An 83,556-nucleotide genomic window follows, 5' to 3' on the forward strand; every position below is an offset into this window, starting at 1 on the left:
TGCCCCAGGGGTGGGCCTGCCGCAGGGCCTGCAGGCCGCCCCTGTCAAGCGCCGAGGGGACCCACACACCACGGGACCCACCCCCGAAGCGAGCCCACCGAAGCCCCGCCGCACGAACGCGACGGGGCCCGGGAAGAGCAGCAACCGGCAACCGGGGCAACCGGCAACCAGCAACCAGCGTCAGCCCGCCAGGTGCCGCTCCACGGTGGCCACCTTCGAGGTGAGGCCGTCCGTCACACCCGGCCGGATGTCGACCTTCATGACGACGGAGACCCGCGGGGCGCGCGCCTCGACGGCCGCGACGGCGCGCTTGACGACGTCCATCACCTCGTCCCACGACTCGCCCTCGACGGAGGTGAACATGGCGTCGGTGCGGTTCCGCAGGCCCGACTCGCGGACCACCCGCACCGCCTCGGCGACGTACTCGCCGACCTCTTCACCGACGCCCAGCGGGGTGACCGAGAAAGCGACGATCACGCGGCGGCCTCTTCCTTGCGGGCGCGGGCGGCGATCACGCTGTCGGACTCGTCGCGCTTGAGGAGCTTGTCGCCGTACAGGCCGCCGAAGGGGATGACGGCGAGCAGGAAGAAGAGGGCGACCTTCTTCAGCGGCCACTTGGCCTTGTTCCAGACGTCCAGCAGGAAGATCGCGTACAGCGTGAACAGCACGCCGTGCAGCATGCCCAGCGGCATGACGAGGTTGACGTCGGAGATCCGGCTCAGGAGCGAGCCGAAGATCAGCAGAGCCGGGAAGGAGAGCGCTTCGGGGATGGAGACGAGGCGCAGCCGGTGCAGGGCGGAGGCAGTCTTGATGTCCACGGTGAACCTTCGGGGCGGGGTGGTCGGGGGGCGGCGGGGACGGCCGGTACGGACGCACGCGAGCGGGGGCGAAATGTCCGGGCCCATTCTCCCAACCCGATTTACCGGATCTTGACCGGGGGTGCCCACCGGCAGGCCGGAGCGGTCGCCCACGTCCCGGCCGTGTACCGGTGTCGTCCCAACCACGTCCCAACCACGTCCCAGCCACGTCCCAACCACGTCCCAGCCGTGCCCATACACGTCCCGTCCGGGCCGATATGGGCCGTGAGGCTCTGTTCGGTGTCGGCCGCTGCCCTTAACCTCTCCCCCGTGGCTCAGTTCCGACTCCAAGGCAGCAAGGTGCTCGCCGTCGACCTGTCCGGCGACACCGTCAAAGCGAAGAACGGGTCAATGGTCGCGTACGACGGCCAGATGGCCTTCAAGAAGATGTCCGGCGGGGGTGAGGGTCTCCGAGGCATGGTGACCCGCCGCCTGACCGGCGAACAGATGACCGTGATGGAGGTCCAGGGGCAGGGCACCTGCTACTTCGCCGACCGCGCGAGCGAGATCAACCTGGTCAACCTGCACGGCGAGAAGCTCTACGTCGAGTCCAGCAACCTGCTGTGCACCGACGGCGGGTTGCGCACCGGCACGACCTTCACCGGTCTGCGCGGCGCCTCGACCGGCAACGGCCTGTTCACCACCACCGTCGAGGGCAGCGGCCAGGCGGCCATCCTCTCCGACGGGCCGGCGGTGGTGCTGCGGGTCAGCGCGCAGTTCCCGCTCTCCGTCGACCCGGGTGCGTACATCGCGCACACCGGCAACCTCCAGCAGCACTTCCAGTCCGGTGTGACGTTCCGCACGTTGATGGGCGAGGGCGGCGGCGAGGCGTTCCAGATCCGTTTCGAGGGCGAGGGCCTGGTGTACGTGCAGCCCAGCGAGCGCAACACGATCGGGGGCGACGTCTGATGCCGTTCACCCAGATCAACTCGAAGATGGTCGAGGCCCAGGTGGTCCCCGGCCAGCGGCTGTTCAGCCAGCGCGGCGCGATGATCGCCTACCGGGGCGAGGTCGCCTTCACCCCCGACATCGCCGGCGGCCAGGGCGGCGTCATGGGAATGATCGGCCGGCGGGTGGCCAACGAGCAGGTCCCGCTGATGACGGTCGAGGGCCAGGGCTCGGTGATGTTCGGTCACGGCGGCCACCACGTCCACGTGGTCCAGATGACCGGCGACACCCTGTACGTCGAGGCGGACCGGCTGCTCGCCTTCGACGGCACCCTCCAGCAGGGCACCATGTTCATGGGCCAGCAGGGCGGCGTCATGGGCATGGTGCGCGGCCAGGTGACCGGCCAGGGCCTGTTCACCACCACGCTCGCGGGGCACGGTTCCGTGGCCGTGATGGCCCACGGCGGCGTCATCGAGCTGCCCATCACCCCGCAGCGGCCCATCCATGTGGACCCGCAGGCGTACGTCGCCCACCGGGGTGACGTACGCAACAAGCTCTCCACCGCGCTCGGCTGGCGGGACATGGTGGGGCGTGGCTCGGGCGAGGCGTTCCAGCTGGAGCTGTCCGGTCACGGTGTCGTGTACGTGCAGGCCTCGGAGGAGAAGCTCTAATGACCGGACCCGTGGTCCTCGACCCGTACTCCCTGCCGTCCGACGACAACGTCAACGCCTACACCTTCTGCGTGGAACTCAAGGGGAGCCAGTGGTTCCTGCAGAAGGGCAAGATGATCGCCTACTACGGGCACGTCGAGTTCAACGGCATCGGCAACGGCCGCTTCGACCGGCTGCTGCGCACCAGCTTCCACTCGCCGCTGCACGCCTCCGACTGGGTGGTGGCGGAGGGCTCGGGCAAGATGCTGCTCGCCGACCGGGCCTTCGACGTCAACTCGTACGACCTCGACAACGGCAACCTGACGATCCGTTCGGGGAACCTGCTGGCCTACCAGCCCTCGCTGGCGCTGAAGCAGTCGATCGTGCCGGGCTTCCTGACGCTGATCGGCACGGGCAAGTTCGTGGCGGCCTCGAACGGGCCGGTGGTCTTCATGGAGCCGCCGCTGAAGGTGGACCCGCAGGCGCTGGTGGGCTGGGCGGACTGCCCCTCCCCGTGCCACCACTACGACCACGGCTACATGCAGGGCGTGATGGGCGGGCTGCGGCAGCTGGCCGGCATCGGGGGCGCCTCGGGCGAGGAGCACCAGTTCGAGTTCGTCGGCGCGGGCACGGTGCTGCTCCAGTCGACGGAGCTGCTCATGCCCGAGCGGGCCATGGGGGCCGTGGGCCACGAGCCCGGGGTGCCGGCGCATGCTCCGGGCCCGATGGGGCAGATGGGCGGGCAGCAGCTGGGGATCCCGCGGATGCCGGGGCAGCTGGGTGACCTCCAGCGCCGGTTCGGGCTGTGACCGATAGTCTTCGGACCATCACGGTCTGCACCTGGCATATGCCCGTGGCCCACCGGCAATTTTGTACGTAATTCAACTTCTTAGGTAGAGTCCTTGTATGGAGACGACTGAGACCGCCACCCGCTGGCTGACCGATGCCGAGCAGTGCACGTGGCGCACCTATCTGGACGTCAACCGACTGCTGACGCACCGCCTGGAAAAGGATCTCCAGCCCTTCGGCCTGACGAACAACGACTACGAGATCCTGGTCAACCTCTCCGAGTCCGAGGACCACCGCATGCGGATGAGCGACCTCGCCACCGCGACCCTGCAGTCCAAGAGCCGGCTGTCCCATCAGATCACCCGGATGGAGGCGGCCGGCCTGGTCGTCCGCGCCAACTGCGAGTCCGACCGGCGCGGCCTGTACGCGGTCCTCACCGACCACGGCATGGAGACCATGCGGAAGGTGGCCCCGCACCACGTGGCCTCCGTCCGCCAGCACTTCATCGACCTGATGTCGGACGAGGCCCTGGCCGAGCTGCACACGTCGCTGAAGCCGGTCGCCGAGCACCTGCGCAGCGTCCGCGGCAAGGCCTAGCACCGGACGCGGCTGCGGCACGCCGACGCCGCAGGTTGACGCGGGTAGACCCGGACATGCCAAGGGCCCGCCCCCTTTCGAGGGGGCGGGTCCTTCGTGCGTACGGCTCAGGCCTCCGTCAGGCTCGCCAGCAGCTCGTCGGCCGCCGCGTACGGGTCCACCGTCCCGGCCACCACCCGCTCGGCCAGGGCGTCCAGGTGCCGGTCCCCGTGCAGGTCGCCGATGCGCGAGCGCAGGGCGGTGACCGCGATGGTCTCCACCTCGCGCGCGGCCCGGGCGATCCGGCGCCTGGCGAGCACGCCGTGCTCCTCCATCCACGCCCGGTGCTTCTCCAGCGCCTCGACCACCTCGTCCACGCCCTCGGCGCGGGCGGCGACCGTCTTGACGATGGGCGGGCGCCAGTCGCCGGGGCCGCGGGACTCGCCGAGGCTGAGCATGTGGTTGAGCTCCCGGGCGGTGGCGTCCGCGCCGTCCCGGTCCGCCTTGTTCACCACGTACAGGTCGCCGATCTCCAGGATGCCCGCCTTGGCGGCCTGGATGCCGTCGCCCATGCCGGGGGCGAGCAGCACCACCGAGGTGTCGGCCTGGGAGGCGATCTCGACCTCCGACTGGCCCACTCCCACGGTCTCGACCAGGACCACGTCGCAGCCGGCCGCGTCGAGCACGCGGATGGCCTGCGGGGCGGCCCACGCCAGGCCGCCCAGGTGGCCGCGGGTGGCCATCGAGCGGATGTAGACCCCGGGGTCGGAGGCGTGGTCCGACATCCGCACCCGGTCACCGAGCAGCGCACCGCCGGAGAAGGGCGAGGACGGGTCGACGGCCAGGACGCCGACCCTCTTGCCCGCCTTGCGGTACGCCGTCACCAGCGCGGAGGTCGAGGTGGACTTGCCCACCCCCGGCGAGCCCGTCAGGCCCACCACGTACGCGTTGCCCGTGAGCGGCGCGAGGGCCGCCATGACCTCGCGCAGCTGCGGGGACGCCCCCTCGACCAGTGAGATCAGCCGGGCCACCGCCCGCGGCCTGCCCTCTCGGGCCTGGGCCACCAGCTGGGGGACGTCCACCGTCATGCGTGCTGCGCTCCTTTGCGTCGCTCGGGGTGGGGGTGTGCGGAGGGTTGGTGCTCAGGCCCGGGGCACCCGGACGATCAGGGCGTCGCCCTGGCCGCCGCCGCCGCACAGGGCGGCCGCGCCCACGCCGCCGCCGCGGCGCTTGAGCTCCAGGGCCAGGTGCAGCACCACGCGGGCGCCGGACATGCCGATCGGGTGGCCCAGGGCGATCGCGCCGCCGTTGACGTTCACCTTTTCCGGGGTCACGCCCAGGTCCTTCATTGACTGGACGGCGACCGCGGCGAAGGCCTCGTTGATCTCGATCAGGTCGAGGTCGGCGACCTCCAGGCCCTCCTTGCCCAGGGCGTGCTTGATGGCGTTGGACGGCTGCGACTGCAGCGAGTTGTCCGGGCCCGCCACGTTGCCGTGGGCACCGATCTCGGCCAGCCACTCCAGGCCCAGCTCCTCGGCCTTCGCCTTGCTCATGACGACCACCGCGGCGGCGCCGTCGGAGATCTGCGAGGAGGTGCCGGCGGTGATCGTGCCGTCCTTGGCGAACGCCGGGCGCAGCTTGCCGAGGGACTCCGCGGTGGTGTCGGGGCGGATGCCCTCGTCGACCGAGAAGAGCACCGGGTCGCCCTTGCGCTGCGGGATCTCGACCGGGGTGATCTCGGCCTCGAAGACGCCGTTCTTCTGGGCGGCGGCGGCGCGCTGGTGGGAGCCGGCGGCGAACTCGTCCTGCGGGGCGCGCTCGATGCCCAGGCGGCTGTTGTGCTTCTCGGTGGACTCGCCCATGGCGATGCCCTCGAAGGCGTCGGTCAGGCCGTCGTAGGCCATCGCGTCGAGCATCTCGATCGCGCCGTACTTGTAGCCCTCGCGGGACTTCGGGAGCAGGTGCGGGGCGTTGGTCATCGACTCCTGGCCGCCGGCGACCACGATGTCGAACTCACCCGCGCGGATCAGCTGGTCGGCCAGCGCGATGGCGTCGAGGCCGGAGAGGCAGACCTTGTTGATCGTCAGCGCCGGCACGTTCATCGGGATGCCGGCCTTGACGGCGGCCTGGCGGGCCGGGATCTGGCCCGCGCCGGCCTGGAGCACCTGGCCCATGATCACGTACTGGACCTGGTCGCCGGAGATGCCGGCCCGCTCCAGCGCGGCCTTGATCGCGACGCCGCCGAGGTCGGCGCCGGAGAACGTCTTGAGAGAGCCCAGGAGACGTCCCATGGGCGTGCGGGCCCCAGCGACGATCACCGACGTAGTGCTGTTCGTTCCGGACATGAGGCACGGCCCCTTGGATGAGGAGTGAACGAGGGTTTACCTGAATGTACTGAGCGGCACTCGGTGCCGTCATCGGGCATCCGGTGTGATCGCGCGCACGTTGCGTAACCACCCTGCCGACCGCTCCACTGGGGGCATGCTGACGAGAATCGACCACATCGGGATCGCCTGCTTCGACCTCGACAAGACTGTCGAGTTCTACCGTGCCACGTACGGCTTCGAGGTGTTCCACACCGAAGTCAACGAGGAGCAGGGTGTGCGCGAGGCCATGCTCAAGATCAACGAGACGTCCGACGGCGGCGCCTCCTACCTCCAGCTGCTGGAGCCCACCCGCGAGGACTCCGCGGTGGGCAAGTGGCTGGCCAAGAACGGCGAGGGCGTGCACCACATCGCCTTCGGCACCGCGGACGTCGACGGGGACGCCGAGGCCATCCGCGGCAAGGGCGTCCGCGTGCTCTACGACGAGCCCCGGATCGGCTCGATGGGCTCCCGGATCACGTTCCTGCACCCCAAGGACTGCCACGGTGTCCTGACCGAACTGGTCACCTCCAACCCCTCTCCCAACGCGGAGCACTGACCGCCGGATTCCCTGGCCGGTAGAGTGGCGGTGGCTCGGCCGGGGTCTGGTGTTTTTGCCGAGGGGTCGGGGCCTTCCGATTTGCGGCAAGATGTCTGACACCATTCCCCGGGGGCACCGTTCAGCGGGCGGACGGTGCTTTGGGAGAGAGCTTGCGACCAGGGGACGGATGGGACCGCGCCGTGCGGGGCTACGAACGCCAGGAGAGTCTTCAGCCTGAGGCCGACCATCTCTCGCGCTTCGAGGCCGAGATGGAGCGGCTGACGAAGGAGCGCGGGAAGGCCGTCCAGCACGCCGAGGACCTGGGCTACCAGGTCGAGGTGCTGCGCGCCAAGCTCCACGAGGCGCGGCGCGCGTTGGCGTCCCGCCCCGCCTACGAATCCGCCGACATCGGCTACCAGGCCGAGCAGCTGCTGCGCAACGCGCAGATCCAGGCGGACCAGATGCGCAGCGACGCCGAGCGCGAGCTGCGCGAGGCCCGCGCCCAGACCCAGCGGATCCTCCAGGAGCACGCCGAGCACCAGGCCCGGCTCCAGGCCGAGCTGCACCAGGAGGCCGTCAACCGCCGCCAGCGCCTGGACCAGGAGCTCAACGAGCGGCGCCAGACCGTCGAGGCGCACGTCAACGAGAACGTCGCCTGGGCCGAGCAGCTGCGCGCCCGTACGGAGTCCCAGGCCCGCCGCCTCATGGACGAGTCGCGCGCCGAGGCCGAGCAGTCCCTGAACGCCGCCCGCGCCGAGGCCGCCCGGGTCGCCGAGGAGACCCGGCGCCGGATGACCTCCGAGGCGGAGGCCGCGCGCACCGAGGCCGAGGCCACCCTGCTGCGCGCCCGCAAGGAGGCCGAGCGGCTGCTGACCGCCGCCTCCGCGCAGGCCCAGGAGGCCACCGAGCACGCCGAGCGGCTGCGCACCTCCGCCACCGCGGAGTCCGAGCAGGCCCGCCAGCAGACCATGGACCTGGGCCGGGTCGCCGAGCAGCGCGTGCAGGAGGCGGACTCCACCCTGCGGGCCGCCCGTGCCGAGGCCGAGAAGCTCCTGGCCGAGGCGAAGGAGACCGCGGACAAGCGGCTGGCGTCGGCCGAGCAGGCCGGCGAGCAGCGCACCCGTACGGCCAAGGAGCAGGTCGCCCGGCTGGTCGGCGAGGCCACGAAGGAGGCCGAGGAGCTCAAGGCCGAGGCCGAGCAGAAGCTGGCCGACGCCCGTGCCGCGGCCGAGCGGGTGTTGGCCGAGGCCGTGGAGCAGGGCCGCACCGCCGCCGCCGAGGACACCGCGGCACAGCTGGCGAAGGCGGCCCGCACCGCCGAGGACGTCCTGAACAGGGCCTCCGAGGACGCGCAGGCGACCCGCAAGGCCGCGGCCGACGAGGCGGAGCGGATCCGCCGCGAGGCCGAGGCCGAGGCGGGCCGGCTGACCTCGCTGGCGGCGGCCACGGCCGAGCAGCTCAAGGGCGCGGCCAAGGACGACACCGAGGAGTACCGGGCCAAGACCGTCGAGCTCCAGGAGGAGGCCCGGCGGCTGCGCGGCGAGGCCGAGCAGCTGCGCGCCGAGGCCGTCGCCGAGGGCGAGCGGATCCGCGGCGAGGCCCGCCGCGAGGCCGTGCAGCAGATCGAGGAGGCGGCCAAGACCGCCGAGGAGCTGCTGACCAAGTCGAAGGCGGACGCCGACGAGCTGCGCCGCGGCGCGGCCGCCGAGAGCGAGCGGGTCCGCTCCGAGGCCATCGAGCGGGCCACCGGACTGCGCAAGCAGGCCGAGGAGACGCTGGAGCGCGCCCGCGCCGAGGCCGACCGGCTGCGCGCCGAGGCCGAGGAGCGGGCGGAGGCGGTCCGCGCCGAGGCCGACGCGGCCGCCCGCGCACGCCGCGAGGAGACCGAGCGGGCGCTGGCCGACCGGCGCAGCGAGGCCGACGCGGAGCTGACCCGCCTCCAGGAGGAGGCCGAGGGCCGGCTGACCACCGCCGAGCGCACCCTGGGCGACGCCCGCGGTGCCGCCGAGGCGATGCGCCGCGAGGCGGCGGAGGAGAGCGAGCGGGTCCGCACCGAGGCGGCCGAGCGCAGCCGCGCCCTGGCCGAGCAGGCGGAGGCCGAGGCCACCCGGCAGCGCACCGAGGCCGCCGAGGACGCCGGCCGGATGCGTGCCGAGGCCGAGACGGCCGCGACCCGGCTGGTCGGCGAGGCCGAGGTCGAGGCCGAGCGCGTGCGCACCGAGGCGCAGGAGACCGCGGACCGGCTGCGCACGGAGGCCCGGGCGGCCGCCGAGCGGGTGGCCGAGGAGGCCGCCGAGGCCCTGGCCGCCGCGAAGGAGGAGGCCGAGCGGCGCCGCCGCGAGGCCGAGGAGACGCTGGGCTCCGCGCGCGAGGAGGCCGAGCGCGAGCGCGCCCAGGCCCGCGAGCAGAGCGAGGAACTGCTGGCCTCGGCCCGCAAGCGCGTCGAGGACGCCGAGGCGGAGGCCGCGCGGCTGGTGCAGGAGGCGGACGCCCGCGCCGCCGAGCTGGTGTCGGCCGCCGAGCAGACCGCCCGCGAGGTGCGCGAGTCCGTGGCGGGCCTGCACGAGCAGGCCGAGGAGGAGATCTCCGGCCTGCGCAGTGCCGCCGAGGTGGCGGCCGAGCGCACCCGCACCGAGGCCGAGGAGGAGGCGGACCGGGTCCGTTCCGACGCGTACGCCGAGCGGGAGCGGGCCACCGAGGACGCCAACCGGATCCGCACCGAGGCCCGCGAGGAGACCGACGCCGCCAAGGCGCTGGCCGAGCGGACCGTCGGCGACGCCATCGCCGAGGCCGAGCGGCTGCGCACCGAGGCGCGCGAGGAGACCGAGCAGCTGCGGTCCGAGGCGGCCGAGGAGACCGAGCGGCTGCGCGCGGACACGGCCGAGTACGCGCAGCGCCTGCGCACCGAGGCCACCGACGCGCTGGCCGCGGCCGAGCGCGACGCGGCCCGTACCAAGGCGGACGCCCGCGAGGACGCCAACCGGATCCGCTCGGAGTCGGCCGAGAAGGCCGGCCAGGTCGTGGCCGAGGCCGAGGAGCGGGCGGAGGCCACCCGCGTCGAGGCCGCCGAGGTGCTCGACGAGGCCCGTGCGGAGCGCAACAGGCTGCGCACGGAGGCCGCCGAGCAGGCGGACCGCCTGGTCGCCGAGGCCGCCTCGGAGGCGGAGTCCCTGACGGCCAAGGCCGCCGAGACCCTGGCCGAAGCGGAGCGGGACGCGGCGAAGACGCTGGAGGACGCCCGCGCGGAGGGCGCCCGCCTGATCGGCGAGGCCACCGCCGAGACCGAGCGGATGACGGTCGAGACGCAGGCCGCCAACGACCGTACGGTCGGCGAGGCCGCGGAGGAGGCCGAGCGGCTGCGCACCGAGGCCGCGCAGCTGCTGGACGACGCGCGCGCCGAGGGCGGCCGGATCGTCGGCGAGGCGACCGCCGAGGCCGAGCGGGTCACCGTGGCGGCCGGCGAGACGCTGGCGACGGCGGAGCGCGAGGCCGAGCAGGCCCTCGACGAGGCGCGGGCCGAGGCCGCGCGGCTGGTCGAGGAGGCCGTCACGGAGGCGGACCGGCTCACCGAGCGCACCCGCGAGGAGAACGAGCGTACGGTCGGCGAGGCCGCCGAGGAGGCCGAGCGGCTGCGCACCGAGGCGGCCGAGGACCTGGGCTCGGCGCAGGAGCACGCCGCGCGCACCCGGTCGGAGGCCGAGCGGGACAAGGCCGCGGCCGCCGCGGAGGCGGAGCGGCTGCGCCGCGAGGCGCGCGAGGAGGCCGAGCGGCTGCGCACCGAGGCCCGTGAGGAGTCCGAGCGGCTGCTGGACGAGGCCCGCGAGGCGGCGAACAAGCGCCGCTCGGAGGCCGCCGAGCAGGTCGACCGCCTCGTCTCGGAGGCCGTCACCGAGGCGGACAAGCTGACGACGGACGCGGCCCAGCAGGCGCTGGCGGCGACGACCGCGGCCGAGGAGCAGGCCGACGCGATGGTGGATGCGGCCCGTGCGGAGGCCACGCGCATCACCGAGGAGGCGATCGTCGAGGGCAACACCCTGGTGGAGAAGGCCCGCACGGACGCGGACGAGCTGCTCGTCGGCGCCCGCAGGGACTCGTCCGCCATAAGGGAGCGGGCCGAGGAGCTGCGGGCCCGCGTCGAGGCCGAGGTGGAGGAGCTGCACGAGCGCGCCCGCCGGGAGACCGCCGAGCAGATGAAGTCCGCGGGTGAGCGGGTGGACAAGCTGGTCAAGGCGGCCACCGAGCAGAGCGCCCAGGCCGAGGCCAAGGCCAAGGACCTGGTGTCCGAGGCGAGCAGCGAGGCGAGCAAGGTGCGCATCGCGGCGGTGAAGAAGGCCGAGCAGCTGCTCAAGGAGGCGGAGCAGAAGAAGGCCGAGGCGGTCCGCGAGGCCGAGCGCATGCGTACCGAGGCCGAGGCCGAGGCCGAGCGGCTGATCGAGGAGGGCCGCCGGGAGCTGGAGGTTCTGGTGCGCCGCCGGGAGGACATTCAGGCCGAGATCTCCCGTGTCCAGGACGTGCTTGAGGCGTTGGAATCATTCGAGGCGCCCGGAGGTGGCGGAAAGTCGTCGTCCAACGGCGCCGGCGGGGTGAAGGTCGGCGCCCCGGCGGGCCCCACTCGTTCGGGTGGTAAGTCGTCGGAGGGCTAGACACCCCGCCTGAATGTGTGCTCCTGATGGAGGTTCAGGCGAACGGGTGACAAGGCTTCTGGCGCCTTGCCACTCAAAAGGGGTGTCATTGTCCAGATCAAACGCGGATTGACTCGATGACACGCCGCTCGGCCGCCTAGGATTCCCCTAACACCTCACCGGTCTCATTCGACAGGAACCCCATGAGCGACACTTCCTCCCCCTTCGGCTTCGAGCTCGTGCGGCGTGGTTACGACCGCGGTCAGGTGGACGACCGCATTTCCAAGCTCGTCGCCGATCGTGACAGCGCCCTGTCCCGCATCAACTCCCTGGAGAAGCGCATCGAGGAGCTCCACCTCGAGACGCAGAACGCCCAGGCCCAGGTCAGCGACGCCGAGCCGTCGTACGCCGGCCTCGGTGCTCGGGTCGAGAAGATCCTGCGGCTCGCCGAGGAGGAGGCCAAGGACCTGCGCGAGGAGGCCCGCCGGGCCGCGGAGCAGCACCGCGAGCTCGCCGAGTCCGCCGCCCAGCAGGTCCGCAACGACGCCGAGTCCTTCGCCTCGGACCGCAAGGCCAAGGCCGAGGACGAGGGCGTCCGGATCGTCGAGAAGGCCAAGGGCGACGCCGCGACCCTGCGCGCCGAGGCCCAGAAGGACGCGCAGTCCAAGCGCGAGGAGGCCGACGCGCTGTTCGAGGAGACCCGCGCCAAGGCCGCCCAGGCCGCCGCGGACTTCGAGACGAACCTGGCCAAGCGCCGCGAGCAGTCCGAGCGTGACCTCGCCTCCCGCCAGGCCAAGGCCGAGAAGCGCCTCGCCGAGATCGAGCACCGGGCGGAGCAGCTGCGCCTGGAGGCCGAGAAGCTGCGTACGGACGCCGAGCGCCGGGCCCGCCAGACGGTGGAGACCGCGCAGCGCCAGGCCGAGGACATCGTGGCCGACGCCAACGCCAAGGCGGACCGCATCCGCAGCGAATCGGAGCGCGAGCTGGCGGCGCTCACCAACCGCCGCGACTCCATCAACGCCCAGCTGACCAACGTCCGCGAGATGCTCGCGACGCTGACCGGCGCGGCGGTCGCGGCCGCGAACCCGATCGTCGACGACGAGCCGGTCTCCCGCGGGGTCCCGGCCCAGCAGAGCCGGTAACCACGGCGCGCAGTACCCCGGTGCCGCACGCCGGCGCCGCACCACCCCCGAGACCCAGGGCCCTTCGTCACTCCGGTGGCGGGGGGCCCTGGGCCGTTCTAGCGTGAGCGGCATGATCGAGCTCGAAGGCCTCACGAAGCGCTTCGGACCCAAACTCGCCGTCGACGGGCTGAGCTTCCGCGTGCGGCCCGGAGTGGTGACCGGCTTCCTCGGGCCCAACGGGGCCGGCAAGTCGACCACCATGCGGATGATGCTCGATCTCGACAACCCGACCAGCGGCACGGTCCGGATCGACGGCCGGCACTACCGGGAGCTCGACGAACCGCTGAAGTACATCGGCGCCCTGCTGGACGCCAAGGCCATGCACGGCGGCCGCAGCGCCTACAACAACCTGCTCTGTCTGGCGCAGTCCAACCGGATCCCCGCGAGCCGGGTGGCGGAGGTGCTGGACACGGTCGGCCTCACGGCGGTGGCGCGCAAGAAGACGAAGAGTTTCTCCCTGGGCATGGGCCAGCGGCTCGGAATCGCCTCCGCACTGCTCGGCGATCCGAAGATCCTCATGTTCGACGAACCCGTCAACGGTCTGGACCCCGAGGGAATTCACTGGATCCGACATCTGATGAAAGGTCTGGCATCCGAAGGGCGAACGATCTTCGTTTCCAGCCATCTCATGAGCGAAATGGCACTGACCGCGGATCATTTGATCGTGATCGGTCAGGGCCGACTCCTCGCGGACACCTCCATGGCCGATTTCATCCAGCAGAACTCGCGCAGTTATGTGCGCATCCGCTCGCCGCAGCAGGAACACCTCAAGGACCTACTCGCAAGTAACGGAATCCCCGTCGTGATGGCGGGCTCCGGGGCACTGGAAGTCGACGCGGTCACCGCCGAGGAGCTCGGCGAGCTCGCCGCCCGGCACCGGATCGTGCTGCACGAGCTCAGCCCCCAGCGGGCCTCCCTGGAAGAGGCCTTCATGCGCATGACCGCCGAGACCGTCGAGTACCACGCGCACTCCCCCGGCGAGGACGCCGCGGGCCTGCCCCTGCCGATGGGGCCCCAGCCGGAGCAGCCGCGCCAGGGCCCGGGCGCCCCCGGCTGGGGCAGCTCGTGGACCGGCTCGCGGGCGAAGGCCGCCGGGACCGAGGCGGCCAGGACGAGGAAGGAGGACTGAGCGTGGCTGCGGTACCCGCCGTCCTCACGTCCGAGTGGACCAAGATCCGTACGGTCGCCTCGACGTCCTGGACCCTGATCTCCGCCCTCGTCGTCACCGTCGGCCTCAGCGCCGGGCTGGCCGCGCTGACCAAGTCCCAGTTCGCGCACCTCTCCGAACTGGAGCGGGCCACCTTCGACCCGACCCTGGTCAGCTTCTCCGGCATGGTGCTGGGCCAGCTCGCCATGGTCGTCTTCGGCGTCATGGTGGTGGGCACCGAGTACAGCTCCGGCATGATCCGCACCTCGCTGGCCGCGGTCCCGCAGCGGGCCACGTTCCTCTTCAGCAAGATCGCGGTGGCCGGCGTCCTGGCGCTGCTGGTCGGCCTGGCCACCAGCTTCCTCTCGTTCTTCCTCGGCCAGGCCCTGCTCGGCTCCCACCGCACGTCCATCGGCGAACCGAACGTCCTGCGGGCGGTCGTGGGGGCCGGCCTCTACATGGCCCTGATCGCGGTCTTCTCCATGGGCGTGACCGCGATGCTGCGCAGCTCGATGCTGTCGCTGGGCATCCTCGTGCCGTTCTTCTTCCTGATCTCGCAGATCCTGTCGAACGTGCCGAAGGCCAAGGAGGTGGCCCGCTACTTCCCGGACCAGGCGGGCTCCAAGATCATGCAGGTGGTCCCCCGCGCCATGGGCTCCGACCAGGTCCCGTACGGCCCCTGGGGCGGCCTGGGCATCATGCTCCTCTGGGTGGCCGCCGCCCTGATCGGGGGCTACGCCGTCCTCCGACGACGGGACGCCTAGGAGCAAGCCCCGCAGCCACCCTCCCCCTCCCCCGCCCCCACCCCCGCCTAAGGGACGACCCTGACCCGACCCTGATTCGACCCTGATCCACACCGGACGGGACTTCCGCCCCGGGCGGGAACCGTCAACCGGCCGATACTCTCTTACTTCCTGCCGGGACGAACGGCACCCCGGCTCACGAGGGCGAGAGAGGCATGATCGAGGCAGTCGGCCTGACCAAGCGCTACGGCACGAAGACCGCCGTCGACCAGCTGTCCTTCCAGGTCCGGCCGGGCGCGGTGACGGGCTTCCTGGGCCCCAACGGCTCGGGCAAGTCCACGACCATGCGCATGATCCTCGGCCTCGACCGCCCCACCACGGGCCGGGTCACCATCAGCGGCCACCCGTACCGCGAGCTGCCGAACGCCCAGCGGCACGTCGGCGCCCTCCTGGACGCCAAGGCCCTGCACGGCGGCCGCCGCGCCCGCAACCACCTGCTCGCCCTCGCGCAGCTCTCCGGAATCCCGGAGCGCCGGGTCGACGAGGTGCTCGGCGTGGTCGGCCTCCAGGACGTGGCGCAGCAGCGCACCAAGGGGTTCTCCCTCGGCATGGGCCAGCGGCTCGGCATCGCAGCGGCCCTGCTCGGCGACCCGCAGGTGCTGCTGTTCGACGAGCCGGTCAACGGCCTCGACCCCGAGGGCATCCTGTGGGTGCGCAACCTCATGCGCAAGCTCGCCGCCGAGGGCCGCACCGTGTTCGTCTCCTCCCACCTCATGAGCGAGATGGCGCTGACCGCCGACCACCTCATCGTGATCGGCCGCGGCCGGCTGCTGGCCGACATGAACGTGCAGGACTTCATCTCGCACAACTCGGCCGGCTTCGGCCGGGTGCGGACCGCGGACGACGAGCCCGGCGCCGCCGACCGGCTGGCCGCCCTGCTCACCGGGGCCGGGGCGGCCGTGCTGCACGAACCGGACGGCGCGCTGCGCGTCACCGGCCTGCCGCTGCCGCGGATCAGCGACGTGGCGCACGCGGCCGGCATCCGGCTGTGGGAGCTCTCCCCGCACACGGCCTCGCTGGAGGAGGCGTACATGCGCCTGACACAGAGCTCGCTGGAGTTCACCTCCACCGAGGACCCGCGGGCCGAACTGCGCGAGCCGGAGCCGCCGGCGGACGCGTGGACCGAGCAGGAACCGGAGCGGATCGCGCCCGAGGGCTGGTACGCGCCGCCGCCGCCCGGAGCCGGTGGCAAGCCCTTCCTGATGCCCGCGCAGGCCGCGGACCTGGCGGGTACGAGCGAGCGGAAGGAGGACGACCGATGAGCGGGACCACCACCGCCACCCAGGGGTACGTCTCCGACATCCCGATCACCAGACCCACCCTGGGGCACGCCGTGCTGTCCGAATGGACCAAGGTCCGGACGGTCCGTTCGACGGTCTGGTCGCTGATCGCCACGGTGGTGGTCACGGTCGGCATCGGCATGCTGCTCGCGTCGAACACCGACGACGGCGACTACAGCTTCCAGCCCTTCACCCTGCCGGCCCTCATGGGCATCATGCTCGGCCAGGTCGGCGTGATCACGCTCGGCGTGCTGATGGTCGCCTCCGAGCACGGCACCGGGCTGATCCGCACCACCTTCACCGCAGCCCCCGACCGGTACCGGGTCCTGACGGCGAAGTACCTGGTCTTCGCCGCCCTCGCGTTCGCCGTCGTCCTCGGGTCCGTCACCCTGGTCACGCTCATGACGATGGTGCTGCACGCGGGCCCCGGCGCCGGTCCGCACGCCTTCGGCCGGGCCGTGTCCGGACTGGTCGGCGGCAGTGCGTACGTGACCCTGCTGGGCCTGCTCGGCCTCGCTGTCGGCGCACTGCTGCGGCACTCGGTCGGCGCGGTCACGACGATGCTGGGTGCGCTGGCCCTCCCGGCGATCATGCCGACGTTCCTGTTCATCTGGGAGCGCACGCTGCACGTGGGGCAGCTGCTGCTGTCCTACAGCGCGCCGGTCGGGCTCGCCTCGGTCTTCGGGATGCCGGCGACCGAACTGGACGGTCCGCAGAGCGGCCTCCCCCAGCTGCTCGTGCTGGCCGGGATCACGGCGGCGGCGGTGTTCGCCTCGTACCGGTCGGTGGCGGCCCGCGACGTGTGACCCGACCCCGATGCCCGGAGAGGCGTGCGACCGACCCCTAGTACCGGGGGGCGTTGCGGGACCGCTGCACCCGCGAGGTGCGGCGGTCCTTCGCGTTCCAGCACGCCTTGTGCCAGTGGCGCCGGTCGTCCACGCCCCCGTACTCCGGCCAGGCCACGACGTGCGGCACGCCCGACGGGATCTCCTGGTCGCAGCCCGGGCAGCGGTACCGCTTGCCCGCCGCGCCGGCCCCCGCGACCTGGCGGACCCGCCACTCCTCGCCCTGGTACTCCTCGACGCGCTCCAGCCCGTAGCGGTCGTATCCGGTGCTGGGGCGCTCGTCCGGGCTCTCGCCCCGGCGGGGGCGATTGTGGCGCGGTGACACGTATACCTCACGGGGCGACGGCGGACAGGGATTTCCCCCCAGACTACGCGCCGCGCCGGGACGTGACCGCATGGTTGCGGTGGGGAGGAGGGCCGGGGGACCACAGCGGGCGACGGCCGTCACGGCCACCCCGGGACTGATTCCCCGACAATCTCAATAACTTCCGCCCGTGCCCGTGCCTTTGGCACGTGTCAGACGTTGTTGCCGTTGGGGGAGCCGCGTCAGCCGCGAGGAGGCAGAAGGCGATGCGTGTGGGAACGTTCGACGTAGGAGCATTTGTACTGGCGGCCCAGTTCCCGGGCCAGGGACAGGGGGAGGCACTGCACCGCGCGGTGCGGACCGCCGAGGTGGTCGAGGAGGCCGGGCTCGGCTCGGTGTGGCTCGCCGAGCACCACTTCGTGCCGTACGGCGTGTGCCCGTCGGCGGTGACGCTGGCGGCCCTGCTGCTCGGGCGGACCCGGCGGATCCGGGTGGGCACGGCGGTCAGCGTGCTGCCGAGCGCCCATCCCGTGGCGCTCGGCGAGCAGGCCGCGCTGCTGCACCTGACCTCCGGCGGGCGGTTCACGCTCGGGGTCGGCCGCGGCGGCCCCTGGGTGGACCTGGAGGTCTTCGGATCCGGCCTGCCGGCGTACGAGCGGGACTTCCCCGAGTCGCTCGACCTGCTGCTGCGCTGGCTCACCGAGCCCCGGGTGGGGGCCGCCGGCGAGCGGTACGCCTTCCGCGAGGTGCCGGTCGTACCGCGGCCGGCGGAGGCGCTGGACGGCGACGGCGGGCCGCCCGAGGTGGTCGTGGCGTGCACCTCACCCGCATCGGTGCGGCTGGCCGCCGAGCGGGGGCTGCCGATGCTGCTGGGCATGCACTCCGGGGACGAGGAGAAGGCCGCGATGGTCGCCCTGTGGCGCGAGAGCGCGCTGGCCGCCGGCCGCTCCCCCGAGTCCGTCGCGGCGGCCGGGCACGTCTCGGCCGGGGTGGCGCAGCTGGCGGACCGTACGAGCGAGGCGCGCGAGTTGCTGCTCAAGGCCATGCCGGGCTGGCTCAAGCAAGGGTTGGACGCCCACGTGACGGTGGACGGGCGGGTGCGGGCGATGCGGGACCCCGTCGCGTACACCGAACTGCTCTGCGCGCTGCACCCGGTGGGGACACCCCGGCTCGCCGCGGACCGGCTGGCGGCCACGGCGGAGCGCACGGGCATCAGACGTTTCGCCCTGCTCGTGGAGGGCTCGGGTGAACTGGCGGCGACGGAGGAGAACGTCCGGCGGCTCGGCGCCGAGGTCCTGCCCCACCTCGGATGACGGGCCGACGTCCGCGGTTCGCGCGTCCCGCACGGGGGCTGCCGCTCCGGTATCAGTTGCACCTCCCGCGATACGGAGCGGCAGCGGGGATCTAGCAGTCGCGCAGCTCGGGCGACTGGTTGAGCAGCTGGGCCCGTACGGACGTGAAGCGGGCGAGCCGCTCGTCCACCGCCGGGTCCAGCGGGAAGACCGCCACGCGGTGACAGTTCTGGAACGCGAGACGCACGCCGAAGTGCCGCTGCAGCGCACCGCGTATGGCGTCGCTCGCAAGGGCGCGCAGCAGCTGGCCGCGGGCCTGCTCGTCCGGGGGCGGCGTCTGGTTGTCGGCGAAGTCCCCGCCGTCCACCTTCAGCTGGGCCACCAGAGAGCTGATCATCTCCCATGCGTACGGCAGGGAGGTCCGGACGCAGTCGACGAAAGCGGCTTCGTCGACCTCGCCTCGCTCGGCCTGTTCGAGTAGGGCCGGTGAGACGTCGAGCGACATGGGTTCTCCTCTCGCGACCCCGGGTGACCGGAGTCTTACGGGCAGGGAAGGAGGCCGCGACGCAGCGTGCACGCTTCGCAACCTCCCGCTAACACGGTAGGCGCCCGTTGGGTACGGCACCAGGAGAATGCGCATACAACGAGCCACTAACGAAGGGGGCTTTCGGGGGCGAATCGCGTCGGGGCCGGTCGGTCGAGTAGCGTTGCGGACCATGCGTCTCGTCATCGCCCGCTGCTCCGTCGACTATGCGGGCCGGCTCACCGCCCACCTGCCCTCCGCCCCCCGGCTGATCCTCGTGAAGGCCGACGGGAGCGTTTCGATCCACGCGGACGACCGGGCGTACAAACCGCTCAACTGGATGTCTCCGCCCTGCACCCTCAAAGAGGGGACGGGCGACGACGCCGGCGTCTGGACCGTCATCAACAAGGCGGGCGAGAAGCTCATCATCACGATGGAAGAAGTCCTCCACGACTCCTCCCACGAGCTGGGCGTCGACCCAGGGCTGATCAAGGACGGCGTGGAAGCGCACCTCCAGGAGCTGCTCGCCGACCGGATCGAGACGCTGGGCGAGGGCTTCACGCTCATCCGGCGCGAGTACATGACGGCCATCGGGCCGGTGGACATCCTGTGCCGGGACGCGGACGGGGCGACGGTCGCGGTCGAGATCAAGCGGCGGGGCGAGATCGACGGCGTCGAGCAGCTGACGCGCTACCTGGAGCTGTTGAACCGGGATCCGCACCTCGCGCCGGTGAAGGGCGTCTTTGCCGCGCAGGAGATCAAGCCGCAGGCCCGGGTGCTGGCCACGGACCGCGGCATGGAGTGCGTGGTGCTCGACTACGACGCCCTCCGCGGCATCGAGGACGACAAGCTCCGCCTCTTCTGACCCGGGTCGCCCCACCGCTCCGGGCCCGCGCCCGGAGCGGCCCCCCGGCCCGCCCCCTCCTCCCCCGGCCCGTCCGCGTCTCGCACGCCGACGGGCCGCGGCCGTACGGCGGCCCGCCGGGCGGAGTCGGGGCGGACCGGGCCGGGCTGGGCTGGGAGACCGGCGGCGTCAGGAGGACGGGGACGTGCCCGTGGCGCCGTCGGAGGTGTTGCCGCCCGTCGGATCGGTCGGCTGGGTCGGCGACTTGGTCGGCGGCGTCGGATCGTCGGGCGACTTCGTGGGCGGCGTCGGATCGTCCGACGGCTTCGGCGGCGTGGCCGAGTCCGACGGCTTCGGGGACGTGGACCGCGTGTGCGACGGCGACGGCCCGGTCGACGGCGAACGCGTCCCGCCCGACGGGGAAGCCGACGCCGTCGCGCTGCCCGTGGCACCCGGCGTCGGCTCGTCGGACGAGTCGGGCCCGTCCGTCATCGTGGGCGCACCGGGATCCTGCGAGTCCGTCGCGTCGTCTTCGGGAGCCGTGTCGTCCCCGGTGGCCGACGGGTCGCCGGAGCCACCGGTCACCGACTGCTCGGTGTGCGTGCCCTGCCCGGGGGTCTTCTGCTCCCCGCCGCTGAGGCCGAGGGTGACGGCCGTACCGAGGACGGCGACCAGCACCGCACCGGCCGCCGCGGCCACGACGTTGCGCCGGGCCCCGGTAAACAGCCCGGCGGCCCTGCCGCCCGCACCGGCGCGCGCGCCGCCACCGGTACCACCCGGCCGGGCGGCGCCCGCGCGCAGGCCGGCAGCGGCGAAGGACGTCGTCACGTCGGTCGGCGAGTACTGGTGCCCGGACGCGGGCGTGCCGCCCCGGACCCCGGCGGCCCCGGTCGCGCCCGCCGAAGGCCCGGCGAAGCCGGCACCGGCCGCGGCCCCCCGCGGAGCACCCGCGGAGCCCGGACCGCCCGCACCCAGCGGCCCCGACCCCGGCCCCGGGCCGCGCCCCGAGACCGACGGCAGCGGCACGGGCGGCGTCGCCATGACGTCACCGCGCGGCGGCGCGAGCATCGGGAAGGCGTCCTTGACGACCGGCTCCGCCTCCGGCTCCAGGTCGATGTCCGGCAGGCCGCCCCGCACCGGCGGCAGCACCTCGGTCCGCGCCTCCGACGCCGGCCCCGCCGATGCCGAGCCCACCGGCGGCGGGGCCAGCATCAGCGGCGGCGACAGCGGCCCGCCCGTACGGTCCGCGACCAGCGCCAGAGCGCGCCGGCCGGCCACCATGCCCCGCTTGTCGGCCAGCGCCCCGCGCAGTCCGATGGAGGCCTCCAGTTCGGCGCGGGCCCGGTCCAGCCGGCCGCCGCAGAGCGCCAGGATGCCCAGCTCGTGGTGGAAGTACGCCTCCTCGGCGACCTCGCCGGCGATCCGGGCCGCTTCCTGCCCGGCCCGCAGCACCCGCTCCCACGCGCTCCAGTGCAGACCGCCCGCGAACGCGGGGGCGGCGGTACGGGCGAGCAGCACGGCGGCGCTGGGCCGCCCCTCCTCGGGCGTGGCGGCCACGAGCGCGGCCAGGGCGGCCAGTACGGCGTCCGCCTCGGCCGCGGCCCGCTCGGGGGCGACGGAGGGGTGCCCGGTCCACCAGGCGTAGTGCTGAGCGGCCGTCAGGGCGTACGCGGCGGCCTCGTCCCCGTAACCGGCCTCCTCCAGCTGCCGCTGCACCCCGGAGGCCAGCCGGTAGCGCGGTCCGGCGGCGGTGATCAGGCCGCAGGCGAGGAGTTCGCCGACGGCGGTGTCGGCGTGTGTGTCGCCGACCAGCGCGGGCAGGTGGGCCTGGTGCGGCAGCTCGCCGCCGAGGGCCACGGCGAACCGCAGTGCCTCGCGGGCGGATTCGCCGAGCCGGGAGGCCAGGAGCGCGGCGGGGGCCGCGCTCTCGGCGAGGGCGGGCAGCTTGACGGCCGGGGGCCGCTTCTCGAAGACCCCGGGTTCCTCGGCATCGATGTCAGAGCCCGGCACAGCGTCGGCGACCGCGTCGACGACGGGGTCCGGGACCACCCCCATCAGCTCGTCGCGCTGCCGCAGCAGCGCGCCGGCCTGAACGAAGCGCAGCGGGAGGCCCTCGGAGGCGAACCACAGGTCGCCCGCCCAGGCGGTCTCCTCGTCGGTCAGCTTGCGGCCGACCGCCGCGGCCAGCAGCACCGCGCAGGCGGTGCGGCCGAGTCCGCCCAGGAAGATCTCCTCCAGATGGGAGTCCTCGGAGGGGGCGGGGGTGTCGGGGGTGGCCGCGAGCAGGAAGGCGCACTCGGGCGTGGCGCTCAGCAGTTCGTCGAGCGCTTCCCCGCCGCACTCGAGGTCGTCGAGGACGACCACGGCGCCGATGCCGGCCACCCGCTCGAGCAGTTCGGCCCGGTCGGGGCGGTAGCCGGGGGCGTCGTACACCGCGTGGTGGAGGGCGTACAGGAGCTCGGTGGGGCTCTGGCGGTGTCCGGAGAGCCGTACGACGCCGTCGGGCGCGAGGTCGGCGCAGGCGTCGGCGACGGCGTCGAGGAGCGCGGAACGGCCGGATCCGGAGGGGCCGGTGAGGCGGACCGAGCGGCCGCGGCTGAGCAGGCGGACCAGTCGCTCGCGCTCCTCCTCGCGCTCCAGCAGCGGCAGGATCGGGGCCGGCGGACCGGAGGGGACGGGCGGCTGGGCCGCCGTGCGTATCGCGGCCCGGGACCTGGCGTCGCGTCGGGCGTCGCCGGGGGGCTCGGTGTCGGGGCGGCGGGCTTCTATCTCGCTGCCGTCGACGGGGTTGACGGTCAGCAGGTAGTCGCCGCCGACGAGGCGAGTGATGCGGGCGGGGCCGGAGTTCGTGGCACCCTTGACGAGCGAGTGGCGCACGGCGCCGTTCGGGTCGTCGGTGGGCCCCCCGGCCGCACCGGATCCCCCGGTGGTGCGCATTCCGTCAGCGCCGCCCCCCGGCACTGACGAGCGCTCTTCCGGTGTGCCGAATGTCCGCTCCATGACCAAGCCCCCCGATCGCGTCGTGCGCCGTCGTCCTTCCCGGCCTTCGCACACTCCGCTGCAGCTTTGGTCCGGCGTCCGCCCCGAGGGTTGACAGGGGCCGACGGCCGAACCCTAGACGTTGGGCCAGTATCCAGGAACAGCCGGGGTCCCATCCCCACCGCTTCATCACGTTCCGGCCTCAACACGCCCCGACCCGTTACCTGCCCGTAGGGTCAGGCTCCGGACGCGGCGGGTCGCGCTCGTCCGTCCGTACGCCGGGCCCGCGACCCGTGTCCGCCCGGGGGGCCGGCACGCTCCGGCCGCCCGTCGCTCACACCCGCGGCAGCGTCTCCGCCGCGAGTCCGCCCTCGATGGCGAGGATCCGGTGCAGCCGGGTGGCGACCAGCAGGCGCTGCATCTGGGGCGGCACGCCGCGCAGCACGAGCCGGCGGCCGGTGCGTCCGGCCCGCCGGTGGGCGCCCATGATGACGCCGAGTCCGGTCGCGTCCCACGAGTCGAGGCCGGTGAGGTCGAGGACGAGGTCCCCGTCCCCGTCGTCGAGCGCGCTGTGCAGGGCGGTGCGGGCGTCCGCCGCGCTGCGCACGTCGAGGCGGCCGCCGACTGCGAGTCCGGTGTGGTCGCCCCTGATGTTCATGTGTGTGCTCCCCGGCAGTACTGCGTGCGTGCGTATGGTCGGCAACTCTCACTGCAACTGACTGCGCCAGGTGGGGTGAAGTTGCCGACCGTGAGCGAACCGATACCGAATTCACCCCCAGGGGTGAGTCGGGTCCGGTCCGGACGGACCGGCGCGCGCCCCCGCCCGCCCTGGCGGGCGGGACCGGGCGCCGGTCGTGCGCTCTGCGCGGTCAGTGCGTGTAGAAGCCCTGTCCGCTCTTGCGGCCGATGTCGCCCGCGTCGACCATGCGGCGCATGAGCTCCGGCGGGGCGAACTTCTCGTCCTGGCACTCGGTGTAGATGTTGCTGGTGGCGTGCAGCAGGATGTCGACGCCCGTCAGATCGGCGGTCGCCAGCGGTCCCATCGCGTGCCCGAAGCCCAGCTTGCAGGCGATGTCGATGTCCTCGGCGGACGCCACGCCCGATTCGTACAGCTTTGCCGCCTCGACGACCAGCGCGGAGATCAGGCGGGTGGTCACGAAGCCGGCCACGTCGCGGTTGACGACGATGCAGGTCTTGCCGACCGACTCGGCGAACTCGCGGGCGGTGGCCAGGGTCTGATCGCTCGTCTTGTAGCCGCGGACCAGCTCGCACAGCTGCATCATCGGGACGGGCGAGAAGAAGTGGGCGCCGACCACGCGCTCGGGGCGCTTGGTGACGGCGGCGATCTTCGTGATCGGGATGGCGGAGGTGTTGGAGGCCAGGACGGTGTCCTCGCGGACGATCTCGTCGAGGCTGCGGAAGATCTCGTGCTTGACCTCGAGCTTCTCGAAGACGGCCTCGACGACGATGTCCGCGTCGGCGACCGCGCCGAGGTCGGTGCTCGTCGTGATGCGGCCGAGCGCGGCCTCCGCGTCCTCGGCGGACAGCTTGCCCTTCGAGACGAACTTGTCGTACGAGGCCTTGATGCCGTCCGTACCGCGGGTCAGCGCCGCGTCGGTGACGTCGCGCAGCACGACGTCCCAGCCCGCCTGAGCGGACACCTGCGCGATGCCCGAACCCATGAGTCCGGCACCGATGACGGCGAGCTTCCCAGCCACTGCACACCCCTTGTTCTCTTGACGCAGGCACGCGTTCCACACAACTGCTCTCGGCCGGAGATTAGCGCCCGTGAGGGGTCGTGTGACCGCGAAGTAATACGCGTCACGTCTCACATGACGGACGTCACACCCGCGCGACAGCGAGGCGGCCCCGCCCGCCCGGCCCACCGGGTCGCCCGTCGGCGGGCGGGCCACGGCCGTGATCGTGGGCACAGCGCACCCGCAACGGACCCGCGCGTAACTAGGCTGGACCCATGGTGAATCTGACGCGCATCTACACCCGCACCGGCGACAAGGGCACGACCGCCCTCGGCGACATGAGCCGTACCGCCAAGACCGACCTGCGGATCGCGGCGTACGCGGACACCAACGAGGCCAACGCGGTGCTCGGCACGGCCATCGCCCTCGGGCAGCTGCCCGAGGAGGTCGTCACCGTGCTCGTCCGCGTGCAGAACGACCTGTTCGACGTCGGGGCCGACCTGGCCACCCCAGTGGTGCCGGACCCCGAGTACCCGCCGCTGCGCGTCGAGCAGTTCTACGTCGACCGGCTGGAGGCGGACTGCGACCGCTTCAACGAGGAGCTGGAGAAGCTGCGCAGCTTCATCCTGCCCGGCGGCACCCCGGGCGCGGCGCTGCTGCACCAGGCCTGCACGGTCGTACGGCGCGCCGAGCGCTCCACGTGGGCGGCGCTGGAGGTGCACGGCGAGACGATGAACCCGCTGACGGCGACCTACCTCAACCGCCTGTCCGACCTGCTGTTCATCCTGGCCCGTACGGCCAACAAGGAGGTCGGCGACGTGCTGTGGGTGCCGGGCGGCGAACGCTGACCCCACCGGCGACCGGCCGTCGCGGCGGCCGGGAGCGGGCCCCCCGGCCAACGGCCGTCCCGGCGCGTGGCACTCCCGCCGCCGGGCACTCCCTCCGCCGGGCGCTCCCGCCGTCTCAGCGGCGGGCCGCGGACTCGTCGGAGCCCGCCCCGCGGGACGGCCCGGACGGCTCCGACGCCTTGGGCGTCGCCTTCGGGAAGACGGTGTACGACAGGGCGATCACGAGGTTGATGCCGATCACCCACAGCATCCTCTGCTGCCACGTCCGCAGCGGGTCGGCGGCGTCCCCGCCGACGTACCAGGCGGCACCCTGGAGCAGCACGATCGCGACGGCCGCGGCGAGGATCCAGCGGCCGGCGGCCTGCCACTCGTACCGCGTGCGCTCCGCACCCCCGGCCGGCGGCCGGGAGGGCTTCGGGCCGCCCGCGAAGCGGTGGGCGACGTGGGCGTCGACGCGGTGGACGGTGTGGCGGCCCAGGCCCACCGAGAAGCCGATGTAGACGGCGGCCAGGCCGTGCTTCCAGTCGGGCTGGGCGCCGTTCTTCAGGTCGACGGCGGTGGCCGCGAGCAGCACCAGCTCCAGCACGGGCTCGCAGAGCAGGACGGCCGCTCCCGTGCGCGGCATCCTCGCCGGGTAGCGGAGGGCGAGGCCGCCGGCGAGCAGCAGCCAGAACGCGATCTCGCAGACGACGATGAGCGTGACGATCACGGAGGTCTCCTTTCGGCTCCCTCCCAATCTCGCAGCGCGATCATGGTCGCGCGTCGTCGTCCGTGGTGAATCCCGACTGCATCCTTCGATGTAGTCGGCGGGCGCGGAGGAGGGCCGTGGCGGTGACGCGCCGGGATCCGCGCCCCTGTTGGATGGCGGGGTGAGACTCCCCCGCCCCCATCGCCACGACGTGCTGATCGCCGTCGTCGGCCTGCTGTCCGGACTGCTGCTGTACGCGCTGGGCCTGCACGAGAACGCCGGCCGGCACCTGGTGCCCGATCGGGTGGCCCTGCTGCCGCTGGCCCTCTCGGCCGGCCTGGAGCTGCTGCGCCGCACCGTGCCGCGCGCCGCGCTGGTCGCCGGCACGGTCGCGGTGGTGGCCAACGAGCTCACGGTCGGCAGTCTGGCCACCGTCGTGATGTTCACCGACCTGATGTACGCGGCCGTGGTGTACGGCACCCCGCGGTCGGCCAGGCAGCTGCCGTTCACCACCGGTGGGGCCACCGTCGCGGTCACGGTGGCCGCGCTGGCCTGGTGGCGCGACGCGGAGGCCCTGATGCTGGGCGTCCTGACGGCCATCGTCTGCTTCCTTCCCGCGATCACGGGCGCGGCCGTGCGCAACCACCGCGAGGCCGCCGAGGCGGCCCGGCTGCGCGCCGAGCAGACCTCGCGACTGGCCGAGCTGGACCGCAAGCAGGCGGTGTCGGCGGAGCGGGCGCGGATGGCCCGCGAGCTGCACGACATGGTGGCCAACCACCTCTCCGCGATCGCGATCCACTCGACGGCGGCGCTCTCGATCGACTCGGCGGCCACCAGTCGGGAGGCGCTGGCGGTGATCCGCGAGAACAGCGTGCAGGGGCTGGCGGAGATGCGGCGGCTGATCGGGCTGCTGCGGGCCACGAGCGGCGACGGGGGGCCGGTGGCGGTGCCCCGGCTGGAGGGGCTGGGCGACCTGCTGGAGCAGGCCCGGAAGACCGGCGCGGGCAGCGGGCTGGAGTTCGCGCTGGCCGACGCCCGCCCGGCGGGTCGGGAGGCGCTGCCGGCGCCGGTCGAGCTGGCGGCGTACCGGATCGTGCAGGAGTCGCTGACCAACGCGGTCAAGCACGCGGTGCCGGGCACGGTCGAGGTGCGGCTGGAGCTGGCGGACGGCCGGCTCACGGTCCGGGTCGACAGTCCGTACGGTGAGCGGGGCACCGGCCCGCGCGCCCCCGGCTCTGGGGCGGGGCTGGTCGGCATGCGCGAGCGGGTGGCGCTGCTGGACGGGGAGTTCGAGGCGGGTCCGGCGGGCCCGGTGTGGCGGGTGCGGGCAGTCCTGCCCGCGGACGAGAAGGCGGGGAAGGCATGACGATCCGGGTCCTGGTGGCCGAGGACCAGTCGGCGGTACGGGCGGGGCTGACCTTGATCCTGCGCAGCGCCGGGGACATCGAGGTGGCCGGGGAGGCCGCGGACGCGAGGAGGCCGTGCGGCTGGCCCGCGAGCTGCGCCCGGACCTGGTGCTCATGGACGTGCAGATGCCCCGGCTCGACGGCGTGTCGGCCACCCGACAGGTGGTGGCCGAGGGGCTGGCCGACGTGCTGGTGCTGACCACCTTCGACCTCGACGAGTACGTGTTCGGCGCGCTGCGCGCCGGGGCCGCGGGCTTCCTCCTCAAGAACGCGGAGGCCGCCGAGCTGATCGCGGCCGTGCGGACGGTGGCGCGCGGGGAGGGCCTGATCGCCCCGGCCGTCACCCGCCGGCTGATCGCGGAGTTCGCCGCGCCCGCCGCGCCGTCACGGAACGCGCACGCCGCCGAGCCCGCGGAGCTGGCGAGCCTGACCCGGCGGGAGCGGGAGGTGCTCGGTTGCCTGGGCCAGGGGCTGTCCAACGCGGAGATCGCCGGCCGGCTGGACATGGCGGAGGCGACGGTGAAGACGCACGTCAGCCGGCTGCTGGGCAAGCTCGGGCTGCGCAGCCGGGTCCAAGCGGCGGTGATGGCACAGGAGTTGGGACTCTAGTGGCGGTCCGGAGAGCTCTTCCGAAACAGGTCTGGACCTCTTGACGCTTGGTCCAGACCTTTCTACGCTCGCGGCGACTGTGGTGAGCACGCCGTGACAACGCGTGCTCACGGGCGGCGCAGGTCCCACCCCCATGTCGATATCAGCCGATGCCGACGGACCTACGGAGGAGCACCCTTGAGCACAGCACCCCCACGCACCCGTCTCCTGTCCCGGATCGCGGCCGGCGTCGCCGCGTTCGCCCTCCCCCTCGCCGGCCTCGTCGGCCTGGCGGCCCCCGCCCAGGCCGCGACCTCGGCGTCCGCGACCTACACCAAGGTCTCCGACTGGGGCAGCGGCTTCGAGGGCAAGTGGACGATCAAGAACACCGGCACCACCACCCTCACCAGCTGGACCGTCGAGTGGGACTACCCCACCGGGACGCGGGTCACCTCGGCCTGGGACGCCACCGTCACCAACTCCGGCAACCACTGGACCGGCAAGAACGTGGGCTGGAACGGCACCCTCGCCCCCGGCGCCAGCATCAGCTTCGGCTTCAACGGCGCCGGCAGCGGCGCTCCCGGCGGCTGCAAGGTCAACGGCGGCTCCTGCGACGGGACCACCCAGCCCGGCGACAACCCGCCCTCGGCCCCCGGCACCCCCACGGCCGCGAACGTCCAGGAGACCTCCCTCACCCTGAACTGGGCCGCCGCCACCGACGACAAGGGCGTCAAGAACTACGACGTCTACCGCAACGGCGCCAGGATCGGCACCGTCACCGGGACCAGCTACCCCGACACCGGCCTGACGAAGGGCACGACGTACACCTACAGCGTCACCGCCCGCGACACCGCCGACCAGACCGGCCCCTCCTCCGGCGAGCTCTCGGTCACCACGCCCGGCGGCGGCACCCAGCCCCCGACCGGCGGCAAGATCCGACTGGGCTACTTCACCGACTGGGGCATCTACCAGCGCAACTACCAGGTGAAGAACATCGTCACCTCGGGCTCCGCGGCCAAGCTGACCCACATCAACTACGCCTTCGGCAACGTCACCGGCGGCAAGTGCACGATCGGCGACTCGTACGCCGACTACGACAAGGCCTTCACTGCCGGCGAGAGCGTCGACGGCGTGGCCGACACCTGGGACCAGCCGCTGCGCGGCAACTTCAACCAGCTGCGCAAGCTGAAGAAGGCCTACCCGAACATCAAGGTCCTGTGGTCCTTCGGCGGCTGGACCTGGTCCGGCGGCTTCGGCCAGGCGGCCGCCAACGCCGCCGCCTTCGCCGATTCCTGCTACAGCCTGGTCGAGGACCCGCGCTGGGCCGACGTCTTCGACGGCATCGACGTCGACTGGGAGTACCCGAACGCCTGCGGCCTGTCGTGCGACACCAGCGGCCAGGCCTCGCTGAAGAACCTGCTCGCCGCCCTGCGCGCCAAGTTCGGCGCGAACAACCTGGTCACCGCCGCCGTCACCGCCGACGGCTCCAGCGGCGGCAAGATGGACGCCGCCGACTACGCGGGCGCCGCGCAGTACGTCGACTGGTACAACGTGATGACGTACGACTTCTTCGGCGCCTGGGACGCCAAGGGCCCGACCGCCCCGCACTCCCCCCTGTACTCCTACGCCGGCATCCCGATCCAGGGCTTCAACACCGACGCCGCCGTCCAGAAGTACAAGGGCAAGGGCATCCCCAACAGCAAGATCAACCTGGGCATCGGCTTCTACGGCCGCGGCTGGACGGGCGTGACCCAGGCCGCCCCCGGCGGCACCGCGACCGGCCCGGCGGCCGGCACGTACGAGCAGGGCATCGAGGACTACGACGTCCTGAAGGCGAAGTGCCCGGCCACCGGCACCGTCGCCGGCACCGCGTACGCCAAGTGCGGCAGCGACTGGTGGAGCTACGACACCCCCGCCACGATCAACGGGAAGATGGCGTACGTGAAGAACCAAGGCCTGCGCGGCGCCTTCTTCTGGGAGTTCAGCGGCGACACCGCGAACGGCGAGCTGATGACCGCGATCGACAGCGGCCTGAAGTAGCCGGTCCCCCGGAGAAGACCGAAGCCGGGAGAGGGGTCCGCCCCCCTCTCCCGGCTTCACCGCGTCTGCGCGTGGTCAGGCAACGTTGACCCGCTGCCCGGGCGGGGCGGCCTCCAGCCAGGCCAGGAAACCGGTCAGCGCGTCCTCGCTCATCGCCAGCTCCAGCCGGGTCCCCTTGTGCACGCAGCCCAGGACGACCGCGTCGGAGAGGAGCGCCAGCTCCTCCTCGCCCTCGGGGTGCCGGCGGGCCAGCACCTCGACCGAGGCGCGCTCCAGCATCCGGCGCGGGCGGGGCGAGTACGAGAAGACGCGGAACCAGTCGACCTTGTCGCCGCTGTACCGGGCCACCCCGTACACCCAGCCCTTGCCCGAGGCGTCGCCCCCTTCGGGCACGTCCCAGCGCAGGCTGCAGTCGAAGGTGCCGCCGGACCGCTGGATCAGCCTCCGGCGCAGTCCGAAGACGAACAGCCCGAGCACCACCAGTGCCACGATCACGCCGCTCACAAGCAGAGCGAGGAGCATTTCCACCGACCTCCTCGCTCGTCCACGTGATGCTCTGACAACCGTATGTGATTACGAACCGTGTTACGGAAAAAACTTCACCTGCATCGCCTCAGCCGCGACCCGGTCTGGAAAATTCCAGCTCGGGCCGCGGCTGAGGTGTCAGTCTCGGCGCGGGACTCAGTGTCCCGCGACCGCGCGCAGTCGGACTTCGGCGCGGCGCTCGGCGGAGGCGTTCTCCTCCGCCTTGGCGCGCTCCAGAGCCCGCTCCGCACGCTGGACGTCAATCTCGTCCGCGAGCTCGGCGATCTCGGCGAGCAGGGAGAGCTTGTTGTCCGCGAAGGAGATGAATCCGCCGTGCACCGCGGCGACGACGGTCCCACCCTCGCTGGTACGGATGGTCACCGGGCCCGACTCCAGCACACCGAGCAGCGGCTGGTGACCGGGCATGACGCCGATGTCGCCGGACGTGGTGCGCGCGACGACCAGGGTGGCCTCGCCGGACCAGACACTCCGGTCCGCCGCGACCAGCTCGACGTGCAGCTCAGCAGCCAAGGTGGCTCCTCGGGTCTCCACCCGGCGGGTCGGCCGGGTGTTGGGTCAAATTCTAATGGGCGTGGGGAGAGGGGCGGGACGCACCCGCCCCTCTCCGTCAGTCAGCTGTGCTCACGAGGAGCGCGGCTTCAGGAGACGCCCAGCTCCTTGGCGTTGGCCTTCAGGTCCTCGAGGCCACCGCACATGAAGAACGCCTGCTCGGGGAAGTGGTCGTACTCACCGTCGCAGATCTGGTTGAACGCGGCGATCGACTCGTCGAGCGGAACGTCCGAACCGTCCACGCCGGTGAACTGCTTGGCGACGTGGGTGTTCTGCGACAGGAAGCGCTCGACACGGCGGGCACGGTGGACAACGAGCTTGTCCTCCTCGCCCAGCTCGTCGATACCGAGGATCGCGATGATGTCCTGGAGGTCCTTGTACTTCTGCAGGATCCCCTTGACGCGCATGGCGGCGTTGTAGTGGTCCTGCGCGATGTAGCGCGGGTCCAGGATCCGGGACGTGGAGTCCAGCGGGTCCACGGCCGGGTAGATGCCCTTCTCGGAGATCGGACGGGAGAGAACCGTCGTCGCGTCGAGGTGGGCGAAGGTGGTGGCCGGGGCCGGGTCGGTCAGGTCGTCCGCGGGGACGTAGATCGCCTGCATCGAGGTGATCGAGTGACCGCGGGTCGACGTGATGCGCTCCTGCAGCAGACCCATCTCGTCGGCCAGGTTCGGCTGGTAACCCACCGCGGACGGCATGCGGCCGAGCAGGGTGGACACCTCGGAGCCGGCCTGGGTGTACCGGAAGATGTTGTCGATGAAGAAGAGCACGTCCTGCTTCTGGACGTCGCGGAAGTACTCCGCCATCGTCAGACCGGCCAGGGCGACGCGCAGACGGGTGCCCGGGGGCTCGTCCATCTGGCCGAAGACCAGCGCGGTCTTGTCGATGACGCCGGAGTCCGTCATCTCCTCGATGAGGTCGTTGCCCTCACGGGTACGCTCACCGACGCCCGCGAACACCGACACACCGTCGTGGTTGTTGGCGACGCGGTAGATCATCTCCTGGATCAGAACGGTCTTGCCGACACCGGCACCACCGAACAGACCGATCTTTCCACCCTTGACGTACGGGGTGAGGAGGTCGATGACCTTGACGCCCGTCTCGAACATCTCGGTCTTGGACTCGAGCTCGTCGAAGTTCGGGGCCTTGCGGTGGATCGGCCAGCGCTCGGTCACCTCGGAGTTGGCCTCCGGGTAGTTGAGCACCTCACCCAGGGTGTTGAAGACCTTGCCCTTGGTGAAGTCGCCGACCGGGACGGTGATGCCCGCGCCCGTGTCGGTCACCGCGGCCTGGCGGACCAGACCGTCGGTGGGCTGCATGGAGATGGTGCGGACCAGGCCGTCACCGAGGTGCTGCGCGACCTCGAGGGTCAGCGTCTTGAGCTTGCCCTCCTCGGCCGGGTCGGCGACCTGAACGGTCAGCGCGTTGTAGATGTCGGGCATCGCGTCGACGGGGAACTCCACGTCGACGACCGGGCCGATGACCCGGGCGACGCGGCCCGTGGCGGCGGCCGTCTCAACAGTGGTCGTCATTACTTGTCACTCCCCGCGGTCGCGTCGGCCAGGGCGCTGGCGCCACCGACGATCTCGCTGATTTCCTGGGTGATTTCGGCCTGGCGGGCCGCGTTGGCAAGCCGGGAGAGGCTCTTGATGAGCTCACCGGCGTTGTCGGTGGCCGACTTCATCGCGCGGCGGCGGGCAGCGTGCTCGGAAGCAGCGGCCTGCAGCAGCGCGTTGTAGATCCGGCTCTCGACGTAGCGCGGCAGCAGGGCGTCGAGGACGTCCTCCGCCGACGGCTCGAAGTCGAAGAGGGGAAGGATCTGGCCCTTCGTCCCCGTCTCCTCCGCGGCCTGGTCGAGGCTGAGCGGCAGCATCCGGTTGTCCACCGGGTTCTGCGTCATCATCGACACGAACTCCGTGTAGACGATGTGCAGCTCGTCGACGCCGCCCTCGGCCGTCTCGGTGGAGACGGCCTCGATCAGCGGCCCGGCGACCCGCTTCGCGTCCGCGTAGGTCGGGCTGTCGGTGAACCCGGTCCAGCTGTCCTCGATCTTGCGCTCGCGGAAGCCGTAGTACGAGACACCCTTGCGGCCGACGATGTAGGTGTCGACCTCCTTGCCCTCGCCGCGCAGCCGCTCGGTGAGGCGCTCCGCGGCCTTGATGGCGTTGGAGGAGTAGCCGCCGGCCAGACCGCGGTCGCTCGTGATGAGCAGGACCGCGGCGCGGCTCGGGGCGTCAGCCTCGGTGGTGAGCGGGTGCTTGGTGTTGGAGCCGGTCGCCACCGCGGTCACCGCACGGGTGAGCTCGGTCGCGTACGGCGTGGAGGCCGCCACCTGGCGCTGCGCCTTGACGATGCGCGAGGCGGCGATCATCTCCATCGCCTTGGTGATCTTCTTGGTCGCGGTGACGGATCGGATGCGACGCTTGTAGACCCGGAGCTGGGCTCCCATGAGTCAGGTCCCTTCCGTCGTCACTTGGAGACGTTGACGGCCGCCGGAGCGTCCTCGCCCAGGAGCTTGCCGTCCGAGGTCTCGAACTGCTGCTTGAACGTGGCGATCGAGTCGGCGACGGACTGCAGGGTGTCGTCGGACATCTTGCCGCCCTCGCGGATCGAGGTGAGGAGGTCCTTGCGCTCGCGGCGCAGGAACTCCAGCAGCTCGGACTCGAAGCGACGGATGTCGGCGACCGGGACGTCGTCCATCTTGCCGGTGGTACCGGCCCAGACGGAGACGACCTGCTCCTCGGTCGGCATGGGCTGGTACTGGCCCTGCTTCAGGAGCTCGGTCATGCGCTTGCCGCGCTCCAGCGAGGCCTTCGACGCGGCGTCCAGGTCGGAACCGAAGGCGGCGAACGCCTCCAGCTCGCGGTACTGGGCCAGGTCGACACGAAGACGGCCGGAGACCTGCTTCATGGCCTTGTGCTGGGCGGAGCCACCGACGCGGGAGACCGAGATACCGACGTTCAGGGCCGGGCGCTGGCCGGCGTTGAACAGGTCGGACTCCAGGAAGCACTGGCCGTCGGTGATGGAGATGACGTTGGTCGGGATGAACGCCGAGACGTCGTTGGCCTTGGTCTCGACGATCGGCAGACCGGTCATCGAACCGGCACCCATGTCGTCGGAGAGCTTGGCGCAGCGCTCCAGCAGACGCGAGTGCAGGTAGAAGACGTCACCCGGGTAGGCCTCACGGCCCGGCGGGCGGCGCAGCAGCAGGGACACGGCGCGGTAGGCGTCGGCCTGCTTCGACAGGTCGTCGAAGATGATCAGGACGTGCTTGCCCTGGTACATCCAGTGCTGACCGATGGCGGAGCCGGTGTACGGCGCCAGGTACTTGAAGCCGGCCGGGTCGGACGCCGGGGCGGCGACGATGGTCGTGTACTCCAGGGCGCCGGCCTCCTCCAGCGCGCCGCGCACGGACGCGATGGTGGAGCCCTTCTGGCCGATGGCGACGTAGATGCAGCGCACCTGCTTGTTCACGTCGCCCGAGCGCCAGTTGTCGCGCTGGTTGATGATCGTGTCGACGGCAAGAGCGGTCTTGCCGGTCTGACGGTCACCGATGATCAGCTGACGCTGGCCGCGGCCGATCGGCACCATGGCGTCGACGGCCTTGTAGCCGGTGGCCATCGGCTCGTGGACCGACTTGCGGACCATGACGCCGGGGGCCTGCAGCTCGAGGGCGCGGCGGCCCTCGGTCGCGATCTCGCCGAGGCCGTCGATCGGGTTGCCGAGCGGGTCGACAACGCGGCCGAGGTAGCCCTCGCCGACGGCGACGGAGAGAACCTCACCGGTGCGCTGCACCGGCTGGCCCTCCTCGATGCCGCTGAACTCGCCGAGGACGATGGCACCGATCTCGCGCTCCTCGAGGTTGAGGGCGAGACCGAGGGTGCCGTCCTCGAACTTCAGCAGCTCGTTGGCCATGACCGAGGGAAGACCCTCGACCTTAGCGATGCCGTCGCCGGCAAGGCTGACCGTACCGACCTCCTCGCGCGAGGCCGCGTCCGGCTTGTACGACTGGACAAAGTTCTCCAGCGCGTCCCGGATCTCCTCCGGCCGGATCGTGAGCTCCGCCATCTGGGTTCCCTGCTCTCCTTGTTGGGCCCGAAGTTTCTTAGGGGTCTGGGGGCGACCCCCAGGAATCTTCTGCAAGTTCTGCACGGCCCAACCGGGCCGCTGGAAATGCTTGTTGTGTTGGTGGCTCGGTCAGCCGGCCATGCGGCGGCTCGCCTCGGCGAGGCGCTCCGCGATGCTGCCGTCGATGACCTCGTCACCGATGCGCACCGAGATCCCGCCGAGGACCGCGGGGTCCACGTCGAGGTTCAGGTGCATCTGGCGGCCGTACAGCTTCGCCAGGACCGCACCGAGACGCTGCTTCTGCACGTCGCTGAGCGGAACCGCGGTGGTCACGACCGCGACCATGCGGTTGCGGCGCCCGGCGGCGAGCTTGGACAGGGACTCGAGTCCCGCTTCCAGGCTACGTCCCCGCGGGGCGGTCACCAGACGGACGACCAGGCGCTCGGCCGCGGCGTCGGCCTTGCCGCGGAGCAGGCTGCCGAGCAGCTCGCCCTTGGCGGCGGAGGTGGCGGACCGGTCGGTCAGCGCGGCGCGCAGCTCGGGGGCCGAGTTGACGATCCGCGCGAAGCGGAACAGCTCGTCCTCGACGTCGTCGAGCACGTTCCGGCGCTGGGCGTCCGTGAGGTCGGCGAGGTCCGCCAGCTCCTCAAGGGCGTCCACCAGGTCACGCGACTGCGACCAGCGGGAGCGGACCATGCCGGCCACCAGGTCGGCGGTCTCGCCGCTGACCTGGCCGCCGAGCAGGCGCCCGGCCAGCTCGGCCTTGGCCTCGCCGGCCTGCGCCGGGTCGGTCAGGACCCGACGCAGCGACACCTCGCGGTCGAGCAGCGCGGTCACGGCAGCCAGCTCACCGGCGAGCTTCGCCGCGTCGACGGACGTGTTGTCCGTCAGCGCGTCGAGACGCTCACGTGCGGCGGCCAGCGCCTCGCGGCTCGCTCCGTTCATCGCGCGGCCTCGGCCTTCTCCTCGAGCTCGTCGAGGAAGCGGTCGATGGTCCGGCTCTGCCGGGCGTGGTCCTCGAGGGACTCACCGACGAGCTTGCCGGCCAGCGCAGTGGCGAGCTGGCCCACGTCCTGGCGCAGCGCCTGGGCCGCGGCCCGGCGGTCGGCCTCGATCTGGGCGTGGCCGGCAGCGACGATCTCTTCCTTCTGCCGCTGGCCCTCTGCGCGCAGCTCTTCCTTGAGCGCAGAGCCCTGCTCCAGCGCCTCCTGGCGCAGGCGCGCGGCCTCGTGCCGGGCCTCGGCGAGCTGGGCCTTGTACTGCTCCAGCACGCTCTGGGCCTCGGTCTGGGCCGCCTCGGCCTTCTCGATGCCACCCTCGATCGCCTCGCGGCGCTCCTCCAGAACCTTGTTGATGTTCGGGAGCAGCTTCTTCCACAGGAAGCCGAAGACGATCACGAAGGCGATCAGACCGATGATGAGCTCGGGAATCGGCGGGATGAGAGGGTTCTCGGCCTCTTCCGCCGCGAGCTGAACCAGAGGGTTCACATCAGTGCCTTCCGTGTAATGGGGCTATTCGCTACCGGATCAAGAGGTCGGGTAGACGAACGGCATGACCAGACCGATCAGGGCGAGCGCCTCACAGAAGGCGAAGCCGAGGATCTGGTTGGCGCGGATCAGACCGGCAGCCTCGGGCTGGCGGGCCAGGGCCTGGGTGCCGTTACCGAAGATGATGCCGACGCCGACGCCGGGGCCGATGGCGGCGAGGCCGTAGCCGATCGAGCCGAGGTTGCCCTTGATTTCGACGCCAGCGGCGAGGGTCTGCGCGAGAGCGGACATGCCCGTTCTTCCTTCTCTTTCATGGACCGGTGGGGGTTGGCCACCGGACGAGTGATGGTTTGGGGGTGGGAGCCGATCAGTGGTGCTCGGCGACGGCGCCCTGGAGGAAGCTGCAGGCCAGGAGGACGAACACGTAGGCCTGGACAGCCTGGATGAAGAGCTCGAAGGCGGTCATCACGATGACCATCACGAACGACACGCCCGCGTAGGCGATGCCGATGCCGTTCAGCAGGTACCAGCTGGCGATCGTGAAGAGCAGCAGCAGCGTGTGGCCGGCGAACATGTTCGCGAACAGACGCACGGCGTGCGTGAAGGGGCGGACCAGCACGTTCGAGAAGAACTCGATGAGCATGACCAGCGGCAGGATCCCGCCCAGCGACTTGTCGTAGCCGGTGAGGTTCTTCAGGCCGCCGACGAAGCCGTGGCGCTTGAAGGTGACCGACATCCACATGACGTAGACGATCAGGGCCAGGGCCGCCGGGTACGCGATGATCGAGGTCACCGGGAACTGCGCCACCGGGATGATCGACCAGAGGTTCATCATCCAGACGAAGAAGAACGTCGCGACCATGAAGGGGACGTACTTCTCGCCCTCCTTCTTGCCCATCGTCTCGTAGACGATGCCGCGGCGCACGAAGTCGTAGCCGGACTCGGCGACCATCTGGAGCTTCCCGGGCACGAGCTTCGGCTTGCGGAAAGCCGCCCAGAAGAAGCCGACGATGATGACGGACCCGAGCAGGGCCAGCAGCATCGTCTTGTTGAAGTAGAAGTTGCTGTCCGCGTCGCCGAAGATCGGCTCGAACAGGAACGAGTGCAAGCCAGGAGCCGGGAAGCCACAGCCGTCGAAGATGTGGCAATCGGTCTCGAAGGCGAGCACCTGCGTCGGGTCAGCACTCACCGCGGGCTCCTTCAGCGTGGCGCATAGGTACGGCAACCTCGTTGTGTCGGCGCGGCGCGCAGCCGCAGTTCGGCACGGGACTGGTCTTACGGATGTGGGGGCGGCTGGCAGGCATTGAGCCTCGCGATTGAGCAGGCGTCAGCTCAGATGCCCGCGCCCGCGATGCCGCAGTTGGCACCGGACGATAGCAGGAACCCGAACGCGCACTTATCCCGCCCCTACCCTTCACGTCGGGGACCCCGTGTTTTCGGGCTTTCGCCCGCATCGGCATCGGGGTCGACGTAGAGGATTTTGGCCTTCATGTGCGCACGCGCCTGGGCGGCGATCCACGCGATGGTGGAGACGACCAGGGAGATGGCGAAGGCCCGGGGGTTGAACAGCGTCGTGTTCTTGAACACGGCGACGAAGACGAACAGCAGGAGCAGCTGGACCGTGTAGAGCACGAGGCCCATCATCTGGAAGAGCTGCGGGAAGGACTTGGCGATCCACTGCAGGACCGCCATTCCGGTTCCCATGAAGAGGATCACGATCGCCGTCCCCACGGCAGCGCCGAGCGCGCCCTTGCCGCCGGCGACCACACCGCTGACGACCGTGGCGATGACGCCGACGGCAGCGGTGGGCACGACGACGTGCAGGAGTGATCTGGCGTCATTCCGCATGACGGGTTGCTCCGCAAGGTGGTGGGGGTGGTGCACGGGTCTCGTGCAGGGCACGAGCGTAAGCCCGGTCCGAGATCGCTCCTCGGGCCGACGGACCGTCGCACTACGGTCCTTCGGCTCTGTCGCCGGGTCTAGTGAACGGTATCACAAACTATTTGATGAGGTCTTTACCTGGTGGGTGTGCTCGCTGTCACACATGAGAGTGACCCTGCGCGTCTGTGCGCGCCAGCCCACGGGTTTGTGTGCTAAAGAGCCGTCTTGCCCGAAACGTCAACCGGACGTCAGCTCGCCGATCCGGCCTTCCGCCGGTCGGGGAAGCGCGAACGGGGGCCCACCGCGGTCGCTCCGTTGACGCCCGAGACCCCGGCCGCCACCGGCGTACGCACCGGCTCCTGGCCCGTGGCCGCCCGCGCCGCGGCCTCCGCCGCCCGCTCCGCGTGCCGGTAGCGCGGCGGCACCAGGCGCTCGGCCCAGCGCGGCGCACGCGGCGTGAAGCGCGGCAGCAGGAGCAGCAGCAGCCCGACGGCGCTCAGGGCGACGATCCCCAGCACGATCCACATCGAGGTGGAGTGCACGGAATAGGCCACCGTGCCGAAGGAGATGAGCGCCGACCAGAAGTACATGATCAGAACGGCGCGGCTGTGCGAATGGCCGATTTCCAGCAGTCGGTGGTGCAGGTGCCCGCGGTCCGCCGCGAACGGCGACTGGCCCTTCCACGTACGCCGCACGATCGCCAGGATCAGGTCGGTCATCGGGATCGCGATGATCGTCAGCGGCAGCAGCAGCGGGATGAAGACCGGCAGCATCGCGTGCGTCGCGTTGCGCTCACCGCCGGCGAACAGCGCCAGCGCGTCGGGGTCCACCTGCCCGGTGATGGAGATGGCGCTCGCGGCCAGCACGAGGCCGATCAGCATCGAGCCGGAGTCGCCCATGAAGATCCGCGCAGGATGCATGTTGTGCGGCAGGAATCCCACGCACATGCCCAGCAGGATCGCGGCGAACAGCGTCGCGGGGGCCGCGGCCTCGATGCCGTACCCGTACCAGATGCGGTAGGCGTACATGAAGAACGCGGCGGCGGCGATGCCGACCATGCCGGCGGCCAGGCCGTCGAGGCCGTCGACGAAGTTCACCGCGTTGATGGTGATCACGACGAGCGCCACGGTCAGCAGGTTGCCCTGCCACTGCGTCAGCGAGACGGTGCCCACGCCCGGGATGGGGATGAACAGGATGGTCAGGCCCTGCATGACCATCACGCCCGCGGCGATCATCTGCGCGCCCAGCTTGATCAGCGCGTCGATCTCGAACTTGTCGTCGAGGACGCCCACGATCCAGATCAGGGCGGCGCCGGACAACAGCGCCCTGGGCTCGTTCGACAGCTCGAAGACCCCGTTGAGGTTCTCCAGGTGGTCGGCCACCAGCAGGCCGGCGCACAACCCGCCGAACATCGCGATGCCGCCCAGCCGCGGGGTGGGTTCGCGGTGCACGTCGCGGGCGCGGATCTCGGGCATGGCGCCGGACGCGATGGCGAACTTCCGCACCGGTCCGGTCAGCAGGTAGGTCACCGCGACCGTGACGCACAGCGTCAGCAGGTATTCACGCACGGGCAGCCCCAGATGTATCGCCGGCCATCTCAGCCCCACACATTAGCTGCGATGCCCCTGCACGTGAGGACATGCCAGGGGCCGTACATGGTTGCAGAACGCCCGGCAGGACCCCGTCAGCGGCCCCCCTGGGACGGGTACGGCGGGAAGGCGAGGGCCAGGGCCGCCACGTCCTCGCGGGCCCTCTCCTCGCCCCTGAGGGCCGCGCCCATCAGCATCGCGATCCGCTCCATCTCGACCTCCCCCATGCCCTGCGTCGTCACCGCCGCCGTACCCAGGCGGACGCCGCGCTGGTCCCCGTACGGCAGCGCACAGGTGTCCAGCACCATCCCGGCCGCCGCCAGCCGGCCGCGGGCGGCGGGGCCGTCCAGGCCCAGCGGCGCCGGGTCCGCGGTGATCAGGTGCGTGTCGGTACCGCCGGTGGTGACGGCCAGGCCCTGCTCGAGCAGGGCGGCGGCCAGGACCCTCGCATTGGTGACGACCTGATGGGCGTACGCCGTGAAGGCCGGGGTCGCCGCCTCGCCGAAGGCCACCGCCTTGGCCGCGATGGTGTGCATCTGGGCGCCGCCCTGCGTGAAGGGGAACACCGCCCGGTCGATCCGGGCCGCCAGCTCCGCGCCGCACAGCACCATCCCGCCGCGCGGTCCGCGCAGCACCTTGTGGGTGGTGGCGCACACGACGTCGGCGTACGGGACCGGGTTCGGCGCCGCTCCCCCGGCGACCAGGCCCATCGGGTGCGCCGCGTCCGCGATGAGGTACGCGCCCACCTCGTCGGCGATCTCGCGGAAGGCCAGGTAGTCGGGGTGGCGCGGGTACGAGATCGAGCCGACCACGACGGCCTTGGGGCGGTGCTTGTCGGCCAGCGCCCAGACCTGCTCGTAGTCGATCAGCCCGGTCTCGGCGTCGAGTCCGTAGGGCACGAAGTCGAACCAGCGGCCGGAGAAGTTCGCCGGCGAGCCGTGCGTGAGGTGGCCGCCGTACGGCAGGCCCAGCGCGAGCACCGTGTCCCCGGGGCGCAGCAGCGCGGCGTACGCGGCCAGCACCGCGGCCGAACCGGAGTGCGGCTGGACGTTGGCGTGGTCGGCGCCGAAGAGGGCGGTGGCGCGCTCGCAGGCGATGCGCTCGGCGACGTCGACGTACTCGCAGCCGCCGTGGTGGCGCTTGCCGGGGTAGCCCTCGGCGTACTTGTTGGCCAGCGGCGAGCCCAGCGCGGCCAGCACCGCGGGCGAGGTGAAGTTCTCGGCCGCGATCAGCTGCAGGCCGCCCGCCTGCCGGCGTGCCTCCCCGAGCAGCACGTCGGCCAGCTCGGGATCCTCGCGGCGCAGTGCGTCGAAGTCCGGCGCCCACGTCTGGTGGGCCTGTGCCTGAGCGTGTGTGACGGTCATGACGCGTCTCCGGCGCTGGGGGAAGGTAGGCCCACTCTAGGCCGCGACCATCCCAAAAGCAGCGGAAACGGACAGATCGTCTTTCCGGTGCCGCGCGTCCGCCGCGTCGGGGCCCCGCCGCCCCCGCGTCAGTGCCGCGCGCCGACGCCCGTGAGCGCCGTGACCACCGGGTCCAGCGCCGCGTTGATCTCGCCGCCGATGGAGCGGAAGAAGGAGATCGGAGCGCCGTACGGGTCGTGCACCTCGTCCGCGTCCGCGTCGGGCGCCAGCAGCCAGCCGCGCAGCGCCGCGGCCGCCCGTACGAGCGCTCGTGCGCGCTCGACCATGCCCTGGTCGAGCGGCGGCAGGGTCGCCGGGTCTATGGCCCGCACCAGGCGCGTGAACTCCTTCAGCGTGAAGGTGCGCAGCCCGGCCGAGTGCCCCATCGAGATGACCTGCGCCCGGTGGTCGCGGGTGGCGGTGAGCACCAGGTCGGCACGGATGACGTGCTCGTCGAGCAACTCGCGCCCGGCGAAGCCGGAGGCGTCCGCGCCGAACTCGCCGAGGACGGTCGCGGCGTGCGCCTCCATGGGCGCGCCCTCGTGCCCCCAGGTGCCCGCGCTCTCCACCACCACTCCGCCGGTCAGCGGGTCGCCGAGCCGGTCGGCCAGCGCATGGCGGGTCAGCCGCTCCGTGATCGGGGATCGGCAGACGTTGCCCGTGCTGACGTGGAGGATGCGGAACGTGCTCCCGGCTGCGTCCGGGAGACCCGCTATGCCACGGCCCTCAGGGCTCACGGAGCCACCTCGAGGTCGGGTACGACCTCCCGCAGCTGGGCCGCGGTGAGGGCGCCCTCCCGCAGCAGCACGGGGACCTTGCCGGTGACGTCGACGATGGAGGACGGCTCCATGCCGGGGGTCGGGCCCCCGTCCAGGTACACGGAGACGGAGTCGCCGAGCATCTCGCGGGCGGCGTCGCAGTCCTCGGGCGCCGGGTGGCCGGAGAGGTTGGCCGAGGAGACGGCCATGGGGCCGACCTCGGTCAGCAGCTCGATGGCGACCGGGTGCAGGGGCATGCGCACGGCCACGGTGCCGCCGGTCTCGCCGAGGTCCCACTGCAGCGACGGCTGGTGGCGGGCGACCAGGGTCAGCGCGCCCGGCCAGAAGGCGTCGACCAGCTCCCAGGCGTGCTCGGAGAAGTCCGTGACGAGCCCGTGGAGGGTGTTCGGGGAGCCGATGAGCACCGGGGTCGGCATGCTGCGGCCGCGGCCCTTGGCGCGCAGCAGGTCGGCCACGGCCTCCGGGCTGAAGGCGTCCGCGCCGATGCCGTACAGGGTGTCCGTGGGCAGCACGACGAGTTCCCCGCGGCGTACGGCGGAGGCCGCCTCGCGCAGACCCGTCTTGCGGTCCGTCGCGTCGTTGCAGTCGTATCGCCGGGCCATCAGCGGGCCTCCTCGTCCGGGGCGGTCGGTACAGGTGCGGTGCGGGGGGTGCTCACGGCGTCGCCTTGCGCGCCGTGGCGAAGCGGGGGCGGTTGTTGAGGTCGGGGTGGTCGGCGGCGTCGGACCAGCCCTTCTCCTCGGCGAAGATCCACGGGACCTGGCCGCCCTGGGTGTCGGCGTGCTCGACGACCACGAGACCGCCGGGCCGCAGCAGCCGGTGCGCGGTGCGCTCCAGGCCGCGGATGGTGTCGAGGCCGTCCTCGCCGGAGAACAGGGCCATCTCGGGGTCGTGGTCGCGCGCCTCGGGGGCGACGTACTCCCACTCGGTGAGCGGGATGTACGGCGGGTTCGAGATGACCAGGTCGACCTGTCCGTCCAGCTCCGGCAGGGCGGTCAGGGCGTCGCCCTCGTGCAGGGCGACCCGGGAGCCCTGCACGTTCTTGCGGGTCCAGACCAGCGCGTCCTCGGACAGTTCGACGGCGTGCACGCGCGAGCGCGGCACCTCCTGCGCCAGGGCCAGCGCGATCGCGCCGGAACCGGTGCACAGGTCCACGATCAGGGGCTCGACCACGTCCATGGCGCGTACGGCGTCTATGGCCCAGCCGACGACCGACTCGGTCTCCGGGCGCGGGACGAAGACGCCCGGGCCGACCTGGAGCTCCAGGTAGCGGAAGAAGGCGCGCCCGGTGATGTGCTGCAGCGGTTCGCGGGCCTCGCGGCGCGCCACGGCCTCCCAGTAGCGCGCGTCGAAGTCGGCGTCCTTGACGTTGTGCAGCTCTCCCCGTTTGACGCCGTGGACGAAGGCGGCGAGCTCCTCCGCGTCGAAGCGCGGTGAGGGCACGCCGGCCGCGGCCAGCCGCTGGGTGGCCTGGGCCACCTCCGCGAGCAGCAGGTTCACGCTTCCTCCAGCGAGTCCGTACGAGGTGCGGGTACTACGGCGGCGCAGTGCGTCAGCTCTGCGCGGCGAGCTTGGCGGCCGAGTCGGCGTCGACGCAGGCCTGGATGACCGCGTCGAGGTCGCCGTCGAGGACCTGGTCGAGGTTGTACGACTTGAAGCCGACCCGGTGGTCCGAGATCCGGTTCTCCGGGAAGTTGTACGTACGGATCTTCTCGGACCGGTCGACGGTGCGGACCTGGCTGCGGCGCGCGTCGGCCGCTTCCTGCTCGGCGGCTTCCTGGGCGGCGGCCAGCAGCCGGGACCGCAGGATGCGCATGGCCTGCTCCTTGTTCTGGAGCTGGCTCTTCTCGTTCTGGCAGGAGGCGACGACGCCGGTCGGGACGTGCGTGATGCGCACGGCCGAGTCGGTGGTGTTGACGGACTGGCCGCCGGGGCCCGAGGAGCGGTACACGTCGATGCGGAGGTCGTTCGGGTTGATCTCGACGTCGACCTCCTCCGCCTCGGGGGTCACCAGGACGCCGGCCGCGGAGGTGTGGATGCGGCCCTGGGACTCGGTGGCGGGCACGCGCTGGACGCGGTGCACCCCGCCCTCGTACTTCAGGCGGGCCCACACGCCCTGGCCGGGCTCGGTGGCGCCGTTGCCGCCCTTGGTCTTCACCGCGACCTGGACGTCCTTGTAGCCGCCGAGCTCGGACTCGGTGGAGTCGATGATCTCGGTCTTCCAGCCGACGCGCTCGGCGTAGCGCAGGTACATGCGCAGCAGGTCGCCCGCGAACAGCGCGGACTCGTCGCCGCCGGCGCCCGCCTTGATCTCCAGGAGGACGTCCTTGTCGTCGCTGGGGTCGCGCGGGACCAGCAGCATGCGGAGCTTCTCGGTGAGCTCCTCGCGGGCCGCCGTCAGCTCCTTGACCTCGGCGGCGAAGTCGGGGTCGTCCGCGGCCAGCTCCTTGGCCGTGTCGATGTCCTCGCCCGTCTGCTTCCAGGCGCGGTAGGTGCCCACGATGGGGGTCAGCTCCGCGTAGCGCTTGTTGAGCTTGCGCGCGTTGGCCTGGTCGGAGTGGACCGAAGGGTCGGCGAGCTTCTTCTCGAGGTCGGCGTGCTCGCCGACCAGTTCCTCGACCGCCTCGAACATCGGTGGGCTCCTGGAGTGAAAAAGTCAGATAGGGGCTGCGGACGACAAAGGCGCCGGTCGGGCCGCCCCCGTAGGACGGGGGCGGGCCGGCGACCGGCGCCGTGGCTCGCTACTTCTTGGAGCCGGCAGCCTTGCCGAAGCGGGCCTCGAAGCGGGCCACGCGGCCACCGGTGTCGAGGATCTTCTGCTTGCCCGTGTAGAACGGGTGGCACTCGGAGCAGACCTCGGCACGGATGGTGCCGCTCGTCAGGGTGCTACGGGTGGTGAACGACGCGCCACAGGTGCAGCTGACCTGGGTCTCGACGTACTCGGGGTGGATCTCGCGCTTCAAGGTGTCTCCTAGTATCGGGAGGGCGCCGGGTCGCAGGGGGCGGAATTGCCCACGGCGTGAACCGGAGCCGACGTACCAGTCTGCCAGGACCGGGCCGCCTTACAAAATTCGGGACGTGCTGCTCAACAGGGACGGGGCCGGGTCTATTCCTGCCCCCGGCCCTCAGTGCACGATGCCCTCGGCCTGGCCCTTGTCGCCGGCCTTCAGGGCCTCCGCGGGGACGGGCCGGTCCTGCGACAGCGCGGTCCAGATCTGGCGCGTGGCGCTCTCCAGCGGAACGACGCGGTTGGGGTCGATCTCGTCGTAGCCGACGGGCAGGGTGACCATCTGCACGTCGGAGGGGTCGATGCCCTGCAGGCCCGCCGCGAAGCCCGCCAGGGCCTTCACGCTGCCGAGCTTGCTGTCGGTGGTGATCGCCTTGGTCGCGGTGTCCGCCACGTCCAGCGTCCGCGCCGGGTCGCCGAACACCCCGATGCCCTTGACCTGCTTCATCAGGGCCTTGATGAAGGCCTGCTGGAGCTGTATTCGGCCCAGGTCGCTGCCGTCGCCGACGCTCTTGCGGGTGCGTACGAGGCCCAGGGCCTGCTCGCCGTTCAGCCTGTGGGGCCCGGCCGCGAGGTCGAGGTGGCTGGCCCCGTCCTTGATCGGCTTGGTCGTGGTGATCTCCACGCCGCCGAGCTTGTCGATGATCTTCTTGAAGCCCGTGAAGTCGACCTCGAGGTAGTGGTCCATGCGGATGCCGGACATCGTCTCGACGGTCTTGACCGCGCAGGCGGGGCCGCCGACGGTGAAGGACTCGTTGAACATCCTGCGCTCGCCGCCGGGGTCGGTGGTGCCCTCCGGGGTCTTGCACGAGGGCCGGGTGACCAGTGTGTCGCGCGGTACGGATATGACCGCGGCCTTCTTGTGGCCCTCGTAGAGGTGCACGATCATCGCGGTGTCGGAGCGGGCCGAGCCGCCGTCGTCGGCGCCGTACTCCCCGTTCGCGCCGGAGCGCGAGTCGGAACCGAGGACCAGGATGTCCATGGAGCCGTTGTCCACGTCGGCCGGGCGGTCGTCGCCGAGGGCCGCGTCGATGTCGACGCTCCTGAGGTTCCCGTTGAACTTCACGTAGACGTAGCCGAGGCCCGCTCCCCCGAGGACCACCACGCCGGCCGCCGTCCAGGCGGTGACCGCCAGCGCCCTGCGGCGGGTGGGCGGACGTTTGCGGTGGCCCCTGCCGCGGGCTCCCCGGCCCGCCGTGTCCTCGGTCATGGTCTCCTCGCTCCGTCGCGTTCCTGGTCGCTCATACCCCCCGGATGGCCCGACCAGAGAGACGGGGGTTGGGCGGAAAGGGTTGCGCGACAACGGAAAGCGGCCCGGTGCCGAGGGCACCGGACCGCGTCCGTGGAGCGAAGGCCGTGATTAGCGCAGCTGCGCGGCGACGGTCTTCGCGTAGGTGCTGTACTTCGTGAAGACCGGGTGGGCGCCCTTGTAGACGCAGTCCTTCACGCCCCACGAGGTGACGCCGACGATGCGGCCGTTCACGAGGAACGGACCACCGGAGTCACCGTTGCAGGTGGCGACGGTGCCGCGGTCGGAGCCGGTCGCGGCCTTGCCGACGCAGAGCATCGCGCCCTTCTTGAAGGCGGAGCCCCAGAAGCGCTGGCAGACCGAGTTCGCCTGGACGGGCAGGTAGCCGCGACGCAGGTAGGTGGACAGGTTCTGGTTCTTGGACGTGGTCCGGCCCCAGCCCACGGAGGTGCCGATCTTGCCCGGGCGGTACGAGGCCGTGTCCGTGGAGGTCGTGACCTTGGCCGGCTTGGCGGCGGTGCGCGACCTCAGCGTCAGGACGGCGATGTCGTTGGCGAACGTCGAGGAGTTGTACCGCGGGTGGTACCACTGCTTCGAGATCGAGTACATCTTGCCGCCGTACAGGCTGTGCGAGTCAGCGATGCGGGTGGCACCGGTGATCACGAAGCCGTACTTGACGAAGTTCTTGCCCTTGACGCAGTGGGCGGCCGTGAGGATCTTGCGGGAGTTGACGACCGAGCCGGAGCAGAACCAGCCGTGGCCCCGGCCGTCGCCGACCCACAGCTGGGTCATGAACGGGTAGTTCTTGATGTTGACCGCCGTGCCGCCGATGATCTGGGCGTCACGCTCGGGGGCGTTGTTGCCCTTGTTGGCGGCGTTGATGACCGAGGCCATCTGCGCGGTGACCGACGCGGAGGAGTCGGGCTGCGCAGCGGGCTGGGCGGCGGCACCGGCCGGGGCGGCCATGGTGGCGACGAGTCCGGCAGCGAGAGCGGCCGTGGCACCCGAGAGGGCGGCGCGGCTACGCAGGGACTTCAGAGAAAACACTCAATCTCCCCGTATGAGGTGTCTGTCTGGCACGCAGGGGGAGGCTACTTCGCACGGCGCGGACCCCGGGTCACCGAAGTGCCCAAGTCCCGCCCACTGTCCGGCCGTTGGCGGCCGACGCTGTCGTGGTCCCCCCGACGTGCGGCGTGACCGATCCTATGTCATGTCCGCGCCTTAATCCAACCCGTATCCGGCAATGCGCGGAAATAAGTTGACAGTTGAGCCTTTGTCAACATGTAAGGAGCGTGTAAGTCCCCACACGGGACGTCACGCGTGCCGGCCACACGCAAACCGCCCCGTCACCGGAGTGACGGGGCGGTGGCGAAGACGCCGGGGGCACCGGGAACGGTTCCCGGTTTCCGGACGTTGTCAGTCGTCGTTCTTCGACGCCGGGGTCGTCTTGGCGATCTGCATCAGGAACTCGGCGTTCGACTTCGTCTGCTTCATCTTGTCGAGCAGCAGCTCGATCGCCTGCTGCGAGTCGAGCGCGTGCAGCACCCGGCGCAGCTTCCAGACGATGCTGAGCTCCTCGCTGTTGAGGAGGATCTCCTCCTTGCGGGTGCCCGACGGGTCGACGTCGACGGCCGGGAAGATGCGCTTGTCGGCGAGCTTCCGGTCGAGCTTGAGCTCCATGTTGCCGGTGCCCTTGAACTCCTCGAAGATCACCTCGTCCATGCGCGAGCCGGTCTCGACGAGCGCGGTGGCCAGGATGGTCAGCGAGCCGCCGTCCTCGATGTTGCGCGCGGCACCGAAGAAGCGCTTCGGCGGGTAGAGCGCGGTCGAGTCGACACCACCGGACAGGATGCGGCCGGAGGCGGGCGCCGCGAGGTTGTACGCGCGGCCCAGGCGGGTGATGGAGTCCAGCAGGACGACCACGTCGTGACCCAGCTCGACGAGGCGCTTGGCGCGCTCGATGGCCAGCTCGGCGACCGTGGTGTGGTCCTCGGCCGGGCGGTCGAAGGTCGAGGAGATGACCTCGCCCTTGACCGACCGCTGCATGTCGGTGACCTCTTCCGGACGCTCGTCGACCAGGACGACCATCAGGTGGCACTCGGGGTTGTTGTGCGTGATCGCGTTGGCGATCGCCTGCATGATCATGGTCTTGCCGGTCTTCGGCGGGGCCACGATCAGACCGCGCTGGCCCTTACCGATCGGCGACACGAGGTCGATGATGCGGGTGGTCAGCACGCCCGGGTCGGTCTCCAGGCGGAGCCGGTCCTGCGGGTACAGCGGGGTGAGCTTGTTGAACTCGGGGCGGCCGCGGCCGGACTCCGGCGCCATGCCGTTGACCGAGTCGAGGCGCACCAGCGCGTTGAACTTCTCGCGGCGCTCGCCCTCCTTCGGCTGGCGCACGGCACCCGTGACGTGGTCGCCCTTGCGCAGGCCGCTCTTGCGGACCTGGGCGAGGGAGACGTACACGTCGTTCGGGCCGGGCAGGTAGCCGGAGGTCCGGATGAACGCGTAGTTGTCGAGGATGTCGAGGATGCCCGCGACGGGGATCAGCACGTCGTCGTCGGCGACCTGCGGCTCGTTCGCACCGAACTCGTCGCGACCGCGACGGCCGCGGCGGTCGCGGTAGCGGCCGCGCCGGCCGCGACGGCCGCCCTCGTCGTCGAAGTCGTCCTGCGGCCCCTGCTGCTGGCCGCGGCCGCCGCCCTGCTGCTGCTGGCGCTGACCGCCCTGGCCCTGGCCCTGCTGGCCGCCGGCCTGCTCCTCGCCCTTGCCGCGCTCGCGGCGGTCACGGCCGCGCTCGCCCCGCTCACCGCGGTCGCCCCGCTCACCGCGCTCGCCGCGCTCACGGCGGTCGCGGCGGCTACGGCCCTCGGTGCTCTCCGCCGGGGCGGAGACGGCGGTGGCGGCCTCGGCCTTGGCCTCGTCGGCACGGGCCTCGGTACGGGTCTCCGTCTTGGCCTCGACCTGCGCGGGGGCGGCGGCCGGGGCCTCGGCGGCGGCCGGGCTGCCGGCGGCCGCGGTGGCGCGCCGGCGTCGGCGCTCGCCGGCCGGGGCGTCGTCGGACGCGGGCTGGCCCGGGATGTCGATCTGCTGCTGGGCGGCCGGGGCCTCGGCAGCGTCGGCCTTGACGGCCTTGGCCGTCGTACGGCGCTTCGGCTTGGCCTCGGCGGCGTCGGCGCTCTTGGCGGGGGCGGCAGCGCCGCCACCGGCCTGCGCCTCCTTGATGACCTCGATCAGCTGGCTCTTGCGCATGCGCGCGGTGCCGCGGATACCGAGGCCCGATGCGACCTGCTGCAGCTCGGCCAGAACCATGCCCTCGAGGCCGGTGCCAGCGCGGCGGCGCTTGGGGGTGGCAGCACCCGCGGGCGCGCTGGTCTCGACACTGGTGTCGGCAGCGCCCATCAGATCGGTGGTGTCGCTCACGAAGGGTCCTTCCCTGGAGCGGACGTCGGCCTGTCTGGCTCGGCGACCGGTTGTGCTGTCCGGCCGCGGTCCCTGATGTGTGGACCGTGCCGGGGCGGTGGTCCGCCGGTAGAGGTACGGCGGAAGAAATCAGTACATGGGTTCCGGCGAGAAGACCCCAGCTGCAAAGCGTGGGAATGTCACGCCGATTCCGGAGCATGCTCGGAACTGCCTGGCAGTGGTCAAAGCAGTCGGGGAGGCTCCCGGAAGAAAGGTGGTCCCGGATGGGGACACTGAGCACCGAGCCACGACGGCTTCGGATGCGTACTTGAGATTAACACTACCGGATCCAACAGACATTCCCCCTCTCACTCACCGGCAATCGCGCCCTTCCGACAAGGCGGCACCAGCAGGTCCTAGCCCGCGAGTGGCAACACGCTCGCACCTGCGGCGTCGAGGGCCAGCCGGTTGGCGGCCCATCCCTCGCCCGCGAGCAGTGCGACCTTGTCGGCCGTGCCGTTCTCGGCCAGCGCGAGGACCGTGGGGCCCGCGCCGGAGATGACCGCGGGGACTCCGTCCGCGCGCAGCCGGTTGACCAGCGCCACGCTGTCGGGCATCGCGGGCTGGCGGTACTCCTGGTGCAGCCGGTCCTCGGTGGCCGGCAGCAGCAGCTCGGGGCGCCTGGTCAGGGCCTCGACGAGCAGCGCGGCGCGGCCGGCGTTGACGGCGGCGTCGACGTGCGGGACGGTGCGCGGCAGCAGGCCGCGGGCGGTCTCCGTCAGCACGGGCTTCGAGGGTACGAAGACCACCGGAACGACGGAATCTGCCGTGTCCATCCTGATGGCGCGGGCGGAGCCGCCCTCCATCCAGGCGAGGGTGAACCCGCCGAGGAGGCAGGCCGCGACGTTGTCGGGGTGGCCCTCGATCTCGGTGGCCAGCTCCAGCAGCGCGGCGTCGTCGAGCTTCGCGTCGCCGCCTATGGTCACGGCCCGCGCGGCGACGATGCCGGCGCAGATGGCGGCCGAGGAGGAGCCGAGGCCGCGGCCGTGCGGGATGCGGTTGGCGCACACGACCTCCAGGCCCCGGGGCTGGCCGCCCAGCAGGTCGAAGGCCGTGCGCATGGAGCGTACGAGCAGGTGGCTCTCGTCACGGGGCAGGCTGTCGGCGCCCTCGCCCGCGATGTCGATGTTCAGCCCGGAGTCGGCCACCCGGACGACCACGTCGTCGTAGAGCCCCAGGGCCAGGCCCAGGGCGTCGAAGCCCGGGCCGAGGTTGGCGCTGGAGGCGGGGACGCGCACCCGTACGGCGGCGGCGCGGAACGCTGGACCGGCCATCGCTCGATGACACTCCTTGTGACTGTGCGAGATGTTCGCGGTGAATGTACTTGAAGACGTACGACATCCGAAGGCCTCGGGGGCAACACCGCAGGCATATGCGAGTGGGCGGATGTAAGTACAGCCTATCGAAGGAAGGTTCTGTCGCGACATAGGGCGCACAGGAGGCGCACGATGCGTGTCGCGGACCCCGCTCCGCCCCTGTCTCGGCCTGCGGGGCGTTGCGCGGTTCTCCGCCCTGGTCGCGGGGCGGTCGTACGGGAGCGGTCGGCGACCGGCCTTCGACCGGATCCCGACCGCCACGGGGCCCGCTGCGGGCGCCGTGGCGGTCGGAGGGACGTACGTCAGACCAGGCCGAGCCGGACCGCGGCCGCCTCGGCGTCCACCGGAACGGTGACGGGCTGCGGAGCGCCGGCGATCGCCCAGTCGGGGTCCTTCAGGCCGTTGCCGGTGACGGTGCACACGATCTTCTGGCCCGGATCGACCTTGCCCTGCTCGGCGGCCTTGAGCAGGCCGGCCACGGACGCGGCGGAGGCGGGCTCCACGAACACGCCCTCCTGCGAGGCCAACAGCCGGTAGGCTGCCAGGATCTGACGGTCGGTCACCTCGTCGATGAAGCCGCCGGACTCGTCGCGGGCCGCGAGGGCGTAGTCCCAGGAGGCCGGGTTGCCGATGCGGATCGCGGTGGCGATGGTGTGCGGCTCCTTGACCGGCTCGCCGCGCACGATGGGCGCCGAACCGGAGGCCTGGAAGCCCCAGATCCGGGGGGTGTGCGTGGCCAGGCCGTCGGCCGCGTACTCCTTGAAGCCCCGCCAGTACGCGGTGATGTTGCCCGCGTTGCCCACCGGCAGGACGTGGATGTCGGGGGCGTCGCCGAGCGCGTCGACGATCTCGAAGGCGGCGGTCTTCTGGCCCTCGATGCGCACCGGGTTCACGGAATTGACCAGCGCGACCGGGTAGTTGTCGGACAGCCTGCGCGCGAGCGTGAGGCAGTCGTCGAAGTTGCCGTCCACCTGGAGGATCTTGGCGCCGTGCACCAGCGCCTGGCCCATCTTGCCCAGCGCGATCTTGCCCTGCGGCACGAGCACGGCCGAGACCATGCCCGCGCGCACCGCGTAGGCGGCGGCCGAGGCGGAGGTGTTGCCGGTGGAGGCGCAGATGACCGCCTTGGCGCCCTCCTCCTTGGCCCGGGTGATGGCCATGGTCATGCCGCGGTCCTTGAAGGACCCGGTGGGGTTCGCGCCCTCGACCTTGAGGTGCACCTCGCAGCCCGTGCGCTCGGAGAGGACCTGGGCCGGTACGAGCGGGGTGCCACCCTCGCGGAGCGTCACCACGGGAGTCGTGGCCGTGACCGGAAGCCGGTCCCGGTACTCCTCGATGATGCCCCGCCACTGGTGGGTGCGATTGCTGCTCATGGGTCCTTTACTCCCCTTCAACACGCATGATGCTGGCGACACCGCGCACGGTGTCGAGCTTGCGCAGCGCCTCGACGGTGCCGGAGAGGGCGGCGTCGGGCGCGCGGTGGGTGACGACGACGAGGGAGGCCCCGTCGCCGGCCTTTTCTGGATGACCTTGCTGGCGGACGGTGTCGATGGACACGCCGTGCTCGGCGAAGACCGTGGCCACCTGGGCGAGGACACCCGGCTTGTCCGCCACATCGAGGCTGATGTGGTAGCGGGTGACGACCTCGCCCATCGGGCTGACCGGCAGCTGGGTGTACGCCGACTCGCCCGGCCCCGTTGCCTCGGCGAGCTTGTTGCGGCAGACGGCGACCAGGTCGCCCAGGACGGCGGAGGCGGTCGGCGAACCGCCCGCGCCGGGTCCGTAGAACATCAGCCGGCCGGCCGCCTCGGCCTCGACGAACACCGCGTTGTAGGCCTCGCGGACGGAGGCCAGCGGGTGGCTGAGCGGGATCATCGCCGGGTGGACGCGGGCCGTGACGGACTCGCCGTCGGCGGCCCGCTCGCAGATGGCGAGCAGCTTGATGGTGCAGCCCATCCGCTTGGCCGAGGCGAAGTCGGAGGCGGTGACCTCGGTCATGCCCTCGCGGTAGACGTCGTCGAGGCGGACCCGGGTGTGGAAGGCGATGCCGGCCAGGATCGCGGCCTTGGCGGCCGCGTCGTAGCCCTCGACGTCGGCGGTCGGGTCGGCCTCGGCGTACCCGAGGGCGGTGGCCTCGTCGAGCGCCTCGGAGTAGCCGGCGCCGGTGGAGTCCATCTTGTCGAGGATGAAGTTCGTCGTGCCGTTGACGATGCCCATCACCCGGTTGATCTTGTCGCCGGCGAGGGACTCGCGCAGCGGGCGGATCAGCGGGATGGCGCCGGCCACGGCGGCCTCGTAGTAGAGGTCCCGGCCGTGCTGCTCGGCGGCGGCGTGCAGGGTCTCGCCGTCCTGGGCGAGCAGGGCCTTGTTGGCGGAGACCACCGAGGCGCCGTGCTCGAACGCGGTGGTGATCAGGGTGCGGGCCGGCTCGATGCCGCCGATGACCTCGACGATGACGTCGATGTCCCCGCGTTTGACCAGCGCGGTCGCGTCGGTGGTGATCAGCGACGGGTCGATGCCCTCGCGGACCTTCGAGGGGCGGCGGACCGCCACGCCGGCGAGCTCGACCGGGGCGCCGATGCGCGCGGCGAGGTCGTCGGCGTGCGTCGTCATGATGCGCGCCACCTCTGAGCCGACCACACCACAGCCCAGCAGCGCCACCTTCAGCGGACGCGTACGCATCATCACGACCTACGCCTTTCGTCAACAATCCGGCTTGCCGGTGCAAGCACGGTCCGAACCAGTCTCACGCACTGGACAGGAGTTTCCATCCCTTGTCCAGAGTCCGAGACGTCCATCTCGGCCTCCCGGGGGACTTCCCCGGAAAATCCAACCTCATCCGAGGTCGAGTCGCAGGAGATCCTCCTCCGTCTCGCGCCGGACGATCACGCGCGCGGCCCCGTCGCGGACCGCGACCACGGGCGGTCGCAGCGCGTGGTTGTAGTTGCTCGCCATCGAGCGGCAGTACGCCCCGGTCGCCGGTACGGCCACCAGGTCGCCCGGCGCCAGGTCGGCCGGCAGGAACGCGTCGCGCACGACGATGTCGCCGCTCTCGCAGTGCTTGCCGACCACGCGCGAGAGCATGGGATCGGCGTCGGAGGCGCGGGAGACCAGGGCGACGCTGTACTCGGCGTCGTAGAGGGCGGTGCGGATGTTGTCCGACATGCCGCCGTCGACGCTCACGTACGTCCGCAGGCCCTCCAGCGGCTTGATCGTGCCGACCTCGTAGAGGGTGAAGGCCGTGGGGCCGACGATGGCGCGGCCCGGCTCGACGGAGATGCGCGGCACGGCCAGTCCGGCGGACTCACACTCACGGGTGACGATCTCGCGGAGCGACTTGGCGATCTCGTGCGGCTCGCGCGGGTCGTCCTCGGGCGTGTACGCGATGCCGAGGCCGCCGCCGAGGTCGATCTCGGGCAGCTCGACGCCGTGCTCGTCGCGGACCGCGGCGAGCAGCTGGACGACGCGGCGGGCGGAGACCTCGAAGCCGGCGGTGTCGAAGATCTGCGAGCCGATGTGCGAGTGGACGCCGATCAGCTCGAGGCTGTCGTGGCCCAGGGCGCGGCGGACGGCCTCGGCGGCCTGCCCGTCGGCGACCGCGATGCCGAACTTCTGGTCCTCGTGGGCGGTGGCGATGAACTCGTGGGTGTGGGCCTCGACGCCGACGGTGACGCGGATCTGGACGCGCTGGCGGACGCCGAGCTCACGGGCCACGTGCGCGACCCGGGCGATCTCCTGGAAGGAGTCGAGCACGATCCGGCCGACCCCCGCCTCGATGGCGCGGCGGATCTCGGGGACGGACTTGTTGTTGCCGTGGTACGCGATCCGGTCGGCCGGCATCTCGGCTGCCAGCGCGGTGCTCAGCTCGCCCGCCGAGCAGACGTCGAGGTTGAGCCCCTCCTCCTTCAGCCAGCGCACAACGGCCTTGGAGAGGAAGGCCTTTCCGGCGTAGAACACGTCGGCGTCCGACCCGAAGGCGTGCGCCCAGGCGCGGCAGCGCTCGCGGAAGTCGGTCTCGTCGAGGAAGTAGGCGGGGGTCCCGAACTCCTCGGCCAGCTTGGTCACTTCGAGTCCGGCGACGGTGACGACGCCGTCGTCGCCCCGGCGTACCGTGCGCGACCAGACCTTCTCGTCAAGGGCGTTGAGGTCGGCGGGCGGGGCGGTGTAGTGGCTCTCCGGCAGGACGTCTCCGTGGCGGGGGCCTGCGGGGTGCGCGGAACGGCTCATGATCTCGTACTTCCTCTACAGAAACTCTGGGGCATCGAGGCCGAGCAGGGACAGGCCGCCCGCGAGCACCGTCCCGGCGGCTTCGGCGAGGGCGAGCCGGGAACGGTGGGCGACCGAGGGTTTCTCGTCTCCGCGGGGCAGTACGTCGTGCTGGGCGTCGAGCAGGGCATCGGCGAGGGTGGCGAGATGCCTGGTCAGCCGGTCGGGGGCGCGGTGGTGCGCGGCCGCCTCCAACACGAGCGGGTACTCGGCGAGCGCGCGGGTGAGCGCGGGGTCCAGGGGGGTGGGGGCGGCCGTGCCGGCGGCGGCAGGCGGGGCGGTGCCGGCAGCCGTGCCGACACCCCCGGCGGCAGCCGGGGCGGGGGCGGCAGGCGGGGCGGTGGCGGCAGGCGGGGCGATGCCGGCGGGCCCGAAGCCCAGGTCGGCGGCGTTCCGCAGCAGGGCGCGAGCCCTGGCGTGGGCGTACCGCACGCGGAAGAAGGGGTTGTCCTCGTGCTGGCGGAGCAGCACGGGGTGGAAGTCGGGGGTCTCCCCCGAGGGGGTGTCGAGGACGGCCCAGCGCACGGCCCCGCCCCCGAACCGCTCCGCCGCGTCGCGGTCGCCGCGCCGCAGCGGCGCCGGCGCCGGCCCCCCGGCCTCCGGCTCGCCGCCCTGCGCCCGTACGAGCGCGGCGACGGCCTCCCCGTACATCCGGGCCCGCGGCTCGGGCCCCTCCGGTACCGGCACCCGACGCCCGGCGAGGGCGTCGCCGTACCCGTAGCGGGGGCCCGCGCCGCGGACGGCGTCGACGAGCCCGGCATCGGGGGCCAGGAAGAAGTTGAGGAACCCGCCCCCGGTGACGGCCACGCTCCTGATGCCCGGCTCCCGCCCCAGCCGCCGGGCCAGCACCTCCGCGACGTCCCGGGGCCCGGGACTCCCCCCGAGGACCTTGGCGAGGCCGAACGCGACCGGGGTGGCGTAGTCCCCCACTCCCCCGGGCCGGGTCGGCTGGACGACCACCCTCTCCAGCACCCTCCCGACGGCGGCCTCCCGGGGCAGCTCGCGCCGCTCGACGGCGTGGCGCACGGCGCGCACGACGGTGCGGGAGAGGTCGGCGGGGGTCACGGGACAAGCGTATGGGAGGAGGGGGGCCCTTCCGCGAACCAGTTTCGGCATGTGGGAACCGGGACCCGCACCCGCCCCCCGAAAAGGCAGAGCGAACCGCAAACGAGCCACCGACCGGAGCGGCCCCCGCACCACGACCAGGAGACAAGCCCGCGACCGCAATCACGTACAGGACCTCAACCGCCGCTCTCACGACCGGGGCGACATCAGCCCTGGCGACTCCCCGCCCCCGCGGACGGATCATCGGCGACCTCGTCCGGCCCGCCGCCCTGCTCCTCGATCAGCCGTCGCACGACGGCCACCAGGTCCGCCGGCTCGAAGGGCTTGGCGAGGAACGCGTCCACCCCCGCCAGCACCCCGGCCTCCACCTCGTACTGCGTGCACGCGCTCACGATGGCCACCGGGAGGTGCCGCGTCCGCGGGTCCGACCGCAACCGCGCCGCGGCGTTCAACCCGTCCAGCCGCGGCATGACCACGTCCATGGTCACGACGTCGGGGCACACCTCGTGCACCACGTCCAGGCACTCGGCACCATCGCTCGCGGTCACGACCTCGAAGCCCTCCAGCTCGAGATTGACCTTGATCAGCTGCCGGATGACCTTGTTGTCGTCGACAACAAGCACCCGGCCCGACGCGCCTGGCACAACTCGAGAGTAGGTGCGCCCCGGTCCCCGCGTCCGGGTTTTCCCCACTTCCACCCCGTGCGGGCGACCCACCTCCCCCGGACCTGCGAAACCCGTTCCTGATCACCCCTCCGAAGCTGGTAGTGTTCTGTCCGTCGCCGAGAGACGACACCCCGCCCCCGTAGCTCAGGGGATAGAGCAACGGCCTCCGGAGCCGTGTGCGCAGGTTCGAATCCTGCCGGGGGCACTTCGCACGAAGTGCCAAAAGACCCCGCCACCAGCAGAGATGCTGAGGACGGGGTCTTGTCGTATGCGCAGCCGTGAGTCACGGGATGCAGCCCCATGACGGACCCCGCGGACTATTCGCGGACGGGCCAAGCCCCCAGAACCCCAGGTCAACCCCCCAACGGCAAAGGCCCCCGGACGAGTCCAGGGGCCTTGAGGGTCGCCGCACGAGCGCCTCACTCGTACTCGCGCAGCAGCTCCTCGATCCGGCGGTTGGCCACCTCGTGGCGCCCGTCGAGGCACTTCGCGTACCGGCTCAGGAGCACCTCCACGCTGTTGCCGGCGCGCTCGGCCACCTCGGTGGGATCCACCCCCGCGTTGAGCCAGGTCGACAGCGCCGAGTGCCGGAGGTCGTACGGCCGGGCCGCCAACGGCGAGGCCACGACACCGGGCGGCAGGGCAAGGGCCCGTGCCTCCTGCCAGGCCCGGTAGTAGGTGGACGACGAGACCACCCCCCCGTTCTCGCTGAAGAAGAGCCGCCCGTCCTCCGCGGTCCCGAAGGTCTCCAGGTGATCCCGGAGGATCACGACAAGCTGGGGCGGGATCGGCACCCGGCGGACCTGCTCGGCGGGGCGGTTCTTCAGGCCGCGGTCGTCGTGGCTCTCCCCGGAGTCGGTCCACCGCTTGCCGACGCTCGGCCGGGTCCGGTGCAGCAGCGCGGAGCCCCACCCCTCGGCCGGCAGCACCAGGTCCGACTCCGCCAGGCCCACCGCCTCCGCAGGCCGGAGGCCCCCGAAGTACATCCCGGCGAAGAGCCCGACGAGCCGACGCCCGCGAGCCCGGCGGAATCCCCCGACGTACGAGACGGCAGCCAGCAAGGCGCGCGCTTGCTCGGGATTGGCGACGACCCGGGGATCCACCTCATTCGAGACCTTGGGCTTCTGCCAGCGCACCGCCGCGAGCGGGTTCTCGCGAAATTCGCCGAGATCAACCGCGTATTCGAGGGCATTCATCAACGTGCGCCTCTTACGGCGGACGGTCTCGGCGGCCGCAGCGGTACCATCGAGCTTGATCTTCAGGGAGTCGAGGACGGCACGCCCGATCACCGGGTCCGCAAGGTCGGACAGGGGCCGCGAGGCCTTCGCCACCCAGTGCAGGACGTTCCCGACCTCGGCCGGCAGGTCCCGCTCCCCGGGGCTGGGCAGGACGAAGGCCCAGTTCCGCAGCGTCCTGCGGAGGAGCACGCTGTCCGGACGCCCAGGGCGGTCGTCCAACAGCGCCATGGTCACCGAGGTCAGGGATTCGTTGATCCCGTCCCGTGTGTTCGGCGCGGCGTGTGGCCACTTCATGGACAGGTACTTGAGGGCGAAGGCGTACCAGGTGATCGTCGCCTTCTTCTCGGCCATCGATCCCGGAAGGCCGGACTCGGTGTCGAACTCCTCGCCGTCGCGCGCCGCCCTCATCAGCTTCGAGCGGTAATTGTCGGCGAGCCCCTTCGTCCGAAAGCCCTCCGAGAAGGCTTGCCCGGCGACGACCCAGCGCACGTCATAAGAAGGCCGCTTCGTATCCCTCTTCCGGACACTCCAGATCTTGACGTCGAGGGACTTCACGCAGCGGCCCCCTCAAGACCCCGAAGCCAGGCGACGAAGTCGCTCCGCCAGACCCGCAGCTCACCGTTCGGGAGCTTGAAGGAGGCCGGCCCAGTGCCCAGCTCCCGCCAGCGGTAGAAGGTCCGCCGGGAGACCCCACCCAGCTCGGCGAGGACCTCGGGGACGGTCATCAGCTGATCCTTCACGCCGGGTCTCCTTCCAGGTCAAGTTCGGCTCGTAGTTCTCGGGCGTGGTCGCGGTTGTGCTGGATGTCGCGGCGGATGTTGGCGGCGAGCCAGGATTCGCCGGGGGTGTGGCCGTGGCCGGCGTAGGCCCAGTGGGCGACGACCAGGAGCGTGGCCTCGGGGTGATCGTTGGGGTCGGGCAGGCCGAGGGCGGTGCGTTGCTGGGCTGCGCGGTAGTCGGCGCGGACCTGGCGTAAGGCGCCGAGGGTGGTGGAGTAGCGGCGGGACTTGGTGGAGAAGTGGCCGCGGAAGCCGAGCATGTGGGCCCAGGCCCGAAGGCGCCGATCCGGGTAGGCCCGGTCGAGGTCCATGCAGGCTTCCATGAGGCGGCGAGGGTGGTCGGGCACGCCCAGGAGGACTAGGGCTTCCTTGTTGCCCACCGGGTGGTCCACGGTGCCGGTCGTCTCGGCGGCCTTGGTGGCGTACTTGGCGACGTAGGCGGCGACCGCCTGCTCCGTCACCTCTTCCCCGTCCCCGAAGGCCCCGATGGGCTGGACGTCAAGCTGATCGCCCCACCGCAGGACCCAGTCCGTGTCGAAACCGTGCTCGGGGCGGCCGGCACGACGACGCGTACGCGGGCGGCAGCGGCCCGGATCGCATCGGTGAGCAGGTCGAGGGTGGCCCAGGCCGGGGGCGGCGTGTCGGGCCCGTCGGCGCCGTCGAAGCGGACGACAGCGTGGAAGTGGACGGCCCCGCGCTTCTGGTATTCGGCGACCTTGCCGAAGGAGACGCGGGACTGCTCGCGGGCGGCTTTTTGGGTCAGGCCGGCCCGGCGGGCGATCTCCCGACGGAGGTAGATCGTGAAGTAGCGCCACAGCTCGGAGGCGTGGTTGTTCCAGAGCACCGCGCCCGCGTAGCCATAGGTGTCCGGGTCCAGCGGCGTGCCCAGCTCTGAGGCGTCCTCGGCGTGTCGGACCCCGCAGCGGCACGGGCGCGTGCCTGGGCGGTTGTGGACCGGCCCGAAGGACGGCGCGGTCAGGGTGGCGAAGACGCGGGGGTGGTCGCGGGTCGTCTCGGGCGTGCCCTTGTCGGCGGCCCCGACGAGTCCGGCCCGGATGAGGTGGTAGGTGTCCCCGGCGTAGGTCCAGGCGCAGGCGGGGCAGCGCGAGGCGCGGCGGTTGCCGCAGGCGACGCGAAGGACCCCGCCGGGCTCGGCGTCGGTGGTGTAGGCGTGGAGCACGGTCCGGGTGGCCGGGTCGAGGAGCTTGGTGCCGCCAGTCAGACGGATGGGGGCGGCGCATCCTCCGGTGCGGCGGAGTTGTTCGGTGAGGCGGTCGAAGTCGGGAGCCCCGGCCACCCGGAGCAGGTCGCTCAGGGTGGCCGGGTCCAGGCCCGCCGCGGTGGCGGTGTCGGTCAAGGTGTCACTTCCCGGCGCGGACGAGGGCGGTCGGGAGGGCGCGGGTGCCGTTGCCCTTGCAGGTCGGGCAGGTGGCGGGAAGGGTGCGGCGCTGTCCGTCCGGGTTGGTGGCCCCGGTGGTGATGTGGACGACGGGGAAGCCGTCGCAGTGGGAGCAGACACGCGTGCTCGGGGGCTGGTGCATCATGAGTTGTCCCTTTCGGATCCGGTGGGTCTGGAATGGGCGGAGCCGTCCGGGGCGGCGGAAGTTTGGCGACCGAGGCCGCCCCGGAGGGCGTTACTTGCTGCGACGGCCGCGCTTCAGCACGGCGTTGAAGACCCGCATGTCCTCACGGGTGGCGGTGCCGTCGCCGATGCGGTCCCGGATCGCGTTCAGGCGCTGCGATCCCTCGCGCTTGGCCTGCCGGTACTGGCGGTCTTGCTCGACGTGGTCGATCTCGGGGCGCTTGCTGAAGAAGCCCATGGCAGTGGCCTTTCCTGGTTGATGGATGGGTGCAGAGACGGTCAGCGAGTGTTGCGCCTGCCGTGGCCCTTGGCCGCGTACATCGACATGTCGGCGGCGGAGAGGGCGTCGGTGAGCACCGGGACAGGCAGGTGTTCACGGGAGCAGTGACCGACCGAGGCCGAGACGCGCAGAACGTGGCTGTTGTGGGTGACCGGCTCATCCAGCGCGGCGCGCAGGGCCGACAGGCCAGCCGTGTGGTCGGGGTCGGTGACGATGGCGGCGAACTCGTCCCCGCCGAGCCGCGCGGCGATGCCGTGGCGTCCGCACCAGGTGGCCAGGCGGTGGGCGGTGGCGGTGAGGACCGAGTCGCCGGCGGCGTGGCCGTGGGTGTCGTTGATGGCCTTGAAGTCGTCCAGGTCGACCAGGACCACGAGAGCGCTGGGATGCCTGGCCATCAGGTGTTCGGCGCGGGCGGTCCACCCGGAGCGGGTGTGCAGCCCGGTCAGGGGGTCGCGGCGGGCGGTGGCCAGGCGGCGCAGGAGCAGCCCGCCGTGGAGGGCCCATCCCAGGGCCGGTAAGCCCGCAGCGATGACGAGCGCGTCCATGACGGTCACCGGCCCTTCTGGAGGTCCTTGACGAGCAGGCGCAGGACCACCGTGATCACAGCGACGGAGACCCCGGTGATGGCGACCGCGAGGAGCATCGAGACCAGGACGGCGCCGACGACCAGGACCACGGCTCCTCCGCCGGCGGCGAGGGCCAGCGCGCTGCCGGGGGTGAGCTGGACGGTGGCCCGTGCCGTCGCGGACTCGCGGCGGGGCTCGATGTCGGGGGCGGGCGGCGAGGGCAGCGGGATCGTGCCGGTCGGGAGCGGGTTGACGGGGATGCGGGGGCGGAGCATGGCGAGGTCTCCCTACTTCGTGATCGGGTCGATGAGCGGGGCGAACAAACTGTCGGCGAGGAGGTAGCCGCCGAGGAGGATCACGGCGACGAGCCACCAGGGCGGGCGGATGAGCTTGATGCCGAGGGCGCCGACGACGATCAGCGCGAGCCAGAGCGGGACGTCCATGGGATGGTCTCTTTCGCGGTTAGCTCGGGTTGCAGCGGTGGGTGTGGGCGGCGAGTTCGGCGCCGGCGCGGCTGGAGTAGTCGGCGGAGAAGTCGCAGCCGGGGGCGGTGCACACGGCGGTGTGGAGCGTGCGGCCCCGGCCGTCGCTGTGGCTGCCGACGCGCACCGGGCCGATGCGGATGACCTTGTAGAAGCGGTTCGGGCGCATGGGGTGCTCTCCTTTCCGGTCAGGTGAGCTGAAGGGCGATCGAGTCCGCCAGCGCGGCGGGCACGCCGAGTCGGTTGCGCAGCGTGGCTGTGTCGATCGGCGTGCCGGTCTGGGCTCGGTGGGCGGCCGCGATCTTCCGGGCGTGGTCGAGCAGCGCGGGCGGAACGGGGACGACAGGCGCCGCCGGGGCGGACTCGGGCGGCACGTCTGCTAAGACGGGTTCGACCGGTGGCAGAGCTGGAGCCGGGGCCGCTTCGCGCTCCACGGTCAGGCTCGGAGTGGACTCGGAGGCGGGTTCTTCCTTGGGTTCCGGCGTCCGCTCAGGCACGGTCGCCGTGGTGGGGGCGTGGGCGAGGAGCGTTCCGCCGAGGAAGGACAACGCGGGCCATCCGGCGACGAGGATCCGCAGCCAGGGCGGTACGTGCTGCATGTCGAGCAGTCCGGCGGTGGCGACGTTGGCGCCGAGCGACGCGATCAGTGCGATGGCGAACCAGAGCCAGGCGTCGCGGTTGCCGGCATCGGTACGCATTCGGCGCCAGGCGGCGACCAACAGCAGGTCGACGCTCACCGGGTAGGCCCACGCCTTCCAACCGTCCTGTCCGGCCGCCACGGCAAGATCGTGCAGGTGGGCGAAGGACAGGGCCCCGGCGATGACAGCCTGGACGAGAACGGGGTCGAGGCGGAGGGTGCGGAACACGCAGTCACCTCCTTTCAGGCAGGCCGGTGCCGAACGCTTGCGGCCGACACCAGCGGGTTCGGGGTCGAGTCAGGCGAGGCCGGTGCCGAAGCAGGTCGGGCACAGCCCGGTCTGGGTAGCGGCGATCTGCTGGAGCCGACGGCCGACACGGACAGCCGTCCCGGTCTCCCCGGTCCCGTCGCAGGTCTCGCAGGGCGGCGGGGAAGGCGCGGGCTTGGTCGGCCGTCGCCGCGTGGCCGGAGGCTTCTTCGCGGTGCTCATGGCGGTGCCCTTCGGTTTCGGACATGGGTCGGCTAGGGACCTGGCGTGAGGCGGTCACGCCGACCGAGGGGAGGGAGCGGCTAGTCCGCCGCCGGAACCGGCTGCACGAGCGGGATGGACTCGCCCGGCGTGGTCTTGGCGGGGACGGCCGGCCGGTACGGTGCGAGGACGGGAAGCGTCGGGGTCAGGTGCGCGTACTCGGCGCAGATGGCGGCGGCCTTGGCCGCGCTCAGCTCAGGCGTACGGATTCGGGACCAGCCGCCGGAGGAATCACCCGCAACCGCGACCCCGGGCATATCGGCCCGGAGGGTCAGCACGGCGACCACCGCGTCCGGGGCGATGTCGCCCAGGCCCATGTCGGCGGTCTGCTTGTCGTTGACGCGGTGGACCGTCCGGCCGGTGAGCTGGGCCCGGAGGGTGGTGGCGCCCTTGCCGAGGTCGGAGCCGAACCGCTGCCCGCAGATCTCCAGGAAGATGCCGGCTGCGCGGGCCATCTGACCGAGGCGGACCAGCTGCGTGACCATCCGGTCCCGGCGTTCTTCGTCCTTCTTGCTGGCGATCAGGAACAGTTCGGCAACCTCGTCCACCAGCAGGACGATCGGCACCGGGCGAACCTTCTCGGACAGCGCCCAGATGTCGGCGGCGCCATGCTCGCTGAGCAGGTCGAAGCGGTCCTCCATCTCCATCACGAGCGCGTCCAGGAGCCCGGACGCCTCCTCCGGCGTGATCGCGAGGGCCGACAGGCGGGGTGCATACCCCCGCTGCTCGACACCGCGCTTGCAGTCGATCCCCACCAGCGCCACCGGCAGGCGGGCGAGCCCGGCCACCAGGTTGCGCTGGTACATGGACTTGCCCGACTGGTTGGCGCCGAGCGTCAGCGCGTGCGGGACCTTCAGGTAGTCCCGTATGAACGCGGTGCCGTCCTCGCGGAGCGCGACGGGGACCGTCATCGGCCCGGCGGGCACCCGGCGCGGCATTCGCACCTTCCGCAGCACGTCGTAGCCTGTCATGCGCAGCTCGACGAACCCCGGCTTGATCTCCACCACGTTGACCGAGTGGACGCCCCAGGCGTGCCGCAGCCGCTCCGAGGCTGCGACCACGTCGGCGGGCTCAAGACCGGCGGGAAGACGGAGCGTGACCCGCAGCCCGGTCGAGGACCCGCGCACCCGGCGGACCTTCGGCGGAACGGGCTGGACGTCACTGCGGCGGGCGATGTTGCGCGCCATGAACGCCCGCAGGCGGGACGGCTGCACCGTCAGCCCGCACACATCCATCGTGGAGCGGTACGTCACCGTGAACCGCACCTGCGCGGCCGGCAGACCCACCAGCGACCAGTAGACGCGGGGTGCGCGGACCTTCGCGTAGCCGAGGCCGCCACCGGCGCCGGCCAGCGGAAGACCGACCTCCCATAACGCCGTCAGGTCGGCCATGGTCAGGCCCCGACCGTGAGGGCGACGGCGCGGAACGAGATGCCGTGCCGGGTTTGGCCGTTGAACGTGTTCTCCCAGTCCCGCGCCTTCAGCCCGATCACCGAGACCGGCATGCCCGGCATCAGGCCCTCGGGGAGCCCGGTCTCCGGCACGGTCACCTGGTAAAGGTTGCCCTCGCCCTCGTCCGAGATCAGCAGGCCCACCGTGGACAGCCCGGCGCCGGTCTCCCGGTCCACGGCCCGCTCACCGGTCTGCTTGCTCACGAGCTTGGGAACGGGGGCCGTGGCCACGAACACCACAGCAGTCGACGTGTCCACCTTGAACGACGGCATCAGTACCTCCAGCGTTGTCGGGGCAGCCCAAAGAGGGCCACCAACTCTCGCTGTCCTAGGACTGCGAGCGCTTGAGTAGATAGTGCAGTGCAGTCCTAGGACTGTCAACAGTCCTAGGACTGTGTTTGACTTGAGGTCGACGAAAGGGATACGCGGTGGCGCCGAAGTGGAGAGAGCTGGCAGACAAGCTGGCCGAGCAGATCAGACGGGGCGACTACGCCCCCGGCCAGCAATTGCCGCACATCAGGGAGCTGGTAGACGCCGGTGAGGGCTCGAAGGCGACCGTCCACGCGGCCTACAAGGCGCTGGAAGCGGAAGGCTTGGTGACCTCATCCCGAGGTCACGGAACTGTTGTACGTCAGCAAGTTCCGCTGAAGCGGCTCGGCATCGCCCGCTACGACAAGGCCAAGTGGCGTGACGGGGACGAGGTGGCGTTCATCGCGGACCGCGTGGCCTCTGGCCGGGCGTACCGCCGGAACGAGCAGACCCAGTCTGTCAGCCTCGTTGAGGCGCCGGCCGAGGTGGCTGCCGCACATGGCCTACCGGTGGGCGCGCCGGTCTACGCCCGCGCACGGCTGGTGAAGGAAGGCGACCAGCCAACGCACACGCTGACCAGTTACTACCGACCGGAGCACGTCGAAGGAACCCGACTGGTGGATCCGACACCCGGCCCGGCTGGCCGCGGTGGTGGCTTCCGCGTCCTGTACGACGCCGGCTACGAGATCGACCACATGAAGGAGCGGATCTTCGCCCGTACGCCCACTGCTGACGAGGTGAGGCTCTTGCAGCTTCTGCAGGGCGAATGGGTGGTCGAGCTGCACCGGACGACCTACACAGCCGACGGCACCGTGGTCGAATTCGCTATCGGCGTGCACGCTGCTTCGCGCTTCGCCTGGGAGTACGACTTCCAGGTGCCGGACTCGGCGAATGACAGGGAAGGCCAGAAGTGATCACGACCCAGGACTGGGCAGATACCCGACTCATCTGGGACTACCACCAGATGGGCCACGCTCCGCGGCCGTGCTCGGTAGCGATCGGGCTCGGCAGCCACGACCTGGGCGTGGCCGAGACGGCGGTCGACCTGTACAACCGCGGCATGGCCCCCCTGCTCGTGTTCACCGGCGCCACCAGCCCGACGACGCGCGAAAGGATGCCTCGCGGTGAGGCGGTTCACTACCGCGAGCGGGCGCTGGAGCTCGGGGTTCCCAGTTCTGCCGTGCTCGTGGAGCCGCGAGCCCGCAACACGGGCGAGAACATCAGCTTCAGTCGAGAACTGCTGCGAGAGGCCGGCGTCGATGTGTCCTCCGTTCTGCTGATCAGCAAGCCGTACGAGGAGCGCCGCGCGTACGCCACGGCACGAAAGCTCTGGCCCGGCGTAAGGATCATCAGCGCTTCCAGCCCGATGACGCTGGACGAATACGTCGACTCCATCGGCGACCCGCGACTGGTCATCGACATGCTGGTCGGCGCCCTGCAAAGGCTGTTGGTCTACCCCGAACAGGGCTTCATGATCAGCCAACAGGTCCCTCGCGACGTGGTCGAGGCCTACGAACGGCTGCGCCAACGGGGCTTCACGAGCCGCCTCCTGCCCGACGCGACCGGTCAGGCGCGGAGCCAGATGCGTCGGTGACGAGCGACGCTGTGCACGTGCTCCACCTGCTCGGGCGTGAGCTTCCCAGTGAGCGGCCCGAGAGCCGCCACCTCCCGTTCCTGGTAGACGCGGACGGTGTACTGCGTCGCCGCCCGGTCCAGGGAGGCGACGCCGACGAAGACCAGGACCGGTTCGACGGGCACGTCGAAGGCGCAGTACCGCCCGAGCACCCGCCGTACAAAGTCCGCCTCGGAATGGCTTGCCGCAGCGTAAGGACGCGGCTTCCCGCCGTTGATCTTGGCCATCGAGTCGCCGACCCAGACCGAGGCACCCCGGTGGTGCTTGGTGTTGATGCTGAACACTCCGCCAGGGCCGATCAGCACGTGATCGATGTCGCCGCCGTTGCCCTTCTCGATGCCGTGGAGCACCCGCCAGCCGAGCGGGGCAAGGCGTTCCAGCTCACGACCTACCCGGCGCTCACCTTCCAGGCCGGCGTACCAGCTGTCCCACTCCGAGGACTGCCGCAGCAACTTGGCCTTCAGCCGCTGCACCATCGACGGACCTCGTTCGGCGATCATCCCGACGACCCGTGAGCCGGGCCGGTTCCTGGCCAGGTCCTCGCTCGGGCTGAGCGGCGGGACAGGCGCCGGCCTCTCGATTCGGCGTTGCGCGGTCGCGTGGGCGGGGTGCCCTGACTCGACGGAAGGAGTCACGGGGCGGGGCTCACGAGTAGGCGCAGCAGCAGAGGTGACGACCAGGCCGTCGCCAAGGTGACCTCGAAGGAGCTCCAGAGCTTCGTCCTGGTACTTCTGAATCTTGATAGTCACAGCTTTGGTCGCTCGATCCGCCCAGGCGACAGCCGTGCCGTCCGGCAGGTTCACATAGAGCCGATCCTTGCCGTGCTTCTTCCACGGATGAACCGTCAGCCCGCTCATCAGCCGCCCCCTGCGTGCCGTCCCCACGTACATGCGAACAGCCGCTGGCCAGATCGGCAAGACCGCCGCGGCAAGCCCGAGTTGTTACAGGTTTCTCTACCTCATCAAGGGCGCTTCCGCCGCCCAAGGCGGCGTCGCGCGCCCGTCGCCCCGGGCCTGCGCTCCTGTCTGCGCCCCGCTCCAGCCCGGGGCGCCGGCCGCGCGCCACGTGGCTAAGGGCTCGATGGGTTGAACCCGCTCTGATCTGCTGGCTGCCGGTCAGAACGATGCCTCCGGCGGGGGCGCTCAGGCTCCGGGATGGACGGGGCCCGTCGTGCGGCTGCGGGCCGGTTGGTGGTGGGGGTGGGGGCTGTCATCCCGTCTGCCGTCGACCCAGGCAAGCCATAGCAGACCAGGCTTCTGGGGCCCAGGTCGTTCGTCCAGCAGGGCGCTCCACCTGGGCCCCAGAAGCCTGCCCCGCTATCACTCCGTGTGGGTCGACGGCAGACGGGATGACAGCAGGGCAGCTTGTGGTTGTGGCAGCGGGTCCGTGGCTGCGGTCACACGAGCCCAATGGCTGAAAGAACGGCCAGGAAGAGCGTCATGCTCACCGCGAACGCGCCGCCTCCATACAGAAAGGCCTCGGCGAGCGTCGCCCCGGTCGTGCTCACGAGGATGCCGGCGATCAGCGAGACGATGACGGCCAAGGATCCTGCCAGCAGGACGCAGAGGATCTTCGTGCTCTGCGGACGCTGTGCGGGCTGCGTAACCAATTCGATCCCTCCGGATTGGAGGGTGATTGGGCAAAAAAGGACAGACCTCAGCCCAACCACCCAATGGGTGTTTTTAGGCTGAGATCTGCCGACGCTCAGTTCTCGAAGCTAAGTAAGCGGCCGGAGGGGCGTTGGCCCGATGGGCCCCGCGTCTCCTACACGGCGCAGCGTCCCGTTTGCGTCGTGGGACATCTGTAGTTCCACGTTAGCAGGCCGAGTCAACTCCCGCGCAAGCAACGCGAGAAGAAGTGTGGTGAGGCGAGCCGGCTGCGTTTGGCTGGAGGGTAGGGGATGGCGGGCAAGGTGACTGGCGCAACCATCCGCGTTGGTGGCTGGTACTCGGCATGCCGTCTCTGATCGCCGTGGTCAGGGATCGTGATCCGATCTCACGATGCTTCCTCGGGCTGTCCCTCCTGCTCGCCGGGATTCACTACGGGCGCGAGTCGGCGAAGCGGAAGTACAGCAGTGAGGTACCGCAACCATGGAGACGGGCAGCGTCCAGTAGCCCCCCTCCAAGGCTGCGTGATGACCGCAATGGCCCCCAGTGACTGATCTATGTAGAGCTACGGATCAGAAGGCCAGCCGTGCCAGACGCATGCCAGGTGAGTCGGGGAACCATGGACAGCGGGGGACGCTGGGACGGGGCACCAGTTTCCGCAGGTCAAGCCGCTCTTCGGGTTCTCAACATCGGTGATTCCCAAGCTCATAGCCTCGGAAGTTCCGCCCGCCTGTCAGTGCTGGCCGCTACCGTCGTCGAAGATCGTCAGGCCCGTACTGCTGTGGGGGGATACGTGGGTGGTCAGTTGCGTGTTGGTCAGGTTTATCGCTACGCGACCGGCAAGGATCCGGTGCCAGCGATGCTGGACGGGTACCCCAACTTCCACCACGTGACCCACTCTCCGGAACTCGCTCGGGCTTTGCTGGAGGCCGGCATCAACGGCATGGCGAAGGTCCGGACGGCCGACGCGGAACGCCGGCCAGTGATCCTCATCCGATCAAGTCCATGGAAGGCCGGCACCGAGCAGACGCCCTGGCATGACGTGTTCGACATGGACAACGGGCACGTCCGCTACTTCGGTGACCACAAGGCCACCACCACCGTCGCGCCGGGGAAGACCAACGGCAATGCGGCCCTGCTCGATGCCTTCACGGGGCACCAGGGGCACACGCCCGAGGAGCGGGCCGCCGCCATCCCGTTGCTGCTGTTCCGGGCGGTCTCGCGCAGCGGCAAGGTCAAGGGGCACGTCGAGTTCTGTGGTCTGGGGATCATCGAGAGGGCCGAGCGGCTGGTGCAGTGGGGCGGCAGCGACCACACGACGTTTACGAACTACGTCTACGACATTGCTCTGATCGACCTCACGGACGAAGACGACAAGGTCTCGTGGGAGTGGATCGGCTCCCGCAGGGACAAGACCGTGGGCAACACGGAGACTCTCGAACAAGCTCCGCGGGCTTGGCGTGAGTGGGTCAAGCACGGGAACTCGGCCCTGCCCAGGATCCGCCGTCGGGTTGCCCGGGCCAAGGTGACCAAGGTGCCAGAGCAGCGCCCCAAGCCGGGAACCACCGAAGCCAAGGACCTGGAGCTGATCTACAAATACTTCGACGGCCGTAAGCACGACTTCGAGGCCGTGGCGTCCGCGGTCGCGGCCCGTGTGTTCCGTGGAGCCGGGAACAGCTACGTCGAGGGGTGGCTGACGCGCAGGTCCGGCGACGGCGGAGCGGACTTCGTCGGCCGGCTCGACATCGGCAGTGGTCTCGCCGGTACCAGTCTGGTCGTCCTCGGCCAGGCCAAGTGCGTCAAGCTCGACAACCTGGTCACTGCCGAGCAGATCGCTCGTGTCGTGGCCCGACTGCGACGCGGCTGGATCGGCGTATACGTCACGACCGGGGCCTACTCCGTGCCTGCACAGACCGAAATTGTTGAGGACCAGTACCCGATCGTTCTGATCAACGGGGTGGACCTGGCTCGGGAGCTCAGGAGCATGGCCCGGGACGACCACGGCGGAGACCTCGAGGCCTGCATCGATCACATACTCACCGGACGAGAGACCACCGTCACAAACCGGCGGCCCGAAGAGATTCTGCTTGAGTAGCTGTCTGGAAGCCCACGTATCGGCAGCCGAATTCGAAGTCCCCTCGACGGCCTGATCTGGGAAAACACCCCGCGCCACAAGGGTCCGTTGATCAACTAGTAGATCCATCGATCCCGACAGCAGCGGCGCTGTCACCGGTGCGCGATACCCTGATACGCGCTGTTCAGATGCCGACAACCCCGGCTCGGACGCCCTCATGCCAACACCCCCGTGGAGAGCAAGTGCAGCCCGTCCAGATCGTTGACCTGTTCGCCGGACCTGGCGGGCTCGACGTCGCCGCCGAGAAGCTGGGCCTAGCGACAGTGGGTGTGGAATGGGATTCAGCTGCATGCGCAACGCGCCACGCGGCCGGGTTGGCAACGATCGAGGACGACGTGCGCCGGTACGGACCAGCCTTCTTTCCTGACGCCGATGTACTCGCAGGCGGGCCGCCCTGCCAGACCTTCACCGTTGCAGGGAATGGCGCTGGGCGCAGGGCACTCGATGACGTATTGGCCTTCGTCGATCGGATGGTGGCCCGAGAGGACCGCGAAGAGATCGCGAAGGACCTCTCCAAGCTGGAGGACGAGCGGACCGGTCTGGTATTGGAGCCGCTTCGCTGGGCGTTGGAAGCAATCGACGATCTCGACAAGCCCTATCGAGCGATTGTGTTGGAGCAGGTCCCCGCGGTACTCCCGGTTTGGGAAGCCTACGCCGAGGCTCTGCGCAGCGAGGGCTACTCGGTCAACTGTGGACTCCTGCGCACAGAGGCATACGGGGTTCCTCAAACCCGCAAAAGAGCTGTCCTCGTCGCTCGAATGGGATCTGAGCCAGTGAAGCTGCCAGCCCCCACCCATCGCACCTATCGCAAAGGGATTTCACGTGACTCAGGGGACATTCGCCTGGAACCCTGGCGCACGATGGAAGACGTCCTGAACCGAGATTCGCCTTTCTTGGTGATCTCAAACTACGGAACTGGCGGAGAACCCAAGGCGCGTGGGCGGCGCGGGTCATGGGAGCCCTCGGCGACCGTAACCGGGAAAATCTCACGCAACCGGGTGGTATCGGTCGATGGCGTCGAGATGGATCGATTCTCTTTCTCGGAAGCAGGCCGCCTCCAAACATTCCCGACGGATTACCCTTGGTCCGGCCAAGACGTCGGGCAGCAGATCGGAAATGCCGTTCCTCCTCGCCTCGCCATCCATGTCCTTTGTGCCGAATTCGGCTGGGAACCGCCAACTGACGCCCTAAATAATCTCGGAACGTGGATGTCCAAGAGCGCCACTGGAGTAGATCGCACCAAGTCTTATGCGTCGCGCATGCCCGCAATGGCTTCTGCGTAACCGACAAAAGAAGCCACTGCCAATTACTTGACGACTGTGGAGTAACTCAACAATGGATGAGCAACTTCTCTTCGGATCAGACCTGGTTGAACGGCAAGGTGCGCACGCCCGTCGGGCCGACAAAATGGCAGCCACCTCAATCGGACAGCCCATCCCCAGCACTCGCGAGGCTGACCGAGGCATAGGCACCGCCTTCGATTTTTTCTTGCCGGACGTGAGCAGCCGAATGGGTGCGATCATCCGGAAGGCCACGGATGAAGTCATCGCTACGCCCCGCACCCGCCGCTGGACACTCGACCAATGCAACGACCAGGAGAAGGGCTACCTGGGCGTGAATATCGAGAACATTGTGCGCGGTGAATACCAGCTGGATGAGGGCTCCGCTGGCATGGACTTCGACGTGCGCGGTGTCGACGTCGATTGCAAGTGGTCTCGCAATTTTGGGGGCTGGCAGATACCCCCGGAGGCTGTGGGTCACATCTGCCTTTTGGTACACGGAGATGACGTAACCGGTGAGATGGCAGTAGGCCTCATCCGCATTAGGGACGAGATCCTAGTGGGTGGAAACCGCGATGGAAAGCGCACCATCCAGAGCCCGGGCGGCATTTGCGAGATCCTCTGGCTCGTTCAGCCTGGGACACCGATCCCAGAGAATTTCCTGATGAGCCTTCGTAAGGAAGACCGTGACGCCATTCTCGCTCCGCGAGGCGGCGACGCACGGGCTTTGGAACTCTTCAAACGCTGTGAAGGCATGATCATTCACCGCCACACCATCGAGTCCATCGGACAGCAGGTAGACGAGGCGCGTCGCTTCCGCGGAGAGACTCGCCAGAGATTGCTTGAAGAAGGCTTCGAGGTTCTCAACGGCCATTGGAAAGCCAACCGTGAACGGGCTTTGGAGTTGGGAGGGTTGAAGCTCAGCAACGGAAGCCAGTGGGCCTGCTTGCGAACCGACGGCTCCTCCCCGGCGAGGCTGGCTGCCCTGAGTCCAGCTAGGCAGGCAGAGTCCCTCGCCTACCGGAAGACGTTCAGCGAGCAAATCGCCGCAGAGCGTAGGGCAAAGAAGCGGGCGCGGAAAGCCGCCAAGGCCGCAGCCATACACGAGCCGGCCAACCTGATCACTCCCGATGATGATGCCGAGTACGCTAAGCAAGCTTTCGCACAGGCCGAGAGCGCGGCTGTAAGCGCGGGCACTCTCTTCGCCTAGCGGTGCACCAAGCCGCCTAGAGGGATAACCCGTGGCCCATTCGTGGACTGATGGCACCCACCAGACTCCCTGCGACCTTCTGACCTGCTGAAACGCGTGAGACGCACGGGGCCTCCGGAGCCGTGTGCGCAGGTTCGAATCCTGCCGGGGGCACTTCGTAGAGAGCAGCGGAAACACCGGCTGGTCTGCGCGAGTGCCGAAGATGAAGCCCCGAACTCAGTCCCACTGAGTCCGGGGCTTTCTCGTTGTCTCTCGCTGTTCTCGCGTGAGTGGCGCGTGGGAGTCTCAAGCCGCTCAGACCCGTACATCGCGCTTGGCGCCATGGGCCGCCGTCCGGTCTCTCCTGTACGGCAGCAGGGCCCGGACCGCTCTCGCGGTCCGGGCCCTGCCCGTGCGGTGCCGCCCTGCGGCGGCGGTGCGTCAGCTCTGGGTGGTGTCGTCGACCGCCTGCTCGGCGGCCTCGGCCGTGCCGGCCTTCTCGCGCATCTTGCGCAGCAGTTCGGCCTTCTTGTCGGCGGCGCCCTGGCGGTCGAGGTTGCGGTGCGGGCCGTTGTTCGCCCGTTCGGCGCGGGACAGTCGCTTGCGCTGTCCGCCGCCCTGGCCCACGGGGTTGTTGATGTTCTTGCTCTTGGTCACGGGTTCTCCCGGCAATGGTGTGGAGTGATCTACGGATTCATCGGTGGGTGAGGGGCGGCGACGCCTGAGGACGTCAGCAGGGGCCCGTCACGCTCTCACTCGTGAACCGGCGTCTGGAAGAACATGACGACGACGTTACCCGGTTCCGTCTGCCCCGCGCACCAGTCTTTCGGCCGCCCTGGCGTGGACCGGGACTTCGGGGAGCGCGCGTCTCCGCCCTCCCGCGGACAGGGGAAGACCCCGCCTCGCGTGGGGTGTCGAGGCGGGGTCCCGGGGGCTGCGGAGGGGGCGGCTTACCAGGTGACGGGGAGGGTCACCGGGCCTCGGATGAGGGCGCCGGGTTGCCAGGTGAGGGTGTCGGCGGGGACCGCGAGGGCGAGGTTGGGGTAGCGGTCGAGGAGGGTCTTGAGCATGAGCTCGGACTCCATGCGGGCCAGCATCGAGCCGACGCAGTGGTGCGGGCCGTTACCGAAGGCCATGTGGGCGATCGGGCCCCGGTCGAAGTCGAGGGTGTGGGGGTCGGGGAAGACCTCGGGGTCGCGGTTGGCGGCGAGGTAGGAGGAGTAGACGGCCTCGCCGGCGCGGATGGTGACGCCGGCGATCTCGACGTCCTGGGTGGCGATGCGGGGCAGGCCGACGCCGCTGCGGTGCGGGATGAAGCGGAGCAGTTCGTCGACGGCCTGCGGGATGAGCTCGGGTTCGGCGCGCAGCCGGGCGAGGTGCTCGGGGTGGGTGAGCAGGGCGTAGATCATGTTCGCGCTGTTGTTGCGGACCGCGTGGGTGCCGCTGACCAGGATCGCGGTGGCCAGGGAGATCGCCTCGGGTTCGGTGATCTCGCCCGCGTCGGCGGCAGCGACGAGTACGCCCGCGAGGTCGTCGGCCGGTTCGGCGCGGCGCAGCGCGAGCAGTTTGACGATGGTCTCGCGGACGGTCGCGAGGGCGTCGGTGCTCGCCTTGGGCGCGAGGCCGGGGGTCATGGCGATGTTCGCCCAGGACACCATGTCCGCGCGCAGCGCCGCGGGCATGCCGAGCAGGTCGCTGACCACGGCGAGCGGGAACGGCCCGTGCAGGTGCTCGACCAGGTCGGCGGGCTTGCCGGAGCGCTCCATCGCGTCCAGCAGCCCATCCACCGTGGCCTGCGCCAGGGGCCGGAGCCGCTGCATGGCCTTGCCCGTGAAGGCGCGGGCCACCACCCGGCGCATGTTGTTCAGGCGCGGCGGGTCGGCGTAGTTGAGCGAGGCCTGCTGCGAGGCGATGGCGTGCGGGGAGGAGGCCGTCACGGTACGGCCGACCAGCTCGGACCGGCTGAACCGCGGGTCGGTGGTGGCGGCCTTGACGTGCGCGTAACGGGACATCAGCCACGCGTCGCCCTCGCCGAACGGGAGCCGGATGCGCACGGCCCGCGCGTCGCGCAGCCGGTCGGCGAGGAAGGGGTCGAAGTCCAGCGCCTCGAAGTCGTCGAGGGGCCAGTGGTGGACCCGGTCGGACCCGGCCTTCCGGTCCGGTCGGGCGGGCGGGTGCGCGTGGGACTCGGGGCAGCCGCCGACGCTCGCCGGCCGGTGGCCGTCGCGCTCGGGGTGCGCTGGGGCGGTGGTGGTCCGGTCTTCGGTCATGGCGGGTCTCCCGGCGTCGTCGCTGCAACGCCGGGATGTCTTCCCGCGGCCCGGCCGTACGCCGCCCCCGCCCGTCCAGGAGTACCGGATTGGCGCACGCCGGAGGGGCCCCGCGTCCCCCGGTCGGCGGGCCCGCGGTCCCGGGTACGACCCTTCGTACGGAGTACGAGTGCGCCGATTGCCGGTGTGGCGCCCGCAAGGTCCTGGTTTGTCCGGTTCACACTGACCGGGCCCAGCCAACCCCACGTACGGGAGTCTCCATGCCGCGTGCACACCAAGCCGTCCGTCTCAGCCTGCATGCCGTCGCCGCGTCCGTCGTGATGGCCGCCTCCCTGGCCGCCGCCCCGACCACGGCCGTCGCGGACGGCCTGCCCTCGCAGTGGTGCACCGTCAACGGTGTGGAGGCCCCTCCCGGGAACGTCTACGGCACCGAGGGCGCCGACACGATCCTGTGCGAGAACGACGTCAAGAACGTGATCATCTACGGCGGCAAGGGCAACGACAACATCCGCGTCAAGGGGATGCTGATCGACTCCCAGGTGCTCGGCGGCGACGGCGACGACACCCTCCAGGTCAACAACCTCGCCCCGCAGAACGACGACTCCTCGGTCCGCGGCGGCGCGGGCAACGACACGATCATCACCGCCCTCGTCGTCGGTACGGCCGAGCACGGCGCAGCCGTCTACGGCGACCACGGCAACGACAAGATCACCACGGGCAGCGTCATGGGCCAGCCCGGCCCGTACGAGCGCGGCGGCGGCCAGGTCTTCGGCAACGACGACGACGACTTCATCACCACCGGCACCGTCGACCTCGGCGGGCGCGTGCTCGGCGGCAGCGGCGACGACACCGTCGAGCCGCGCGCGGTCGGTACGGAGTCGGCCGGCATCGTCCTGGGCGGCCCCGGCAACGACCGGATCCGCGGCCTGGCCGACACCGCCGTGACGATCGGCCCCGGCTACGGACAGGTCGACGGCGGACTGGGCACCGACGCGTGCAAGGTGAAGCACGCGTCGACGGGTGACCGGGTGCGCAGCTCCGTCGCCAACTGCCCCTGAGCGTCCGCCGTCGGTCCGGGCGTCGGCTCCGTCCGACCCGGACCGGCCGGCCGACCGACGCCTCTCCCCGTGCCGAGGAGGTAAAGAGGTGAGGGCGGAGAACCGAGGGCTAAGAGCTGAGAGCTAAGAGCTGAGAGCTGAGAGATACCGAAGGGTCCGGCGGATGTCCGCCGGGCCCTTCGGGCTGCTCGGGCCGCACCGGCTGTTCGGGCCCGCCTAACCCCTCGTGCCGCCGGGGTCCGCTGGCTCCCCGGCGCCCTTGACCCCGGGACCGCCCGGGGCCCCCGGACCACCCGGACCACCCGGACCTCCGGGCCCCCGCCCGTGCCCCCGAGGGGTCATGACCAACCCCGCCGGGAGCATGCGCAGGGTGACCGCGGCTCCCAGCGCGAAGATGCCCGCCGCGACCGCGTACCCCGTGTGGTAGCCGTGCAGGACGGCGTCCGCCACCACCTCCGACCGGGCGGGTCCGCCCCGCGCGCGGCCGTGCTCGTACAGGTACGAGGCCGTCGCACCGGCGGCCAGGGTGCTCATCAGGGCGGTTCCGACCGAGCCCCCCACCTGCCGCACCGCGGTGACCAGCGCCGAACCGACCCCGGCGTCCCGGGGCGCGACTCCCGCGGTCCCCAGGTTCATCGACGTCGACATGATCAGCCCCATGCCGGCGCCCATCACCACCAGCGACGGGACCACGTGCGTGACGTACGGGCTGTCCACCTCGAGCCGCGTCATGCCGAGCAGCCCGCAGGCGGCCATCAGCATGCCCAGCGGGATGCGGGGGCGGGCGGGCAGCCACCGGCAGGCCGAACTGCCGCTCCCGATCGAACTGAGCAGGATCGAGGCCGACATGGGCATGAAGGCCAGGCCGGTGTGGGCGGGCCCCCAGCCGCGGATCCGCTGGAGGTAGTACGTGAGGAAGAGGAAGACCCCGAACATCCCGACCGCCGTCACGAACATCGCCAGCAGCGCCGCCCCGCGCACCCGGTCGAGCAGCACGCGCAGCGGAAGCAGCGGTTCCGGCGCCCGGCGCTGCCACCACACGAAGACCCCCATCAGGGCGGCCCCGGCGAGCAGGAAGCCGTACGTGCGCCGCGAGCTCCAGCCGTACGTCCCCGCCTTCGCGAAGCCCTGCACCAGGCAGAACAGTCCGGTGGAGGCGAGCGCCGTGCCCGGCAGGTCCAGGTGGGGGCGCCGGGCGGGGGCCCGGCGGCTGAGCAGCAGCAGGCCCGGTCCGACGGCGAGGGCGGCCAGCAGGACGTTGACGTACATGGTCGAGCGCCAGCCCAGGTGCTGGGTGAGGACGCCGCCCAGCAGGAGGCCGACGGCCCCGCCGGAGCCGGCCAGCGCCCCGAACACGCCGAAGGCCCGGCCGCGTTCGGCGGGCTCGGTGAAGGTGGTGGTGAGGAGGGCGAGGGCGGCGGGCGCGAGCAGGGCGGCGCACGCGCCCTGCAGCGCCCGGCCCGCGACCAGGACGTGGAAGCCGTCGGCCGCGCCGCCGAGGGCGGAGGCCGCGGCGAAGCCGATCTGGCCGGCCAGGAACGCGCGCCGGTGGCCGAACAGGTCGGCGAGCCGGCCGCCGAGCAGCAGCAGGCTGCCGAACGCCATGGCGTAGGCGGTGATCACCCACTGGCGCTGCGCGTCGGAGAATCCGAGGTCGGCCTGGGCGGAGGGCAGGGCGATGTTCACGATGGTGGCGTCGAGCGTGACCATCAGCTGGCCGAGACCGATCACGCCGAGGGTCCACCAGCGGCGCCGGTCGGGCGGCGCGTCGGGCCGGTCGCCGGCACCGGGGCCGCCGCCGGTACCGGTCGTGGTGCCGGCGTGGCCGGGCCCCGTGGGTTGTGTCGACATGCCGATCACTCCAGCGGGCCCCGGGGCCGCCGCCGGGTCGCCACGCCCGGCGGCGCGGTCGGGGGCGGCGCGATGACGTCCGTACGGACCAGCGGGGGGCCGCGGGGCCGACGTACGACGAGGCCCGCGCCCGGGGGCGGGGCGGGCCTCGTCGCGGGTGCGCCCTGGGGGCGCGGTGCCGCGGTCGTGCAGGTGGTGCAGGTGGTGCAGGTGGTGCGGTCGTACAGGTGCTGCAGGTGGTGCGGGTGGTGCGGTGGTCAGGCGTTGGGGCGCTTGCCGTGGTTCGCCTTGCGCTTCTTGCGGGCGCGCCGCTTGTTGCCTCGCTTCGACATGGCCGTTCCTCCCTCGCTGCCGGGTCCTGCCGCGCAGGCCGGTGCCTGCGCGGTTCCAGTCTGGTCCGGTGGCGCCGAAGCCGCTCCCCAATGGTGTAAATGGGTGAAGGGGGGCAATACTTACCACATGGAAACTTTCGCTGACATATGGCCGTTCTTCGTTGTGGGAGTGGTTGTCAGTGCCTTCCTGCTCTTGGCCTTCTGGCTGGGCATGCGGGTACGGGACCGGGAGCCTGAACCACCCACACCGGAGAGCCAGCCGCACCTGCCCCCCGGCGGAGCCATGCTGGAGGTGCAGGAGGAGCGGGAGCAGGTGGAGCTCCCCAAGGGCGGACTGCGCCCCCACGAAATGATGGGATACGGGAACTTCGGTAGCCGGTCGGCGTCCGACCCCCACCCCGACCAGATGATGGAGCCCGTGCACGAGGAGCCTTCGCAGCGCCAGCCCTCCAAGCGCCACTGGGGCCGCGGACACCTCGCCACCTGACGGGGAGCCGCTTGACGGGACTCGGGGCCCGTCAGCGCGGCAGCGGGAAGGGACGGTCAGGCGGACGTCCGCTTGCGCGGGGCGGCGGTCTTCGAGGAGGCCGCCTTCTTCGTGCCCGCCGCGGCCGCCGTGCGGGCCGTCTTGGCGCCGGCGGCCGACTTCGAGGCCTTCTTCGCCGCCGCAGACTTGGCCGCCGTCGTCGACTTCCCGGTCGCGGACCCGGTGGCCGTGGACTTGGCTGCCGTGGACTTCGCGGCCGCCCCGCCCCGCGCGGCGGCCGTCTTCTTCGCCGTCGTGTCCTTCTTGGGCGCGGCGCGCTTCGCCCGTGCGGCCGTCGAGGTGGACTTCTTGCCGCCCACCGCCTTCGGCGCCGCGGCCGTCGCACCGCGGCCGCCGCCCGCGGCCCGCCGGATGGGCGTGACCTCGGCCGGCCCGCCCTCGCCCCCGCCTTCCTCCGCCGCCGCCTCGGGGGCGGCCTCGCCACGCGACACCCGGGCCGCCTGCACGCTCTTCTCCAGCGCCGCCATGAGGTCGATGACCTGCCCGCGCGGCTCGGCGGCCACCGGCTCCAGCCGCTCCCCCGAGGACTTCGCCGCGATGAGCTCCTCGACGGCGGTCCGGTAGTCGTCGTGCATGGAGTTCAGGTCCACCTCGCCGAGCGTGGCCATCAGGGCGTCGGCGAGGTCGAGCTCGGCCTCCCGGACGGTCACGTTCGTCTCGGGTGCGACCCCTTCCGGCGCCCGGATCTCGTCCGGCCACAGCAGCCCGTGCATGGCGATCACGTCGTCCACGACCCGCAGCATGCCCAGCCGCTCCCGCCCGCGCAGGGCGAACTTCGCGATCGCCACCCGCCGGCTGCGCTTGAGCGCCTCGCGCAGCAGCGTGTAGGGCTTGGCGGCCGCGGCGCCGTTGGCCGCCAGGTAGTACGCGGCGTCCATCTGGAGCGGGTCGATCTCCTCGGCCGGCACGAAGGAGACGATCTCGATGGTCTTCGCCGTGGGCAGCGGCAGGCCGGCCAGGTCGTCGTCCGTGATCGGGATGATCGAGCCGTCGACCTCCTCGTAGCCCTTGCCGATCTCGTCGGCGGCGAGCTCCTCGCCGTCGAGTTCGCAGACCTTGCGGTAGCGGACCCGACCGCCGTCGGCGACGTGGATCTGGCGGAAGGAGATCGAGTGGCTCTCGGTGGCGTTGACCAGCTTGATCGGGATGCTGACCAGCCCGAAGGAGATCGCCCCGTTCCAAATGGATCGCACGATGCAGTCCCTTTCGTGCATATTTGCGACTAGCCGCAACATCTGCACCAGTTGCCCGGTTCGTGGGAGTCTCATCGTATGACGCCGATCACAGAGGTGGAGGGGCGTCGGGTCGCGCTCAGCAACCTCGACAAGGTGCTCTATCCGGAGACCGGGTTCACCAAGGGCGAGGTGGTGCACTACTACGCCACCGTCGCCGGCGCCCTGCTCGCCCACCTGCACGACCGGCCCGTCTCCTTCCTGCGCTATCCGGACGGGGTGACGGGCGAGAAGTTCTTCACGAAGAACCCGCCGCCGGGCACGCCCGGGTGGGTGAGGACCGCGCGCGTGCCGCGCTCGGAGGACGAGCGGGCCGAGCAGGTCCTCGTGCAGGACCTGGCGAGCCTGGTGTGGGCGGCGAACCTGGTCGTGGAGTTCCACGTCCACCAGTGGCGGGCCGAGGACCCCGGGGTCGCCGACCGGATGGTCTTCGACCTCGACCCGGGGGCGCCGGCCTCGGTGGTGGAGTGCTGCACGGTCGCGCTGTGGCTGCGCGAGCGGCTGGCCGCGGACGGCTTCCACGTGTACGCCAAGACGTCGGGGTCGAAGGGGCTGCACCTGTCGGTGCCGCTCGAGCCGACCCCGTCCGGGGAGGTGTCGGCGTACGCGAAGGCACTCGCGCAGGAGGCGGAGCGGGACCTGCCCGGCCTGGTCGTGCACCGGATGGCGAAGGCGCTGCGGCCGGGGAAGGTGTTCGTCGACCACAGCCAGAACGCGGCCGCCAAGACCACCGCCGCGCCGTACACCCTGCGCGCCCGGTCCCGGCCGACGGTCTCGGCGCCGGTGTCCTGGGACGAGGTGGCGGGCTGCCGGCGGCCGGAGGAGCTGGTGTTCCTCACCGGGGACGTGATCGAGCGCCTGGAACGGGACGGGGACCTCTTCGGGCCGCTGATCAACCTGAACCGGGCGCGGGCGCTGCCGGGGCGGGCGCCGTGACCCGGGGCGGGCGCACCCCGGCCGCCGTCCAGGACCTGTCGGGGCAGGGGCCGTGACCCGGGGCGGGCGCACCACCGCCGCCGTCCGCGCCCTGCCGGGGCGGGCGCCGTGATCCGGGTCGCGCTCGCCGCCGCCGTCCGGTCCCTGCCGCGGGGGCCCGGTCTGGCGTACGAGCCGAAGTTCGACGGGCACCGGGTGGTGGTCCGGCGTACCGCCGACGAGGTGGTGCTGCAGGCACGCTCCGGTCGGACCGTCACGCGCGCCTTCCCGGACCTGGCCGCCGCGGCGCGGGCGCTGCCGCCCGGCACCACCCTCGACGGGGAGGTAGTCGTCTGGCACGCGGGCCGCACCGACTTCGCGCTGGTGCAGCGCCGGGCGGCGGCCGCGAGCGAGACCCGGGCCGCCGCGCTCGCGCGGAGCCTGCCGGCGTCGTACGCCGCGTTCGACGTGCTCGACCTCGGCGGGCTCGACGTGAGGCCCCGGCCGTACGAGGAACGCCGCGCGCTGCTGGTCGACCTGCTGCTCCCGCTCGGGCCGCCACTGCAGCCCGTCCCGATGACGACCGATCCCGAGCTGGCCGCGACCTGGTACGAGACGCTGCCCGCGAGCGGTATCGAGGGGCTGGTGATCAAGCGGCTGGACCAGCCCTATCCGACGGGGCGGCGGGCCTGGCGCAAGCTCCGGCACACGGACACGACGGACGCGGCGGCGGTCGGGTACACGGGCCCGGCCCGACGGCCGAGCGCGCTGGTCCTGGTACTGCCGGACGACGACGCCCCGGTGGTCTCCAGCCCGCTGTCGACGGCGCTGCGGACGGAGACGGCGCAGGCGCTTCGGGTGGCGGGTGCGTCCGGGGGGACCGGGGTGAGCGGGGCGACCGGGGTGTCCGGGGCACGGAGCGGGGCGGCAGGCGGCCGTGGTGCGGGAGGCGAAGCCGCTGCCGAGGCCCCCGACGCCGACGCGGGAGCGGAGGCGGGGGCGGGGGCGGACGGGACCGTGACGGCCATCGGGCTCGGGGAGGTGCCGTACCACGCGCTGGACCCGCCGCTCACCGTCGAGGTACGGCACGCCACGACCCGGCATCCCCCGCCGGAGGTGCTGCGGGTGCGGCTGGACGACCTCGGCGGGCCCGGCGTGTGACGGGCCGGGCACGGGGGTGCGTCCGCTCTCTTGCCGCCGGGTGCACGTGCTGGTCCCATGGCCTGGGGGGCCGGGGGGTGCCCGGACCCAGGGGGTGTCGGGGATGAGTGGACTGAGGGTGGTACCGGGGCTGCTCCACGGCGGCCACCGGCTGTGGGTGAGCCTGCCGGACGGCCGTACGGTCGGCTGGTACGACCGCGACGCCGGTCGGGTCAACCTGGTCGACGCCGCGCAGCGGGACGCGGTGCTCGCGGCCCTCGGCCCGTACCTCGTGGGCGCCTACACCGTCGGCCCACCGCCCGTCCCGACCCCGGCCGAGCTGGCCCGGCTGGCACTGCACCCGGACGACGACCTGGCCCCGAACCGACCGGGTGAGCCGCTGCTCGGCGAGCTCGCGTACGGGGCACCGGGCCGCCGGTCCCGAGGGCTGCGGCACGACCTGCTGGCGCAGCAGCGGTTCGGCGCGGAACTGGACGCGCTCGAGGGGCTCGGGTGGCGGGTGCTGCACGCGGTGCCGCTGCCGGGAACCGGCGCCCCTGCGGGGCCCGCGCAGATCGACCACCTGCTGATCGGGCCGGGCGGGGTGTTCGCGGTGCGGACGGCGGCGGGGCGGCGGCAGCGGGTCTCGGTCGGGGACCTCCTCCTCTCGGTGGGCCGGTCCGAACCGCGTCCGGAGCCCCGCTGGGTCCGGCGGGCGGCGGAGCAGGCCGCGCACGCACTGACCGCCACGGTCACGCCGGTGCTGGCGGTGGTGGACGCGGCCCGGGTCACGGTGGCGCCGACACTGCGGGACGTCCGGGTGGTGAGGGAGACCGAGGCGGGGGTGCTCGGGCGGTCCGGCGGGGTCCTCAAACCGGCCGACGTCGACGGGCTGCACGCCATGGCCCGCGACCGGCGCACGTGGTCCACGGTCTGAGCCGGCTGCCCCGGTCGGACGTGCGTCACCGTCACTGGGCGCCGGTCCGGCCGCGTGCGGAGGTGGTGCGAGCCGTTGCCCTACGGCGCTGGTCCCCCACCCACCCTTTCACCGTTTCCCAGGGCTTCGCCCCGGCCCCTCGAGCCTCCGCGACGAAGCCCACTCCACCGAGGCCCCGTCGAGCGCCCTCCGACATAGCGCCCTCGGACATAGCGCCCTCCGCCATACGGGAAAGCCCTCAAGGCACCGCCCCACGCCGACCCGCCGGCAAGCACCCGGGTCCCCGTCTCACGAGAGTGCCGCCCCGTGGTGTGTGGGGGAGGCGGTTGACAGGGGTGGCAGGCTGGACCGGAGGCAGGCCCGGGCCAGGGGTGGCCGAAGGCCAGGGCGAAGCCCCAAAGCCCCTGGGGTGGGCCTGCCGCAGGGCCTGCAGGCCGCCCCTGTCAACAGGCCCCCGACCGAACCCCCCACCCCCGCCCCCGAACCTCAGCCC

Annotated in this window: 79 protein-coding genes, 1 tRNA gene and 2 pseudogenes; 28 read left to right on the plus strand and 54 right to left on the minus strand. The window is 71.3% G+C overall.

Going from position 1 to position 83,556, the window contains the following annotated elements; translation table 11 throughout:
- Positions 1 to 180: 180 nt before the first annotated feature.
- Together IF43_RS0119060 and IF43_RS0119065 are read right to left on the minus strand one after the other, a co-directional pair.
- Positions 181 to 477, minus strand: coding sequence for an MTH1187 family thiamine-binding protein (locus IF43_RS0119060; protein ID WP_030201852.1), 297 nt, complete (start codon positions 475 to 477; stop codon positions 181 to 183).
- Positions 474 to 818: a DUF3817 domain-containing protein gene (locus IF43_RS0119065; protein ID WP_030201855.1), complete on the minus strand. Its 345-nt coding sequence runs from the start codon at positions 816 to 818 to the stop codon at positions 474 to 476. Before IF43_RS0119065 ends, IF43_RS0119060 begins: the two co-directional genes overlap by 4 nt.
- 309 nt (positions 819 to 1,127) lie before the next feature.
- Here IF43_RS0119065 and IF43_RS0119070 point away from each other — a divergent pair, with 309 nt between their 5' ends.
- From IF43_RS0119070 to IF43_RS0119085, 4 genes are all read left to right on the plus strand, one after another.
- Positions 1,128 to 1,766 (plus strand): AIM24 family protein, encoded by a 639-nt coding sequence (locus IF43_RS0119070; RefSeq protein WP_030201857.1) that lies wholly within the window; start codon positions 1,128 to 1,130, stop codon positions 1,764 to 1,766.
- Entirely contained in the window at positions 1,766 to 2,416 is a 651-nt protein-coding gene (locus tag IF43_RS0119075; RefSeq protein ID WP_030201860.1) for an AIM24 family protein, read from the plus strand. The genes IF43_RS0119070 and IF43_RS0119075 overlap by 1 nt, the downstream gene beginning before the upstream one ends.
- Positions 2,416 to 3,204 carry an AIM24 family protein gene (locus tag IF43_RS0119080; RefSeq protein WP_030201862.1) on the plus strand — a complete coding sequence of 263 codons (789 nt, stop codon included), beginning with the start codon at positions 2,416 to 2,418 and terminating at the stop codon, positions 3,202 to 3,204. Before IF43_RS0119075 ends, IF43_RS0119080 begins: the two co-directional genes overlap by 1 nt.
- Before the next feature lie 97 nt (positions 3,205 to 3,301).
- Positions 3,302 to 3,781, plus strand: coding sequence for a MarR family winged helix-turn-helix transcriptional regulator (locus tag IF43_RS0119085; protein ID WP_030201865.1), 480 nt, complete (start codon positions 3,302 to 3,304; stop codon positions 3,779 to 3,781).
- 107 nt (positions 3,782 to 3,888) lie between these two features.
- Here IF43_RS0119085 and meaB read toward each other — a convergent pair whose 3' ends face one another.
- The gene (meaB, locus tag IF43_RS0119090; protein ID WP_030201868.1) at positions 3,889 to 4,848 is read right to left on the minus strand and encodes a methylmalonyl Co-A mutase-associated GTPase MeaB; all 960 of its coding nucleotides are present in this window, start codon (positions 4,846 to 4,848) and stop codon (positions 3,889 to 3,891) included.
- 54 nt (positions 4,849 to 4,902) lie between these two features.
- Complete coding sequence (locus IF43_RS0119095; protein WP_030201870.1) at positions 4,903 to 6,105, minus strand: acetyl-CoA C-acetyltransferase; 1,203 nt, start codon at positions 6,103 to 6,105, stop codon at positions 4,903 to 4,905.
- 136 nt (positions 6,106 to 6,241) lie between these two features.
- Here IF43_RS0119095 and mce point away from each other — a divergent pair, with 136 nt between their 5' ends.
- The 7 genes from mce (at position 6,242) to IF43_RS0119130 (ending at position 16,506) form a co-directional block, all read left to right on the plus strand.
- Entirely contained in the window at positions 6,242 to 6,682 is a 441-nt protein-coding gene (gene mce, locus IF43_RS0119100) for a methylmalonyl-CoA epimerase (RefSeq protein ID WP_030201872.1), read from the plus strand.
- Positions 6,683 to 6,864: 182 nt separating this feature from the next.
- Positions 6,865 to 11,307: a polarized growth protein Scy gene (scy, locus tag IF43_RS0119105; RefSeq protein ID WP_030201874.1), complete on the plus strand. Its 4,443-nt coding sequence runs from the start codon at positions 6,865 to 6,867 to the stop codon at positions 11,305 to 11,307.
- 182 nt (positions 11,308 to 11,489) lie between these two features.
- Positions 11,490 to 12,428 (plus strand): cellulose-binding protein, encoded by a 939-nt coding sequence (locus IF43_RS0119110; RefSeq protein ID WP_030201876.1) that lies wholly within the window; start codon positions 11,490 to 11,492, stop codon positions 12,426 to 12,428.
- A 112-nt stretch (positions 12,429 to 12,540) separates the two neighbouring features.
- Positions 12,541 to 13,599 (plus strand): ABC transporter ATP-binding protein, encoded by a 1,059-nt coding sequence (locus tag IF43_RS0119115; protein WP_051795636.1) that lies wholly within the window; start codon positions 12,541 to 12,543, stop codon positions 13,597 to 13,599.
- 2 nt (positions 13,600 to 13,601) lie between these two features.
- Complete coding sequence (locus tag IF43_RS0119120) at positions 13,602 to 14,381, plus strand: ABC transporter permease (protein WP_030201879.1); 780 nt, start codon at positions 13,602 to 13,604, stop codon at positions 14,379 to 14,381.
- Between the two features lie 194 nt (positions 14,382 to 14,575).
- Positions 14,576 to 15,682 (plus strand): ABC transporter ATP-binding protein, encoded by a 1,107-nt coding sequence (locus tag IF43_RS0119125; protein ID WP_037889158.1) that lies wholly within the window; start codon positions 14,576 to 14,578, stop codon positions 15,680 to 15,682.
- Positions 15,679 to 16,506, plus strand: a complete 828-nt coding sequence (locus IF43_RS0119130; RefSeq protein WP_030201885.1) for an ABC transporter permease — start codon at positions 15,679 to 15,681, stop codon at positions 16,504 to 16,506. The genes IF43_RS0119125 and IF43_RS0119130 overlap by 4 nt, the downstream gene beginning before the upstream one ends.
- Positions 16,507 to 16,543: 37 nt before the next feature.
- Here the strand turns inward: IF43_RS0119130 and IF43_RS0119135 are convergent, their stop codons facing one another.
- A complete protein-coding gene (locus tag IF43_RS0119135; protein WP_030201886.1) occupies positions 16,544 to 16,870 on the minus strand; it encodes a hypothetical protein in 327 nt (108 codons plus the stop codon).
- 245 nt (positions 16,871 to 17,115) lie between these two features.
- Here IF43_RS0119135 and IF43_RS0119140 point away from each other — a divergent pair, with 245 nt between their 5' ends.
- The gene (locus IF43_RS0119140) at positions 17,116 to 18,162 is read left to right on the plus strand and encodes an LLM class flavin-dependent oxidoreductase (RefSeq protein WP_030201888.1); all 1,047 of its coding nucleotides are present in this window, start codon (positions 17,116 to 17,118) and stop codon (positions 18,160 to 18,162) included.
- Positions 18,163 to 18,253: 91 nt separating this feature from the next.
- On the opposite strand, the gene IF43_RS0119145 is transcribed toward IF43_RS0119140, so the two are convergent.
- On the minus strand, positions 18,254 to 18,646 hold the full coding sequence (locus IF43_RS0119145) for an SCO5389 family protein (protein ID WP_030201890.1): 393 nt from the start codon (positions 18,644 to 18,646) through the stop codon (positions 18,254 to 18,256).
- Between the two features lie 211 nt (positions 18,647 to 18,857).
- Between IF43_RS0119145 and nucS the strand changes: the two genes are divergently transcribed.
- On the plus strand, positions 18,858 to 19,529 hold the full coding sequence (nucS, locus tag IF43_RS0119150) for an endonuclease NucS (RefSeq protein ID WP_030201891.1): 672 nt from the start codon (positions 18,858 to 18,860) through the stop codon (positions 19,527 to 19,529).
- A gap of 168 nt (positions 19,530 to 19,697) precedes the next feature.
- Here nucS and IF43_RS36590 read toward each other — a convergent pair whose 3' ends face one another.
- The 3 genes from IF43_RS36590 to IF43_RS0119165 all read right to left on the minus strand — a co-directional run bounded on the left by IF43_RS36590 (position 19,698) and on the right by IF43_RS0119165 (position 24,205).
- Complete coding sequence (locus tag IF43_RS36590; RefSeq protein ID WP_051795637.1) at positions 19,698 to 22,445, minus strand: hypothetical protein; 2,748 nt, start codon at positions 22,443 to 22,445, stop codon at positions 19,698 to 19,700.
- Positions 22,446 to 22,821: 376 nt separating this feature from the next.
- Positions 22,822 to 23,145 (minus strand): STAS domain-containing protein, encoded by a 324-nt coding sequence (locus IF43_RS0119160; RefSeq protein ID WP_030201894.1) that lies wholly within the window; start codon positions 23,143 to 23,145, stop codon positions 22,822 to 22,824.
- Between the two features lie 211 nt (positions 23,146 to 23,356).
- The gene (locus IF43_RS0119165; protein ID WP_030201896.1) at positions 23,357 to 24,205 is read right to left on the minus strand and encodes a 3-hydroxyacyl-CoA dehydrogenase family protein; all 849 of its coding nucleotides are present in this window, start codon (positions 24,203 to 24,205) and stop codon (positions 23,357 to 23,359) included.
- A 254-nt stretch (positions 24,206 to 24,459) separates the two neighbouring features.
- On the opposite strand from IF43_RS0119165, the gene IF43_RS0119170 reads away from it, so the two are divergent.
- Positions 24,460 to 25,032 (plus strand): cob(I)yrinic acid a,c-diamide adenosyltransferase, encoded by a 573-nt coding sequence (locus IF43_RS0119170; RefSeq protein WP_030201897.1) that lies wholly within the window; start codon positions 24,460 to 24,462, stop codon positions 25,030 to 25,032.
- Positions 25,033 to 25,147: 115 nt separating this feature from the next.
- Here the strand turns inward: IF43_RS0119170 and IF43_RS0119175 are convergent, their stop codons facing one another.
- Positions 25,148 to 25,741, minus strand: coding sequence for a hypothetical protein (locus IF43_RS0119175; RefSeq protein WP_030201899.1), 594 nt, complete (start codon positions 25,739 to 25,741; stop codon positions 25,148 to 25,150).
- 160 nt (positions 25,742 to 25,901) lie between these two features.
- Between IF43_RS0119175 and IF43_RS0119180 the strand changes: the two genes are divergently transcribed.
- The 3 genes and pseudogenes from IF43_RS0119180 (at position 25,902) to IF43_RS0119190 (ending at position 29,754) form a co-directional block, all read left to right on the plus strand.
- A complete protein-coding gene (locus IF43_RS0119180) occupies positions 25,902 to 27,086 on the plus strand; it encodes a sensor histidine kinase (RefSeq protein WP_030201901.1) in 1,185 nt (394 codons plus the stop codon).
- Positions 27,083 to 27,735, plus strand: a pseudogene (locus IF43_RS36595) (response regulator). The gene IF43_RS0119180 and the pseudogene IF43_RS36595 overlap by 4 nt, the downstream one beginning before the upstream one ends.
- A gap of 177 nt (positions 27,736 to 27,912) precedes the next feature.
- Positions 27,913 to 29,754 carry a glycoside hydrolase family 18 chitinase gene (locus IF43_RS0119190; RefSeq protein WP_030201903.1) on the plus strand — a complete coding sequence of 614 codons (1,842 nt, stop codon included), beginning with the start codon at positions 27,913 to 27,915 and terminating at the stop codon, positions 29,752 to 29,754.
- 75 nt (positions 29,755 to 29,829) lie between these two features.
- Here IF43_RS0119190 and IF43_RS0119195 read toward each other — a convergent pair whose 3' ends face one another.
- The 26 genes from IF43_RS0119195 to IF43_RS0119320 all read right to left on the minus strand — a co-directional run bounded on the left by IF43_RS0119195 (position 29,830) and on the right by IF43_RS0119320 (position 57,119).
- A complete protein-coding gene (locus tag IF43_RS0119195; RefSeq protein ID WP_030201905.1) occupies positions 29,830 to 30,276 on the minus strand; it encodes a DUF2550 domain-containing protein in 447 nt (148 codons plus the stop codon).
- Between the two features lie 159 nt (positions 30,277 to 30,435).
- Positions 30,436 to 30,810 (minus strand): F0F1 ATP synthase subunit epsilon, encoded by a 375-nt coding sequence (locus IF43_RS0119200; protein ID WP_030201906.1) that lies wholly within the window; start codon positions 30,808 to 30,810, stop codon positions 30,436 to 30,438.
- Between the two features lie 128 nt (positions 30,811 to 30,938).
- Complete coding sequence (gene atpD, locus IF43_RS0119205) at positions 30,939 to 32,381, minus strand: F0F1 ATP synthase subunit beta (RefSeq protein ID WP_030201911.1); 1,443 nt, start codon at positions 32,379 to 32,381, stop codon at positions 30,939 to 30,941.
- Complete coding sequence (locus IF43_RS0119210; RefSeq protein WP_030201913.1) at positions 32,381 to 33,298, minus strand: F0F1 ATP synthase subunit gamma; 918 nt, start codon at positions 33,296 to 33,298, stop codon at positions 32,381 to 32,383. The genes atpD and IF43_RS0119210 overlap by 1 nt, the downstream gene beginning before the upstream one ends.
- A 20-nt stretch (positions 33,299 to 33,318) precedes the next feature.
- On the minus strand, positions 33,319 to 34,917 hold the full coding sequence (gene atpA, locus IF43_RS0119215) for a F0F1 ATP synthase subunit alpha (protein WP_030201915.1): 1,599 nt from the start codon (positions 34,915 to 34,917) through the stop codon (positions 33,319 to 33,321).
- A gap of 129 nt (positions 34,918 to 35,046) precedes the next feature.
- Positions 35,047 to 35,862 carry a F0F1 ATP synthase subunit delta gene (locus tag IF43_RS0119220; protein WP_030201917.1) on the minus strand — a complete coding sequence of 272 codons (816 nt, stop codon included), beginning with the start codon at positions 35,860 to 35,862 and terminating at the stop codon, positions 35,047 to 35,049.
- A complete protein-coding gene (locus IF43_RS0119225) occupies positions 35,859 to 36,404 on the minus strand; it encodes a F0F1 ATP synthase subunit B (protein ID WP_030201918.1) in 546 nt (181 codons plus the stop codon). The genes IF43_RS0119220 and IF43_RS0119225 overlap by 4 nt, the downstream gene beginning before the upstream one ends.
- A 39-nt stretch (positions 36,405 to 36,443) precedes the next feature.
- Complete coding sequence (locus tag IF43_RS0119230; RefSeq protein WP_018535366.1) at positions 36,444 to 36,695, minus strand: ATP synthase subunit C; 252 nt, start codon at positions 36,693 to 36,695, stop codon at positions 36,444 to 36,446.
- A gap of 76 nt (positions 36,696 to 36,771) precedes the next feature.
- Complete coding sequence (gene atpB / locus IF43_RS0119235; protein WP_078910288.1) at positions 36,772 to 37,608, minus strand: F0F1 ATP synthase subunit A; 837 nt, start codon at positions 37,606 to 37,608, stop codon at positions 36,772 to 36,774.
- Positions 37,609 to 37,811: 203 nt separating this feature from the next.
- Entirely contained in the window at positions 37,812 to 38,252 is a 441-nt protein-coding gene (locus IF43_RS0119240) for a hypothetical protein (protein ID WP_030201923.1), read from the minus strand.
- 281 nt (positions 38,253 to 38,533) lie between these two features.
- Positions 38,534 to 39,853 carry an MraY family glycosyltransferase gene (locus IF43_RS0119245; protein WP_030201924.1) on the minus strand — a complete coding sequence of 440 codons (1,320 nt, stop codon included), beginning with the start codon at positions 39,851 to 39,853 and terminating at the stop codon, positions 38,534 to 38,536.
- Positions 39,854 to 39,969: 116 nt separating this feature from the next.
- Positions 39,970 to 41,238: a serine hydroxymethyltransferase gene (gene glyA / locus IF43_RS0119250; protein WP_030201925.1), complete on the minus strand. Its 1,269-nt coding sequence runs from the start codon at positions 41,236 to 41,238 to the stop codon at positions 39,970 to 39,972.
- Positions 41,239 to 41,366: 128 nt separating this feature from the next.
- Positions 41,367 to 42,014, minus strand: a complete 648-nt coding sequence (locus IF43_RS0119255; RefSeq protein ID WP_030201926.1) for a low molecular weight phosphatase family protein — start codon at positions 42,012 to 42,014, stop codon at positions 41,367 to 41,369.
- The gene (locus IF43_RS0119260) at positions 42,011 to 42,658 is read right to left on the minus strand and encodes an L-threonylcarbamoyladenylate synthase (RefSeq protein ID WP_030201928.1); all 648 of its coding nucleotides are present in this window, start codon (positions 42,656 to 42,658) and stop codon (positions 42,011 to 42,013) included. Before IF43_RS0119260 ends, IF43_RS0119255 begins: the two co-directional genes overlap by 4 nt.
- A gap of 52 nt (positions 42,659 to 42,710) precedes the next feature.
- Positions 42,711 to 43,556 carry a peptide chain release factor N(5)-glutamine methyltransferase gene (gene prmC / locus IF43_RS0119265; protein WP_030201929.1) on the minus strand — a complete coding sequence of 282 codons (846 nt, stop codon included), beginning with the start codon at positions 43,554 to 43,556 and terminating at the stop codon, positions 42,711 to 42,713.
- Positions 43,557 to 43,608: 52 nt separating this feature from the next.
- Positions 43,609 to 44,688 (minus strand): peptide chain release factor 1, encoded by a 1,080-nt coding sequence (gene prfA / locus IF43_RS0119270; protein WP_030201931.1) that lies wholly within the window; start codon positions 44,686 to 44,688, stop codon positions 43,609 to 43,611.
- Between the two features lie 109 nt (positions 44,689 to 44,797).
- Entirely contained in the window at positions 44,798 to 45,019 is a 222-nt protein-coding gene (gene rpmE / locus IF43_RS0119275) for a 50S ribosomal protein L31 (RefSeq protein ID WP_030201933.1), read from the minus strand.
- 162 nt (positions 45,020 to 45,181) lie between these two features.
- Positions 45,182 to 46,273: an LCP family protein gene (locus IF43_RS0119280; protein WP_030201934.1), complete on the minus strand. Its 1,092-nt coding sequence runs from the start codon at positions 46,271 to 46,273 to the stop codon at positions 45,182 to 45,184.
- A gap of 150 nt (positions 46,274 to 46,423) precedes the next feature.
- Entirely contained in the window at positions 46,424 to 47,359 is a 936-nt protein-coding gene (locus IF43_RS0119285; RefSeq protein WP_158939399.1) for a trypsin-like serine protease, read from the minus strand.
- Positions 47,360 to 47,728: 369 nt separating this feature from the next.
- On the minus strand, positions 47,729 to 49,735 hold the full coding sequence (gene rho, locus IF43_RS0119290; protein ID WP_030201937.1) for a transcription termination factor Rho: 2,007 nt from the start codon (positions 49,733 to 49,735) through the stop codon (positions 47,729 to 47,731).
- 395 nt (positions 49,736 to 50,130) lie between these two features.
- Positions 50,131 to 51,048: a homoserine kinase gene (thrB, locus tag IF43_RS0119295; RefSeq protein ID WP_030201938.1), complete on the minus strand. Its 918-nt coding sequence runs from the start codon at positions 51,046 to 51,048 to the stop codon at positions 50,131 to 50,133.
- 344 nt (positions 51,049 to 51,392) lie between these two features.
- Positions 51,393 to 52,463: a threonine synthase gene (gene thrC / locus IF43_RS0119300; RefSeq protein ID WP_030201940.1), complete on the minus strand. Its 1,071-nt coding sequence runs from the start codon at positions 52,461 to 52,463 to the stop codon at positions 51,393 to 51,395.
- 7 nt (positions 52,464 to 52,470) lie between these two features.
- The gene (locus IF43_RS0119305) at positions 52,471 to 53,775 is read right to left on the minus strand and encodes a homoserine dehydrogenase (RefSeq protein WP_030201942.1); all 1,305 of its coding nucleotides are present in this window, start codon (positions 53,773 to 53,775) and stop codon (positions 52,471 to 52,473) included.
- A gap of 150 nt (positions 53,776 to 53,925) precedes the next feature.
- A complete protein-coding gene (gene lysA / locus IF43_RS0119310; protein ID WP_030201943.1) occupies positions 53,926 to 55,317 on the minus strand; it encodes a diaminopimelate decarboxylase in 1,392 nt (463 codons plus the stop codon).
- A gap of 15 nt (positions 55,318 to 55,332) precedes the next feature.
- A complete protein-coding gene (nrtL, locus tag IF43_RS0119315) occupies positions 55,333 to 56,421 on the minus strand; it encodes an ArgS-related anticodon-binding protein NrtL (protein WP_030201946.1) in 1,089 nt (362 codons plus the stop codon).
- 206 nt (positions 56,422 to 56,627) lie between these two features.
- Positions 56,628 to 57,119: a response regulator gene (locus tag IF43_RS0119320; RefSeq protein ID WP_078910289.1), complete on the minus strand. Its 492-nt coding sequence runs from the start codon at positions 57,117 to 57,119 to the stop codon at positions 56,628 to 56,630.
- 100 nt (positions 57,120 to 57,219) lie between these two features.
- Here IF43_RS0119320 and IF43_RS0119325 point away from each other — a divergent pair.
- Positions 57,220 to 57,291: transfer RNA gene (locus IF43_RS0119325), tRNA-Arg, on the plus strand.
- Positions 57,292 to 57,505: 214 nt separating this feature from the next.
- Here the strand turns inward: IF43_RS0119325 and IF43_RS0119330 are convergent.
- The 12 genes and pseudogenes from IF43_RS0119330 to IF43_RS0119385 all read right to left on the minus strand — a co-directional run bounded on the left by IF43_RS0119330 (position 57,506) and on the right by IF43_RS0119385 (position 64,902).
- Positions 57,506 to 58,879: a tyrosine-type recombinase/integrase gene (locus tag IF43_RS0119330; RefSeq protein ID WP_030201949.1), complete on the minus strand. Its 1,374-nt coding sequence runs from the start codon at positions 58,877 to 58,879 to the stop codon at positions 57,506 to 57,508.
- On the minus strand, positions 58,876 to 59,049 hold the full coding sequence (locus IF43_RS0119335; RefSeq protein WP_030201950.1) for an AlpA family transcriptional regulator: 174 nt from the start codon (positions 59,047 to 59,049) through the stop codon (positions 58,876 to 58,878). The genes IF43_RS0119330 and IF43_RS0119335 overlap by 4 nt, the downstream gene beginning before the upstream one ends.
- Before the next feature lie 11 nt (positions 59,050 to 59,060).
- A pseudogene (gene repSA / locus IF43_RS36600) lies at positions 59,061 to 60,460 on the minus strand (replication initiator protein RepSA).
- Between the two features lie 4 nt (positions 60,461 to 60,464).
- Entirely contained in the window at positions 60,465 to 60,647 is a 183-nt protein-coding gene (locus IF43_RS0119345; RefSeq protein ID WP_030201952.1) for a hypothetical protein, read from the minus strand.
- Positions 60,648 to 60,737: 90 nt separating this feature from the next.
- Positions 60,738 to 60,923 (minus strand): hypothetical protein, encoded by a 186-nt coding sequence (locus IF43_RS0119350; protein ID WP_030201954.1) that lies wholly within the window; start codon positions 60,921 to 60,923, stop codon positions 60,738 to 60,740.
- Positions 60,924 to 60,964: 41 nt separating this feature from the next.
- Positions 60,965 to 61,510 (minus strand): GGDEF domain-containing protein, encoded by a 546-nt coding sequence (locus IF43_RS0119355; RefSeq protein WP_030201955.1) that lies wholly within the window; start codon positions 61,508 to 61,510, stop codon positions 60,965 to 60,967.
- 5 nt (positions 61,511 to 61,515) lie between these two features.
- A complete protein-coding gene (locus IF43_RS0119360) occupies positions 61,516 to 61,806 on the minus strand; it encodes a hypothetical protein (protein WP_030201956.1) in 291 nt (96 codons plus the stop codon).
- Between the two features lie 12 nt (positions 61,807 to 61,818).
- Complete coding sequence (locus IF43_RS40850) at positions 61,819 to 61,974, minus strand: hypothetical protein (protein WP_107048530.1); 156 nt, start codon at positions 61,972 to 61,974, stop codon at positions 61,819 to 61,821.
- A gap of 19 nt (positions 61,975 to 61,993) precedes the next feature.
- Positions 61,994 to 62,182, minus strand: coding sequence for a mobile element transfer protein (locus tag IF43_RS0119370; RefSeq protein ID WP_030201957.1), 189 nt, complete (start codon positions 62,180 to 62,182; stop codon positions 61,994 to 61,996).
- A 19-nt stretch (positions 62,183 to 62,201) separates the two neighbouring features.
- Positions 62,202 to 62,879: a DUF2637 domain-containing protein gene (locus tag IF43_RS0119375; RefSeq protein WP_030201958.1), complete on the minus strand. Its 678-nt coding sequence runs from the start codon at positions 62,877 to 62,879 to the stop codon at positions 62,202 to 62,204.
- A 341-nt stretch (positions 62,880 to 63,220) separates the two neighbouring features.
- Positions 63,221 to 64,570 (minus strand): FtsK/SpoIIIE domain-containing protein, encoded by a 1,350-nt coding sequence (locus IF43_RS0119380; protein WP_030201959.1) that lies wholly within the window; start codon positions 64,568 to 64,570, stop codon positions 63,221 to 63,223.
- Between the two features lie 2 nt (positions 64,571 to 64,572).
- Positions 64,573 to 64,902 (minus strand): hypothetical protein, encoded by a 330-nt coding sequence (locus tag IF43_RS0119385; protein WP_030201960.1) that lies wholly within the window; start codon positions 64,900 to 64,902, stop codon positions 64,573 to 64,575.
- Positions 64,903 to 65,057: 155 nt separating this feature from the next.
- Here IF43_RS0119385 and IF43_RS0119390 point away from each other — a divergent pair, with 155 nt between their 5' ends.
- Entirely contained in the window at positions 65,058 to 65,852 is a 795-nt protein-coding gene (locus IF43_RS0119390) for a GntR family transcriptional regulator (RefSeq protein ID WP_030201962.1), read from the plus strand.
- Positions 65,849 to 66,532, plus strand: a complete 684-nt coding sequence (locus tag IF43_RS0119395; RefSeq protein WP_030201963.1) for a YdcF family protein — start codon at positions 65,849 to 65,851, stop codon at positions 66,530 to 66,532. Before IF43_RS0119390 ends, IF43_RS0119395 begins: the two co-directional genes overlap by 4 nt.
- Here the strand turns inward: IF43_RS0119395 and IF43_RS0119400 are convergent.
- Together IF43_RS0119400 and IF43_RS36605 are read right to left on the minus strand one after the other, a co-directional pair.
- The gene (locus IF43_RS0119400; protein WP_037889165.1) at positions 66,505 to 67,428 is read right to left on the minus strand and encodes a nuclease-related domain-containing protein; all 924 of its coding nucleotides are present in this window, start codon (positions 67,426 to 67,428) and stop codon (positions 66,505 to 66,507) included. The genes IF43_RS0119395 and IF43_RS0119400 overlap by 28 nt on opposite strands.
- 539 nt (positions 67,429 to 67,967) lie before the next feature.
- Positions 67,968 to 68,114, minus strand: coding sequence for a hypothetical protein (locus IF43_RS36605; protein ID WP_234332321.1), 147 nt, complete (start codon positions 68,112 to 68,114; stop codon positions 67,968 to 67,970).
- A gap of 857 nt (positions 68,115 to 68,971) precedes the next feature.
- Here IF43_RS36605 and IF43_RS0119410 point away from each other — a divergent pair.
- The 3 genes from IF43_RS0119410 to IF43_RS38160 all read left to right on the plus strand — a co-directional run bounded on the left by IF43_RS0119410 (position 68,972) and on the right by IF43_RS38160 (position 72,802).
- Positions 68,972 to 70,273, plus strand: coding sequence for a restriction endonuclease (locus IF43_RS0119410; protein ID WP_030201968.1), 1,302 nt, complete (start codon positions 68,972 to 68,974; stop codon positions 70,271 to 70,273).
- Between the two features lie 221 nt (positions 70,274 to 70,494).
- The gene (locus tag IF43_RS39605; protein ID WP_078910285.1) at positions 70,495 to 71,595 is read left to right on the plus strand and encodes a DNA cytosine methyltransferase; all 1,101 of its coding nucleotides are present in this window, start codon (positions 70,495 to 70,497) and stop codon (positions 71,593 to 71,595) included.
- Between the two features lie 52 nt (positions 71,596 to 71,647).
- Positions 71,648 to 72,802 carry a NaeI family type II restriction endonuclease gene (locus IF43_RS38160; protein WP_078910286.1) on the plus strand — a complete coding sequence of 385 codons (1,155 nt, stop codon included), beginning with the start codon at positions 71,648 to 71,650 and terminating at the stop codon, positions 72,800 to 72,802.
- Positions 72,803 to 73,222: 420 nt separating this feature from the next.
- On the opposite strand, the gene IF43_RS0119420 is transcribed toward IF43_RS38160, so the two are convergent.
- The gene (locus IF43_RS0119420) at positions 73,223 to 73,438 is read right to left on the minus strand and encodes a DUF6243 family protein (protein ID WP_030201972.1); all 216 of its coding nucleotides are present in this window, start codon (positions 73,436 to 73,438) and stop codon (positions 73,223 to 73,225) included.
- A gap of 293 nt (positions 73,439 to 73,731) precedes the next feature.
- Positions 73,732 to 75,051 (minus strand): cytochrome P450, encoded by a 1,320-nt coding sequence (locus tag IF43_RS0119425; RefSeq protein ID WP_078910287.1) that lies wholly within the window; start codon positions 75,049 to 75,051, stop codon positions 73,732 to 73,734.
- Positions 75,052 to 75,311: 260 nt separating this feature from the next.
- On the opposite strand from IF43_RS0119425, the gene IF43_RS0119430 reads away from it, so the two are divergent.
- Entirely contained in the window at positions 75,312 to 76,109 is a 798-nt protein-coding gene (locus IF43_RS0119430; RefSeq protein WP_030201977.1) for a hypothetical protein, read from the plus strand.
- Positions 76,110 to 76,325: 216 nt separating this feature from the next.
- Here the strand turns inward: IF43_RS0119430 and IF43_RS0119440 are convergent, their stop codons facing one another.
- Positions 76,326 to 77,960: an MFS transporter gene (locus IF43_RS0119440; protein WP_063753366.1), complete on the minus strand. Its 1,635-nt coding sequence runs from the start codon at positions 77,958 to 77,960 to the stop codon at positions 76,326 to 76,328.
- A gap of 459 nt (positions 77,961 to 78,419) precedes the next feature.
- Here IF43_RS0119440 and IF43_RS0119445 point away from each other — a divergent pair, with 459 nt between their 5' ends.
- Positions 78,420 to 78,779, plus strand: a complete 360-nt coding sequence (locus tag IF43_RS0119445; RefSeq protein ID WP_051795640.1) for a DUF6479 family protein — start codon at positions 78,420 to 78,422, stop codon at positions 78,777 to 78,779.
- Between the two features lie 56 nt (positions 78,780 to 78,835).
- Here IF43_RS0119445 and IF43_RS0119450 read toward each other — a convergent pair whose 3' ends face one another.
- A complete protein-coding gene (locus tag IF43_RS0119450) occupies positions 78,836 to 80,032 on the minus strand; it encodes a Ku protein (protein WP_030201986.1) in 1,197 nt (398 codons plus the stop codon).
- Positions 80,033 to 80,110: 78 nt separating this feature from the next.
- Between IF43_RS0119450 and ligD the strand changes: the two genes are divergently transcribed.
- The 3 genes from ligD to IF43_RS0119465 all read left to right on the plus strand — a co-directional run bounded on the left by ligD (position 80,111) and on the right by IF43_RS0119465 (position 83,063).
- Complete coding sequence (gene ligD, locus IF43_RS0119455; RefSeq protein ID WP_030201988.1) at positions 80,111 to 81,007, plus strand: non-homologous end-joining DNA ligase; 897 nt, start codon at positions 80,111 to 80,113, stop codon at positions 81,005 to 81,007.
- A 111-nt stretch (positions 81,008 to 81,118) separates the two neighbouring features.
- Positions 81,119 to 82,147, plus strand: coding sequence for a hypothetical protein (locus tag IF43_RS0119460; RefSeq protein WP_030201991.1), 1,029 nt, complete (start codon positions 81,119 to 81,121; stop codon positions 82,145 to 82,147).
- A gap of 103 nt (positions 82,148 to 82,250) precedes the next feature.
- Positions 82,251 to 83,063, plus strand: a complete 813-nt coding sequence (locus tag IF43_RS0119465; protein WP_030201994.1) for a nuclease-related domain-containing protein — start codon at positions 82,251 to 82,253, stop codon at positions 83,061 to 83,063.
- The last annotated feature ends 493 nt before the right edge of the window (positions 83,064 to 83,556 follow it).

The sequence above is a fragment of the Streptomyces sp. NRRL S-87 genome (assembly GCF_000719335.1).
Lineage (GTDB): Bacteria > Actinomycetota > Actinomycetes > Streptomycetales > Streptomycetaceae > Streptomyces.

Bases quoted from the DNA above. Each gene is read 5' to 3' on its own strand.
- IF43_RS0119075 (WP_030201860.1), top strand. From the start codon at position 1,766: ATGCCGTTCACCCAGATCAACTCGAAGATGGTCGAGGCCCAGGTGGTC.
- IF43_RS0119080 (WP_030201862.1), top strand. From the start codon at position 2,416: ATGACCGGACCCGTGGTCCTCGACCCGTACTCCCTGCCGTCCGACGAC.
- IF43_RS0119085 (WP_030201865.1), top strand. From the start codon at position 3,302: ATGGAGACGACTGAGACCGCCACCCGCTGGCTGACCGATGCCGAGCAG.
- meaB (WP_030201868.1), bottom strand. From the start codon at position 4,848: ATGACGGTGGACGTCCCCCAGCTGGTGGCCCAGGCCCGAGAGGGCAGG.
- IF43_RS0119095 (WP_030201870.1), bottom strand. From the start codon at position 6,105: ATGTCCGGAACGAACAGCACTACGTCGGTGATCGTCGCTGGGGCCCGC.
- mce (WP_030201872.1), top strand. From the start codon at position 6,242: ATGCTGACGAGAATCGACCACATCGGGATCGCCTGCTTCGACCTCGAC.
- IF43_RS0119110 (WP_030201876.1), top strand. From the start codon at position 11,490: ATGAGCGACACTTCCTCCCCCTTCGGCTTCGAGCTCGTGCGGCGTGGT.
- IF43_RS0119115 (WP_051795636.1), top strand. From the start codon at position 12,541: ATGATCGAGCTCGAAGGCCTCACGAAGCGCTTCGGACCCAAACTCGCC.
- IF43_RS0119125 (WP_037889158.1), top strand. From the start codon at position 14,576: ATGATCGAGGCAGTCGGCCTGACCAAGCGCTACGGCACGAAGACCGCC.
- IF43_RS0119130 (WP_030201885.1), top strand. From the start codon at position 15,679: ATGAGCGGGACCACCACCGCCACCCAGGGGTACGTCTCCGACATCCCG.
- IF43_RS0119140 (WP_030201888.1), top strand. From the start codon at position 17,116: ATGCGTGTGGGAACGTTCGACGTAGGAGCATTTGTACTGGCGGCCCAG.
- IF43_RS0119145 (WP_030201890.1), bottom strand. From the start codon at position 18,646: ATGTCGCTCGACGTCTCACCGGCCCTACTCGAACAGGCCGAGCGAGGC.
- nucS (WP_030201891.1), top strand. From the start codon at position 18,858: ATGCGTCTCGTCATCGCCCGCTGCTCCGTCGACTATGCGGGCCGGCTC.
- IF43_RS36590 (WP_051795637.1), bottom strand. From the start codon at position 22,445: ATGCGCACCACCGGGGGATCCGGTGCGGCCGGGGGGCCCACCGACGAC.
- IF43_RS0119160 (WP_030201894.1), bottom strand. From the start codon at position 23,145: ATGAACATCAGGGGCGACCACACCGGACTCGCAGTCGGCGGCCGCCTC.
- IF43_RS0119170 (WP_030201897.1), top strand. From the start codon at position 24,460: ATGGTGAATCTGACGCGCATCTACACCCGCACCGGCGACAAGGGCACG.
- IF43_RS0119195 (WP_030201905.1), bottom strand. From the start codon at position 30,276: ATGCTCCTCGCTCTGCTTGTGAGCGGCGTGATCGTGGCACTGGTGGTG.
- atpD (WP_030201911.1), bottom strand. From the start codon at position 32,381: ATGACGACCACTGTTGAGACGGCCGCCGCCACGGGCCGCGTCGCCCGG.
- IF43_RS0119210 (WP_030201913.1), bottom strand. From the start codon at position 33,298: ATGGGAGCCCAGCTCCGGGTCTACAAGCGTCGCATCCGATCCGTCACC.
- atpA (WP_030201915.1), bottom strand. From the start codon at position 34,917: ATGGCGGAGCTCACGATCCGGCCGGAGGAGATCCGGGACGCGCTGGAG.
- IF43_RS0119220 (WP_030201917.1), bottom strand. From the start codon at position 35,862: ATGAACGGAGCGAGCCGCGAGGCGCTGGCCGCCGCACGTGAGCGTCTC.
- IF43_RS0119230 (WP_018535366.1), bottom strand. From the start codon at position 36,695: ATGTCCGCTCTCGCGCAGACCCTCGCCGCTGGCGTCGAAATCAAGGGC.
- IF43_RS0119240 (WP_030201923.1), bottom strand. From the start codon at position 38,252: ATGCGGAATGACGCCAGATCACTCCTGCACGTCGTCGTGCCCACCGCT.
- glyA (WP_030201925.1), bottom strand. From the start codon at position 41,238: ATGACCGTCACACACGCTCAGGCACAGGCCCACCAGACGTGGGCGCCG.
- IF43_RS0119260 (WP_030201928.1), bottom strand. From the start codon at position 42,658: ATGGCCCGGCGATACGACTGCAACGACGCGACGGACCGCAAGACGGGT.
- prfA (WP_030201931.1), bottom strand. From the start codon at position 44,688: ATGTTCGAGGCGGTCGAGGAACTGGTCGGCGAGCACGCCGACCTCGAG.
- IF43_RS0119280 (WP_030201934.1), bottom strand. From the start codon at position 46,273: ATGACCGAGGACACGGCGGGCCGGGGAGCCCGCGGCAGGGGCCACCGC.
- thrB (WP_030201938.1), bottom strand. From the start codon at position 51,048: ATGGCCGGTCCAGCGTTCCGCGCCGCCGCCGTACGGGTGCGCGTCCCC.
- thrC (WP_030201940.1), bottom strand. From the start codon at position 52,463: ATGAGCAGCAATCGCACCCACCAGTGGCGGGGCATCATCGAGGAGTAC.
- IF43_RS0119305 (WP_030201942.1), bottom strand. From the start codon at position 53,775: ATGATGCGTACGCGTCCGCTGAAGGTGGCGCTGCTGGGCTGTGGTGTG.
- lysA (WP_030201943.1), bottom strand. From the start codon at position 55,317: ATGAGCCGTTCCGCGCACCCCGCAGGCCCCCGCCACGGAGACGTCCTG.
- IF43_RS0119335 (WP_030201950.1), bottom strand. From the start codon at position 59,049: ATGACCGTCCCCGAGGTCCTCGCCGAGCTGGGTGGGGTCTCCCGGCGG.
- IF43_RS0119345 (WP_030201952.1), bottom strand. From the start codon at position 60,647: ATGATGCACCAGCCCCCGAGCACGCGTGTCTGCTCCCACTGCGACGGC.
- IF43_RS0119350 (WP_030201954.1), bottom strand. From the start codon at position 60,923: ATGGGCTTCTTCAGCAAGCGCCCCGAGATCGACCACGTCGAGCAAGAC.
- IF43_RS0119355 (WP_030201955.1), bottom strand. From the start codon at position 61,510: ATGGACGCGCTCGTCATCGCTGCGGGCTTACCGGCCCTGGGATGGGCC.
- IF43_RS0119360 (WP_030201956.1), bottom strand. From the start codon at position 61,806: ATGCTCCGCCCCCGCATCCCCGTCAACCCGCTCCCGACCGGCACGATC.
- IF43_RS40850 (WP_107048530.1), bottom strand. From the start codon at position 61,974: ATGGACGTCCCGCTCTGGCTCGCGCTGATCGTCGTCGGCGCCCTCGGC.
- IF43_RS0119370 (WP_030201957.1), bottom strand. From the start codon at position 62,182: ATGCGCCCGAACCGCTTCTACAAGGTCATCCGCATCGGCCCGGTGCGC.
- IF43_RS0119380 (WP_030201959.1), bottom strand. From the start codon at position 64,570: ATGGCCGACCTGACGGCGTTATGGGAGGTCGGTCTTCCGCTGGCCGGC.
- IF43_RS0119385 (WP_030201960.1), bottom strand. From the start codon at position 64,902: ATGCCGTCGTTCAAGGTGGACACGTCGACTGCTGTGGTGTTCGTGGCC.
- IF43_RS0119400 (WP_037889165.1), bottom strand. From the start codon at position 67,428: ATGAGCGGGCTGACGGTTCATCCGTGGAAGAAGCACGGCAAGGATCGG.
- IF43_RS38160 (WP_078910286.1), top strand. From the start codon at position 71,648: ATGGATGAGCAACTTCTCTTCGGATCAGACCTGGTTGAACGGCAAGGT.
- IF43_RS0119425 (WP_078910287.1), bottom strand. From the start codon at position 75,051: ATGACCGAAGACCGGACCACCACCGCCCCAGCGCACCCCGAGCGCGAC.
- IF43_RS0119430 (WP_030201977.1), top strand. From the start codon at position 75,312: ATGCCGCGTGCACACCAAGCCGTCCGTCTCAGCCTGCATGCCGTCGCC.
- IF43_RS0119440 (WP_063753366.1), bottom strand. From the start codon at position 77,960: ATGTCGACACAACCCACGGGGCCCGGCCACGCCGGCACCACGACCGGT.
- IF43_RS0119445 (WP_051795640.1), top strand. From the start codon at position 78,420: ATGGAAACTTTCGCTGACATATGGCCGTTCTTCGTTGTGGGAGTGGTT.
- ligD (WP_030201988.1), top strand. From the start codon at position 80,111: ATGACGCCGATCACAGAGGTGGAGGGGCGTCGGGTCGCGCTCAGCAAC.
- IF43_RS0119465 (WP_030201994.1), top strand. From the start codon at position 82,251: ATGAGTGGACTGAGGGTGGTACCGGGGCTGCTCCACGGCGGCCACCGG.